This is a genomic window from Mesobacillus selenatarsenatis SF-1, assembly GCF_000813125.1.
Lineage (GTDB): Bacteria > Bacillota > Bacilli > Bacillales > Cytobacillaceae > Mesobacillus > Mesobacillus selenatarsenatis.
Genome location: NZ_BASE01000106.1, coordinates 1 through 88,420 on the forward strand (window position 1 = coordinate 1; position 88,420 = coordinate 88,420).

Here is an 88,420-nt window from a genome sequence, read left to right on the forward strand (position 1 = left end):
AGGGGTATGACGGACACTTTCCTCCTTAAATCACTAATTTCTGTCCGTCATCGGAGGTATGACGGACACGATCCTCTTAAAATTCTAAATTTCTGTCCGTCATCTCTAGCTTTAGTAGATACATAAGCATTCAATCAAACTTTTAATTAATGAACTTTTTATAGCATAAAGTCTAGTAATACCAGATAATACGTGGAAAGGAGTGCAATATCTATGGACCCTATCGTGATTCTTATTAGCTTGACGTTTATAATGGCATTATTTTTTTATGGAATTAATATTCATTTGCCTCGCTTGGCGAAACTGAAATACTATGTAGCACTAGTTTTGTTTGCACTGGGTTGTTTGGGCTGGATTGCAGTCTTGCTAAAGTATGGCTGGCTGCTGACCGCTGTCGTTAGTTCATGGTTGTTGGTATTAGCGGTAATAGCTTTAATGATCGCTTTCTTAATGGACCTCTACGATAAGAAAAAGAAACGAGTACACCATTAAATTTGAAACTTGTGTTCCAGTCAATCCGTATAATTAGATAATGATTTATTCTAGGGGTGATCGTCAATGACACTTTTTATCGGTATCCAGCTTTTTATGATCGGTTTGTTCCTGTTCTTCGGTTGGGCCATCGTGAAAAAGGAATGGTACTCGCTGATTTCTAATTTCAATGGCAAATCGAAGGATGAGCAACAGCAGCTAATCAAGAATGGCTATCCACAAAGAGTTGGGAAACTTATGGTCGTTACTGCCGTGGGAATGGCCATTTTGCTGCCTTTAAGCTTCACATCTTTCCAATATTCAATCGAAGTCCAGTTCGGCTTCATGATTGTATTTCTTTTAGGAGGTCTTATTTATCTCTCAAAATATGAAATAAAAGAGAAGCGAAAGCGGAGCTATATCTTTAGTACGCTTCTCGCCATTGGAACCATTGGGTTTACTGTATGGCTTTTCTTCTTAGGGTACCAGGACTTTGAAATGAGGGAGTATAAGGATTCCTTTGAAATCACAGGTATGTATGGTGGAGAATGGGACTATGCAGAAATTCGTCATATTGAACTTTTAGAGGAGATGCCCGAAGTGACGTGGAAACAAAATGGGTTCGGTCTAGCAACGATGGCAAAGGGCATTTTCAAGGTAGAGGAATACGGAAGCAGCCTGCTTTTTATCCACAAAGGCTCTCCACCTTATCTTTTCATCGAAACGGACAATGACAAGATATTCATTAACAGCAAGAATCGAGATGAAACCGAAGATTGGTATGATATTCTTTCTAAAAGAACTAAGTAAGAGTGTCCCGTTAAAAAACGGGCACCCTTTATTTATCTCGCGGGTTTCCCTCAGCACCTACACTATCGAGTCCATCCTTCGTGCCGATGATTCCGAAGGGAAAAACCATCAGCGATTAGAAAGTCCAGTTATTGGTATGATGAATTCAGGTTAACTTGTTTGACTTAAACGCTTACTAATAGTAACCTGAATAACGCTTACTAAAAGTAACAACAACTTTGGAGGAATAGATATGAACACATCTGAGACAAGCCTAGCCACGGTAATTCGTGAACGGCGTTCTGTCAGAAAATATGACCCTACCGTCAAGATCTCACAAGAAGAGATTTTAGATATTTTAAAAGAAGCTGCCCTGGCACCTTCTTCTAGCAATCTCCAGCCATGGAAGTTCCTCGTCATCCAGGATGAGGAAACAAAAAAAGAACTAAGAATGATCGCCAACAATCAGGAGCAGGTCGAAACTGCTTCAGCGGTTATTGCGGTTCTAGGCGACAGAGAAATGTATCATAATGGTGAAAAAGTATATCGCAGTTCATATGAAGCTGGGTATATGGACGAAACAATAATGAACAGAATGATTGAGAACACCAATAAATTATACTCTTCTGCACCTGTTGGGATAAGGGAGAACATCGCGTCTTTCGATGCCGGACTTGTTTCGATGCAACTCATGCTGATTGCCAAAGCCCGAGGTTATGATACTGTCCCAATGGGCGGATTCAACAAGCAGCAATTCATCGAAAAATTCAACATTGATGTCCGCTACATGCCCGTGCTTCTGCTGGCTCTTGGAAAGGCTGCTCAGCCAGGACATCCCACGACCCGTATTCCGGTTGAGGAAATTGTGGAATTCATATAAGCACATAGAAAAGAACTAGTCCGGGGACTAGTTCTTTTTATTAGGAATCTCACAACCATCGTCATCACAAATCATTCCGTCATCATTGTTCAAAACAGTGATTTGATTTTCGGCAATCACTTTTTTCAATGACTGGACGATAACATCCGTCGGCTGTGCGCCTGTAATGGCATACTTCTTATTGATCAGGAAGAATGGCACACCTGTGATGCCGTACTGCTGGCCGGTTCTCTCATCAGCACGGACTTCATCGGCCATCTCATCGCTGGCAAGCATTTCCTCTACTGCTCCACGATTTAGCCCGACTTCTACAGCAAGCTCTGTCAATGTTCCATGGTCGCCAATGTGCTTTGATTCCGTAAAATAGGCATGTAGGATTCTTTCGGTCATCTCTGCCATCAGTCCATGCTTTTTCGCAAACATCGCCAAACGGTGAGCATCAAATGTATTGGTTAAAATAAGTGTGTCCATATTATATTCCAGGCCGGCTTCCCTGGCCATTTGCACCATATTAGCCGTGCTCGCTTTCGCCTGGGCTACACTCATTCCATATTTCTTTGCTAAACCTTCATATATATTATACTCGATATCCCGTTCCATATTTGGATCGAGTTCGAAGCAACGATACGTCACTTCAATTGGGTGATCAATCTGTTTAATAGCGTCATCCAGACGCCTTTTGCCAATATAGCAGAACGGTCAAGCAAAGTCAGTCCACATTTCAATCTGCATTATGGATCCCTCCAGTTGGTTATTTCACACTATAGTATAGGTGTTAACCTGGTAAAATACACGAGATTCGACTCGGGAAGTGCAGTCTCACCAATGCAGATAGTGCCTTTCTATTCAATTTCATAAACAAGCCATTCTGACTGCCTTCCCCCCATTTTATTGTAAAGACCTTGAGCAACATAGTTATCCTTGGCCGTTTCCCATGTCATATAAGCGAAGTTATTTTCCCTGATATGTGCGAGACATTTTGCAAAAAGCTGCTCGCCTGCCTTTTGGCCTCTTGCATCGGCTGATACGAATAAGTCATTCAAAATAGCCGCCCGTTTTACCTGGAGAGTGCTGAAAGTATAATACAGGGTTGCAAATCCCACAATTTCTCCTTGGTTTTCAGCCACGAACTGCAAACCTGAGTCTGGATGTTCCTGTAAGTGTAGAATCAAATTTTTCAATTCTGCTTCATTTGGTTCTGGCTTCTTGTAAAAGTCAACAATGTATTGGGTCATTAAATGGTATAAATTTGGAATGTCTCGTTCTTCTGCAGGTCGTATAGTCAACTCTTCCATGCCATCGCCTCCGGAAATATATTTTTCTCAAGCTCTATAGCCTCTTTTATAATGCACAGTTTATTCTGATGAACGCCAAGAATAGTCAGGATTTCCTGTCTGCTCTTTTCCTCAAAATATCTGTTCCAAACAAACATCTTCCTGAATATTTTTAGAGTTGGAGCGTAATTAGCCTTTTCAACTCCAAGTTTTTGCAGAATGAATCTTCTGATGATCCTGTATTTTCTTTTTCGATAGGAAAGGTCCAAAAAAATAATCATATCTGCGTTTTCAAAGCTATCCGCAACCCACTCGTAATGGACACCTTCGATTATCCACGAATCGGTATTAACGATTGACTTCAAATATTCATCTCGTTCCCTGTCACTTCGCCTAATATCCCCCATATCGGTTCTTTTCCAGACAACATTGTCAAGCTCATGGTGCGGCAAGTTGAATCTGGCTGACAGACTTCTGGCCAGGGTCGTCTTCCCGCTTCCGACAGAACCAATGATATGGATTTTGTTAGGTTTAATTTTTGTCATAAAACATCATCACTTTTTCTATATTTAAACTACAATTTCTCTTCCTTTTTGGTATTTCCTCTTTTTTTCGCAAAATAAAAAAGCTGCCTGGGCAGCTTTTTCGAATTTATGCATTTTGCAGAGTCTGAATCTCTTTAAATGCTTGATGGAGATTTGATTTTACCATTATACCTTCGAGGTTGAGTCCAAGCGTCACCATTGTATGGGCAACCTCTGGACGGATGCCGGTCATGATGGTCTTTACCCCAACTAGTGATAGGGCGCTGATTACCTTGAACAGCTGGTCCGCTACCATCGTATCTACGATCATGACTCCGGACACATCAAAGATAAGGTGAGTAAGTTTGAGTTTTACAGCCTGGTCCAGTGTTTCTTCCATCAACAGCTGAGCCCTTTCAGTATCGACGTTCCCAACAAGAGGCAATACTCCGACTCCAGGCATTAACGGAACGACTGGTACTGACAGTTCCAACAATGCAGTTTTTGCGTTTTCAAGGCTCTTTTGATGCGCGTCGACAAACGTAAGGCTGAAGCTGTAGATAGCATGGTCCATCAATGGATCTATAATATCCAAAACACCAAAGATTGCAGAAGCAGGCATATCCTTTGCTTCTTCTTTGATTGCCTTCCAAATATGCTCGCGGTAATAGCTTGTATCTTTAAGTGCTTCATCAAGAGATGCGCCAAGCTTATAGATATACTCGCCAGTTTCTTTACCCCAGTTTGTTATTTTAGCAAATACCTTTTCTTGATCTTCATGCTCAATCAATGCTTGACCGAAAATTCCGATGAAGTCCGCCCGGATTTCAAGGATTTGCTGTTCAATTTTACCAAGGTCATACTTCTGGGCTTCTGTTAAAACGGAATCAGAATACCTGTCTTCGTGGACAGCTTTGGCGATATTATGCTTCCTGCTGACAATTGCTTCTCCTAATGCTTGCAGTTCTGTGGTCATGTAGATTCCTCCATGTGTTCAATGACAATTTTATATATATACTTCTACGGATTATATTCCAAAATACACTGTTATAATCCATCATAACGCAGGTTCAGAATGCAGGACAAGTTTTTGCACTTATGGACGTTCACCAAATCTGATTTCCAGGACGAATAAATCAGTTTCTTTTCGCCACATCTAGCTTTCAATCGGGAAATTATGTACAGAAAAGGACTGCAGCCATTCAAGATTAGTTAATTGATGGCAGCAGTCCTCTTTTATAAAAGTATGCAATTAAATTCATCGCAGGCTCTGGCATTTTTTTCGGGAAGCGTTCATGCCTGTAATATTTATAAAAAACGCTTTTTAGGTCCTCCCACTGAGAACATTGCTTCGTCTGCCGGAACCGAGCCACATCTATAAGCTTGACTTCATCATCAGGAGTGATGATTATATTCCGCAGATGTATATCAGACGGATTCAAGCCTTTTTCTCTTGCAAGCTTAAGGGCTTGATCGACATCCTCAATATGGCCAGCGGCAATCGGCATGCCATTTACCAAACATTGATAAAGCGTCATGCCCCGGACATAATCCATGACCAGATAATTGTTTCCCGACTTATGAAGAGAAGGGAAGAATGGATTTCCAGCAAGCTCCCTATAAATCCCCGCCTCTTCTGCTGCCACCTTTTCAAATTGCGGAAAGAAAACCTTTAAAACAAGATTTGTACCGTCAATTCGGAACGCGAACGCACTTCTTCCCTCTCCAATCAGCTTTAGTGATGGATCTTTATGAATCAAAGCTGCTTTTAATCCTCGAGTTGAATAAACTACACTATCTGCCAGATGTTTATATTGATTCATTCTTCCGCTCCTCTCACCGTGGTCCCGAAAGGCGGGGTCTGGTTTTTCCATAAGCACAGATTCCACAGTTCAGCCCTTCACCACCTTAATCATGTCTTCGTCCCAGCTTTCAACTCCCTGTTTAAAGACCAGCTTTGTTTTAAAATGATAAGAGATATCCTTGCTTGAAGGAGGGACATCCAGCGGCAGCAGGAAACTGAACGGCACCATATCATCTCCATCTGGCTGAATCCTCAACTGTACATCGATTGATACAGTATCCAGTACGTTTTCTGCTTCAGTCTTTAAATTCACCATGACAAGGGCACACTCAATGAGCTGGAGGTCCTGGTCAACCGTCCCGCCCTTGATTAAAAACTTCCCATTCACCGAATCACCAGGGATTAAAACATCCTTCTCCAAAATCAGGTCGATCTGGGCGGAGCCAACCCCTAGCAAAGACATATACTTTCTTAGTAACATCCTGTTCCTCCGTCTATTTACTTTTTTGGATTGGTGTATTTGTCATCAAGCCGCTTTTCGATGATTTCGATCCGCTTTTGGTCTGCTAACAATTCTTCTTTGTTCTTTTTTACAAGTTCCTCAAAACGAAGCTGTAATTTCTTCACAACATCCACACTCCAATAATTAAATTTATGTTTCAAGTTAAAAAAATGTCTCTGTAAAAACTCTTTTTAGCGTGCATATATTTATTCCATATGAACCCGCCTGCTTCTTCGAGAAAGTGATACTATGGATTTGGGCCGTAAGTTCCTTTTGCTCTTTTACGGAGACATACCCCATCATCGTGTCACCATAATCTCCTTTTCTTCACTAGTACGGTTTCATTCGTCTTCAGTCTTTCCAAAAAAGACCTTCACCCGCTCAGGTGAAGGTCAGAAAACAAATAAAGACCTTCACCAAATATGGCAAAGGTCTTGCTAACAACGATTGTTGCCAACAAAGCCGGGAGAGATCTCCGTAATGACGACTCTGTTGTGAAAGCTACTCCCCTTTAGGAGAAACTATTCAAATGTATACGATTATGATACATGACAGTGCGCATTCCGTCAATTGATTGGAATCAAATTGGTAAGTAATCCCTCTGCTATTGCTCTCATGCTAAATCTTACTTACCGTTACCTTTCCCTTTTTCCTTGTCTTCATTTTTATCACTGTCATCGTCTTCTTCGTTATCTCCGTCTTCTTGTTTTTCTTTATTTTTCTTGGCTTCTTCACGCTTTTTTTCTTCAGCTTTTTTTGCTGCTTCTCTTTGCTGCTCTTCGGCCTTTTTTGCTGCTTCTCTTTGTTGCTCTTCAGCCTTTTTGGCTGCTTTCCTTTGCTGCTCTTCAGCTTTCTTAGCTGCCTCACGTTCTTGTTCTTCAGCTTTTTTCACAGCTTTAGCCTTTTCTTCGGCCTTTGTTACACTTTGTGCTGAAGCAACACTTACCTGCTGGTCAGTAGATTGTTCAGTTACTGTTTCTTCATTTTCACTTTCTTTTTCATCTACTGCTTCAGTTTCATCGACAGGCTGTTCGGTTTCTTCCGTAATCTCTTCTTCGGACCCTTCTTTGTTTTCATCAGTTTCTGTATCTTTATCTGTTTCTTCATCAGATGCCTGTTTTTTGCCTGATGCTAGGCCTTTCATTTGAGATGGATGAACACCAAGCTGCTTAGCTGCCTGTCCGAATCCAATCTTTTCTTCGGTATATAAATCAGTGATTTCTTCTACTGGTTTGCCAGCTGCTTCTGCCAGCCAGAAGATTTGAGCTATTTGGCCATATCCCAACTCCAGTTCACGCAGCTGAGAAACCATTTCCTGGTCCAAATCCTTCACTACGTTAGCAACGACCTTCGCTTGTTCTGTTGCTTCTTCAACCTCTTCCTTCAGCTCATCTTCCAGGTCTTCAGTCAACTCATCTTCAATTTCCGATACTTCTTCAAGCCCTTCCGTCAGACCGTCTTCTCCTTCAGTATCCACCTCATCTTCTACAATCACTTCCGTTACCTTATCCTGTGCTTCTTCAAGCGCTGCTAAATATTCCTCAAAGGCTACTTGAACGAATTCTGTTTTTTCTTCAGCTGACATCGCTGTAGCTTCAGCCAATCTCTCGTTCGCGAATTCCAGGAGAAGCTGGGCTTCTTTTTCATCATCGAAGGTTACTAGTAGCTTCAATTCCTCAAATAATTGATCAAACGTAAATAAAAACTCGTCAGGAGTCGTTCCCGGATCTACTGTTTGGACTATCTCATCTGCAGAGACTCCCGTTCCAAAAGCAAGCACTCCGGTCAAAATTGTTGATGCTAAAAGCTTCTTCATTCCAATACCTCCACTTTTTCCTATATTGGAATTAAAATCGACAAAAAAAGTGCTGTCCGAAGAGCAGCACATACACAAGCTATGTGAATCTTCGGCAACTGGCTGGCATGGTCGATGACTTTAGCCCCTGTAGCTTTGCGCCCCCAGATTTCTCTGGGTTTGCCATTATCGGATTTTAATTCTACTTTTATCTTACTTATTCGACAGGGAAAAATAAATAGAAATTTTAAAAACTTAATATTATTCTGCAGCCTTCCCAAACTTCCCTTCCTGATAATCGCGATAAGCCTGGCGAATCTCCTCCATCGAATTCATCACAAACGGTCCGTAGGCCACCACTTCCTCTTTAATTGGCTTCCCGGAATATACCAATCCTCTTGATCGCTTATTCGCTTTCAGCATTAGTCTGCTTGCACCTACGCCTCCGTCATTAAAAGTCAAAGTCGCTGCGGATGATTTTTTGAGGTTTGTCTGGCTTGAGCCCGCATCGATTTCACCGGATAGGATATATAAGAACGCGTTATGTGATTCCGGTAATTCATATGTGAAGTTAGCTCCCTCTGCTAGCTGAATTTCTGATAGAGTAAACGGCACTAATGGCTCGAGAGGCCCTTTCACTCCAGCAGTTTCTCCTGAATACACCTTTAAAGTTCCGCCTTCAAACTGGACAACAGGTGCATCTTCCGAAAATACGTTTTGATAAGAGGTGGTTGTGCTTTTCAACTCCTTAGGCAAGTTCAGCCAGAGCTGCAGTGTATGTGCTATATCATTGTCCACTGCCTCTTCAGCATGCCTCGCACCACTACCGGCGTTCATGTACTGGATATCACCAGATTCCAGGATACTGTGACCACCATGATTGTCAATGTGCTCAAGCCTTCCGTCAATGATATATGTGATTGTCTGGAAACCGCGATGCGGGTGATCGGAAAACGTCCCGCGCTTAAACCAGTCCTCCGCCATTAAAATGAAAGGATCCAACTCCCTCCAGTTTTGCGGATTAAGTACAAGTCCCGCCTGGACGTGCGGCATCCCTCTCTCTTCATATTGAACGGTCCAATGGTTCTTGATATCTCTATTAAACATTTACATAACCCCTTTATCTAAATTAGCCTAAGTTCTTATCACCAAATTATAACAATCCTATGATATATTTTAAAATAAAGATACTTTAAACTGAGAGATATAGATATGCATGACTGGATTTACTCAATTCCGATCCAGCAGAAGGATTGATACACAGGGGCAGGTAAAATATATGAATATAAAGCAAGATTTCAATTGGGTAGGAAACGAGGAAAGTTTTGTGGACCAGCCAAGTACTGTTGAGTTGGGCACTATCTGCATTGGCAGGTACGGAGGGAGTTCCAGTGCAGGCCAATACAAAAATGAGGATGGCTGCTTCATTTTGACAGATCCTGAACAGGATTGGGAGTTTCTGATTCTTTTAGATGCCCACACTAGTGCCGAAAGTGCTGAAATGATTGTTGAAACCTTCAGGCAACAAAAGGATAAAATACGAAATCTCCTCTCCCTATCTATAAATGAAGCTTTTCGAAGTTTGGAACATTTTACACTTAATCTTTTTCAAAGTGAAGATTTTTTAGAGGCTTGCCAGAGAATTAATGGAGAAACTGCCTGCTTGATCGTCTCCAGGAAAGGCAAGTACTGCTGGTGGTTTTCTGTTGGCGACTGTCTATTCTACTTGCACCATCCCGAACTTGCCTCACTTGGCCAGTATCAAGTGAACCAGCGCCATTTTTTTGAATGGATTGGTCAAGTAAACACCTTTAATCAAGCTGTTCCTTGCTTCAGCATCGGAACAAAGGAATTACGAAAAGGCGTGAATCATCTCATTATGACAACGGATGGCCTGGTTGAGTGCCCAGGGGAGCCATACATAGACCCAAAAGCCATTTTCAATGAATTCTCTCATTCGTCCAACAAAAATGGAGTAAGAAAACTGCTTAAAAGAATTCAAGATAACAATGTACGTGATAGCACAACCATCGTATCCTGGATGGTGGCCATCGAGGAAGAAGCGACAATACCAAGTGAATAAAAACGGGAAAGACGCTCAAATGTATCTATTTGGGCGTGTTTTTTTATTTAGTTTTCCGTAGACCTGAGACTTATAGCTCGCCTCAACTATTATTCTAGTAAACTGTATTGTGAGAAGACCTTTTATCCTATATAATATAAAACTGGCTTTTAAATAACGTGGTTCGTAACCATCCCACGTAAAAAAACTAGGAGAGATGAAAAAATGAATACGAGAACGATTGTCCGGAACGGGATTCTGGCTGCTTTATATATAGCCGTTTCTGCCGTCATCCAGCCATTTGGCTTCACCAATGTGCAATTCCGCGTATCGGAAATGTTCAACCACTTAATTGTTTTCAATAAGAAATATTTCTTTGGAATCGTATTGGGTGTGTTTTTAACAAATCTGCTCTTTTCACCAATGGTCGCATACGACCTTGTCTTTGGAGTGGGCCAGTCTGTGATATCCTTGCTGATTACTATTTTCACAGCAAAATATATTAAAAGCATCATCGGGCGCATGATCGTGAATACAGTGGTTTTCACCTTCACGATGTTCCTGATTGCAATTGAATTGAACCTGGCATTCCAATTGCCATTCTGGTTCACATGGCTGACAACGGCTGCAGGCGAATTTACGGTAATGGCTGTAGGTATCCCTGTAATGCTTGCAATTCACAAGCGCGTAAACCTTGAAAAATTGGTTTAGATATATGAAAACGCATGGAGAGAAATCCATGCGTTTTTTATACCTTATACCTTATACTTGAAGGCTGCCCGTAAACTTCATCAGAAACTCCCTATCTTCTTTGAAGCCAAAATCTGATTTGCTCATCTCACTCACCTTTTTCCAGGCAATTTCATGGATTAATCCATCAGGGTCCTGAATCCGCAGGTCTCCTCCTATTATTTTTATCTCGAAGTACTGAACCTTGACTTCCACTCCAAAAAAGACGCCAGTTTTCACAAAAAGCTGTCGGACGATTTCTGCTTCATATCCGGTCTCTTCCAGCACTTCCCTGATGCAGCACTGCTCAAAAGTCTCTCCGTCTTCCTTACCGCCAGCAGGTACTGCCCATAGTTTTTCTTCGTCCTTTTTCCCCTGGCGAACCATGAGGATCTCTCCCTGTTCATTTAAACAAACTCCAGCAGACCCCTCCCAAATATCCATTCTCTTGCCCCTTTAAGATAGCCATGATTTATAAGCCGTATGTATATTCCTTTTTACGCCTTTTAACTCTATACATATTCGCATCTGCTATGGATAACAATTCATCCATTTTCCCAATCGAGCGATTGGAGTATGCGTATCCAATTGATATTTCAATTTTATACTCTTGTTTGTCCATGTTAAAAAGGGCAATAGATGACTCGATAAAATTGATAAGGTCGGACACGGATTCTTCTTTCTTATCAGCCAGGAGAATGGCGAATTCATCGCCTCCGATTCTTGAGACAGAAATATTATCCGAAGAGAAGGATTTTAATAGCTTCGCTGTTTCAATTAACAGCCTGTCCCCTTGCTTATGTCCAAATGAATCATTCATCATTTTTAAATTATCTAAATCACACAAAATGATTGCAATAGGACTATTCTTTTTTATATTAAAAAATGCTGCCTTTTGTTCGAAATATTGACGATTATAGATTCCTGTTAAGGCATCATGGTAAATCCGATATTCCAAGTCTTTCTGCAGTTGGATTTTTTCATCAATATTTCGAATGATTCCCTGGACAGCAACTAGTTGTCCATCCTCATATACCGGGCTTGCATGTTCTTCAAACCAGAGGTAGCGGCCATCTGGGCCCAGCCATCTCTGAAGGATAGGCTTTGAATAATCCAGATTTCCTGTCACTTTATTATGTAAATGATCAACATCATCAGGATGAGAACGCTCAAAACAGTCGAATGGATTTTCCATGGCCGCTTTTACGACCCCTGGACCCAAATAAAGGTCCAGAGAAGGACTTATATATTTAAATTTAAATTCCGGCTTTACTTGATAATAGTAAACGATATCCTTTGAGTCTTCCACTAGCCTGACAATCCTCTGTTCCTGTTCATTCGGTTCATGATCATGAAACCTTTTTAGCCTTGATCGATAAATCAAGATTGTTAATCCAACCCCAACAGCAAACCCACTTATTAACTCCATAACATCCAACCCCTGTATACCAAAGATGCGAATCTTCCCATATAATGGATTTTATCACAAAAGAAATAATAGAAATATATCTTTAAAAACTTTTGTTCTCCTATTCTCTTCTATTAAATCTCATAGCAGAAATTGTTCCAACTTTAATAAAGCCGCTTACCTTAACAACTTCCTATATAAGACAACTGCCAAATGCCCTGACACCGAATAGGATTAAATGTGAAAAGTACCTTTCGATGCAAAAACAGCCTTAATAAAAGACCTTGCGTAAACATATATATCTATCATTGCAGGACTTTTTTCCGGGGAGGGTCATAATGATCATTCATGTTGTCCAAAGAGGTGAATCACTGTGGCAAATCGCAAACAGATATCAAGTGACAATTCCACAGATTACTGATATTAACGGTCTTGAAAACCCAAACCAGCTGGTCGTTGGCCTGGCCTTGCTTATTCCATCTCATGATACTTTCCATTCAGTTCGATCCGGAGAAGCATTATGGTCAATTGCCCAGCGTTACGGGACGACCGTAGATGCCATCATCCGGGCTAATGCTATAACCAACCCTGCCCTAATCTACCCTGGGACCGTACTCCGCATACCAGCCACCCGCCACACGATCCAGCGCGGTGAAACCTTATGGCACATATCCCAGCGTTATGGGGTAACCATACAGGCGATCATCAAGGCCAATCAAATCCAAAATCCGAATCTGCTGTATCCAGGGACTATTCTATTCATTCCAAAACCAAAACCAACGATTGAATCAAATGCATTCACCTATCATTCTGACGAGAAGGCAATTGAGCTGGTCGGCGAAGTAGCCGATTTGATGACCTATATTGCTCCGTTCGCATATGTCATCCAGCCTGACGGTTCGCTTGTTCTTTACATGAAGGATGATACCGAAGCCATCCAGACTGGGCTGGCAAAAGGCGCACTGCCAATGATGTCGATCACCAACTTTACAGCGACTGAGGCTGGGGAGAATATCGCCCATGAAGTTCTTGCTAGTGAAGCAAATCGCAGCACACTGCTCAACAATACCCTTACTGTTATGCGTGAAAAAGGTTACCGTGGCTTGAACATTGATTTCGAAAATGTCCTGCCTGCTGACCGTGAGCTTTATAATACATTTCTGCAAGAAGCTGTTGATGCCCTTCATAAAGAAGGCTATTTTGTTTCAACCTCTCTGGCGCCAAAAATCAGTGCCGATCAAAAAGGATTATTATATGAAGCGCATGATTATCCTGCACACGGCAGGATAGCAGATTTTGTTGTTTTGATGACATACGAATGGGGCTACCGTTTCGGATCGCCTCAGGCTGTTTCACCATTGAACGAAATCCGCAGAGTGCTTGATTATGCCATTACCGCTATCCCAAGGAATAAAATCCTGATGGGATTCCAGCTATATGCAAGAGACTGGATCATCCCCCATGTTCAGGGCCAGGAAGCTGAAACATACAGCCCGCAGGAAGCAGTTAATCGCGCCATCAGATATGGCGCTGCGATTCAATATGATACTGTAGCCGCATCGCCATATTTCCGATACACCGATGAACAGGGCCGCCAGCACCAAGTATGGTTCGAAGACGCCCGCAGTGCCCAGGCAAAGTTTGATCTGATTAAGCAATATAACTTGCGTGGAGTCAGCTACTGGGTGCTTGGCTACCCATTCCCGCAAAACTGGGCACTGCTGGACGATAATTTTAATATCAAGAAGTTGAAGGAAGACCTTTTAGATTAACATATTAAAATAGCCTTCTAGTGAACCATCCTCTAGAAGGCTATTCGTCATCTCTCATTTTGATCAACTAAGAAAGTGCATGGCTCACTCCTGCCAGGCATTTTCAGTTCCTTCTATAAATCTTCCATCCTTCATGATTGGCACAATGCCGGAAACATTTAACTGACTGCAATACCTCACATCTTCCTCATAGCCTCGTTCACGCAATTCACGTCCGCTGCCGGAATCCCAAACCAATTCTTTTAATCGATTTTCTGAACTAGTAAAAGCTCCTGCGCATACCTCAGCTTCCGGAGATTTCCCACCACTCAGCTTTGCAAGGATTGCACCAGCACCTAAATAATCCTCAATCGACGGCCTGAGTCGATCTTCATTTTCACGAGCGTCATTCCACATTTCCCCGCATGGCACGACTGTGATGGCTGCTCCTGTTTCCTGCTGTAGCTTATCCGCCAGCACTGCAACAGCTGAAGCATTAAGCAGTGACCCTATCAATAGTGCAGGCACCTTGGAAGCAATCCACGAACAATAAGCACCATTAAGCGAAGACAATACATAACGCTGATTGCGATGCTCCTCATTAAATGTCACCGGTGACAAGGTGGGTTTTCCTGTTCTAGCTGCTTCTGCCCTTCCAAGAATATATTCTGCTCCGATGCTGGCCGCATATTTATTTCCATCGAGCTCTGGAGGATATGGAAAGACCGTTGCCCCCGCGGTTAAAGCAGCGACGATTGTGGACGAAAAGCATAGTACATCGACAATGATGACTATGTCACCCCGCTCTGCTGCTTCCCTCGCCCCACGCCTTCCCCACTCCACCTTACATTCATAACAAGACTGACTGAACATTTACACTCACCTCGCATTTTTCTATGGAAATTAATTATTCTCCGTTTATCTGCCTATTCCTTCTCAGTCTTCAGCCCTATGTTAAAATCTGTCTCAAGCTCATTATAGATTTCTATACCAAGGGATAAAATGGAAATATATTAAGGGGAATTAAAAGATTCTTATTTTCAAGCACAACTACACATTACAAATATAGGTATTTTCATATGAAAATAATTATATTTTTACAAAATCTTAGTTATATTTTCCTATAAAAGTGTGTATAATCTGTCTTTGGGTGCATAAAATAGAAATTTTTTACATTCCTATTTTACGATAATAACGGGGAGGACTTTATGAATTTGTTGAAATTTATTGTTCAGAAAAAAATCTTAGTCAGTTTAATGGTTGTATTAGTTTTATTGATTGGCAGCTTTTCAGTTTTAAAGCTGGATAAAGAGCTCTTTCCATCAATCAAGATGGATGGTGCTTATGTTGAAATCTATGCTGGGGAGATGCCGGCGATTGAAGTCGAAAGAACCATCACAACCCCGCTTGAAAAGAAGATTCTTGGCATCGAAGGCGTAGAGGAAATCCTTTCGAGCAGCAACATCGGGAAAAGCTCCATGCAGCTCACTATTGAACGCGGCCTTGGTGAGGAAGTGTTCAAGGAAGTAGAGTCAGTGGTGAATTCCACGACCTCCGATATAAGCGGTGTCAAAGATGTTATGACTGGACAATTTGGCACTAGCCAGGCATATGACTTTTTCATGGATGTTTCTGGCTCTGATATGGAAAAGATGACAGCCTTCGCTAAGAATATCCTGGAACCAAGGCTGGAGGCTCTTCCTGAAGTACATGATGTCTCACTGTCAGGCAGCCTGGAAAAAGAAGTGACTGTGGAACTGAAGCGTGACGAACTTTTGAGAAATGGACTGGATGCAGCACAGGTAATTGGTGCAATCCAGCAGGCAAACAATGAAGCAACCCTGGGCCAGCTGAACAACGAAACAAACGCTCCTTCCCTTAGATGGAATACACAGCTGGAATCTGTTGAGAATGTTAAAAACCTGCAGGTCCCGGCAGCGAACGGTTTTATTAAATTATCACAGATTGCGGACGTGAATTTACAGCCACTGGAAAGTTCCTCATTCGTCTGGAAAAATGGATCGAAGGATTTCATTTTTGTCCAGGTAGGCAGAGTAGCCGATGCCACTCAAATCGAGATGGCAGAAGCGGTACGTGAGGAAATCAAACAAATCCGCGAAGAAGGATTGGTCAGCGGCGCAGAATTGAATGAAATGGTCGCCCAGGCGGACTATGTCAAGGACTCAATTGATGGAGTGACTAGCAATATCCTGATTGGAGCTGCTATTGCGGTTGCAATCCTGATGCTGTTCTTGAGAAATTTCCGCGCTACAATGATTGTCGGACTTTCGATTCCAACATCCGTGCTGCTCACTTTCGCTTCAATGTGGGTTTTTGGCTACAGCTTCAATATGCTGACACTGATTGGTCTTGGACTTGGAATCGGGATGATGGTCGATTCATCCATCGTTATCCTTGAATCAATTTACCGTAAGAAAGAGCTTGGCATCAAGAATATGGAGGCAGTTATACAGGGAACGAAGGAGGTAGCTACAGCCGTACTGGCTTCGATGCTGACGACGATTGTCGTTTTTGTGCCAATCGGCCTGCTTGGCGGTGAAATGGGCTCCTTCATGATCATCCTATCCGTTGTCGTTGTCATTACTCTGATTAGCTCTGTGATAGTTTCTTTCACTCTGATTCCTTCTCTATCCGAGAAGTTCCTGAAGCTGAAAAAGAAAGAAAAGAACAACAAGGAAGGCCGGCTTGTACGCGGATACAGCAAGATGATTTCCTGGACCATCAAGAAAAAACGCCACAGCTTTGCTGTCATCGGCCTGTTCTTCCTTATGCTCATTGGATCCCTTATGCTGGTAACAAAGATTCCAATGACCATCATGCCAGACATGATGAACCGTTATGCAGAGCTCTTGGTGACCGTCGAACCGGGTTTAAGCCTGGATGAAAAACAGGAAATCGTAAGTGAAATGAACAAAGCATTAGACGGAATTAAAGATGTTGAATCAAACTATGTAATGGATAATGGCAACATGATGTACACCATCATCAACATGACGAAAGGCGATGAGATCACTAGAGAGCAAAAAGAGGTAAATGAAGAAATACTTAAGGCTTTAAGAGCCCTTGAAGAGAAGGTTCCTTTGAAGAGTGCCGCAGCAGCCATGTCTGGTGGCGGTGGTTCCCCTGTTCAAATCAATATCTCTGGCGAAAGCTTTGATGAACTTCAAACAATTGCTGATGGGTTTATAGAAGAGCTTAAATCTATCGAAGGAATTGTTGCGGTCGAAAACTCCATTGAAAGGACATCTGTTGAACAAATCGTCCAACTGAATGAGTCTGAAATTGAAAAAGCGGGTTTGTCCCAGCCGCAGATCAAGCAATTCATTGAGCAGGCCTTTTTACAAATACCTGTGGGTGAACTGAAAATCAATGAGGAAAACATTCCGTTAAATGTGAAGTGGGATGAAGAGATGACAACTAAATCCGCTTTGCTTGACCTGAAAGTCCCAACTCCTTCAGGTGAGAAAAAGCTATCTGAGTTCATCTCATTGAAGAGTGTCGAAAATCCAAACGAAATCTCGCACAAGGATGGTGAACGATATATCTCGATTTCGGCAGATATTGAAGGTAAAGACCTCGGCACCATCAACCGTGAAGTCCAAAAGTTAATGGACAAATATGATGTACCAGAAGGCTACAGCATTGCACCTGCTGGAGACCTCGAGCAACAGCAGGAAATGGTTCAGGATATGGTTCTGATCCTGGCGATTTCAATCTTCCTTGTCTACCTGGTCATGGCCGTCCAGTTCAACCACCTGGGCCACCCGCTGATCGTCATGTCCGTCATTCCGATGACCATCGTAGGCGTCATTCTTGGATTATTCCTGACACAGCAGGAATTAAGCATCATGTCCGGAATGGGCATCATCATGCTGATCGGGATTGTTTTGAATAACGCAATTTTACTGATCGACCGCACGAACCAGCTGCGCAACGAAGGCTACACTGTTCAGGAAGCACTTGTTGAAGCAGGCAAAAACCGCATCCGCCCAATTCTGATGACAACACTGACTACTGTTGGCGGCATGCTTCCATTAGCAATGGCTACAGGAGGATCAGGAAACTACCAGGCGCCAATGGCAACAGCCATCATTGCCGGACTGAGCTTTGCGACGCTGATTACCTTGCTTCTGATCCCGGCTGTATATCATATTTTTACAAGAAGTGCCGAGAAAAGAAGCTGGTTCAGCAGGAAATCTAAGCAAAGCAAAAAAACTATCACAGCTGTTCCAGAGATTTTGAGCTAAACATCAAGGAGGCAAAACGACTAGTACAGCGTTTTGCCTCCTTTTTTCATGTCTGATTTTGGGCGAGTACTTAGACCCCTTTGATCCGCTCTTCAATTTGGGCAATCATTCTTATTAGCTAATCATTAAAAATATAAGTCTGACCGGGTGGTTAGGCACTTCCATTGTTACTGTAATGTTCCTCCTGCCTGGATGTAGCGGGCATTGAATTCCTGCACGAACTGGTTGGTGATGGCTGCGTCATGGATGATCAGCAAGTTTTCATCATTTACATTATTTCCGTTGTTGCTCCAGTTTGTTGATCCCACGATGACTGTTGGATCGCTATCTGTATCGGCGTCGATCAGCATTGTTTTACTGTGCAGCTTGCGTGTCTCTGCGTCTGCATAGACAGGTGCCGGGTTGTTCCATCTTGTGTTAGGGTTATTGACGCTTGTCTGTGAAGCAGTCCGCCCTGTCATATCGACACTTGCAGACCACCACTGGTTCCAGAAGCTCGAGTCGAACAATCCTTTTACATCAAACCCGGTCAGGGTTCCTTCCATGTCATTATAGGACCCCTCCCACTTATTCTTCAATTCATCAGTGAGTGACTGGTCGCTCCAGGCAAAGATCGAAAAGTATGTATTGAAATGGGCTTCATTACGAATCAAATCAACCATTTTCCCGACTGCATTATCCCCCGCTGAAAAATAGATTTCTACCTTTTTCCCATTGATATCGATAACATGTGTTGTATTGTCCGTTTTCCGCGTGCTGAAGTTCGAGGCGACAGGGTCTGGAGTCAATGTATTGGTGCCCCACATCTCATTGAATTCAGTTTCATAGATACCTGCTAACTGTGGCCAGTTGATTTCGACGATTTGGTTCTGGTTGCCATCAAGGATTCCCTGCTCCATGTTTTCATCTGACCCATATAAGCCAGTGACGGTAAAATTCCATGTTCCTGTGAATACCCAGCGGTCATCTACAATCGCGAATTTATTGTGCATCTGGTTTCCAGGACCGTAATAACTTCCCGCTGCTTTCGCCTCGGCATCAACAAACAGGCGGCCAGTCGTCTCACTATTCCCAACAGTGACGGTTACTGAAGCTATATCACTAACACTAGCCGGCAATCCTTTAGCCGTTCTTTTCGCACTGTCTTCCACTGCAAACATTGGCGAGTCTGAGAAAACCACGATATCATCAGCCGTGCCGATTTTCGCATCCTGTCCGCGCACCATTTTTTCCAAGTAAAGTCGCATCGTTTCAAAGCGTTCTGCATAGTGAGGATCTGCTGCGTCCTTGGAATCTGCAATCACGCGCACATCGATACCCTGTGCTGCTTTCTGGATCAGCGTATCAACTACCCGCGGAAGGTTAATTTCATATGTAGCAAAATCTATGCTTTTTGTTGCTGAGTTGAGCCGCTTGATTAAAATATCTTCAAAGTTCACATTATAGTTCGATTCGTTCCCTGCTGAAGCATACTGTGAAAATGCACATTTATTAAAATAAACATTCATAGCGCCTTCTGCTTCGGAAACATTATTCAGGCGCTGGGTCCTGTCATCACATACACTTGGAGCTTCCGAAGGAGTCGATCCGCCGCCAGCATCACCACCAGAACCACTGCCATCCGTACCAGTCGAATTGAATGACTTCGGTGTTCCTAGTCCATCAGCGTAGCTCGCATTGGCAGTTGCCCAGTTCGTGGAATCGAGCCCAGAAACCCCTGGGTCAATTCGTTCCATTGTTGCTTTTGTCGTATTATCGCCTGCATACCAGCTGTCAACCTCGTCGATAACCGCTCCAGATGCATCAATCAATTTAAGGTGTTCAGCAGTATTTCCCAGTGAGCCGCTGTAAACAAGGTCAGCTTGAATTTCTGTAACGGATTGGTCATCTGTTTTTTCGAGTAAAAAATAACTATTGGCAGGAAGAGTGCCGCTTAGCGCAATTGCCGGGGCACCGTCAGCAGCGTTCAGCTGCCAGCCATCAAGCACTACATCAGAAGCTGAATTGTTATAAAGCTCAATCCATTCATCACTGTAGCTTTTATTCGTGCCCATCCAGGCAACTTCACTGATGACCACATTCGGTGTCTCAGCAGCATTCACGGTTGGTGCACTGGTCATGAATGACGGGTAAAGAGTTGAAAACAATAGGATAATTGCTGGTAAAACAGAAATCATTTTCTTCAACTTTGACTACCTCCTCAAATATAAATCCAAGATAATCATAATGTAAAAAAGTTGTCGAAATATGATGAATTTGTAAATTTTGCGAAAAATGATTCTATATGAGGAGTTTAAATTTGTGGGATAAATCACAAAGGAAACTAATGACCTAGCAACCTGCCAGACAGTTTCCAATCAAAAAAGTATCATTCAAAAATGGAATCGTTGCAGCTGTTATTGTTTTACTTTTCTTTGATAAAAATAAATAAAAGTGCCGGTCTGGATGCGAAACACCTGACTGGCACTTATCAATATCAAGCTTTGTTCATCCGCCACCAGGCTGATTTTGGATAATCATCAAGACTAACCGTAAAAGTCTCACCAATTCTTGGTGTGACAATATCAACTCCTGATTCTTCTGCTGCACGGACTGCCCTCTCAACCGGATCATGCCAGGCATGAAGCGACAAAGTGAACGCTCCCCAATGCACAGGAACAAGCAGCTTCCCCTTTACATCTTGATGTGCCTGAACTGTTTCTTCAGGCAACATGTGGATCGCTGCCCAGCGAGCATCATACTGGCCGCATTCCATCAGGGTTAAATCGAATGGGCCATATTTTTCGCCGATTTCTTTAAAATGCGGCCCATATCCGCCATCGCCACTGAAAAAAACTTTTGTCTCCTGACCAATGATCACCCAGGAGCACCAAAGAGTTGCATTCCGGTCAGTAAGACTTCGGCCAGAAAAATGGCGAGCAGGGGTACAGGCAAACTGGAGCCCTGCAAATGAGAGTCCATCCCACCAATCATGCTCCTGGATCATTTCAGGGGAAATTCCCCAGCGCTCCAGATGTGCCCCAACTCCCAGTGGAACAACATAGTTCTTCACCTTGCCCTTAAGCTTCATGATGGAACCATAATCCAAATGATCATAATGGTCATGTGAAAGCACGACCGTATCTACAACTGGGAGTTCCTCTATCTTAAGAGGCAGCTCCCTGCTGTACCGCTGGTTTCTTATCGGGAAAGGAGTGGGCGCTTTTCCGAACATCGGATCGAATAATATGGTTTTGCCCTCTATCTCCAGCAGGAAGGCTGAATGTCCAAACCAAGTGACCTTCGTTGCTGAACCTTTTTGTAATGGCTGTGCGAAAGTTGCCATCGGAAGTGGAGCTCCCGGCCTTCTCTCTGAATTGCCTTTTAAAAAGTCCTGCATCATAGAAATCATCGAGCTTAAGCTCGTATCCCATGATGTTTCAATCTGATTGGCAAACTTTCCGTTCCGATATTGCGGAGACTTCGCGTATATGGATTTTCTTTTTTCCGTATGCTTACCGCCAAAAGCCGGATAGTAATTCAGGATTGCATAATTTGCAATTACAATCACAGCTATGATTATTAGTATATTTAACATGATCTCTACCTCATTAGCGCTGATTGATCATCGGCCTATTTCCTGGATTTTTCCAGAAGGATAGAGTGCTAGTCCTGTCACTTCCTTCTGGGCTACTTGATATATGGCCGATGCTACTACCCTGCCTTCAATTGCTTTGTATTTCTTGAATGGCCCCCCAAAGAGAAAAGGCATTTTAGTAAAAATTGCTGCAGCTGCCCTTTCGCCAAACCTAAATTCATCTCGCTCCCCCAATAACAATGATGGGCGGAAGATGGATGTTGTTTCAAATGGAATCCGCTTGATTTCCTCCTCGAGCTTCCCTTTCATTTTTGAGTAAAAGATTGGGGAGTCAGGATTTGCATTCATCGAGCTCACAAGCAAAAACTTCCTGGCTCCTTTAGAACTGGCCAATTTGGCAATTGCCACAGGGTAGTCTACATCAATCTTCCACATTGCTTCCTTAGTCTTTGCTTTCTTGATTGTTGTTCCAAGACAGCAAAATACATCGTCTACTGCAAATAACCCTATATACTCTTCCAATCGGTCGAAATCAATCACCCTTTCATCTAGCTTAGAGTGTTTGACGTAAAGCGGCCTTCTTACAATTGCCGTCACCTGGTCATATTCCTTCGAATTCAACAAAATCTGTAGCAATTCATTCCCAATTAATCCTGTCGAGCCAGCTATCAAAGCTTTTTTCCCCATAGCCAAGAGACCTCCCTGTAAAATGCCTGCTTTTATTATTTCATATTTGGCCCAGATAGAAAAATCAAGAATAAAAAAAAGGTATTTAAAAAAGGTTTTACAAATAACTAAACTTTGTATAACATATGTATAAGTTATGTATAACTTTTTTCTCATGGAGGATACCTTACGATGCTTGATCATAAATTGTTATTAAACATGCTTTTTTCCGGGTCGCGAAAAGTGATTGAACATCAGGAAGAATTGAATGCAATCAATGTTTTCCCTGTTCCTGACGGAGACACCGGGAGCAATCTGTCCTATCTGATGAGGACTATTCTACAAGACGCTTATATTAGTGATGATCCCTCCGAATCACTCACATCGCTGAAGAAAGCTGCTTTGAGGGGGTCACGGGGAAATTCGGGGATGATTTTTTCCCAGTTCCTGATTCATTTCGCGAACGGATTATCGAACAAGAATATTCATAGCACAAATGATTTCATCTCTGTATGTGAGCTTGCCGCAGGAAAAACGTACGATTCTGTCATGTCACCAGAAGAAGGAACGGTTCTGACTGTCATGAAAGACTGGGTGCTGGCGATGAAGCAATCAACAGCAGCTCACTCGAATGTAATATCTTTGATTGGCGATTCCCTGCCTCAAGTCTATCAATCTCTCGAGAAAACGAAGATAAAGATGGAAAAGATCAGTGGAAGAAATGTTGTGGATTCCGGTGCGAAAGGTTTTGTTTATTTTCTGGAAGGGCTCATGCAGACGCAAAATAAGTCTGAAGAAACGACAAAAAGTCAAATCGCTTCATTCTTTGAGGACCATATTCCATCTAAGGAGGATTTCCTTCCCTATCGCTACTGTACTGAATTTATGATCCATGGAATCTCTGAATCTTTGAAAATAAAAGAAGTGGCAGGAACTCTTGGGGATTCGGTCGTAATCGCAGGGGATGAACAGCAGTTGAAGATCCACTTACATACAAATGAACCTCACGAAGCTGTCGAGCTTCTGTCAGCACTTGGTACTATCAGCTTCCAGAAGGTTGAGGATATGAGGCGCCAATACGAGAGCATCCATGCGAGGAAATCAAAAATCGCGCTTGTCGTCGACTCAGCCTGTGACCTCCCTGAAGAATTCATGGACCACCACCAGATTCATTTGCTGCCGGCTACAATCGAAATGGATCAGTCACCATATCTGGATAAAGTAACAATGAAACCAGAAAATTTCTACAATCGATTGGAAGTTGCTGAAGAAGCACCTAAAACCTCTCAGCCAGGCCTTGAACAAATCATCCAGACATATGAACAACTGGCAAACCATTATGATCATATTTTATCGATACATGTTTCCAAAGAGTTGAGCGGGACGTTTGAATCCTGCATGCTTGCAGCTGCTCAGGTCAACCCAGAAAAAATCACCGTGCTGAATACGAAAACACTCTCAGGTGCTTATGGCTTGCTAATCCATACGGTCGCTGAAAACCTTGACAAAGGAGCGAGCCTGGATGAATTAATTCAATTGACAGATGAATTGACTGCCAAGACAGAAATCCTTGTCAGCGTTCCTACGTTAAAGCATATGATTCGGGGTGGCAGAGTCACTCCTCTGCAAGGCAAAATCGCGACGTTGTTAAAAATGAAGCCAATCGTTTCTGTTGATGAACAAGGCAAATCAAAACTTTACGGAAAGACCCTTTTCCGAAACTCCAACCTAAGAAAAATGTTCAGCATGATTGCCCATCTGGATAAAACGAAGCAAATAACACAATATGTTGTGCTTCACGCAAATGACCCAGAGAAAGCAGCATTGTGTGCAAAAGAAATGAAGAACCTGACAGGGATCGACCCTTTATATACCGCCAATGTATCCCCTGTCATCGGGGCTCATGCAGGCAAGGGATCAGTCAGCGTAGCAATGCTTTTCGACAAATCCAAATATGAAAGGAGTTTTTAAAAATGTGGGACTTATATGTAATCAATATCGGTGCAATTTTTCTATTTATGCTCACGATGTTCATCATTGCCCAATTAATAAAGGATAACTCGATTGTCGATATCGGCTGGGGGCTAGGATTTGTCATCATCGCATTCGTCAGCTATTTCGCATCAGAGGGAGAACATTCCCTAAGACAAACCATTGTTTTAACTCTAGTCTCTTTATGGGGAATCCGCCTCTTCCTTCACCTGCTCATCCGCTCCATCGGCAGAGGAGAGGATTTCCGATATGCCAATTTCCGTAAGCAATGGGGCAAAAACGTCAGGATTATTGCTTTTTTCAGAGTCTTTATGATGCAGGGAGCCATCATGCTGCTCCTTGCTTATCCTATTATTCTGGTGAATGTCGCCGAGTCAAGAGGCTTTGACATTTTCGCAGTGCTTGGACTGATTGTGTGGGTAATCGGTTTCCTATTCCAGAGCGTTGGAGATTACCAACTAGAACACTTTAAGAAGAGAAAGAAACATAAAGAAGAGATTTTAAAATCAGGACTATGGCGCTACAGCAGGCATCCGAACTACTTTGGAGAAGCGGCGATGTGGTGGGGTGTCTACCTGATTGTCATTGGGGCACAGAACGGCTGGACCGCATTCTTCAGTGCAGCGTTCATTAATCTATTGCTATTAAAGGTTTCCGGAGTTCCATTTTTGGATAAAAGATATGCCGGGAACGAGGAATACCAGATTTACAAGCAGGAAACGAATCTTTTCATCCCGTGGTTCCCAAAAAAAGTTAACTCCTGATTATTCAAAGCCTGCCTATAAAATTATGGGCAGGCTCTTTACTATTCACTCGACAAATCTCCTGGCAGTGAAAAAGCTTAACAATGAAGAAATTCCACAGATGAAAGTTCCCCACATCAAGTCAATAGCTGTGATCATCAGCGGCCAATCGCGTATGGTCGCCTGATTCGTCAAGTCATATGTGGCATAACAGACAAGACCAAAAAAAGCGCCATTTTTCACAGCTGTCTTCCAGCTATCTCCCTGTATCGCAGGTTTTACAGCAAAGTATACAAGTCCGGCGATGAACAAAATATAGAACAAAGCGGCTGCAATCCAGTTCACCTCTGGAGCGAGCAAATGACCAATCTGTTCTTTGTAGAGGCTTGGTGAAATCAACCCGAGCCAAACACTGTCAAGTACCAGAAAAATCAAAAAGGTAATGCCGTAGATTTTCATACGATCAAGTCTCCTTCCCGTTTGGCTCTATTATATTAAACACAAGGTTCTTCCTTGAAATCTGGATGTGTGCAGATGTGTTTTTTTGAACGTTCGCTAGAACTAGGCCCTCCTGCATCATCACTCCTGAACTTAGAAAGAGCCTGATATCGTATCAGGCTCTTTTAAGCATTATTCAATCTAACTTTCTTTTTGCAGTTGCGTTCTTCTTGCAGCAATGATCAAATCTTCTACCGGAGATACACGTCCGAGTTCATCTTTATGGACAATATGCTTCCGTTCAAATTGCGTGGGGCTATCGATACCGGCTGCGGCTGCCAGATTGTAAAGTCCCTCACGCAGTGAAATGATATAGTTGGCGACCCGGTACATCTTCTCATCGACGACCAGTCCGTCCTGAAGCTTCTTATCAGTGGTCGCTACACCTGCAGGGCATGTATTCGAGTGGCATACCTGGGCCATGATGCAGCCGACGCTGATCATCATCCCGCGTGCGATATTCACAAGATCGGCTCCCATAGCCAGGGCGATGGCGATTTTATCAGGAGTAATCAGTTTTCCTGATGCAATCAGCTTCACTCTATCTCTGATTCCGTACTGGCGGAGCATTTCGTCCACTACCGGAAGCGCTGAGTTGATGGGAAGTCCAACTGTGTCAGCCAGCTCCTGATAGGTTGCTCCAGTGCCGCCTTCTCCACCGTCTACAGTAATGAAGTCAGGGCCTTTCCCGCTTTCCTTCATGTAAGAAATCATATTTTCAAGCGCGGCCATATCACCGACGACAATCTTGATTCCTACTGGCTTGCCGCCAACCGAGCGTAATTCCTCGATCCAGTCAAACATCGAAGCGACATCGCTGAATTCATAAAATCGGTTTGGACTGTTAATCGTCTTCCCGACTTCCACCAGCCTGATTTGGGCGATTTCCTCAGTGACCTTCTCCCCTTCAACATGGCCTCCACGCGTTTTCGCTCCCTGGGCAAGCTTGATTTCAAAAGCTTTCACCTGGGGCATTTCGCTTTTCTTTTTGAACTCTTCCCATGAGAATTCGCCGTTTGGCTTACGCACACCAAACAAGTCTGGTCCGATTTGCATCATGATATCCGGATTTCCAGCGAGATGGTGTTCAGACAATCCGCCTTCACCTGAATTCATCCACGTTCCGCCTGCCAGTCCGAGGCCTTTTGACATCGCCTGGATCGCTTTTTCCCCAAGTGCACCATAACTCATCGCTGACTGGCCTACCTGGCCTTTCACACGAAAAGGATAGCGGCAGGTGTGCTCGCCAAGCACGACGGCATCATCATCCTGTAAATAATATGGATCTGCCAGTTTTTCCTCGTTATGCTCTTTCCTTGTAAAAAGACCCTCGCCATCAATTTTGTATACTCTTGTTTTAATTTTTTCCGCGTTATCGACCTTCATTTCATCAGTCAGTTTAGGAAAAAGTGTATTTCGGATGTAAAAGCCTTCAGCCTCAAAGTCCTTTAATGACCCAAAACCTATTAATCTTTCCTTATACTTGCCAGCCTTTACGACATCCTGGTATTCCTTGCGTGAAAAAGGCTTCCCCTCATTATCACCATCGAATAAATATTGCCTTAACTCTGGACCAATATGCTCGGTGAAATAACGAACCTTTCCAAGCACAGGGAAATTCCTTAAAATAGAATGCTGCTGCTGGTTATCGTCTTTAATGTATAAATAGATAAATAGAAGGACCGGCACCAGGATAATCAAAGCTATGAAAATAAACAAGCCGATCACTAGATAATCCGTCAATCCCATTGAAATCCTCCTTTCCTATAATGAAGATAATGCTTTTGTGATGACTGTATCTCCTTCTGCTACCTCGTAAGTCTTGTTAAAAGTTGCCTCGTTCTCGACCGACATGACCAGTACCTCCGCGATGTCTTCGTGTGAAATTTCGAGCTCATTTGAATCCAATGTTTCACCGGCAAATATTTTTCCAGTACCAGGTTTGTCTGTAAATGCTCCCGGCTGCACGATGGTATATGTTAAATTTGATTGCCGCAGTAACTCATCGGGCATCTCTTTAGCGCCAATTTCCCGGCTGTCATCTCCTGCGGCTTCATTGGCCATGATGGCGCTCATCATCACAAACCGCTTGACGCCCTGCTTCTCTGCTTCCTTCACTGTCTCAATGACCGACTCATGGTCAACCATTACAGTCCGGCCAGTTTTGGCCTTTGGATTGATGCCAGTTAGATAAATGGCGGCATCATATCCATGAAATAAAGTCGGCAGAATCCTTTCTTCATATAGAACTACTTCGGTAGCTCCTCTCTTTTTCAGCAGGTCGATTTGATTCTCATCGCTGACGACTGCGCAGGACGTATACCCATTTTCCACCAGCTTGCTGACGACAAACTCCCCGACGCTGCTATTTGCACCAATCACGATTACCTTCATTACATTCCCTCCTTTGTAAAAAAGAGAAACAGATTCACTCCGTTTCTCTTTTTTTATCATTCTATGATTAAACCATTCGATTCCAGTGGCGGTGTTCGGCGATTGCATCAATGAACTTCTGGCTGTCTCCTGCCACTTCTTTGCTGTTTTCAAACACAACCACACCTGGCACATCCTCTGGCGTTATGCCTGCTGCAGCCAATAATTCTGCTGCTTCTTTTCCCACACCAACTGCTTTCAAATGGCTGAATGCCTCATCGACAAAGTAGACTGCTTCTTTTTTCTGCTTCAGGCTGTCCACGCTTTGCTGTCCTCCGGCAATATATAATGCGTCAAACAAGACAGAGCTGCCGGTCAGCAAGGTATGCTGTACTTCAAGCTCAGTTCCATCATCACCCTTGATCAACCCTAGCTGCTTGCTGACGATTTCAGCGGTGATGCCGCTCTTTTTCAGCATGTCCATCAAACCGGAAACTTCCGCTCCATAGAAGCCATTATCAGCAAGGATGGCGACCTTTCTTGTATTCGGCAGCTTCGCTGTATTCATCTGGCTCAATGCTGGCGAAGTCATCGTCACTTCTGCCGGTTTACTTGTCGGCTTTTTAGCGCCTAAGCTTTCGGCTACTTGCTCAGCAAGGAAGGTATCAATATTGCCAAGCATCTCAACAACCTGCTGCTGCACATCCTTACTCTTCACTTTACCAAGCTCAAAACTGAAGGCCTCAATCATATGCTGCTTTTCCACATCGGACATGCTGTTCCAGAAAAGGATAGCCTGGGAATAATGGTCATTGAAGCTGTCACTGCGTGCTTGTACCTTTCTGCCTTCGACTTTTTCCTGATGGTGCTCATACCCGCCTTCGCTTGCAGAAACAGGTTTTGGATCGTTATTTTGCATAGAGTTTTGATGATAAGCAACCTGCCCACGGTCAATCGTCATCCGATGCATCCCATCTCGCTGGTTATTATGGAACGGGCATACCGGTCTGTTGATCGGAATCTCATGAAAGTTCGGGCCGCCCAGACGTGACAGTTGGGTATCGGTATAAGAGAACAAACGCCCTTGAAGGAGTGGATCATTTGAAAAATCGATTCCCGGTACAACGTGTCCAGGATGGAATGCTACCTGTTCTGTCTCCGCAAAGTAATTAGTCACATTCTGGTTCAGCGTCATTTTACCAATGATTTTGACTGGTACCAATTCCTCCGGCCAGACTTTTGTAGGGTCCAAAACATCGAAATCGAATTTGAATTCATCTTCCTCGTCAATCATCTGTACGCCGAGTTCATATTCAGGAAAGTTCCCCATTTCGATCGCATCAAAAAGGTCTCGGCGATGGAAGTCCGGATCCTTCCCGGCAAGCTTTTGCGCCTCATCCCAAACTAACGAATGTACCCCAAGTACTGGTTTCCAGTGAAATTTTATAAATCGGGCCTTGCCCTGTTCATTGACAAACCTGAATGTGTGCACACCAAAGCCTTCCATCATCCTGAAGCTGCGCGGAATAGCCCGGTCTGAGATATGCCACATGATCATGTGGGCAGACTCCGTATTATTCGCAATAAAATCCCAGAATGTATCATGTGCTGACTGTGCCTGCGGGATTTCATTATGCGGCTCAGGCTTGACTGCATGGATCAAATCAGGGAATTTGATCGCGTCCTGTATGAAGAAAACGGGGATGTTGTTACCTACCAGATCGTAATTCCCCTCTTCTGTATAAAATTTAGTCGAAAAACCGCGGACATCACGAACGGTATCACCCGAACCACGGGAACCCGCTACCGTTGAAAAACGTACAAAGACCGGAGTCGTTTTGCTTGGATCCTGCAGGAATCCTGCTTTCGTATATTCCGCCATTGGCTCGTATACCTGGAAATGACCATGCGCTGCAAAACCCCTAGCGTGCACAACACGCTCTGGAATTCGCTCATGATCAAAGTGGGTCATCTTTTCACGAAAATGGAAATCCTCCATCAAGGTAGGACCACGGACTCCCGCCTTCAAGGAATGTTCATCTTCAGAAACACGAAGCCCCTGGTTAGTCGTCATTGCTTCACCGTCATGCCCAGACCTGAATTGTTCAAGCTGCTGATCCTTTGAGTTCTCATTTACAGATTGATGCTTCTCGTCTTTCCTCACTGAGTCATTCCTCCAATACTTGATGTGGGAGCATGTGAACAAATATGTAATCACTCTCACGTTGTCTTTGTAATTCGCCAAAATAGGCCATGCCCCTATATGGACGTATACCACGAGCTAAAGCCCGCTAAACGGTTAGTTAGCGGGCTTGCTTTTTACAAATTTTTATTCAAGTATTCTTTCGCTTCCTCTGGAGAGGCAAATGGTTTTATTAAGGTAATCTGCTTGCTGTCATTCGCTACAGCCAGGAACCCATCCGCAACCTGGATAATATCCGCAGACGCATTCTCTTGTCCTTCAATCTTAACAGTGTCGGCAATTGTTGCCTGACCCTTATCTACCCATGTCTGGACCTCAACAGCGTAGGCATCATAATCCATTCCTTCGTAGAACCTCTCCTGCAGGTAATCCGTTGTCACCGGATCCTCCTCAGTCTTCACTTCAGTTTCCGGTGGACCCTCCTGACCGATCTCACTATCATCAACGCTGCATCCAGCCAGAATACCAGCCGCTGCTAAAGATATAAGTAGTTTTTTCATAAGATCCTCCTTGTCTTAAGATTCTCTTACAATACTCATACCCCATTAAGCTAGCGGAAAAAGTTTTTCAAGGAATTTGGATGGAATTGGCAAACTTGCAGTTGTCACCTCTAACTGGTATTAAACTCCTTCAACTGGTATTAAATCTCTTCCAACCGGGAATAAAAATCCTACAACCGGTAATAAATTCATCCCAATCGGGAATAAAACTCCTGCAACCGGGATTATAATTCCCTCAGCCAGGAATACACTATCGAATAACAGTTTTTTTTACAAGAAGCTAACGATTTATGGACAATAAAAAACAGGATTCCAAGGAATCCTGCTGTACCTGTTTATGTTCACTCTGGTGCTGTGAAAGAGCGTTGTGCGAGTTCGTTTTCGAGCATGAAGAATGCGTTGCTGTCCTTGTCAATGCGGCGCAGCTTTTGGATTAGGCTGTCAAACAGGGCTTCTTCTTCAACCTGTTCTTCAATGAACCATTTCAGGAATGTCATCGTTGCGTGTTCGCGCTCATCAAGTGCGATATCCGCAAGGTTATAGATGCGGCGCGTCACTTCCTTCTCGTGGCCAAGTCCTTTTTCGAAAACATCAAGAACAGACTCGAAATCGTTTGATGGAGCGTGGAATCCATCGAATGTCACGCGCTCACCCATATCATTAATGAAATTGTAGAATTTCATCGCATGGAATCGTTCTTCTTCAGCTTGCACCAAAAAGAAGTTTGCAAAACCATCAAGATTCTCCGCTGAGCAATACGCAGCCATTGCCATGTACGCGTGCGCAGAATAAAACTCATAATTCATTTGTTCGACCAAACCATTTACCAACTTATCGCTGATCATTGTATTCCTCCTCAATCCATGCAGCTTTTGTCTTTTTACGCTAACATATTTATTTTGCCTTCCTTATCGAATTTTACCCTTTTACACTCCTTAAAACCATTGTTTCACGATAATCCTTTTAAAAAAACAAAAAGGACAGTCCCTGAAGCCCATCATTAGGTCTCCTGAACTGTCCCTCTCTCATTAAAATAACTCTAATAAAAGATCCCAAAAGCCTTTCTTTTTCTCAGGCTTTGCTTTCTTTGTCTCTTGTTTCTTTTTTTCAATGGCTTCTGTTTTGATCACGAATTGTACGGAAGTCACCTTCTCATTTTTTGCGGAAACAAAGGATACTGGTTCAAAGTCCGATTTATCATATTCCTTGATCATCTCATTGATTTCCTGCTGCATTTGCTCAGGCAGATTCTTCGTTTCCTGATGCAATTCACTAGTTCCGTTATGGAGTTCACCGACTCCTTTATTTAAGTCGCTTGTTCCGCCTGTCAATCCGGAAATCCCTGAATGCAGCTGCGAATATGAAGAAGATAACTCACTTACTCCTTTTGTATAGCTAACCAATCCGGAATGGAACTGTCCGTAATTGGAGGACAATGTCGAGAGACCTTTCTGCAGTTCGCCAAGTGCACCCATATCCATTTCCTCGAGGGAAGCGGACAGTTCGTTAGCAATTGTTGTAAGGTTCCCACTCATTTCTTTTACAGATCCACTGACCTGGTTCAAAGTAGGGTCCACAGCTGCAAAAGCTTGTTGTACTTTTGCATATGTCACTTTCACTTCTTGAGCAGCACCATAGGTCTCCAACAGTTTATTGACTACAGTCTCATTCGCTCCGCTTTTCTTCAAGGCAAAAATATCATCCTCTGAAAGCTGATGCTCCGGTATTCCCTTAATCGCCCCATCTAACGCACGAAATGCCACTGAGTAATTTTCACGTAACTCTGACAGCCCATCTGCTGCTTGATTCAGTCCATTCGCTAATTGTGTGAGTCCTCCAGGCAATTCACTCAGGCTCGACATATCCATCTCAGCAGAACCCTGAGATAGGGATGAATTGATTTTTTTCAATGCATCGCCAATGGAGCTGGATGCCCCTACTATTTCAGATGAAGAGCCGTCCAGCTGGCTGATACCGTTTTTATATTGCCCGGAACCATCACGAAGGCTTACTGCACCACTGTTCAATTGGGACACACCTTTTTTCAAGTCAGCCACACCATTATTCAATTCACTGATTGCATCAGACAATGCCGACATGTCATCCGTCATATTTTCCATTTCTGAAGTATCGATCGGAAGAGTGGAAGGAACCGCTGCAATGTCGATGCCGCTGAATTCAAAGTCCTTAACTTCCGCTTCCGCACTAAGGCTTTCCTCTTGCCCAGGCATGACAGTGAAAGTAATTTGCTTGTTCTTTCCTGCGTTCGCAACCATGCCGCCAGTTGCTTCTATATTCTGATAGCTATTAGAGAGCATGAATGAAATTTGCAATAAGTAATTTTCAAAATAAACAGCATCTGCCTTTTCATTGGCAGCAGTATTAATCTTGATTTCTACATGTCCTTCTTTTCCCGCAAGCTCAGACGCTTCAACCTCACGCCCATCAAGCAGATAGGAAATCTCTATATTCCATGGCAATTCTGTATTGTCTTCCATGTTTCCTTGATAATAAAACTTTCCTTCTGGGGCATGTATTTGGACAGTCTTCCCGTTCTGATCAAGTTCGGACAGATCAGTCAGGTTCTTGACGCTGCTGTACTTCCCATAATCAAGAATTTCTCCCGCCTTCGCTACCTCCAAAGTATTGACGACGTAAATGTCATCGAGTTCTCCATTTGATTTTAATGTAGCGTATACGACTTCATCCTTAGAGGTGATCTTCCCTTCTGCTTCTGCCGCAGCTCCATGACTAAGAAATGAAGGCAAGAAGATCATCAATCCGAGCGCAGCAAATAGTATTTGTTTAGTTCTCATCATCATTTCTCCTCGTAAAAATTTGCTTTATAGGTCGTCTTTTTAATGAATTTATCGAATACGAGCAGCATAGCCGGTAATAAGAACACGACCATCACAAAGGCAAGCAATGCCCCCCTGCCTAATAATAAGCCGATGGATCCAACTATCGGGTTGGAAGACGTCATCCATAAAATAAACCCAACACTCGATAAGATCGCTGCAGATATTGAGATGGAGAACGTTTTTTCATCCAAAGTTTTCATGATTGCTTTTTTAGCGGACATTTCCCGGCGATTATGCTGATAAGCTTCCGTCAGCAAAATCGCATAGTCCACTGTTGCCGCCAGCTGTACCGTACTGATGATTAAGTATCCGACAAACACAAGTGGTGAACTCGTAAAATATGGAATCGAAAGATTGATCCAGACTGCTGATTGAATCGTAATCAGCAATACCAGCGGAATTGAAATCGATTTAAAGGTTGCCAGCAACACAATTGCAATCGTTACGACCGTCAAAACGTTCACGACGATATTATCCTTGTTGACGACATTCTTGATATCGTACAGTGTTACGCTTTCCCCTAAGCTCAGTGCCTTGTCGCCATAATATCTCTCAGCAGCTTTATTTACCTTCTGGACGATTGAAAAAGGAATATCTCCTTCTGTACCCTGATTTGTATTAATGATAATACGGCTGTAATTTTCAGAATAAAACTCTTTCGTAATCGATTCATCCAGGTACTCAGGCGGAATGACCAATCCTACCATATTCACATAGGCAATCACACTTGTGACGTAATTCAGATTCTCCAGCTCCTGGACGAGCTCCGTTTCCTTTGCCCGATCACCTTTAGGAACCAAAAGAACAATCGGAGTCGTTTCTCCGAACTCTTCTTTAATCTCGATAAAATCACTGCCTGCACGCGTTGTTTCCGGCTGTTCGCCAAGTCCGTACGTAAATGCAGTATTGCTTTGTGCCAAAAAGCTCGGAACAAGGATCGCAAAAACAAGAAGTAAGCTTGGAATCTTTAATTTAGCCACAAAATTCCCGATTCCGGTAAAGCTGGGAACAAAGTTTTTATGCTGTGTTTTGTCCATCCATTTATAGAAAAGTAAAGTGAATGCCGGTAAAAACACCATGACACTGATAAAGCTTAAAACGATTCCTTTTACCAGGTTGATTCCAAGGTCTGAGCCGATCTCAAATTTCATGAATGTCAGGGCGATGAATCCAAAAAAGGTTGTCGCAGCACTGGCGGTAATCGCCGGGAATGACTTCTTCATCGCAAGCTGCATTGCTTCTTCAGGATTATTCGTCTGCTTCCGGTAATCAGAAAAACTATGAAGCAGGAATACGGCATAATCGAGCGAAACCGCCAGCTGCAGAATCGGAGCGACTGATTGGGTGACGAAGGAAACCTCTCCGATAAAGATGTTCGTTCCGAGGTTGATCAATACCGAAACTCCAATTGCCGTCAGGAAAAACACCGGCTCTATCCATGATGTAGTTGAGACGATGAGAATGAAAATAATGATTGGAACGAGCAAAATGGCTGCATACATAGATTCTGTTCCTGCCATTTTTTGCGAAGAAGCGGTATTGATGGCTTCGCCAGCAATTGCTCCGTCCTCACCTATCAATTCATAAATCGCATCAGTAATTGCAACCTCATCACCAGAACGGACACTGATTGAGAACAATGCATTCCCATCTTTGTAGTAGTTTTCTACCGTTTGTTCATCTGCTATTTCGAGAGGTGTTTTTAAATCCACCACATCATCAAGCCATATGACCTCTCCAACTCCATCTATTGCTGATAACTTTTCCTTATAGGTGAGCGCCTCCTGCAAAGATACGTCCCTGACCATAACCCTCGTATCTGGGACTTCAGCTGTGAACTCTTTTTCCATGACATCCATCGCGGTCGTCGATTGGGCATCTTCAGGCAGATAATCCACCATATTATAGTTAACCGACACAAAAAATTGCGCCACTGTAGAAATCAGTGCAAATAAAACAAACGCTATTACGACAGCTTTCTTATGTTTTATGATTTTTTCAGCAATGCTTATCATTCTTCAACCTCACTTGAGTCTTTTGCCATTACACTTTATCATTATATAAACACCGTGTTGCCTATTCAACAAACAGTTGTGTACATAACGTTTAATTCGCAACAGAAAAGTATTTTCTGTTGTTTAACTCAATGTTTTACAGAAAAAGGAAGGGTTTTTGGAGATGGACAGACGAAAAAAATATACAAGGATGGTCTTGAAGGAAAGTCTGATGCAATTATTAAAAAATAAGCCCATTTCAAATATCACGATAAAAGAAATCTGTGAGCAGGCAGACATCAACCGTTCCACATTTTATTCTCATTACTCCAGTCAATATGGCCTGCTGAATGCGATTGAAGAAGAATTCATTGAAGACATGGTATCCACTCTTAACCAATATAATTTTTCCAAAGAAGAAGAAGCTTTGAAGATGACAGAGAAGATCCTTGAGTATATTGCCATGAAAAGCGATGTATGCCAAATACTGCTAAGCGAAAATAGCGACATCCACTTCCAGAAAAAAGGAATGATGATCACCCAGGAATTCATCTTCAACAACTGGATGACTCACAGCCAGGTTGACCGCGAAACGTTTGAATATATGAATATATTTGTTGTCAGCGGAAGCATTTATGTGATTAAAAATTGGCTGGAAAGCGGGATGGATAAAACACCGAGGGAAATGGCCGAAATTATCAACAACTTCATCAATCGAGGATTGTCCGATATACGATAAAAGCGCTGACCCAATTCGGGCCGGCGCTTTTATCATTTAAGAACCAGTCTTGTGACACTCTCGATTTGTGAAGTGTGAGGAAACATGTCAACTGGCTGGATATATTCAACTTTATATTGGGAGCCCAGTGTCATGATATCCTTTGCAAGCGTAGACGGGTTGCAGGATACATAGACGAAGGTTTTCGGCTTGATTTTCAGAACGGTCTGCAGGAATGCGTCATCGCAGCCTGTTCGCGGCGGATCGACGACGATTACATCTGGACGCCAGCCGTCCTTCAGCCATTTCGGAAGCAGTTCCTCTGCTTTGCCCATATAGAAGTTAGCATGATTGACTTCATGCTTGCTGGCATTTTTCTTTGCATCTTCTATCGATTCTGGTATAACATCCATTCCGCGGACCTCGCCAGCCTTGTCGGCCATCCACAATCCGATTGTCCCAACACCACAATACGCATCAACAAGCTTTTCCTTTCCTGTCAGCATGGCGGCTGATTTCGCTTCATTGTAGAGTTTTACAGTCTGTTCAGGATTCAGCTGGAAGAACGTCCGCGCCGATAATTCGAATTGCAGATCACCAAGTGTCTCCTGGATAAAGTCGCTACCTTCCAGTGTCGCAGTTTCGCTTCCGAAAATGACGGAGGTTTTTTCGCCATTGACGTTTTGTACGATCGAGTTGACCTCAGGAAGGCGCTTCTGTATTTCCTCAATGATCAAATCTTTTTTCGGCAGTTCTTTTTTCGTCGTAATCAGAACGATTTGCAGTTCTCCGGTCTGGACTCCAGTCCTCGCTACGATTGTCCGCACAAGTCCTTTGTGCTTTTTCTCATTGTAAATCGGAATCTTCAAATCCTGAAGAATGCCTTTTACCACTTCGGTAGCTTTCGTCGTTGCCGGATGCTGGACGGCGCATTGCTCAATATTAATCAAGTTGTGGGAGTTCAAGCCATATAGACCGGCAAGCACTTTTCCATCCTTTTCACCAACCTGGAATTGGCTCTTGTTCCGGTAGCCCCATGGATTCTCCATCCCAATCGTTGGCCTGATTTCCAGCTCGTCAATCCTGAGCTTTGTATGGCGCTCCAAAGCCTGGATGACAATGTCGCGTTTTTCGTTGAGCTGCTGGTCGTAGCCTAAATGCTGGAGCTGGCAGCCGCCGCACTGGTCGTATACCGGGCAAAGCGGCTTGATCCGATGCTCTGATTGTTTGCGGATTTTCTTGATTTTCGCCTCAGCAAACTTAGGGTGGACCTTTGTTGCCTCTGCAACGATTTCCTCACCAGGCAGCGCGCCCGGCACAAACACTACCTGCCGTTTGAAATAACCAACGCCCTCTCCATTGATACCAAGCCGCTTGATTGTCAGCGGGAAGGTTTGATTCAGCTCCAATTTTGCTGCCTGCTGGTCTTTGTTCGATTGCTGTCCTTTTTTCTTATAATGGCCTTTGCTGACTTGCTGGCCAGTATTCTTATGCAGGTCTTTGCTGACATGCTGTCCAGTTTTCTTATGCTGGTCTTTGTTCACTTGCTGGTCTTTGTTCACTTGCTGACCATTTTTGAGGTGCTGGACTTTTTCCATTTGCTTCTCTTTTCCCACTTGCTGTCCTTTTCTATGTTGCTTCTGCTTCGGCTGTTGCTGCTCTTTTTTCATAAAACTTCACTCCAATTATTCAATGCTTCTCCATAAATAGAGCGAAGCATAGCTTAAATAAGGATTCCATGGTTCTTTATATTTTTCCATCTGCGCTGGAGTCGGTTTTTCATCCAGGTTAAAGTATTTCTTCAGCGCATTTTGGATGCCAATATCCCCCATCGGGAACAGATTCGGCCTCCCAAGTGCAAACATCAGAAAGTTTTCAACCGTCCACGGACCAATTCCACGGATCTTGATTAATTCCTGGGCAACTTCTGCATCAGGCTTTGATTTCATTTTTTCAAAATCAAGTTGTCTCGATGCTGCCAGTTCGGCGATTCCAATTACATACTCTGCCTTCCGTCCGCTGAATTGCAATTCACGCAGCTCTTCAACCGTAAGCTGCGCCACTTTTTCAGGCGACGGATAAAACCAGACTCCGTCAAGCTCTTCACCGTATGTTTTTACAAATCGCTCTGTCAGTGTAAATGCAAACTTCAAATTCAGCTGCTGATGGATGATACTCTTGATCAAACTAGAAAAGGGATCAAATTCCAGGACAAGCGGAGTGCCATAATGTTCATTGAACAAGTTCTTTAACTCCGTCGTTTGGAAATGCTCATGAATATGGATCAATGCCACATTCCATTGAAAAATTTCAGTTAAACGCTGTAACGTTGTTTCTTTATCGTGATCAGCACGGATAAGGAATTCGGGATTTTCCAGAGAACCTGTTCCGATGACCTCTGCGACGATTTTTTTATTTTTAAAAACAAGCGGTACCCTTACAAGTCGCTTTTCCATTTCAACTGAATGCAAAGGATCGAGCGCCAGCCTGTTTAAAGCAAGATCAAAATCATATGGCCCGGAAACCGACACCTTTTCTTCCCACATATACAAACCGCCCTTAAGTATTTTCCCCGTATTATAGCACTTTCGCAGGTTTTTTTCGAAAATAGTGAAGGTTTGGTCGTGGTTTTATAAAATCGGCCATATATTTAGACGAAAAGTCACACCTTTTTTCGCAGGTTTTAAATTTATTGGCGATTTTCTAATTTTATTGGCGATTTCCAAGTTTTATTGGCGATTTTTTAATTATATTGGCGTTTTTCAGATTTTATTGGCGATAATCTAAACTTATTGGCGACTTGGAAAAAAACAAGCTTTTTTACCAATTTTAATAGTCCCGGCACCATACGAATACCGGGACACTCCATCAATACAACATCGGATCCTTCATTCCGCCCTTGCTTAACATCAAATCATCAAGGCTTTTAAATTTGTAGCCTTGTTCTTTCAAATCCCTGATTACTTTTCCCAGCGCGTCTGCGTTGTCCTTTGATACGGTGTGCAGTAGCAAGACTGCGCCCGGGTGGATTTGCGTCGTGATTTTATCATATGAATATTGCGCGCCTTTTTGCTGGTCCGTATTCCAGTCAACAAACGCGAGTGACCAGAATACATGCGTATATCCGGCTTCCTTCGCCACTGCCATCGTTCTTTCGCTGAAAATCCCGCGCGGCGGCCGCAAATACGTCATATGCTTTTTCCCAGTGATTCTTTCTGTTTCAGCTCTGACCATTTCCAGTTCCTTTTTGATTTTCTCATCACTAATTTTCGTCATGTCAGGGTGGTGCCAGGAATGATTGCCGATGATATGGCCTTCGTTTGCCATCCTGGAGACAAGCTCCGGAGCGCTTTCGAGATAATGTCCTGTCACAAAAAAGCCGCGGGAACTTTTTCTTCTTTTAAAATATCGAGGATTTTCTCGGTATAACCATTTTCGTAACCATTATCGAAAGTTAAATAAATATCCTTCGAATTCTTGTCACCTTTATAAACTGCTCCATGATCTTCTAGGATGACCTCAAACATCCTGCCGGCATCTGCCTGCCTTCCGTTGCGGCCCTTCTTAAAGCCCCAGTGCATTGGTGAGTTGGAGTTTTCCTCCGCACCGGTCGTCGCTGGCAAGGTAATCAATAGCAGCAGCGCCGACGCAAGCAATACTTTAACAATCGTCTTCATGATGTTCCTCCATTGTTGTTTTTCCTTATTGTTTGTCAGCAGGTGAAAAAAATTCTTATAAATAGCAAAAGGAGACCGCCCTAACAGCGAGTCTCCTTTCGTTTTATTTACTTATATACTCGATCAGCGAACTGTGCCAATTTTTCAAGGGATGATTTTTCAACATCCTCGTGCAGGCTGTTTCCGTGTGAGTCCATCGTGACAACGGCTGTAAATCCTTCTACATTCAAGTGCCACATTGCTTCAGGGATACCAAAATTCATAAGGTCAACGCCCTCTACGGATTTGATGCAGTCAGCATAGTACTGAGCTGCGCCGCCAATTGCGTTCAGGTAAACACCGCCATGTTCTTTCAAAGCAGCGAGCGTCTTCGCTCCCATTCCGCCTTTTCCGATGACTGCGCGGATGCCGAACTTCTTCATGATATCGCCCTGGTAAGGCTCCTCGCGAATACTTGTTGTCGGTCCTGCCGCCTTCACATGCCAGTTGCCTTCCTCATCCTTGAGCATAACTGGACCGCAATGGTAGATGACCTGGCCATTCAGGTCAACTGGCGAATCATGGTCTGACAGATACTTATGGATTGCATCTCGGCCGGTATACATCATGCCGTCGATTTTCACGACATCCCCCACCTTAAGCTGGCGGATTTGCTCTTCGGTAATTGGGGCAGTCAATGTAACAACATTCTGTTCTTCCGGTGCTTCAACTGCTGCGGCGATTTCCTGGGCTGCAGGCTGTGCGAAGTCGATCTTCTCGCCTTCCTGGTACATCCATTCCTGGATCTCTCCACTTTCAGGATTTACAGCTACACCTAGACGGCGATATGCCCAGCAATTGTATGCTACAGATACGTAGAAGCTAGCAGGAATACGGTTCATGACACCAACTTTGCAGCCAAGAAGCGTTGTTTCGCCGCCAAAGCCCATCGTTCCGATTCCCAGCTTGTTGGCATTTTCCATTACATATTCTTCAAGGTCGCGAAGGTCTTCATGTGGATTAACATCTTCAACCGTACGGAACAGCTGCTCTTTCGCGAGGTCGTAGCCGGAAGAACGATCGCCGCCAATACCAACACCGATGAATCCGGCGCTGCAGCCTTGTCCCTGTGCCTGGTAGACCGAGTGCATGATGCATTTACGGATACCATCCAGGTCACGGCCAGCACGTCCAAGTCCTTCTAGTTCAGCTGGAAGGCTGTACTGGATATTTTTATTTTCACAGCCACCGCCTTTTAAAATCAGGCGTGCGTCGATATAATCTTTTTCCCATTGCTCGAACTTGATGACAGGTGTTCCGCCGCCAAGATTGTCGCCGCTATTTTCCCCTGTCAGTGAATCAACGGAATTTGGACGCAATTTTCCATCTTTCGTTGCCTGCGCAATTGCATTGTAAATTGCTTTTTTCATTTCAATCTGGTTGGCACCAACCGGAGTTTTGATTTTGAATGTAGGCAAGCCCGTATCCTGGCAGATTGGTGATACATTGTCATCAGCCATTTTAATGTTATTTGTGATCGTATCAAGGCTCATTGCCGAACGGGTTCCCGCGTTCTCACGCTCTGCCGCCGCTTTAATCGCCCTTCGTACATCCTTCGGCAGGTTCGTGGATGTTTCAACAATCAGCTGGTACATACTTTCCTGAAACTTTCCGATATTCATCTGACTACCCCTCTCCCCTTGTCTTTCTAGCTCTTTATATGTGAAAATTTTATAACAATTTCTCCGATATCATTATACTCCTATCATCTATTGAATTAAAGATAGAAAGTGGAATCGTTTACAATTTTGAAAAGCGTAAGCGCCTTGGTCAGCCCCGACAAGCGCTGGAGGGCCCGACAGTGAAGTCGTTCTTTGACTTCATTGGCAGGACCGAAGCGACTCGAGCTGCTCAAAGCTAACGCTTCTCGCAAGATAATCGAGGAAGCTTTCTCAGGGATGAAAACTGGCTAGGCGCTGGAGCTGGACAAAGAAAAGCGTAAGCACCTTGGTAAGCCCCGACAAGTATTATTGAACGCAAAAAAAAGACCTCATCAAAAAGGTCTTTTTTACATATCGCGATTCTTGAATTCGCGGCATTTTGCGTCCATTTCTTCGACGATCTGGATCATGCGGTCAATATCCTCAAGGTCCGCTTCTACCGGATCAATTGCTTCAAGCAACTCAGCAAACATATCCAAACGCTGTTTCAAGAATACAACCTGCGTATTTTTATCATTTATCGGACTTCCCAAAATTCTCGCTCCTTTCACTACCTTTAACATCCTACCTAAAAATGGGGAATTGTGCAATATTACGGCAAATAGTTACTGAATAGTTTACAGATAAGGAGTAACACATCTATTGGATAGTATTCCCCTTTCTCCATAATGTTTGCCCAAGCTTTTTTAGGAAAAAACATATATGAGGTGATAATATGCTCTTTAATTCCTGGGATGCGGTTTGGCGTACACTGATTGTCGGTGTGCTTGCTTATTCCTCTCTTGTTTTATTGCTGCGGGTTTCCGGCAAAAGAACATTATCCAAAATGAATGCTTTCGACTTGATCGTAACCGTCGCGCTCGGATCAACTCTGGCAACCATCCTCTTGAATAAAAATGTGGCTCTCGTTGAAGGAATCTCCGCCTTCTTTATCCTGATTGCCCTACAGTATCTGGTAGCATGGCTGTCCATCCGTTCAGATGGCTTCAAGAAGCTAATCAAATCAGATCCAAAATTGATTTTTTATCAAGGGAAATATTTAAAAGAAAATATAGTAAAAGAGCGTGTTTTGGAAGTTGAAATTCTCCAGGCAGCACGTTCAAGCGGCATCAGCTCAATGGAACAGGTGGAAGCTGTCGTCCTAGAAACTGACGGACGCATTTCCGTCATAAAAAAATCAGATTCGAAGACCAACACCCTGGATAATGTTGACATATAAAAGAAGCAGGCTGAATTTTTTACAGCCTGTTTCTCTTTTGAATCTAGCTATTCATCAAGACCAGTAGCCTTCCCTTCCCGGCTCGAATCTGCCGCTCCATATATGAGGCCTTTTTCACGATTAATCTTGATAGCCTGGACATTGCCAAGTGGAAATGGTCCATCGGCGAACTCGAATCCCATCGATTCCAATTCCCCCTTCGCCTCCATGCTGATTCCAGATTCCCAGCCAATGAGCGGGCCTGTACTATTGAAAATCCTTGGCTCTTCAATAGCATCTTTAAGGTCCATCCCAAAATCAAGAACATTGACGAGTGTTTGGAATACCGACCCGATGATCGTCGGACCTCCTGGAGATCCAAGTGTCAAAACAGGTTCATCATCCTTGAAAACAATCGTCGGCGTCTTGCAGCTTACTGGTCGTTTGCCTGGCTGAACCTCATTCAAGCCGCCAGGGACCGCATCAAAATCAGTCAATTCGTTGTTTAATACAAATCCATGGTCCTTGACCATGATTCCTGATCCGAATGGATGCTCCACCGTAGATGTGCAGGCGACAATATTGCCCCACTTGTCCATGACAGTGAAATGGGTCGTTTCACTTCTTTCCTTTTCAGGCTCGAACGGCTGGCGCACCACATTGATTTCTTGTCCATCGGTATAAGCCCATGGATTACCAAAGTCGACTGCATCATTCCTTCGTTTGAAATTAATCAGTTTGCGTCGCTCTGCAAGATACTCTTCACTGAGCAGACCATTTAACGGGATCTCTCCAAATTCCGGATCGCCTGCAAAAGCGATTTTATCAGAAAAAGCAATCCTCATTGCTTCGGTAAATAAATAATACTTTTCCCATGATTTCGCATTATACTTGCTAAGGTCATAGCCCTCGAGCAGCTTTAAAATTTGCAGCATCGTTGTTCCGCCGGCACTTGGCATATTGGAGGAAGCTATTTTGTAGTCTCGGTACGTTCCCCAGACAGGTTCATCAATTGTGATCTCATAGTCTCTGAGATCCGACATTTCCATAATCCCGCCAAGCTCTTTTAGTGTGGAGATAATCGCTTCACCAATCTCACCTTCATAGAATGCCTCTATTCCATTACGCTGAAGGATACGGAATGTTTTCGCGAGGTGCTCCTTCTGATAGACGTCCCCTTCTTTAAGGGACTTTCCTCCAGGCTGGAACAATTCCTTCGCGTGCTCGCCGAGACGGTAATCAAAGGTGTTGAGGATTTCTTCCATCACCCAGTTGACCTCCACGCCTTTTTCAGCTGCCTGTGCAGCCGGTTCGATCAATTCTGCAAGCGGCTTTGTTCCGTATTCCTTCCTTGCCGCTTCCATGGCTTTCAGGATTCCTGGTACACCTACTCCTGTCGCATTTGTTGATCTCACTTTAAAAGGGACAACTTCTCCCTTTTCATCTAAAAAAAGTTCCGAATGCGCCGCTTTTGGTGCCCTAGTATGACCATCAAAAATTTTCGTTGTTTTGCTTTCGGCATGATAAACCATGAAAAAGCCGCTGCCGCCGATGCCAGTCATCATTGGTTCGCCGACATTCAAGCCGAATTGGATGGCGATGGCCGCATCAATCGCATTGCCGCCTTCACGGAGAATCTTCTCCCCGGCATTTGTGGCGATCGGGTGAGCCGAAGCCGCCATCGCGATTTTACCTGTTGCTGTTTCTCTATCATAATCACACCTGTTAGAGCGTGGTTTCATTTCCTTATCCATTGACAATGTCCTCCCTATCTATCTGCCTATATTATTAAATACCCCTTCAAGCAGGATAGAAAACAGACAAATATATGGGATTAGTGACAATAAAAAACCAGTCCTGGAAATCCAGGACTGGTTATCGACATACGTTTATCTGTTATTATCATTTTTCTGATTTTCCGGCGATACCGTGAAGGTGTTGGAAGTGTTACCAAGGCCTGTTGTATCAGACGGTTTGCTCTCCATGCCTGTTGCATATGCATCAGCAGCACCGTTTGAACTTGAGTTTGAAGTACCTGATTCAGATGCAGAGTTAACCACTGGGTTGTCCATTGCAGTAGAACCTGCTTCCTTCACTTTTGATCCAACTTCCTTAAGTTCATCCTTAGCGTCCATTACTGTTTGCATAGCTTCAGAAGAATTGGACTTTGCCTCATTCACCTTGCTGAATACATCATCATTCAGGCGCTGATAAAGGTTTTGCGCATCACTGATCGCTTCCTTTAAAATGCTGGATGCTTCCTTAAAGCTCCCCATCATTTGCTCCTTCACGTCAGAAGGATTGTTCCTAACTTCGCTGAACACATTCATCGACGTGTCTTTTGCATTGACAGCCTTATCCTTCACCTTAGAGCGAGTGTTTGAATCAAGCAAAGTCAATGCACCTCCGATTGCCGCTCCAATGAGGACACCCTTCATGAGCTTGCCGTTTGACGAGCTTGAGTTATTTGAGCTTACTCCATAACTGTTAGAGTAGCCGCCCATTGAAGTATTGTTTGAATACGAATCACCTGAAGTTGTGCTTGCGTATGTTGTTGTACCAGTTGTTGTATCGTATGAAGCATTCTCCGTTGAAGAAGTGTACATGTTATTGTTCATATTATAATTAGAAGTGTTACCCGGTTGGTTGTTTGAAAGAATGTTTTCAGACATAATATATTTCCTCCTTTAATGTTTGGTGTTTTATTTTGTTATGTCTATCTATTTCCCGGCCTGGACAGACGTTAAACAGGATATATATACCTTTTGTCAAGAGGAAAAAATTACCGGAAGAAAAGCACAAGCGCCTTGGTCAGCCCCGACAAGCGCTGGAGGGCCTGACAGTGAAGTCGTTCTTTGACTTCATTGGCAGGACCGAAGCGACTCGAGGGGCTAGGCGCTGGAGCTAGACAATTCTCGAAGTGATTTTACACCTTCCTATTTCGGAAAAAATAAAGCCTTACTCCTTTTAAAAGGAATAAGGCTATTTTCTACTATTTATCTTGGTCTTTCGCTGGATACAAAACCGAAGCTAACATGGTCCTGAACCGGAATCCATGCACCAATTCCCTGAGAGACAACATTTTTGACGACGATGAATTTCTTGCTCCCTTTAAGCATCAGGTAGACCTCTCCATATGTCACCTTGCCCTTTTCATTTATGGCTGGTGCGTAGGCGTAAAGGTAACCGAGGCGTTTGGGCTGGATATTATAGATATGATCTTTTTTCGTACCGGCGCCGACTATTGTTTCAAACGCAAGCGGCAATCCTGTTTTCTTTGCTGCTTTTAAAAGCATCATCTTTTGCACATCTTCAGCGTTCTTAATTTTTGCCGTCAAGCCGCCCTTAACAGATTTTTGCTGCTCTTGAACATAATGAATTTGATAAATAGAATTTCCACCGCGATTATCATAGTAGTTTGTATTGATTTTCTGGAATTCCCAATTTGGGGAAGTTTCACTAGATACATAATTCAACGGCCATTCGCCAAGGTAAACAATCGCACGATATCCGATTGCAAAAGGTGTGCTGTTAATGGTCGTTTCATTCAGCATACGAATTAAATCCGGGTTCTCAATCTTCACTTTTGATGTTTTGATCAAGTTCTTCGTAAGCTCGCTTGGCTGAAGGAAAGGCAAATCCTCCGTCGGGTTAGGGTAGGTGTTGTCCTTCGTGACATTCATGACAGAATTCGGAATGGTATACTTTGCTTTTTCAGTCTGCTTTGGCTGTGGTGCGTTTTCAGTCTGCTTTGGCTGAGGGACTTTTTTCGCCTTCCCTTCTTCAGCAAAGCCAGGCGCTAAAATGGACATCATGAAAACCATCGTCATCACAAGGATAGCTGCTGCTTTTTTCATTGGTGTTGTTTTCTCCTTTCACTACAGGAAACTTATAAGTTTGTTTATAGTGTTTTCGGAGTTGATTAACTTTATCCAAAGATTTATGGAGCTGTTCGGAAACTTTGTTATTTGCAGACATAAAGAAAGGCTCTGTTCATGGACAGAGCCTCAAATTTATCGTGCTGAAGTGAGCAGCTTATTATAAAGTTTTTCACAATAAGGATAGAACAATTGAATCAGCGGGCCGATTGCGAAAGTTACTATTAATGTTCCGATACCGATTGGTCCTTTAAAAATGAATGCAGCAGACAAGGCAAAGACCTCGCCAAGCGTTTTTGCTACCATCAGATTGAGACCGAATCGTTCCCTTAATGCCATCATGAAATTGTCGATAGGTATCAACGGAAATTTCGGCTGCAGGTATACTGCCAGTCCAAAGCTTAGTGCAACCATTCCCAATAGAAAGACTCCAAATTGCTTTGCATATCCGGTAACTACCAAGTCTTGGAACACACGCAAAAGCCAGAAGTCAATCAGCACACCTGTGATCAGCAGCGTGATAATCGCAGCCACATCCGGGCGTCTTTTTACTAAAGCCGCATTGATGAAAATCATGATAATACCGACAATCACAACCCAGCTGCCAGGTGTCAGCCCCACAGTATTTGATAATCCGACATTGAGTGCATCCCATGCACCTGTTCCCAATCCAGCCTTAATGGTCATCGATACTCCAAAAGATAGAATAATTAACCCAATGATGTAAAATAGAGTGCGATATACAAAAGCCATATTCCATATTCTCCTTCTTATATAACCGTTCTATTAATTATTTTAGGCCGAGCCTAGAGGTTCGAATAAGACTGCTACTTATTAGACATTTTTGCGGCATGCTTGCCTTGAAATATCTATTAAAGGCCAGTATTTAGACATTTCAACAGCTTACCGGCCTTGAAATGTCCATTAAACACCTCTTTTCAGACATTTCATCAACTTATCAACCTTGAAATGTCCATTAAACACCTCTTTTTAGACATTTCATCAGCTTACCAGCCTTGAAATGTGCATTAAACACCTCTTTTTAGACATTTCATCAGCTTACCGGCCTTGAAATGTCCATAATGCCCTGAACGCTCGTTGGATTATTCCTAAAACAGCGAAAAAAGAACCCTGTCCTCCCGGAACAGAGTTCATTGTTTCTATTATATTAATACAGGTAAATTCCAATACTCATTATAGCATATTGAGCTAATGGTGTAACTCGCCTTTAAGAACAATTATTGAACGATTTCGAACGTCTCTTCAATCTCGATGCTGCCTGCGACCGATTGGACCATTGAACAATTTTTCCTCGTCAACACCATTGCCTTTTCGATTTTCTTTTCATCAAGATTGTTGCCGGCAATGCGGAAATGAACGGTAATCTTGCTTACTCTGTTCGCTTCCTCTTCAACTCGTTCAGCATCAGCAAGAATATGTATATCCTTGATGTCCATTCTCATTTTTTCCAGTACCTTTCGAAGGACTCCGCCGCTGCATACCGCAACTGATGACACGAGCAGCTGGTAAGGTCTGAAACCATACTGTTCGTCACCAGCAACATCCAGCCTTCCGAAGTCTACTTCTGTAAAAAAACCCACATCCGGTTTCATTTTGAATTCCATGTTACTCTCTCCCTTATCGCAACCTCTATTTAAAAAGTTAATTTTGACTATTACCATGAGATTACACTATTTTTTCCATAAATAAAAATAAAAACCGTTGCACATAAAATTTTATATCGTTAACATCAAAAGAGTATTAAGTACTTAGGGAGATTTTATTATTATGAACATAAGTATGAAGCTTCGTTTCTGGATTTTGGTCAGCATAGTCGCCATTTCAGGCTTTTCGCAGGGAATGCTGCTTCCATTGATTGCAATTATTTTTGAACAAGATGGTGTGTCGTCATCGATGAATGGCTTTCATGCCACAGGCTTGTATTTAGGAATACTGATTGCCTCTCCATTAATGGAAGCGCCGCTCCGCAGATTTGGTTATAAGCCGATCATTCTCATTGGCGGATTTACCGTAGCCATCTCACTTGCGCTATTTCCATTATGGAAGTCCTTTTGGTTCTGGTTTTTGTTAAGGCTGGCAATTGGCATTGGCGACCACATGCTTCACTTTGCGACACAGACATGGATTACCTCTTTTTCGCCTAAAGACAGGCTTGGAAGGAATATCTCGCTTTACGGATTGTTTTTCGGACTGGGATTCGCTGCCGGTCCATTGATGACTGGTTTTTTAAAAGTGAACACGACTCTGCCTTTCATCATTTCTTCTGCCATCAGCCTTGCCGCCTGGCTGACTGTTTGGCTGCTGAAAAACGAGCGTCCCGAACATGACAGTGACAGCACATCCTTCTTCGGGACAATGAAAAGGTTTGGAAAAGTATTCAAATATGCCTGGGTTGCGTTCCTGCCGCCATTTGGCTACGGATTTTTGGAAGCCAGCCTTAACGGTAACTTCCCTGTTTATGCAATGAGATCAGGAATCGGTGTCGATGCGGTAGCGCTCTTGCTACCCGCCTTTGCGATTGGCGGAATTCTTTCACAACTCCCGTTAGGTATATTAAGTGATAAGCTCGGCCGGAGGAATGTCATGCTCGTCGTCACGCTAGCCGGCTTCATCAGTTTTACTGCAGCTGGCTTACTAGAGAATTCGACGACCGGACTGCTTATTTGCTTCTTTATAGCGGGAACGGTTGTAGGATCAACATTCTCTCTCGGCATCAGCTATATGGCAGACTTGCTGCCGAAACAGCTGTTGCCGGCAGGCAATCTAATGTGCGGCATTTTCTTCAGCTTTGGAAGCATCAGCGGCCCATTCATTGGCGGACTGGCCATCCAGTGGCTGAAAGGCATCAGCTTCTTTTACGTGATCAGTACGATGCTGCTGTTGATTTTTATTGCTCTTGTCGCGGTTCGGCATGAAGGATCGACACAACAGGCAAATTCTTTGTAGGAACAAAAATCGCAAGCGCCTCTTTTAGCCCTGATTTCCTATATACAACGCAAAACAGCCTCCCTATTTCGCAGGGAGGCTGTTTCTTTTTCGTGCAGGCCGGTTGACAAGGACGATTCCTGTCACCACCAATATTAATCCAGCTATGACAAAATAATGTAACGGTTCATCTAGCAGGAGTGCTGATAACATCACACCGAATACAGGAACCAGGAACAAGTACAATGACACTTTGCCGACCTGGTTGTATTTCATGACATTGTTCCACAAAATAAAGCCTGCCGCTGATAGGAATGCAAGATAGAGGAGCATCAAACCAGACTTTAGGTCGAAATCGAATGGAGCAAGCCCGACTGAAAAAGCTCCAATCGCAATCAAACCCAGGGACCCCAGTATCATCTGGTATGCCGTTAAATAAATGACCTCCATTTTGCCGCTTCCCTGCTTAGCGAGTATATTTCCATATGCGCCAGCCAACATTGCACCCATCAGCAGGATTTCACCAATGCCAAAACTGATTTCGTAATCCCCATTTGGCCAATTCGCAAATATGACTCCGGTGAATCCGACCATCAATCCAGCAACCTTCAAACGGCTCATCCTGTCATCTGGATAAAGGAAATGCGCAAGCAGGATTTGGAAAAACGAAGTAGTCCCGGCAATGATCGAACCCTGGATTCCGGTTGAATAACTAAGTCCGATATAAAACAGGACATATTGGAGGAACGTCTGGAACAGTCCAATTTTCAGAAGCGACTTTGTCGTCTCCGGCCTGAACTTCATATTCCTTTTTAAAAGAAGGAATAAGATCAGAATCAGCAGCCCGGCAAGCAGGAAACGGTATCCTGCAAACAGCATTTGCTCACCCATTTCTTCCGGCTTGATATCAAGGCTGATATAGCTCAATTTTATAAATGGGAACGCACTCCCCCATAGGAGGGTCGCCGCGGCAGCCGAAACAGCAATGCCAAGCGGGTGTGTAAAAAAGTCTTTAGTTGTCATCAAACTATCTCCTTAGACAAAAGCAATTATTCTTTTAAAAAGCATATATTGTATGGTAACATAATAGTGAACACAATATGTATCTTTTGACTTGGATTCTCGCTGTCACCAATCTGGTGGCAGCTTTCGTGTTTTTTAAGGGTAATGATTGTGATTATTAGTATCATTTAGAGATTTTAAAGGAGGAGAAAAGGATGGCACAGGGAGCAAGCGCGTTAGCAAAGCAGAACTCGGTCCCAGAAGTAAGCTTTATAGAAAAAATCAAGCCTCACGCAGAACTGATCGCCGCGAGCATTAGCGGGATCCTGATCGCTGCTGGCTGGATTTTGAGCAAGGGAGATTCAGAAACAGCATCTGTCATCGCTTTTATCCTTGCTTATGTCATTGGCGGTTTTGCAAAAGCGAAGGAAGGCATAGAAGCCACAATCGAAGACAAAGAATTGAACGTTGAAATGCTGATGATTTTTGCTGCGATTGGATCGGCCATTATTGGATACTGGACAGAAGGCGCAATTTTGATATTCATTTTTGCGATGAGCGGAGCGCTTGAAACGTATACGATGAACAAAAGCCATAAGGAAATTTCCTCTTTGATGGAGCTGCAGCCGGAGGAAGCATTGAGGATTTCAGATGGCGTGGAAGAAAGAGTTCATGTTTCCGAACTGGAAATTGGCGATTTAATTTTGGTAAAACCTGGTGAAAGGATTCCATCGGACGGTAAGGTTGCCAGGGGGCAGACGACCATCGACCAGGCTGCCATCACAGGGGAATCGATTCCAGTTTCAAAGGATTCCGGCGACGATGTTTTTGCCGGTACGGTCAATCTGACCGGATCGCTTACCGTTGAAATCACAAAACGAAATGATGAAACGCTTTTTCAAAAAATAATCCAGCTAGTCCAGAACGCCCAAAGTGAGAAGTCTCCTTCCCAGCTGTTCATCGAACGGTTTGAGGGCACTTATGTAAAGGTCGTTCTAGCAGTCGTTGTGCTGATGATGTTTGTTCCACACTATCTGCTAGACTGGAGCTGGACAGAGACATTTTACCGTGCGATGATCCTGCTTGTCGTCGCTTCCCCATGCGCACTCGTTGCCTCGATTATGCCTGCTACTTTGTCGGCAATTTCGAATGGCGCGAAGCACGGGATTTTATTCAAAGGCGGCGTCCACCTGGAAAACCTGAGCCACCTTAAAGCCATCGCTTTTGATAAAACAGGAACGTTGACAAAAGGTAAGCCTGAAGTAACAAATTTGATTGTCGCTGATGGACTGGACCGTGATGATGTATTGCTTAAAGCAGCATCGATTGAAAGCCACTCCAATCACCCGTTGGCTAACGCAATCGTCAAACACTCCAAAGATAAGCTTGGTAAAGAGCTTGTTCATCCAGAGAGCATCGAGGATGTATCAGGCTGGGGCGTGAAGGCTCATTTTGAAAATGAGAATTGGAAAATCGGGAAAGCTGACTTTGTCGGAAGGTCTGCCGCTGAGGCATTTTCAGATGGTGCTGCAGTAAAGCTGGCTGCTGAAGGAAAAACGATTGTGTTTATCGAACGGAATGGTCAGCTGGCAGGGCTGATTGCACTGAAGGACGTAGTGCGTGAAGAAACAAAACAGGCAATCGACCTATTGAAGTCAGAAGGCATCTACACCGTCATGCTCACAGGCGACAGCCAAAACACGGGAAAGGCAATCGCTGCCGAAAGCCATGTTGAAGGATACATTGCAGAATGCCTGCCTGAAACAAAAGTTCAAGAATTGAAGAAATTGAAAGAACAATACGGCCAAGTTGCCATGGTCGGAGACGGCATCAATGACGCACCGGCGCTTGCAACCGCGAACGTAGGCATCGCAATGGGTGAAGGTTCGGATGTTGCCCTGGAAACAGCAGACGTCGTGCTGATGAAAAACGACCTGCCGAAGATTGCCGAAGCCATCAACCTATCCCGCCGGATGAATCGGATCGTCAAGCAAAACGTCGTCTTCTCCATCCTGGTAATCATGGTGCTGATCGCATCGAACTTCCTGCAGCTGCTCGACCTGCCATACGGCGTCATCGGCCACGAAGGAAGCACCATACTGGTTATCTTGAATAGCTTGAGACTGTTGAAATAAAAACGTAGCTCCTGCTGGTTAATCCAGTGGGAGTTTTTTATTGCAATCCTCGTTTTTCCTGATATGACGGACATTTTTGCATCAGTTCCGGTGATTTCTGTCCGTCATAGCCTTGATGACGGACACTTTTTCTCTGTTTTCTTCCGGTTTCTGTCCGTCATGACCTTGATGACGGACACTTTTCCTCTGTTTCCTTCGATTTCTGTCCGTCATGACCTTGATGACGGACACTTTTCCTCTGTTTCCTTCGATTTCTGTCCGTCATGGCCTTGATGACGGACACTTTTCCTCTGTTTCCTTCGATTTCTGTCCGTCATGGCCTTGATGACGGACACTTTTCCTCTGGCCTTGATGAAGGACACTTTTTCCTAGGTTTCGGCAATTTCTGTTCGTAATAACTTCTATTTAGATATTCCATACTTTCTCCGAGGTCACTGTATTTTCTGCCAAAAATGATAAAGCGCCCTCCGAATGGGGGCGCCTGGTGTTAGTGATATCCGTTTGATCCGTTTGCTGAACCGGATGTTTTTTGGCTGTGATTGCTTTTGCCTTTTTGCTTTGTGCTTCCATCTTTCTTTGTCTTCTTTGTCATCCTAAATTCCCCCTTAATCAAAGTGAGGAGCAAGCCTCTTTTGTATCTTCTGCTAAAACAGCTGGCGTTACATGAGGTAATTTCAGGATAAAAAAGGCTGTCAGCAGCCTGCTTTCTTTTCGCTATAATAAGCATTGATTTCCCCGCCAATGATAATGATATACGCGGATAAGTAGAGCCAGATCATCAGGACGATGATTGCGCCTATGCTGCCATATGTGGCGGTGTAGGAAGCGAAGTTGCTGACATAGTAGGAGAATCCGAGTGATACGAGCACCCATCCTCCGGTTGCGAAAATTGATCCCGGTATGCCGCTGACACAGGTCAGCTTCTTGTTGGGAGCAATCCAGTACAAACCAAGAAAAACAATGAATAAAATCAAAATACTGATCACCCAGCGAAGCATATTCCAGACGTAAAGGAATTGTTCTTTCAGTCCGAAATTCGCGAACAGCCAGCTTCCAATTTCTTTTCCAAACACGGGAAGGATCAAAGCGACCAGGAACACAAAGATCATGGCAAATGTCAAAAAGATTGCCATAAACCTGCTTACGATGAATGACCTTGTTTCTTCAACCCGATATGCACGGTTAAATGCCCTTACAATCGCATTGATCCCGTTCGAGGCTGACCAAATTGTCGCCAATAATCCAAAGCTCAGCAATTTGCCGTCTTTTTTCATGATATCTTCGAGGCTATTTTTGATTAAATCCATCGAATTACCAGGTGCATAGTCATCAAAGAAGCCGAGGATATCCACTTCTGAAATTGGCAGATATGGTACAAGCGTTACCAGGAAAATCAAAAGCGGAAACAAGGAAAGCAAAAAGAAATATGCAAGCTGCGCGGCAAGTGCCGGAACATCGTCCTCTTGAATTCTTTGCCACATATGCCTGAAAAATGATATATCAACCATCCATTCACCTCATTTATGCTATCCTAGCTCCTGCCCAGGGCTTGTCAATTCATCATTCTTTTTCATCTATATGCTGCTGTGTTCGTCCGGATGCCGCAATCTTTCTCAGCGTTTCTTTTGTATCTTTGACCAAATCCGTAACCTGAGGCGGTACATCCTTTATTTCTTCAACCTTTTCAGTGATAAAAGCAACGTCCTCTGTTACTTGTTCCACTGTTGCTCTTACTTTATTCGCTGTTTCTCTCAGGTCTTCAATAAACTCATTTGGGTTTTTCACAACATACGAAACACCGCTGGAAACCTTGCTGAAATCCTCTTTTACAGCCTGGCGTGTCGATTTTTCCAAAAGGGTAACCGCTCCCCCAGCCAACGCGCCAAACACCATGCCCATCCAAAACTTTTTCGAACTGCCCATGTTTTCTCCTCCTAGAGTCTTCCTTCTCATTTTGCAGGCCTCTCGTTGCCTGCCTCCTAACTAACATTTTCCACGATTGCCATCACTTCATGCAAGTGATGTGAAAAATATTGCGAATTTTTAAGAGCACCGCTCCCGTGAATTTCAAAAATGGATAATATTTTAGGAAGCTTAAAACACCTTTACGACAACTACTCAAGCACGAATTATCTGAACTACTAAGTTTTACCTAATGGATATCGCTTGACTTTCTACTAATTATCAGAATATTCTTGTTGAAGAACATTTTCCGAATATAACTTTTTAAGGAGGAGCATCATGACATTTGAAGATTGGATTGGAAAGATCAGCGGCTGGGTTTGGGGTCCTCCTTTATTGATCCTGCTTGTTGGGACTGGAATCTACCTTACATTCCGCATCGGCTTCTTGCAAATGAGGCTGCTGCCATACTCACTCAAGCTGGCATTTACTAAGAAACAGGACAAAACATCAGAAGGGGATATTTCACATTTCCAGGCTTTAATGACGGCACTGGCTGCAACTGTTGGTACCGGTAATATCGCAGGTGTCGCTACGGCAATTTTTACAGGCGGACCTGGTGCCGTCTTCTGGATGTGGATTACGGCGTTTTTCGGTATGGCTACGAAATACGCAGAAGCTATTTTAGCGGTAAAATACCGGGTTGAGGACAAGGATGGCGAGATGTCCGGCGGTCCAATGTATTACCTCGAACGCGGACTCGGCCAAAAATGGCTTGGTGTTTTATTTGCATTGTTTGGCGCGATTGCGGCTTTCGGGATTGGCAACCTTGTTCAATCAAACTCAGTTGCAAGCGTCGTACAATCAACATTTTCAGTGCCCGCCTGGGTTACGGGACTTGTCTTAACAATTTTTACGGCTCTTGCTCTGATTGGCGGAATTAAGAGCATCGGTAAAGTCACTGCTTTATTTGTGCCGGTGATGGCAGCATTTTACCTTCTTGCTGGTCTTGTGGTCATGATTATGAATTTTGATCTCGTTCCAGCAGCAGTTGCACTTATTTTTACAGATGCCTTTACTGGAGAGGCTGTGGCCGGCGGAGCGCTCGGAACTGTGATTCGGATGGGTGTTGCTCGCGGCGTGTTCTCCAATGAAGCAGGACTCGGGTCTGCACCAATTGCTGCTGCTGCAGCCAAGACGGATCTTCCTGGACGCCAGGCACTTGTGTCGATGACTCAGGTATTCATTGATACAATTGTCATCTGTTCCATCACAGGAATCACCATCGTCATGGGCGGCTTGTACACAGGAGATACTACAGCAGCCGACCTTACATCAGCGACCTTCGGCAAGTTCCTTGGCCAGACCGGATCCGTGATCGTCGCGGTTGGTTTGCTGTTCTTTGCATCATCGACAATCATCGGCTGGTCTTATTACGGAGAGAAGTGCTTCTCCTATCTGTTCAGCAAGAATGTCGTGTTTTACTACCGAATCGCGTTTGTCGTTGCTGTATTCATCGGAGCAATCTCCCAGCTTGAAGTTGTATGGGGCATAGCAGATGTCATGAACGGATTGATGGCCTTCCCGAACCTGATCGGATTGCTCGGCTTGTCTGGCGTGGTCGTAGTTGAAACAAGAAAGATTTTGAATGCTATTAAGGAAGAAAAGAACGAAGCTAACACGTATAGTGCTTAAGTAGATCCGGCGTCCCAATGGCGCCGGATTTGTAATTGACTTTTTTAACCGAACGTGGAAAGATGGTTGTACAACCATTGAGAGGATGAACGGAGTGGACTTAACTAAAAATTCCCCTGAGAACGTTGAATTCATGATTGAAAAAATCAAGGAAAAATTGAAGTTCATGAACCTTGGCGCGATTAAATCAACGCATTTTGACGGCGAAATGTATGAAGAATTGAAAGAAATCTATGATATGATCATGCGTAAAACTAACTTCAGCCCGAACGAAATGCAGGCGATCGCTGAAGAGCTAGGGAACTTAAGAAAGCAGTAAGGGTGGCAGGCACTTAATTGGGTGCCTGTTTTTTTGTTGTGTAATGAGATGTAGTCAACATATCGTGAATTTGGGTGGATTAATTTAGGATGTGGTTGAAATAATTTCAAATGTGGTCGAATTAATTGAAAATGTGGTTGAATTATCTTCAAATGTGGTCGAATTAATTCAAAATGTGGTTGAATTATCTTCAAATGTGGTCGAATTAATTCAAAATGTGGTTGAATTATCTTCAAATGTGGTCGAATTAATTGAAAATGAAGTCACGATATTCTCAAATTCAAAAACGGTCCTCACATATGAGGACCGTTTCATGTTTTATGCTGCCTCCGCCCAATTTTCACTCATCATTTCTGCATAAAAGCTGAGGAACTCTTTGAAGAACGGATGGTTGATTTTTGCTTCGGCGTTTTCAAGCAATGGTTTTAATACTGGCGTGATAAATCTTGTCAGCATTTCTGCTTCTATTTCTCCGAGCTGCTGAAGGTGTTCGCCGTTGCCCTCTTGTTCCGCTTTGATCTCTCCCTGTAAAATCGAGCTGATAAATGCGGTCATGCTGCCGAAATGGTCTGGCAATCTGTCTTGTTCAAGCGGGAAATAGAAGGCTGTTTTTTCATAAAGGCCGATCAGGCAAAGGAGTTCATGCCTGCGGGTTTCTTCATCTTCATTATTTTTCGTGTATGATGAAAAATAAGGGGAGACAAAGTGATCTCCCGGTATGAAAAAGTGATTGTCATACCAGAGCTGCACTTCATCCCGGTTGTAAAATGAATGAAATGTAAGCTCCTCCCGCATTCCTTCAGGGACATCGTTCATGAATGCTTCATAGGTATCCCATTCCCCAAGCCAGATGCTTGTCATGATATTCGCGATTGCGAGCTTTCCATATCGTTCTTCCATCATTGTCTCCACCTTCATTTTTCAAGAAATTTCGAGGGGACCATCAAGGCACCCCCGATGATGTTTATGCTTTATCCACGTCTACGAATACGTCCTGCTGTGCCGGGCCGCCAATCAGTAAGTCTGCAAGGTAGCCTTCGAAATAGCTTCCATCGCGGTCAGACAAGGCATTGACTGAGAAGCCCAGTCCGCGCGGTTTTGCGTAACCTGACTCTTCATGCAGCGGCTTGTTGAATTCGTAGTTTGTGTGCCCGTATTTTCCGGCGGGCTCGATTGTTTTGCCGTCGACTTTTACTGCTTTCGAACCATAAGCATCATGGCCAAAGCTGAAGTTGGCTCCGACGACACCCGGCTTGATGCCTGGAGTAACGAGCGCACGGCCCTTCACTTTAGAATTGTTGGATGAGATGTAAATCTCGTCGTCCGTCTTGATGCCTTTTTTCTTTGCGTCGATCGGGTTGATCCACAGATAGTTTTCCGGTTTCACTTCACGGAGCCATGCATTTCCTTCTGTGCGGTGCGTTGCCATATTCCTTGATTTCCAGTTGATGAACTGCAGCGGCTTGTTTGGCTTGTAGACTTCCCCGTCGTAAGTCTTGATTTCCTCTGCTACCGGTACGCCTTCAAAGAACTTGCCTGTGTAGGCACTCTTGAAGCCTGCAGCTTTTTCATCGTAAAAATAAACCTGTTTTGCCCATTGATACTTGAGTTTGTTGCCGATATATTCATCGCCTGCTGCCTCAAAGCGTCCGCCGCGATTCAATACATAGACGACTTTCTTCCATTCATCCGGTTTAACGGCATCTTTCAGCTTCTGGATGTCAAAATATTTACCGAGCGCTTTCTGCCTTGCTTTTTCAAAAATCGCCAGCTCTTCGGCATTTGCGTCCTTAACTGGTTTCTGGCCATCAAAGGCAATGTTTGCAATCCTTTTTAAATAGTAGTCTTCAGGCGTGTGTATCCCCGATCCGTCAGCGAGAGCATTATCGCCAACACCTGGCAGGCCCATTCCTTTTAGCAAATCGATGTACACTTGTTCAGTTGGACGCGCGTCAGGAACTACTCTCGTCACCGGCTGGATGACACCTGCGAATTTATGCTTTAGGATCGGGAAGATATCCTCCGCGTTCCAGCTTTCAAGGTAAGCAAGGTCCGGTAAAATAAAGTCTGCGTACTTTGAAGTCTCGCCGATAATTACGTCCGATGCTACAACAAGTTCAACAACTTTTGGGTCCCTGATGAACTTGGCCTGCATTTCTGATCTCGGTCCAGCCATGACCGGTGAAGTCCTGTTGATCAGCAATGCCCTGATTTTGTATGGATAGCCCTCTGCTGAGCTTGGAAGGACGTCATGGATCAGTTTATTTCCAAACGGGTACCATGGGCGCTTCGCAGGATAGCCATCTTTAGCGAATAATGATGTTTTTTCGTAAGGAACCTTATGCCGTGTGACCGGGATTCCCCAGCCTTTGTTTGCGTTCGGCACCGTTACTAGATCGTATTTCCCTTCGGTTGCTTTGTACTTGGCGCCAAGTACTGTGTCGCCGCCTTTCCAGTCATGGTTACCGACAAGGTGGTTGAGCATATTGATTGCCCTCACGCTGTAGTAGCCATTCGTGTGCATGGCTGGTCCTCGGTAAGAATGGATGCCGACCTTCTTGCCGTGGGATGTGAATTCACGGGCAATCTGGACAATCTGGTCAACTGGCACATCTGCCTGCTTTGCGTATTCTTCGATTGATTTTTCCATAACTCTGTCTTTAAAAATTCTGAAGACGGATTTTACTTCTATGCCATTAATCGTTGTAGCGATATCAAGCTCGCCATTTCTAGCTTTTGCATGTGAAACAGGCTTGCCGTTTTCGATGACCACAAACTCCTCGCCGCCGATTCCAAGGTCCTGTGCGCGGACGAACGGGCGCTTCTTATCCCCGACATTAACTAGGAAAGATGCATCGCTCCATGTTGTTTCTCCATCTTCATTTGCAGCTTCCTGGTTAGGGTTGCGAAGATAAATATCATCATGGCGATTGTTCTCAATAATCCAGCGGCACATTGCCATCGCAAGCGCGCCGTCGCCGCCCGGTTTTACCGGTACCCAGACATGCGCTTTCTCTGCTGTTTTGCTGAAGCGTGGATCGATGACGACCATTTTCATGCCGCGATCGATTGCGTTCGTGATTTGTGGAGCAAATGTGGTCGGCCCACGGTTTGCCACCATTGGGTTTGTTCCCCAGACGATAACCATTTCTGCGTTATCATAATCCGGAATCATGCGCTTCTTCGGCTTTTCGGAATCATGTGAGCGGACATTACCCATAACGCTTGTAATACCGCAATAACCCCCATGATCATAGTAGTTCGCCGTACCTAAGCTGCTTGCTGCGAGACGCTCGATGAATTCACGTCTATGTCCTGCCATGACAGCGATCTGATTCGCTTTTGGTCCAAGGTCCGGATGGTTCGTATCAATCAGGACATCCTTGTATTTTTTATCGAATTCAGCCTTTGTCATCTCTCCTGCTTTCTGCTTATCCCAATCAGCCATGACCGCTGCTTCCGGAACGTATTTCCACATTTCTTTCAACCCAGGTGTGCCAAGATCTTTACTGCCCTCAAGGATTTCCTTGTAAGCCTCTTCCCAGCTGACTGTTTTCCAGACGCCGCTTCCCCTCTCGCCAACGCGCTTCAACGGTTTCTGGATCCTGAATGTATCGTAGTTCGTCTGGATGCCGGCCTGCCCTTTCAAGCAGGTACGCCCGCCGCGGAGACCGCGTCCATTTTTCGCGACATCGCCAGTACCTTTTACAGCCTGTGATACCGGAGTATCGTAGTTGATATGGCCGATTTGTACCATGTTAATCGGGCTGTACTGGTTTCCGGCAATCTTGCGGACGATGGAGGAGTAAGCCCCGCCTGCAGCTCCGGCTGTGATATATGTTTTGATCGTACATGTCGCATTACACTGCTGACATGATGTGAAAATGACATTTTCAGCTGTATAGTTCTGGTAATCGGTGCCGGTTCCGTGTGGCTCATCAATCCAGACATCGCCCATTACCTGCTTGATTGGCCCAACGAATGCCGGACCGACAAACGCTACCGCTCCGAGCGTTCCAAGCGCTTTTAAAAATCCACGCCGTTTCATTGGTTTATTTTCCATTATGGCTCACCTCGTCAGAAGTTTCTTCGATTGGCAGCAGCAGCTCGCCGAATGAGTAGATTAATAGTCCCATCGCGACAACGCCGACACTTACCATCCATTCCTTGATTGTCGGTGCGTAATTGCCCCATGGCAGTTCGTGGAACACAGGCACCACCAGTGGAGGCAGAACGATATTGAAGCGGACGCCGATGATTCCGATGACGATCAGGACAGCGGCTGCGAGCAATGCGTTTACGTTCTGGCTTGTTTTTTTCCAGAAAACAATTGTGATCGGTATGACTGCTCCAAGGAACATTTGCACAATCCAGAACGACCACGCTTTTTCACTGGCCATCATCGTTGCCAGTGTATCGAGGTGCTCTGTCTCAAGACCGTACCAGCCAATCAGATATTCATAGAATTGAAGGCCAAGGTCGATGATCAGGAAGCCGACCATCAGTTTTGCCAGCGATACAACCATTCCTTGGTCAATTGGCTGCTTCTGCACCTTTTTCTTGATGATGTACATCGCTAAAAGAAGAGCCGTTCCCGAAACCATCGCGGATACGACGAAGATGATTGGGAATAAAGCTGTATGCCATGCCGGGCGTGCTTTTACAACAGCAAAGATGGTTCCAGTTCCGCCGTGGACCCCGAGGATCGCCAGCGGAATCCCGATTGTGCCGAGGATTTTCATCCACATATGGTCTCGCTTTTTCGTTGCAGCGTTGATGGTTGCATTCTTGAAGGTGATTAGTTTTGCAACAAAACCCTTCATTGTGTTCGTTTTTGCAGCGCGTACAAGGTCCTCCCTCATCGCGATATATAGCTCTACTGCTAAAAGACCGATGTATACGAGATAAAAGTGGACTTCCCATGCAAGCGGTGAAGTGACATTCCAGTAGATGATTGCGTTAAGCATACGCTCCGGGCGTCCAAGGTCCATCAGGACGAATGTCAGCGCTACGATCATACAGACTATAGCGGTAAAAAGCGCCGCCTTTCCGACTCTCTCGTATTCTTCCATCCCAAAAACATAGATCAATGTCGACAACAGGAACGAACCCGCACTCAAGCCGACAAAGAAAATATAGAATGCGATCCATGCTCCCCAAGGGGTGATGCTTGAAAGATTCGTTGCTGCCAAGCCTGTGATGAAACGTTCTACGATGAAATACCCGCCTATTAAGAATGCAATTGTCAGAGCAGATATCCATATTTTAAAAGCTTTTGATACTTGCAGATTTATTTTCGTTTTTGATGTACTTTTCTCTTTTAAATCAACCGCAAGATTGGCCATCGCCATTCCCTCCTATCTTAAATAAATTACGTTCGGATGCGTTCCAAGCTCTTCCTTCAAGCGGAATGCTCTAGGACTCGCAGCAAGCTTTGATACAACACTGTTCGGGTCACTGATGTCGCCGAAGAAGCGAGCATCTCCAATGCAGGTTTCCACGCATGCCGGCTCTTCGCCTCTTTGCAGACGATGGAAACAGAAGCTGCATTTACGGACCGTGCCGATTGGTGTCTTGCCTTTTTCACGGTTGCCGCGTTCGACGCCATATTCAGGACTTGTCACGTCATTAGCTCCCTGCATTTCCTGCTCATAGCTGTCGCCAAAATCAAATGAACGCGCTCCATACGGACAAGCAACAATGCAGTAACGGCAGCCGATGCAGCGGTCATTGTCGATCGCGACAATCCCGTTTTCCATTTTATAAGTCGCTCTCGTCGGACAAACCTGCGCACATGCTGGTTTGTCACACTGCATGCATGGCCTTGGAAGGTTGACAGCCTTGATGTTCGGGAACTCGCCTTCAAGTGATTCCATGACGACATTGTAGGAGATTCCAGGCGGCGTCCTGTTCTCTGCCTTGCAGCTGACCGTACAAGTATCACAGCCAACGCATTTTTTCAGGTCGATGACCATCGCCCATTTCGGACCGTCACCCTTCCTGATGTCTGGTCCATCAGCTGATGCATAATAGTTGCCGAATTCCTTAGTAAGTGATGAAGAATAAACTTTATGGAAGTCTTCTATTTTCAGTTTGCCGCTGATGACCTTCCTCGCGTCGCGTGCCATGTTCAGGCCAAGCTCTGTGTCATACTGTGATTCATCCATTTCTTTCCTGGCATCAGGCACCATCTTGTCGACGATTTTATCGTAATCTACCTTTTTCTCATTTGAAAAAAGACCCATTTTTTACTCACCTCTTTTTATGCATTTAGATTTCCTTTTTGATTTCCTTAATTTCTTTGATGTCGTCTGCGATATCGTCGGTAATATCGCTTGTCAGTTCACGAGTCGATTTCTTGAATTCCTTCAGCGTCTGGCCGAACGCCCTGCCGATTTCCGGAAGCTTTTTCGGACCAAAAATGATCAATGCCAATGTGAGTATTAATATCAAGCCGGGAATACCAATATTGGATAGCATAATGCCACATCCTTTTTATATTTTTTTCTTGCTTATATATAATGCAAGCTGCGTGCCAACTTTTTTGGCATGTGTTGTTTTGGAATCTTGGTGTGCTAGTATTCCTTGTGGGAGTAAGGCTGCGGGATTCGTGACACTTTTGTGAACAGAAAAAAGCGACTGAAACCGAATTTCCGGGTCGGTTTCAGCCGCTGGTTGTGTGCCATTTTGTCAGGGTATTGCAATTTTGGCATGTGACATTTTGGCATGGTGTGCAGGAATGGCATGGGTTGCAGATTGGAGGCTTAACCCCATAATGGAATACTTTTACCAGGGGTATAGATTCTCCCTTTCTTCTCACCGGATATGTTCAGATCCAAATGGGACAGCATTCTCCTCGCCTGGTGAATTGAGGATATTCCTAGGAAATCCCTAAATTGTCCGTTAGTAATCGACTGACCATTAATGAGAAAGTAATCTTTTAAAGCAGCAACATGGGCATCCCTTGAAGTATGGCCACATCTCTTACACCCCCATAGGCTATGAAATCTTTCCATGCCAAATGTATTGCAGGCGGGACACTCAACTCCTTTCTGCAATTCACCATAAGGAAGATTCAATGCATCTAAGTCTGGTATATATGGTTTATGTTTTTTGAGTAAAAGCTTAACTATTTTCTTAGCCTCTTGATCCGATATTATCTCTTTTTGATATTTTTCAAGGTAAGGATTGATTTTATAGAAGATGCCGGGGGACTTGAATACTCTTTGGCTAACTTCTTTGTTTTGGGTTGGATTTTTGATAATGGCTTGTGAATGGGTGATGGCAACGAACGGTTCTAACGGAGGCGGTGAATATTGATGACTGATTAAAAATGCTTTCAGTTGACGTGCTTGGATTTTCGTCTGGAGAACTGGATCAGGGTATACCTTTTCATTATCATTTAAATATTGGATCATTTGATTGAATTCAGGATAAAACTCCAGCGTTCCTGCATAATATTTTGAATCAATTAGTATGATTAATGAGTTTGAGATTAATAAGGAGTCTATTTGAAAGTGGGTATCGTTGAAGGGGATCCTGATATCGTTCAAAATGGTAAACTTAGAGTGGTCAATTTGAGAGATATGGTAATCTAATTCTTTTTCACCTTTGTAACCTGCCCGTTTCCGGGATAGTTTGTTCTCGAATTCTGCTTTTCGTGGATGATTTACCGGTAATCGCCTTATTATTGCCTCATAAATCTCTATTTCTTTTGGAATGGATCGATTTTTCGCTATCAAAAGCTTCACTCCTTCTTTGTAATGCTCTTATTATTCGATATTTAAGCTTAAATTACCTTCTAATTTATTGGTGAACATTTTTATTGGCGGAGTTCACAGTTTTATTGGCGATTATTTCAATTTATTGGCGAAAATAAATTTTTATTGGCGATTTCACTCTATTTATTGGCGAAAATCAAAATATATTGGCGAACTGGAAATTCCGAGCGTTTTTTTCCAGTTCGCCGCTTGCCTTCAAACATAATCTCCTAATCTCTCAACCCATATTGATCGATTTTCCGGTACAAATTCCGCACGCTGATGCCCAGCACGTCGGCCGCCTTTGTTTTGTTCCAGTTCATCTGCTTCAAGGCATTTTCGATGTGGACTTTTTCGACTTCTTCCAAAGAGCATAATGGAGAAAGCCGAACTTCTGCCTCAGCCTTGGTTTTCTCAGTGTGAGGGAGAAGTAAATCCTCTGCTCCGATCATGCTTCCTTTAGATAACAGGACACCGCGTTCAATCAGGTGGCTTAGCTCCCGGACATTTCCCGGAAAATCGTAATCTTCAAGGGCAGCGAAAGCTTCACTCGACAGTCGCTTCGATGGGTCTTTCGTTTTCCCGATGAAGTGCTCAATCAATGCTGGCAGGTCTCCCTTCCGTTCACGCAGCGGCGGAATCGTCAGCTTTACGACATTCAACCGGTAATACAGATCTTCGCGAAAACGTCCTTCAGCTACTTCTTTTTCCATGTCGCGGTTCGTGGCGGCAACGACGCGGACGCTAACATGCCGCTCCCGGACGTCACCCACTCGACGGAATTCGCCTGTCTCGAGGAAGCGCAGCAATTTTACCTGCAGCGCCAATGGCATTTCGCCAAGCTCATCCAAAAACAATGTGCCGCCTTTCGCTGCTTCGACAAGGCCTTTTTTATCCTGGCTCGCTCCAGTAAAAGCACCGCGGGCATGGCCGAACAGCTCGCTTTCCAACAGATGCTCAGGGAGTGCACCCGAATTCACCGGCACGAATGGTTCATCTGCACGGCAGCTCCAGTAATGGAGTGCTTTCGCAAACAGCTCCTTGCCGGTGCCGCTTTCGCCCTCAATCAGGACCGGCACCTCGCTGTCAGCAATCCTTCTCGTCATTTCAAGCACTTCTTTAAAATTGACACTGCCGCCAATGATATTGAACCCATTATGCTGGGCGATGATTTTTTTCATAGAGTCATTCTTTTCTTTTAGCGCTTTATTTTCCGCAGCCTTTCCAATCGTCAGTTCCAATTCTGATAGATTATAAGGCTTGGTAATATAATCGAAGGCGCCCACCTTCATCGCTTCAATTGCGGTATCAATTGTCCCGTGCCCGGTCAAAATCAGCACCTCGATATCTGGCTGGACATTCTTGGTTTTTTTTAAAAGCTCGATACCGTCCATACCAGGCAGCCTGATATCATAGACACCGATGTCGTATTCATTCTTTTTCACAAGTTCAAGGGCATCTTCGGCCGTGCCAGCGCTGTCCACGTCAAATCCCTTGCGCTTGAGCCTTCTTACCAAAAGCTCAAGCAAATCCTGTTCATCGTCAACGACTAACAATCTTGTTGCTGACATCGTAGCCCACCTCCATTGTTTCTTGTGCTGAGTTTCCGTGGCCATCTGTAATTTCAGATTTTCCTGCCTGATTTTCCACGCCTTGCCCAGCCTTCAAAGTACGCTCTGCTGGCAGCTGGATTTCTACTGTCGTTCCTTCTGACGGTTTGCTGTCAATAGTGATATTCCCGCCGAACTGCTGGATGATGCCGTAACAGACAGACAAGCCAAGACCGGTTCCTTTACCGATTGGCTTAGTCGTAAAGAATGGGTCGAACAGTTTATCCATCGCTTCAGCAGGGATTCCGTGCCCGCTGTCTGTTACTTTTATCGAAACCGCTTCTCCATTGCTTTCTGAAGCCGAAACAATCAGTTTTCCTTCGCTTTCCATCGCGTCGACTGCGTTATTGATCAGGTTGACGATGACCTGCATCAGTTTAAGGCCGTCACCGATTACAGCCGGCAGTCCTCTATCAACATGAAGTTCAAGTTGGATTCGCTGCTTTTTCAGCTGATGCTCGACAAGACTGACACTATTTTCAATGATTTCCTTCACACGAATCTGATCCTCTGTCCAATCATTTTTCCGGGAAAAATTAAGCAGGTTTCCGGTAATCCGTTTGCAGCGCTCGGTATTTTCCTTGATTTTACGAAGATAGTGTTCCATCTCCTCTTCATCAAGGTCCTCGTCGCCTGCCTGGATTCTGTCGATTAAATCCTCTGCGTATACATTGATCGTTGCCAACGGATTGTTGACTTCGTGGGCGAAGCTCGACGCCATGATGCCAAGTGCGCTCAGTTTATCCGTCTGAATCATTGTTTCTTCCATTTGTTTTTGCTCGGTGATATCCTCGAGCACGACGAGGAATTCTCCTTCTTCCTCAATCGCATGGTTGAGCGGAAATACCCTGTGCCTGAAGATCCGCTCGCCATTCGCGCCGTCCTTAAACTTCATGACCTCGTCGGCTATTTTATCAAGGTCCGGGCAGGTAATCGGACAGTTCAAGCAAGGGGCATTTTCCCCGCCAATCACAGCATAACAAGGCAGCGTCAACCGGTCCTCCTTCAGCCACCCTTTTAAGATTGGGTTCATCCAGGTGATCCGGTACTCTTTTGTCACGAGCGCCAGCCCGGCACCAATTCCGTTGACTACAACATCCAACCTTTCTTTCTCCTGTTCGAGGAGCCTTGATTTTTCCAGCAGCTCCTTACTCATATCATTGAAGGAATCAGCCAGTTTACCAAGCTCATCGGTCCGTTTCATTCTTACAGGGGAGATTTTCCGGCCTTGCTTCAAATTGTTCATTTCCCTGTCGATTGAAACAATTGGTCTGGTAAAATAAAGCCCTGCCCAAACGCTGATCAAGCTGACTGTTAAAATCAGCAATGCGACTGCACCTATGCCGCTTTGCAGCATCCTGTTGATTGGGGCAAATGCCGTTGTTTTCGGCTGCTCCATCACGAGCACCCAGTTTAAGTCTTCAATCTCAGCCGTTACACCAAGCTCATCCTGTCCGCCAGACGTCTGTTTTTGCCAGAGCTTGCTGTAATCCTGATGGGCAATGACCCGATCTTTATCATCGATTAAATAAATATATGAGGAATGATCCTGTCGCATTGACGAGATTTTCCCGATGATCTTCTGAAGCTGGACAACGACTCCGATTGCTTTTTTCGATTCACCTTCGTAAAAAGGGATCGCCAGTTTCATAACAGGCTGGCCGTATTGATTGAACTCCACCTGGCCATACACTCTGTCATGTGTTTGCAGTTGGAACCACATTTCATCCGTGAACCACCGTTCGTTATCCCCGGCAATATTGAGTTCGTATCGCGACACCCTTTTTTCCACAAAGCCTTTATCATCGACGATTATGACCTCTTCGACAGATTCGCTTTGCTGCAGGAGTTCATATAATGCGCTTTGTTTTTCATTCAATAGATTAAGAGATGCGAGGACATGGATTCGCTGGAATGTCTGGCTGAATTCATACTGAATTTCACGTGATAGATTTTCGAGCACCAGATGCTGTTTTTCCAGAATCCTCGTTTCCAGATCCGATTTTACAAAAGAGTAGTAAAATAAGCTGATCAGCAGCAACGGAATCGTCGACATTACCACACCAAATACAAGCACCTTGTTACGGATTGTCTGCGAGTGCAAGAAATCAATCAGCGCTCTCATCGCTTACTGCCTCCTTGTACTTCAGGGTGAATCAGCTCGGCGATATGCAGCAAATCCTGGTTATAGGCAACTCCAAGCGAATCCTTCGTTTGCTGGTTGACGACAAAACGAATGCCATCGGGCAGTTCGACAGGCAATTCCCCCGGCTTGTTTCCCTGAAGAATCAGGCTGACAAACCTTGATGCCTGGTAGCCCTGCGAATAAAAGCTGGATCCGTAGCTCGCAAGCAACCCTTTCTCTGCTTCAAAATCGTACAGTCCCATTGCCGGGGTTTTTTTCTCCTCTGTCAATTCCACAATCTCATCTGTCAGAGATTCAATCCTGAAACTTGGCAGGACAAGGATTGCCTCTCCATCATCAACCGTTTTCCATAGAGTATCCAGGCATTCCTTCGAGCTGGCATCGCATGGGGAAATCGCCACCCCCAAGTCCTTTGCCGCTTTCCTGGTTTCTTCAAGGCTCAATTTGCTGACATCAATTTTGCTGTCATAAATAACATGCACCCTGTCAATAGCGGGCACAAGTGACGTAAGCATCTCGAGACGCTTGCCAGAGATACTGGCGTGATAGTTATTGATACCGGTAAAAAGACCTCCTGGTGACTTGTAATCTTTTATCAATCCAAGTTCCTTCGGTGCAGCAAGACCTGCAAAAACTACCGGGATTTCAATGTTTTCCTCATCCATTCTTGCTTTCAGGCGCTGAGTTTCAATCCCGCCAAGCGTAACGATTAAATCAGGCTTTTTATCCAGCAGCTCATCGATTTGCTTGTCAATCAGCACTTCATCATCATGGGCATTCATTACTGTAAAATTAACTTCCTTAGCGCTATACCCGAGATCCTTCAATCCCGCTTCAAGTCCAGTAAACTTCTCATAGCGGTTTTCACCGATCATCAGGACACCTATCTCAACAGGCTCTTCTCCCCTGACTCCAAGAAAAGCATATATAATAGCCGAAATGGCAATCGTTGTCAGAAAAAAGAAATACCACTTTGTCTTCACAGTCTGCGCCTCCAATTCCAGTATTCACTTCCACTATAACGGAAAAAGTAACGTAGCCATCTTGCAAAAAAGGATAATTTTATGAACGTATAAGGGTATATATTTATTTCAGCCCAAAATAAAAAAGGTTCCCCTCATATAGAGGAGAACCTGAGTCTTAATCTTCTTTTCTTTCAACTGCATGGCCGCCAAATTCGTTTCTTAGAGCAGCAACGACTTTTCCTGTGAAAGTGTCATCTTCAAGTGAGCGGTAGCGCATCATTAGTGACAGCGCGATAACTGGTGCTGCTGTTTGCAGGTCCAGAGCCGTTTCGACTGTCCATTTCCCCTCGCCTGATGAATGCATGACGCCTTTGATGCTTTCAAGCTTTGGCTCTTTAGAGAACGCATTTTCCATCAATTCCATCAGCCAGCTGCGGATGACGGATCCGTGGTTCCATACGCGAGAAACTTCTTTGTAGTCATAATCGAACGGGCTCTTCTCAAGGATTTCAAATCCTTCCGCGATCGCCTGCATCATACCGTACTCAATACCGTTATGTACCATTTTCAAGAAATGGCCGCTTCCAACCTTACCTGTGTATAGGTAGCCTTTTTCAATCGAAATATCCTTGAAGATTGGTTCAACATGCGCGAAAACTTCAGCATCGCCGCCGATCATCGTGCAGGCACCGTTACGAGCACCTTCCATTCCGCCGCTTGTACCAACATCCATGAATTGAATGCCTGCTGCTGAAAGCTTTTCAGCACGTCGAAGTGTGTCCTTGTAATTTGAATTGCCGCCATCAATCAAGATGTCTCCCTCTTCAAGGAAAGGCTTGAACTTTTCGATGACCTGGTCAATTAAATCGCCAGCAGGAATCATCAGCCAGATCACACGCGGCTTTGGCAGCATGTCCACCATTGTTTTATAATCTGCAGCAATCTCAGCACCTTCTGCTTTGATTTTCTGCATCGCTTCTTCATTAATATCGTTTGCCACAACCTCATGGCCGTTTTCCATCAAATTTAATACCAAGTTATAGCCCATTTTACCAAGGCCAACCATTCCTAGTTTCACGTAGATGCACTCCTTTTTCGTTTAAAATGCTATTTGTTGTTAGTTTATCGAACCGCTTCTCATTTACGAAAAGAACTTTATACAAAGATAGTATCAAATATTTTTTCATATGTATATCTAAAATAAGAAAATAATTTTCACACCTAATATCTTTTGATCGAAATGGCTTCCCTGATTTTTTGCAAGTTATCAAGAGTTTGTTCTTGCCTGCGAACTGAAACCGCTACATGAAGCACATCAATCAAACTTAATTGGACCAGCCTGGATGCTAATGCCTCTGATCGGAATAACGTTTCGCGTGAGGTCGTGTACAAAACGTGATCTGCTTCCTTGGATAAAGGAGACTTAAAATGACTTGTGATAGCGATTGTCACTGCTCCATTAGCTTTTGCAATCCTGAGTGCTTCTATGACATCTTTATTGCTGCCGCTATGTGAAATTCCAACGGCCGCCTGGCCAGGACCGAGAAGCGCGGCGGAAATGATTTGCTGGTGTCCGTCACTGTGCGCATTGCAATTGATGCCTGTCCTTAGAAACTTATGATAAGCATCGAGTGCGATTGCTGACGATCCACCTGATCCATAAAAATCAATCCTCGTTGCTGTTACAAGCACATCGATAATGCTCTCAAGAACCTTTTCATCCAAAAGTTTCAGTGTACCTTTCATTGCTTCGATATGCCCGGCAAAAACCTTTTCTGCAAGAGTTACCACTTGATCTTCTTGCTTTATTTCTTCATGGATATTCTTGATCGGTTCCACAACTTCACTCGCAAGCGCAATTTTAAAAGCTTGATAGCCCCGGAATCCAAGCCTTTTGCAAAAACGGAAAATCGTTGCCTCTGCGACAGAAGCATTCTCCGAAAACTCGGTGATTGATAAATGGATGATTTCCTTCGGATTGGTCAGGATATAATCCGCTACCGTCTTCTCCTTGGAGGAAAGCGACGAGTAGATGGCTTTAATTTTAACGATGACATTCTGCCCATTTAGCTCACTGGCCATTTTATTGCCTCCTTTTTGATGCGAATAAACCACAATGATTTTCATTATTGTTAGTTGAAGGTGAAAATTTTTTTCATTTCCTTTATAAAAACAGGGCCAAACTCATGTTCAGCCCGCATCATTGTTAATCCTGTTCCGTCAAGATGACCGGACCGTCTTTGGTGATCGCAATGGTATGTTCATACTGCGCGGACAGCTCGCCGTCCACGGTTCTAGCTGTCCAGCCGTTAGAATCCATCTTCGTTTTCCACTCGCCGATATTGACCATTGGTTCGATGGTGAATACCATACCTTCCTTCAGCCTTGGCCCCTTGCCTGGCAGTCCATAGTGAGGGATATCAGGCTTCTCATGAATCACCGAGCCGATACCGTGGCCGATAAATTCACGGACAACCGAAAAACCTTCCGCTTCCACATAGGACTGGATCGCATGGCCAATATCGCCAACTCGATTGCCAGGTACTGATGCTGCAATACCTCGATATAATGCCTCTTTTGTTACATCAAGCAGCTTTTGTGACTGTTCACTTATATTCCCAACTGCATAGCTCCATGCCGAATCTGCCAGTGCACCGTTCAGTTTGACGACCATATCAATCGTGACAATATCGCCATCATTCAACACTTCTTTTCTAGGAAAGCCATGGCAGACCTCATCATTGATGCTGGCGCACGTTGCATATTGATAGTTACGGTAACCTTTCTGCTCAGGTGTGGCACCATGCTTTTTCAAATAATCCTCGACAAACTGATCAATTTCCCAGGTGGTTACCCCCGGCTTGATCCGTTTGCGCAACTCTTTATGCACGGAAGCGAGCAGCTCGCCCGCTGCCTTCATATTTTCAATCTCACGTGCCGATTTTAAAACAATCATTCCGTCATCTCCCCGAATCAATTCAATTCTATATTATCTTATATGAATAAATTCGCAAAATGAACCGGATGATGGCGCATTTCAACTTCAATCTTGCTTTTTTAAAAAAATTATAGTTGTTTCCATACACAATCAGCTGCAACAGTGTTTTTTGGTCAGTTTCACATCCTTTTTTTTAGAGATTCCACAACTTATTGGCGAAAAAATTATTTTATTGGCGATTTTCTCTAACTTATTGGCGATAATCAGATTTTATTGGCGATAACCTGCAACTTATTGGCGATAATCCAAATTTATTGGCGATAATCCAAATTTATTGGCGAACTGGAAATTCCGCGTGTTTTTTTCCAGTTTTCCGTCACAAGCAACCGTCAATAAAAAACCCTCCTGCCTAAGCAAAAGGGTTTCTCACCAATATTATTGCAACACTTTTAATGCTTCGCGATTGAATGCCGGGATATCTTTCGGTTCCCTGCTGGTCACGAGCTGATTGCAGCAGACGACGACTTCTTTGTCCATATATTTTGCTCCGGCATATTCCATGTCCACGCGGATTGATTTATAGCCGGTCGCTCCTCTGCCTTCGAGCGTTTTCGCGGTAAGCAGCAGCTGCGGTCCATGGCAGATGGCGAAGACTGGTTTCTTCTCGTCCATGAATGCTTTGGCGAATTGCACGAATCGCTCGTCTTCACGCAGCTTGTCTGGGGAAAAGCCTCCAGGGATGAACAGTGCATCGAAATCTTCCGGCTTGACGTTATCGATGCTTTCATCAATTTTAACCTCGGCTTTTTCTTGCTTTCCTGTTACGGTTTTGCCTTGTTCCTTTTCAATCGTCACTACTTCATGGCCCGCTTCTGTAAAAGCACGTGATGGCTCAAGGTATTCTACATCTTCAAATAAATCGGTTATTAAACAGGCAATTTTTTTACCCATATATTCAACATCTCCTTTTTTAAAAATCTCCACTATTAAAATTCCCTGTCTTCCGCTTGTAAAACATCTAATATAAGTTCCAATATTTTGTATAAAAACATACCAAAAGACCTATCTTATAACAAAAATAAAAAAACATTTTATATTTCCACCATTCAACTATAATTTAATTTAGGACATCAATAGGGAGAGAAGGCACCATGAAATTTAGTTATGTCAATGTAATGGAAGAGGTCGTTTCCACTCTTGTCAATGTGTTGATGATGAGCCCTGATTACCAGACCTTCTGTAATTGCCAGAAGTGCCGGAATGATATCATTGCCATCAGCCTGAACACTCTTCCAAGTCACTACGTCACTACAGAAGATGGCCGGAAGATGGTTTACGAACAACTTAATACCCAGGAAAACAGAACCTGGATCAATAAAAGAATTATCAGTGCCATCCATCTTGTCGGCAAATACCCGAAGCATTAAATCAGGAAAATAAGCAATCAACTTTTCCAATAGCTGATCTACAAATAAAAGCTGCCAATTGACAACCCGGTTAACCGGGAACCCATCAATTGGCAGCTTCTTTTTTTCTTATAAAGACTGTTGGGTATCCATCCGTCTGGCAAAATCAACGAAACGGAACTTGTCAGGGCGGTGCCTTGACTCGGTATATTGGAACAGGGTAGCGTCATCAAAATAAATATAGTTTTTCACGATAACAATTGCATTAAACCCATCCATATCAAGGAGTTTTCTGTCCTCGGTACTTGGTTCTTCTACTGTGAATTCCTTTTTCGCAAAGCTGATTTTCTTCTCCAGTCTCCCTTCGATATACTCAAATATCGAGTTTTCACAAGTCACACGAGATAATCCTGGCACATGCTTTTCTACGAGAAAATCCTTGTCGAGGATCACTCGTTCTTCATCAATATGCCGTACTCTTTTTACTTTCCAAACCTTTTCATCATCCTCAACATTTAATTCCCTGGCAATTTCCCGGCCTGCCAATTCGAGAGTGAACTCTTCCACAGTCGTTTTCGCCTTTCCACCCATGTTCTCCGCGAGTTCTTTAAAACTGATCAATCCGGAAATCGGAAACTGATGTCTTTTTAAATCCAGCACAAGTGAACCCTTGCCGCGAATTTTTTGGATGAATCCATTTTGCGCAAGAAGATTCAGTGCTTTGCGGATGGTTTCCCTGGACGTTTGGTACATATCCGCAAATTCATTCTCTGATGGCAAAATCGTTTTAGGAGGATAATGACCTTCCTGGATCTGTTTCGAAATCTCTTCATAGATCAATAAATACTTCTTCTGCATAACATCACCCGTACCTTGTCTGATTGCTACCATTTTACCTTGTTTATGCCCTTTTGAACACAATTGACAATTGTGTTTGTAATTTTCTATGAATCTTCATAAAATAATGTACAACTGTAATCACAATGACCGATATAAAAGCGATAAGTTTTTTCCCAACATAATTTTTCATAAAAGCGGACCCAAAAAACTTTAATGTTGGTTATAATTGTTCTATAAGTCGTTCTCAATATGGAACTATTTTATCAGATTTGTTATGATATAACTATAAATTGATAAGGTGTGTGGATAACAGTGATCGGTGAACGCGTCAAGAAACTTCGACAAGAAAAAAGAATGTCCTTATCTGAACTGGCAGAGCAAGCTGGCGTGGCAAAATCATATTTGAGCTCTTTGGAGCGAAACCTTCAAACAAATCCTTCAATCCAATTTTTAGAAAAGATAGCAGGAGTATTGGATGTACCAGTAGACCACCTGATCCATGAACAACCTGACAAAGAAAACATGGATTCTGATTGGGTCAATCTTGTAAAAGAAGCAATGGATTCTGGTATCACAAAAGACCAGTTCCGTGAGTTTCTGGAATTCAATAAATGGAGACTCCACAATAAATAAACCTCAATGGACAGCCTAAGCTGTCCGTTTTTTATTATGGATGTTTTCGCATTGTTTGTGGCTTTTCATCCTTCGCCGCATATACGAAAAGAGCCTTTATTATAGGCTGTTTTCGTAAAGAGTGTTGTTAAAATCCTAAAGCCGATTTTAACGGAATATATACCCATTTTGCAGGTCTGTAATAAGTTTGCATGCTCTTTTCTCACAAAAGGGTCAACTTTACGAAGGAATATAGGTAATTCAATCCTATTTTGTAGTCAAATAGCAACAAAGTTTGAGAAAAGAGCCTTTATTAAAAAATAAAAAGCACCTCTAAAAGAGCTGCTCGATGGCAATTCCGTTTTCTATGTAAAGATCCACTTGCTTATTTGTTGGTCTTCGTTAAAAACTCCCTGATTTCTTCTTTGTTTATCCCCATCTCTAATGCTTCCATTATAAGCTGCATCCATTCTGTATCCAATTCTTCGAAAACTACCTGTTCTTTAATCAAGTTCTTCCCCCCAAAATACAGTTAGTATTCCAGGCAGTCCGGCCATCATAGTACATCGCACCTTAGATCCGTGACTTTGCGTCCTAGTTTTTCAACAAGTTTGCCTTTTTCTGTATCTTTCTACTCACTTTTTTACTCTTAATGTCATTGTATATTGTTCTATATATTTAACATGTAAATATTTGTCGGCAAGAATAGAAGTATTTATTCTCTTTTCTTCCAAAGAATTACAAAATCATGGCATTACAGTGCTATTATCTGAAAATTAAAATCATTCACTTATAGATTTTTGTCATATTATAGCTCTAATTGTTGAACTCTTTTTTTAAAATAACCCCCATAAACTTGAGACGATCCTATAGATGGCCAGTTTTCTTATACATTTGCTTTTTTAAATGCGGTAAAATTGCCACTTTTTCAAGACTGATGGCATTAAAAAACGGGTATCTCGTTAAATCATTTCCGCAAATCGGGCAGAGCCACTCTCCAACCTCACTGCTGCTAAACGAAGGACGGTTACAACGATCACAATTTTTTCTGTACACGGCCATCAAGCCCCTTTTAAAAGAAATTTGTTACTATATTCCATTCGAGTATAGTCCATTTGTATCAATTCTGAAAAAGTCTAAAATATCGCTAATTTTCTTAAAAAAGAACAAAAACCGTTCTTTTTCAAGAAATCCCTCTGTTTATCTCAGTTTCTTGTATTTTTAAAAGAACTGATTTGTTCGTTATAATGAATTAATAGATGAATAAAAAGGAGATTCTCTTATGACGGTTGGAGAGAAAATAAAAAGTTTAAGGCTTGAAAAAAAGTATTCCATTAGTGAACTCTCTGAAAAAGCAAATGTTTCCAAATCCTATCTCAGTTATATCGAGAGAGGGATCCAGGGAAATCCATCGCTTCAGGTATTGTCCCGCCTGGCAGACAACTTGGATACAAGTGTTGAGTATTTGATGGGAAAGCAAAACATGAAAGCTGCCAGGATGCCTGTTGATGAGGAATGGGTTGGACTCGTTGATGAAGCTATAAAAAACGGAATCAGCAAAGAAGATTTTGCTTATTATCTGGATTTCATGAAGTTTAAGAGCAGGAGAAAACGGGATTAGCAGTTAAGTATTTATATAAATTACAATGCAAAACGGCGCTTTAGAACAAGTATTTTCCAGAGGCTTTGGATCTGACTGTTTGCACACCCAAAAAAAGAACCAGCCTTATAGGCTGATTCTCTGTTTGGCCAGGCTGGCTGCAATCTTTGCCCCCACCCTTGCATTATTTTTCACAAGTGCGATATTCGCAACAAGGCTTTTCCCATCTGTTAATTCTTTCACCTTCCCAAGAAGGAATGGAGTTACCTGCTTGCCGCCGATTTGTTTTTCGATGGCTTCATCCAGGGCTTTTTCGATCACATTGGCGATAAAACTCTCCTCCAAGGCGTCTTCTTCTGGAATTGGATTAGCCACGACGACTCCTCCAACAAGACCCAGTTCCCATTTGGTTTCGATCATCTCTGCTATAGCTTCTGGTGTATCAAGCCGGAAGTTGACATTGTATGGACTTGTACGCGTGTAAAAGGCTGGCAGTGAGTCTGTTCCAAAACCTATAACAGGAACTCCCTGAGTCTCTAGGTATTCAAGCGTGAGTCCCAGGTCAAGAATAGACTTGGCACCGGCACATACAACAGCGACATTCGTTTTGGCAAGCTCCTGCAGGTCTGCAGAAATATCCATTGTTGTTTCTGCTTCGCGATGTACGCCGCCTATTCCGCCGGTCACAAACACTTCAATCTTTGCGAGCTCTGCGCAAATCATCGTTGCCGCCACCGTTGTCGCTCCATTTTTCTTTGTGGATAACAAATACGGCAAGTCCCGCCGGCTCGCCTTCTCAACATCTCTGCTCTGCCCCAGGTACTCAAGCTCTTCATCTGACAAGCCAATTTTTATTTTTCCATCGAGGATGGCAATGGTTGCAGGTACCGCTCCATTTTCACGGATGATTTGTTCTACTTCTCTCGCTGTGTGGACATTCTGTGGATAAGGCATCCCATGTGAAATAATTGTTGATTCCAGGGCGACGACCGGTTTGCCTGCTTTTTTCGCTTCTGTAACTTCCTGTGAATATTCAAGCCACTTTTCCAGCATGGTGTACCTCGCTTATTTAAAGTTTTGTTTATATGTCTCTAGTAATTGTTTATTATTCAAAATCGGATTTACTGTCTCTATCGATTGCAGCGTCAAGATGGAACAGGCCATGCCAATTTTGCAAGCATCCTCTGTCTGGATGCCATTTATATGGGCATATATGATTCCTGCAACGAGTGAATCTCCTGCTCCTGTTACATCGATAACAGAAATTGCCGGGGGAATCAGAACCCCTGCTTCACCTTTTGAAGTAAAGTAAATCAGGCCCTTGTCTCCGCGGCTGATGACAACCTTCTCTACACCTTTATGTATAATCAACTCTGCTGCCTTAAAGTAGTCGCCTTCAGTATTGATCCTGATGCCCGCAATGGCTTCTGCCTCATCTTTATTGGCTATCAGCCATGTCACACCTAACAAGCTCTGCGGAATCTTCTTTGCTTTTGGGGATGAAACGGGAGTGATACAAAGCTGTATGTCCTCATTCCGGCACCGGTCAATAATTCTTGCAAGGACATCTGCCGGGAAATTTGTATCCAGCATAATGAGGTCTGATGAAGCAAAATAGCCCCATTTGCGATCGATGAAATCAGGAGTGATAGAATCATAGATTGACATTTCCGCTAACGCTACCGTCATCTCTCCCTCATTATCCAGCACTGCCGTATAAGCTCCAGTCGACTGTCCCTTAAGCGTTTCTGATGGCTCCACGTCCGCAAATGCCTTTGTATATTCCATAAGCCAGTGGCCTTCGTGGTCATCACCGACTACTGTCAGTATGCTTACATCACTTCCAAGTCTGCCCATATTCTCCCCGATATTCCTGGCAACCCCTCCGCATGATTTAGAGCTTTCAGCCGGGTTCGAAGTGTGAAGCTCCAGAACACCCTTCGACCATATTTTGCGGTCGACATTTGCTCCTCCCACACACAGTACCTGGCGTCTTTCCGGTAAAATATATGCCCGTCCAATAAGCTTTCCTTGCTTTATTAAAGAAGAAATATAGCCGGCAACTTCGGAACGCGATAAATCTGTCTTCGCAGCAAGATCAATCTGTGAAATGAACGGATCCTCTTTAATCAGTTTTAAAATAAGAGCCTCTTTTTCGTTCATGTTGCGCACCTCGCTATTTCCAAAATATTGCTTACACTTAAATTTTAAACCTTTATCTGAATATACACAACTTTATTAATATTTGTTCACTTTTTAAAAAAGGTATTTATACAATTCATTAAAGCTTGAAGGATTGTCACAAAATCGTCATAAAAACAATATGCTTCTCACGCTTTTCCCTTTGATTTTTCGCATTTTAATCACAACTCCCTGATAGGATTAAAATCGATCAAAGGAGGAGATTTTATGAAGAAATTTTTTGCTATCATGGTGGCATTATTTTTAATGATAATCGTTTCTGCCTGCGGAAATGAAGCGGCTGAAAATGAGCAAAAAAACGGTCAGGAAATTGCGGCAACTGAAGTGAAACACGATGATGATGACCATGCGGATGGTCCTCATGAACCAGGTGCTGACGATGTTTGTGCATTCTGCAATATGAAAGTATATGAGAAAGCTGATCCAATGGGAGTCTTCACAGCACAGGCCAAAACGAAAGACGGAGAGTATGTTTTTTTTGATGACTCTGGCTGTCTATTAAATATCACTAGACGTGATGATATTGAATTCGAGGAGAAATGGGTCCGTGATTATATCACCTCTGAGTGGGTCGAGGCTGATTCTGCAACTCCTGTAAAAGCAGACCTTAAGACACCTATGAAATACGGCTACGCATTCTTCAAACACAACGAAAGCGCCGAAAAATTCATATCAGAAAACAGCGACAAGAATCCTGCGATGGCAACATGGGAGCAAATCGACCAGATTGCAAACGAACGCTATATGAAAAAAATGAAGATGAATAGCGACAGCATGGATAAGGATAAGGACAGCGAAATGGATGGAGATAGCGAAGAGGAAAGCGGCCTTTAATGGTGAATTTTACGTAATAACCAATAAAATGAAATCCCGGTGTGTAATTCAGCACCGGGATTTTTCGTCTAGCATTTAATTTTCGCGTAAAAATCTAATTAAAGAAGACCTTTTCAAGTGGCGTATAGACACCGTTTTTTTGTACTAGTGATTCAACTGAATCACAATACTGCAGATGCCCCTCCTGCATGAACCCAGCCCTGTCAGCTAATTCCTCCACCAGGCTAAGGATATGGGTAGTAAAGAAAATCGTTCTGCCCTGGCGTTTCTCTTCCTGAATAATCTCCTTGAAGCGGTACACCCAGAGTGGATCAAGTCCATTGGTTGGTTCATCAAGAATTCGCAGCGGGACGTCCGGTAACAGCGCCTGCGCAAGCGAAAGACGCTGCTGCATTCCTTTCGAATATTGTTTAATCTGCATATCTCGTACATCAAATAAGCCAACCTGGTGAAGAGCTTCAGTCACTTTTTCATCACTTATTCCTCTTAACCTCGCAAAAAAAGTCAAAACTTCCAACCCCGTCAGCTGGCGTGGAAAGAGCATTTCATCCGGCATATAGGAAAATAGTTTTTTAAAACTTTTACTCTGCGGTTCAACTTTTTTACCGTCCATAAATACCATGCCCGCAGTCGGCTTCATAATCCCTGTAAGCATTTTGATCAATGTACTCTTGCCTGCACCGTTTCCTCCGCAGAGTGCAAAGATTTCAGGCTTGTCGATTGAGAAGCTGATGTCAGTAATCTTCTTGGTCGGACTATAATGCTTTGCCAATCCTTCTATCCTGATCCATTCCTTGCTATTCATCCTCAACACCCCGTTTAGTCCTGTACACAGAATATAGGACAGGCAATATCGTCCAAAGCAAAACAGCAAAAACAAATAACGTTTTGCCTATCAATCCATCTGCCCAGATGGTTAAATCATATAATCGTGGCCCGAATACCGATGCTCCATCCAGCGACAGGATCGATTGGACGCGAATCAACTCTACTGGATTGAGAAAGATGGACACAGTCAGCATTGGCAGCAGCAATTGCTTCACTATGAATATGCTCAACCCCATAATGATAAATTCGTAGAAAAGCACAAGGAAGGCCCAGACAATCAAGCTGATCCCCAGCGCCTGGAACCGCGTTTTGGCCACTATGCCAATCATCATCGCCAGCGACAGGAAAATGGCCGCCAACAGAATCGAATACATATAAAACAACACCAGCAAAGAAACAGAAACTCCCCCGCCGACGAAGAAGATGACGAGCAATGCTGCACCATACCCAAACGTCAATACAGACCAGACCGCAGCAAACAAGCCTGCATACTTGCCCAGGATAACAGCCCATGGGGAAATCGGATATGTCAGCAGCAGCGTTAGCCCGCGGTCTTCCTTTTCACCTGACAAAAACAAGCTGCCGATCAGCAAAGACAGCAATGGAATCAACAGTAAGTTGATATTCAGCAAGCTGGCCGTCATCCTGTTAAATCCATCAAACCCTGTTCCTCCTGTGTTGCCCAAAAAAGCGACCATCACGGCCAGGGATGAGAACAATAAACCAAAGCCGGCAAGCCAATGGCTTCTCATCATCAAGGTCAACTGCTGCCTCGCGATGTGCCTCATTGCCCCCAGCTCCACTCATGTTTCTTTAATGAATCATAATCCAGCACTTCGCCCATTCCCTGTTCCTTCACGTAATTTTCAGCGCTCTCCCTGTCCTTGAAACTGACTACACCATTTGCCATCGGGGTCCAGAAATCGGGATGGTACGCATGATAGGCTTTATCCAGTTCAATCCATTCGCCCGAACCCACGTCCCGTACATATTTTTTCGCTGCACTTTCTTCCTTAAGCAATGGCTCCATCTCCAGGAATTCATCCATACAGCCTATATCATCAAATTTATATATTTCGCCATCGGCTGTGACAATCTCTGTCGCATAATGCTCATGGGCAAGACCCATATTGCAAACCTCGCACACATCAATTTCCGGGTTTATTTCCTCCGGTTCCATCGCACTGTTATTGCAGCCCGACATAACTCCAACAGAAATCATCAACAGAATTCCAAGCTTTTTGATCATCGCAGTTTCCTTCCTTTCACAATCACGAATATCGAGAACAAAATAAACAGTATGCCTAATACGCCTGGAATCATTCGGTCCTTGCTCCGCTGTTCTGCTTCCTGAATCATGATTACCGGCTCTACCAGCGGGCGGGCATCATATACATCTGCTGCCCCAAAAGAAGGAAATAAAGCCTCTGCCTTAGTCCACAGCTTGATCGAGGGACTTTCAAAAAAGAATTGCCAGTACGGCTGTTTCCTCAATAGGCGATCATACAGTGAACCGGCCTTGTACGCTTCTTCTCCCACTCCATCACCTGAAAGGTCAAAACTGCTGTAATCATCCCAGTAGTTTCCCTTCACACCATCATCCAGCCTCATATCGTCCCCGGAAATCTTCGACTGGACGACATTCCCGATAAAATTGTTTTCTGAGAACGTGTTATTTTCATTCTTTCCCATGAATTCAAGGCCAACTTGATTGGCGGCAATTTGATTTCTGCTGATCAAGGTATCGACCCCATATTCCAGGGACAGTCCTGTGCTGTTTCTAAGTATTTCATTGCCCTCAACCTGAACATTCTTCGTTTCATAAATCAAGATTCCGTAGCCGCGGAAATGAAAATGGTCCGTCACCTTGTTTTGGATGAAGTCAATATGAGCTGAATCCATCACCATGAACCCGGTCACATTATTTTCAACATGATTTCTCTCAGCTGAAATTTCCTCACTGAACATAAAATGCATCCCATAGCGTGATTCACTCACATGATTCTCCGACACCTGGATGCCTTTAGTAAAATCAAAGTAAATCCCATCCTGTACATAGGCGATTTCATTTCCTTTCAGAAAATGACCGCCTCCCTTGAAAATGTGAATACCGTTCCCACGCTTGGAGAAATGTGCTTTGTTGCTTGTTATGCTATTTTCAATCAGCTGGTTTTCATTGCTGTTCGCTATATAAATTCCATTCTGGACATTTTTAAGTGTATTGTTCTTGATTAAACTTCGGTCGGCACTTTGAATGTAAATTCCGCTGTCCTCCTGGCCAGACCCGCTGTTCTGGATTGTGAGTCCATCAATAACCACATTGGAAGCTGTGACCGTGATAACATTCCCTTCTCCACCGCCACCAATAATTGCTCCACCTTCTCCTTTTATAGTGACTTCCTTATTGATCAAGACACTTTCTTTGTATAATCCAGGGGAGATTAGAATGGTATCCCCATTTTTGGCATTGTCGACAGCTTCCTGGATTGATTGGCCGACCTCCACTTTGAACTCATCGGCATAGGTGTGAATGGGGATGAGCATTAGAAGCAAAAAGAAATTAAATGCAAGCGGCCCTGTCAGCCTCCACATACAGCTGCCTCCTCCCTGTATTATTCTCTTTTTTAAAATTAGCAAAAAAATGTGATGAAACCTTGAAATAATTGTTGGGAATCGTTGAAGTTAATGAAGAGATTTATAGTGAAAATAGGGGTAAACTAGTTGAATCTGCAAAGTTTTCAGAATAATCAAAAGTAAATGTGTCTATTTTGTGACAAATACAATATAATGTAAATAATATGTAAACCTTACTAAGGGTTAAGGGAGGACCTGGACATGACAATTGTTCATATTTTAAACTTCTCCATTCCGATTGCAATGATGCTTGTAATTGGCTTTGCTGTCGATAAAATGTGCCAGCCGGATACGCCAGAACAGGAAGCCGAGTAAACATTGCCGGTTTCTTTTTTTTGTGAATGCTAATCCGCTATGCTTCCTGACTTACACAAAAAGAGCAAGATTCTCCCTGGAATCTCGCTCTTTTTATTAGTTTTTTACCACTTCGGGCGTTGTTTTTATAAAAATCTTGTTTCCCTGAATGAAGAACAGGATACTTCCGAGCACCACCAAGGCTATGAATGAGAATAATACGGTCCCTCCTGCTTCACTCAATATATAACCTCCCGCAATCGGACCGAGAAAATGGCCAATTCTCCGGAATTGCGCGGCTCCGAAATAGGTTCCACGCAGTTCATCAGTTGCGAGCTGATCGACGAGATAACTGCTTGAGGGAAAGATCAGGATTTCTCCTATTGTGATAAAGACAATGGCCAGTATGCCAGTATACCATCCCGTTACAAACCCGAATGACAGCATACCCACCGACAGGAAGACTGCTCCGGCCATCATGACCTGCATCGTCTTGAACCTTTCTGCGTAGTGGCTGATCGGCATCTGCAGCAGGACGACCATGACCGCATTGATGGACAACATCACTGAATAAACGAATACGCCGTTCGCGATCGTTGATTCCAGGTACTGCGGGACATTCGATTCCATTTGGGAGTAACCAAAGTTAATGATAATTGTTCCTAAAATTAAATACCTTAACGCTTTATCTTTGCCTATGATCTTCAGGGAGTTGGCAATCGTTACTTTAGAGGCATTTTCGCTTGCTGGATTTCCAAGATTGTACTTTTTCATCATTAACGCCAAAATCAGTAAATATATGAAATACATAATTCCTGTTACCATGAAAGCTGATTTAGCTGACACCACTGCAAGATAGGCACCGAGCAACGGTCCCACCGATGCTCCGATATTGATCGCCGTATACCTTAGAGAGAATGCTCTCATGCGTTTGCTCTTTTCCGTCAAGTCGGCAATCAGTGCCTGCCCAGTCGGTTCGAAAAACGACCCACTCAAGCCATTCAACGCATTAAGCACAATGAACCAGCCCGGGGTTTCCGCGACCATGAAGCCGAAATAAACGAGCGACATCGAAAACAATGAACCGATCATGACCGGTTTCCGGCCAAATCGGTCAGACAAATGGCCGCCCAGGAAGCCACCAATCACTCCCGATAATGGACTGATTCCAATTGTAATTCCAATAAGTACAGGGTGTAAATCAAGATTCCTAGAAAGATAGATCGCCAGGAATGGCAGCGTTGCGAACGCTGAACCCCTTGCGAGAACTGTTCCGCTTAGCAGTACCCATACAATCGGATGGAATTGCCGGTAATAGCTTTTAAGTTTATTCATTTCTTTTTACCTCGTAATTTTAGATTCCTAAATCATAGCAAATATCCAAAATTATGAAAATACCCTTGGTAAAATAAAAAACCGCCACCATATTGCATGGCAGCGGTACTACAAATTATTGTCCAGGATTATTGCTTGTCCGGGGAAGGATTAAAATCTCTACACGACGGTTCCTTGCTTTGCCCACTGCGGTATCGTTCGTAGCCACTGGCTGGAATTCACCAAAGCCCTTGGCGCTGAACCAGCGCGGGTCAAGCTGTTCATTTTTTAAAATGATTTTCATGAATTCGACGGCACGCATTACGCTGAGTTCCCAGTTCGATTCATATCTCGCGGTCCTGATTGGCACATTATCCGTATGACCGCTGATAATGATGTTCCTCGGAGGTTCCATGACCAGTAAGTCCGCAATCTCCTTTGCGATATTTATATCGGAAGTACGGACCTCTGCCCTGCCCGATTCAAACAGGACATTGTCCCGGATTGTCAGCAGCAATCCCTCATCAGTAAGCTTTGTTTCAAGCTTATCTGTCAGCTTTTTCTCTTCTATATAAGAATTGACCTTCTGCTGAATCGCCAGAAGTTCCATCTGGTCCTTGGCGATATCATCCTCATCCTCGTCATTCTTTTCAACATCTTCCTTGCGCTCATCCGGCGATTCCATCTGACCTTCAGGCATCGGGCTCTGGAACTCGAACACCCCTGTCCCTCCAGCAAAAACATCATTAAAGGCCTTCGAAAGCTGCTGGAACTTAGTGGCATCGACCGAGCTCATCGCAAATAGAACAATGAACAATGCGAGCAGGAGAGTGAGCAGATCGGCATAAGGGATCAGCCAGGACTCATCCATATGCTCCTCATGATGCTTCTTCTTCCTTTTCCTACTCATCCTTCTCCACGCTGCTTTCTTCGAGGATCATCTTCCGTTCGCCAGCTGGCAGATAGGAAGCAAGCTTCTGCTCAATTACCCTTGGTGCTTCACCTTCAAGGATTGAAAGAATTCCCTCAATCATCATGTATTTCACTTGTGCTTCCTGTTTTGATTTGCGCTTCAATTTATTGGCGAAGGGATGCCATAAAACATAACCAGTAAAAATCCCCAATAATGTTGCTACGAAAGCAGCACTGATTGCTCTGCCAAGCTCATCGGTATTGTCCATATGGCTTAGCGCCGCAATCAAACCAACTACCGCTCCAAGAACCCCTAGTGTCGGAGCATAAGTGCCAGCCTGGGTAAAAATGGCCGCTCCGGAAAGATGGCGTTCTTCCATTGCTTCAACTTCTTCTGTTAAAACGTCCCTGATGTAGTCGGCACTCTGGCCATCCACGGCAAGCGATAAACCATTCTTTAAAAATTCATCATCGATTTCACTTGTCTTCGCTTCAAGTGCAAGCAAACCTTCTTTACGAGCTAGCTGGGCCCATTCAGAAAATAAACGGATCAATGAAGGTAAGTCGGCACTTTCCTGTTCCTTGAATAATATCTTGAAAAGCTTTGGCACTTTCTTCAATTCATTTGCAGGAAAGGCAATTGTTACCGCTGCAACAGTACCCACGATTATGATTAAGATCGCTGCTGGATTGGCAAGGGCGGTTACACTTACGCCTTTGAACACCATCCCGACTCCTACCGCAATGATCGCTAATATGACACCAATGATCGACGACTTATCCATGTACGACTCCCCTGTCTGCTTTACTTCTATTTCTGTCTCTAGATTTTAACTGTCATAATATCTCTATTTATTTCGACATATTTTTAAAAATCTTAAGTGATGGCGACTAAAAATAATTTTTCGCAAACAATAAAGATTCAGATTTTTTATGCCGATATAATAAATGTGAATACAAAGAATTTCTAAGGAGGCTTTTACGTGGAGGCTATTCTAAATCTCCGCAGGCAGGATACGAAAAAGAAAAACATCTTGATGCTCAGCACTTATTCGATATCCTTGATTGCGACAGCTGCATATACTCTCATCGAAAAAGAACCAATCATCAAAACGATGGTTTATGTAAGTGAATTATCATTTTTTGTACTGTTTTTCCTGATACTCCAGCTCTGGCTTAAGAAGGAGTCCTTATACCCTTATGCCGCTTTTGCTGCGATCTTCATTCATCACTTCTTTTATATCGGAATGTTCGGAGGCAATGGGGCATTTTTGCTCGTCCTGCTGTTCCTGGCAGTCTTTTCAGCCATTCATTTTGATATAAAAATCTTTGTTACCGGCTTCAGCCTGGGTCTTGTTGCCGTTGTCTTGAACACCATGCTGGCGACAGAAAACCAGGACTTTTTAAGCAGCACCTTCACGGCGATTTTACTTTGTTATATTTTGATTGGCGCCGTTCTGTTCGTCTTGATCCGTTTGAACAAGGCTGCCTTTAAATCGCTGGAGACCTTCCTTGCTGATTCTGAAAACGAAAAGGCCCGTAAAGAACAGCACAGCGCTTTGCTCCATGGTGAACTCCTTGTCGTAACGGAGAGTCTTGGCAAAATCAACGAGCAAATCCAGACACACCTCTCCTCTCAGACAGAAATGAAAATCGCTGTTAATGAAATTTCTGCTGGCAGCCAGGTACAGACGGAACAAATCAATCAAATTTCGGAGAATGCAGAGCTGACGAAGCAAAGAATGGATGAAATGTCGGATATGTCTATCCTGCTCTCTGACAATACTTTGCAGGCAGCTAAGGCTTCCGAAAGCGGCTCAGTTAAAATCAACGAGCTTCAGGGCGACATGAAAGAGCTTGCTTCTTCGATTTCCGAGCTGAGCCAGACATTCTCCATGCTCACAAAGAAAATTGAGGAAACGAACGGCTTCATTGTCAACATCCGCAACATCACAGAGCAAACCAATCTGCTTGCCTTAAATGCTTCAATCGAAGCAGCACGCGCTGGCGAAGCTGGGAAAGGATTCTCAGTCGTTGCCAATGAAATCCGTAAGCTAGCGGAAATGACAAAAGAAACTGCAATCCAGATTACCGAAAACCTTACTGCTGTGAACGAAACAAACTCTTCAGCTCTTGAAAAAATGAACGACAGCAGCGAAAAGCTTACAGAAAGCCGTTCCGCAGTCGAAGAGGTTTCCGGTTTCTTCGCAGAAGTCAGTGGTACACTTCGTGAGCTGACAAACCAGTTTGGCCAATTTGAATTAACTGTCAGTGATGTTAAAAACCAGACAGGCGATGTCGAAGCATCAACACGTGAGTTAGCTGCCATTATCCAGCAGGCAACCGCAGGCCTGGAGGAAATGAATGCAACGATTGAAACATTGAACGACGATAACGAGACAATCGCAGCATACGTAAGCCAAACAGCAGCTGCTGCAGAAAAAATCAAAACGCTCGGAGCGTAATAAGAAAAGCGCAAGCGCCTTGATCAGCCCCGACAAGCGCTGCCCGCCTATAACTCCACGTCCTCCCAAAAGCTACCGCTTTCGGTCGTGCGATGAATCGCTTCGAAGCTTTCCTTATCCTGTGGCTGGCGGGTCTAGCACATCGTGTGCCTCGGAGGGCCTGACAGTGAAGTCGTTCTTTCTTCATTGGCAGGACCGAAATCGAAAAGTATAGCCGACTGCCCAG

The 88,420-nt window shown here is 43.8% G+C and carries 79 protein-coding genes, 1 pseudogene and 3 riboswitches; of the genes and pseudogenes, 20 read left to right on the plus strand and 60 right to left on the minus strand.

Annotated features, from left to right (window positions below):
- Positions 1-213 precede the first annotated feature (213 nt).
- The 3 genes from TY49_RS19860 to TY49_RS19870 all read left to right on the plus strand — a co-directional run bounded on the left by TY49_RS19860 (position 214) and on the right by TY49_RS19870 (position 2,140).
- Positions 214-492: a hypothetical protein gene (locus tag TY49_RS19860; RefSeq protein ID WP_041967649.1), complete on the plus strand. Its 279-nt coding sequence runs from the start codon at positions 214-216 to the stop codon at positions 490-492.
- A 66-nt stretch (positions 493-558) separates the two neighbouring features.
- Positions 559-1,281 carry a DUF3784 domain-containing protein gene (locus TY49_RS19865; RefSeq protein WP_041967650.1) on the plus strand — a complete coding sequence of 241 codons (723 nt, stop codon included), beginning with the start codon at positions 559-561 and terminating at the stop codon, positions 1,279-1,281.
- Between the two features lie 232 nt (positions 1,282-1,513).
- Positions 1,514-2,140 carry a nitroreductase family protein gene (locus TY49_RS19870; RefSeq protein WP_041967651.1) on the plus strand — a complete coding sequence of 209 codons (627 nt, stop codon included), beginning with the start codon at positions 1,514-1,516 and terminating at the stop codon, positions 2,138-2,140.
- Between the two features lie 27 nt (positions 2,141-2,167).
- On the opposite strand, the gene TY49_RS19875 is transcribed toward TY49_RS19870, so the two are convergent.
- The 9 genes from TY49_RS19875 to TY49_RS19915 form a co-directional block, all read right to left on the minus strand.
- Positions 2,168-2,827, minus strand: a complete 660-nt coding sequence (locus tag TY49_RS19875) for a DsbA family oxidoreductase (RefSeq protein WP_269745777.1) — start codon at positions 2,825-2,827, stop codon at positions 2,168-2,170.
- A 155-nt stretch (positions 2,828-2,982) separates the two neighbouring features.
- On the minus strand, positions 2,983-3,435 hold the full coding sequence (locus tag TY49_RS19880; protein WP_041967653.1) for a GNAT family N-acetyltransferase: 453 nt from the start codon (positions 3,433-3,435) through the stop codon (positions 2,983-2,985).
- Positions 3,423-3,959 carry an AAA family ATPase gene (locus TY49_RS19885; RefSeq protein WP_041967654.1) on the minus strand — a complete coding sequence of 179 codons (537 nt, stop codon included), beginning with the start codon at positions 3,957-3,959 and terminating at the stop codon, positions 3,423-3,425. The genes TY49_RS19880 and TY49_RS19885 overlap by 13 nt, the downstream gene beginning before the upstream one ends.
- A gap of 106 nt (positions 3,960-4,065) precedes the next feature.
- The gene (locus tag TY49_RS19890; protein WP_041967655.1) at positions 4,066-4,914 is read right to left on the minus strand and encodes an STAS domain-containing protein; all 849 of its coding nucleotides are present in this window, start codon (positions 4,912-4,914) and stop codon (positions 4,066-4,068) included.
- Between the two features lie 232 nt (positions 4,915-5,146).
- Complete coding sequence (locus TY49_RS19895) at positions 5,147-5,761, minus strand: serine/threonine protein kinase (protein ID WP_041967656.1); 615 nt, start codon at positions 5,759-5,761, stop codon at positions 5,147-5,149.
- A 69-nt stretch (positions 5,762-5,830) separates the two neighbouring features.
- Positions 5,831-6,223, minus strand: a complete 393-nt coding sequence (locus TY49_RS19900) for a sporulation protein (RefSeq protein WP_041967657.1) — start codon at positions 6,221-6,223, stop codon at positions 5,831-5,833.
- Positions 6,224-6,240: 17 nt separating this feature from the next.
- Complete coding sequence (locus tag TY49_RS24810) at positions 6,241-6,369, minus strand: FbpB family small basic protein (protein WP_156972738.1); 129 nt, start codon at positions 6,367-6,369, stop codon at positions 6,241-6,243.
- Positions 6,370-6,869: 500 nt separating this feature from the next.
- A complete protein-coding gene (locus TY49_RS19905) occupies positions 6,870-8,060 on the minus strand; it encodes a DUF5667 domain-containing protein (protein ID WP_041967658.1) in 1,191 nt (396 codons plus the stop codon).
- 90 nt (positions 8,061-8,150) lie between these two features.
- A riboswitch (cyclic di-GMP riboswitch) is annotated at positions 8,151-8,234 on the minus strand.
- A gap of 66 nt (positions 8,235-8,300) precedes the next feature.
- Positions 8,301-9,146 carry a pirin family protein gene (locus TY49_RS19915; protein WP_041967660.1) on the minus strand — a complete coding sequence of 282 codons (846 nt, stop codon included), beginning with the start codon at positions 9,144-9,146 and terminating at the stop codon, positions 8,301-8,303.
- Between the two features lie 172 nt (positions 9,147-9,318).
- Here TY49_RS19915 and TY49_RS19920 point away from each other — a divergent pair, with 172 nt between their 5' ends.
- Together TY49_RS19920 and TY49_RS19925 are read left to right on the plus strand one after the other, a co-directional pair.
- Complete coding sequence (locus TY49_RS19920; RefSeq protein WP_041967718.1) at positions 9,319-10,122, plus strand: PP2C family serine/threonine-protein phosphatase; 804 nt, start codon at positions 9,319-9,321, stop codon at positions 10,120-10,122.
- A 152-nt stretch (positions 10,123-10,274) separates the two neighbouring features.
- Positions 10,275-10,319: riboswitch (PreQ1 riboswitch) on the plus strand.
- A 7-nt stretch (positions 10,320-10,326) separates the two neighbouring features.
- Positions 10,327-10,812 carry a QueT transporter family protein gene (locus TY49_RS19925; protein ID WP_041967661.1) on the plus strand — a complete coding sequence of 162 codons (486 nt, stop codon included), beginning with the start codon at positions 10,327-10,329 and terminating at the stop codon, positions 10,810-10,812.
- 51 nt (positions 10,813-10,863) lie between these two features.
- Here TY49_RS19925 and TY49_RS19930 read toward each other — a convergent pair whose 3' ends face one another.
- Together TY49_RS19930 and TY49_RS19935 are read right to left on the minus strand one after the other, a co-directional pair.
- Complete coding sequence (locus TY49_RS19930) at positions 10,864-11,274, minus strand: NUDIX hydrolase (protein WP_041967662.1); 411 nt, start codon at positions 11,272-11,274, stop codon at positions 10,864-10,866.
- A gap of 28 nt (positions 11,275-11,302) precedes the next feature.
- On the minus strand, positions 11,303-12,259 hold the full coding sequence (locus TY49_RS19935; RefSeq protein ID WP_041967663.1) for a sensor domain-containing diguanylate cyclase: 957 nt from the start codon (positions 12,257-12,259) through the stop codon (positions 11,303-11,305).
- Between the two features lie 317 nt (positions 12,260-12,576).
- Here TY49_RS19935 and TY49_RS19940 point away from each other — a divergent pair, with 317 nt between their 5' ends.
- Positions 12,577-14,010, plus strand: a complete 1,434-nt coding sequence (locus TY49_RS19940; protein WP_041967664.1) for a glycoside hydrolase family 18 protein — start codon at positions 12,577-12,579, stop codon at positions 14,008-14,010.
- An 84-nt stretch (positions 14,011-14,094) separates the two neighbouring features.
- On the opposite strand, the gene TY49_RS19945 is transcribed toward TY49_RS19940, so the two are convergent.
- Positions 14,095-14,862, minus strand: a complete 768-nt coding sequence (locus tag TY49_RS19945) for a 2-phosphosulfolactate phosphatase (RefSeq protein ID WP_041967665.1) — start codon at positions 14,860-14,862, stop codon at positions 14,095-14,097.
- A gap of 335 nt (positions 14,863-15,197) precedes the next feature.
- Between TY49_RS19945 and TY49_RS19950 the strand changes: the two genes are divergently transcribed.
- The gene (locus tag TY49_RS19950; protein WP_041967666.1) at positions 15,198-18,257 is read left to right on the plus strand and encodes an efflux RND transporter permease subunit; all 3,060 of its coding nucleotides are present in this window, start codon (positions 15,198-15,200) and stop codon (positions 18,255-18,257) included.
- A 167-nt stretch (positions 18,258-18,424) separates the two neighbouring features.
- Here TY49_RS19950 and TY49_RS19955 read toward each other — a convergent pair whose 3' ends face one another.
- The 3 genes from TY49_RS19955 to TY49_RS19965 form a co-directional block, all read right to left on the minus strand.
- Entirely contained in the window at positions 18,425-20,434 is a 2,010-nt protein-coding gene (locus tag TY49_RS19955; RefSeq protein ID WP_084135556.1) for a phospholipase D-like domain-containing protein, read from the minus strand.
- Between the two features lie 299 nt (positions 20,435-20,733).
- Positions 20,734-21,648 carry an MBL fold metallo-hydrolase gene (locus TY49_RS19960; RefSeq protein ID WP_041967719.1) on the minus strand — a complete coding sequence of 305 codons (915 nt, stop codon included), beginning with the start codon at positions 21,646-21,648 and terminating at the stop codon, positions 20,734-20,736.
- 213 nt (positions 21,649-21,861) lie between these two features.
- A complete protein-coding gene (locus TY49_RS19965; protein ID WP_041967668.1) occupies positions 21,862-22,521 on the minus strand; it encodes an oxidoreductase in 660 nt (219 codons plus the stop codon).
- 171 nt (positions 22,522-22,692) lie between these two features.
- Between TY49_RS19965 and TY49_RS19970 the strand changes: the two genes are divergently transcribed.
- Both TY49_RS19970 and TY49_RS19975 read left to right on the plus strand, forming a co-directional pair.
- On the plus strand, positions 22,693-24,471 hold the full coding sequence (locus TY49_RS19970; RefSeq protein ID WP_041967669.1) for a DegV family protein: 1,779 nt from the start codon (positions 22,693-22,695) through the stop codon (positions 24,469-24,471).
- Positions 24,472-24,473: 2 nt separating this feature from the next.
- Positions 24,474-25,256 (plus strand): DUF1295 domain-containing protein, encoded by a 783-nt coding sequence (locus TY49_RS19975; RefSeq protein ID WP_041967670.1) that lies wholly within the window; start codon positions 24,474-24,476, stop codon positions 25,254-25,256.
- Positions 25,257-25,301: 45 nt separating this feature from the next.
- Here TY49_RS19975 and TY49_RS19980 read toward each other — a convergent pair whose 3' ends face one another.
- From TY49_RS19980 to TY49_RS20015, 8 genes are all read right to left on the minus strand, one after another.
- Complete coding sequence (locus tag TY49_RS19980; RefSeq protein ID WP_041967671.1) at positions 25,302-25,694, minus strand: DUF2177 family protein; 393 nt, start codon at positions 25,692-25,694, stop codon at positions 25,302-25,304.
- 180 nt (positions 25,695-25,874) lie between these two features.
- The gene (locus TY49_RS19985; RefSeq protein WP_041967672.1) at positions 25,875-27,482 is read right to left on the minus strand and encodes an FMN-binding glutamate synthase family protein; all 1,608 of its coding nucleotides are present in this window, start codon (positions 27,480-27,482) and stop codon (positions 25,875-25,877) included.
- A 15-nt stretch (positions 27,483-27,497) separates the two neighbouring features.
- Positions 27,498-28,127, minus strand: a complete 630-nt coding sequence (locus TY49_RS19990; RefSeq protein WP_041967673.1) for an NAD(P)H-binding protein — start codon at positions 28,125-28,127, stop codon at positions 27,498-27,500.
- Positions 28,128-28,194: 67 nt separating this feature from the next.
- A complete protein-coding gene (locus TY49_RS19995; protein WP_041967674.1) occupies positions 28,195-30,270 on the minus strand; it encodes a catalase in 2,076 nt (691 codons plus the stop codon).
- Between the two features lie 155 nt (positions 30,271-30,425).
- Positions 30,426-30,809: a hypothetical protein gene (locus tag TY49_RS20000; protein WP_041967675.1), complete on the minus strand. Its 384-nt coding sequence runs from the start codon at positions 30,807-30,809 to the stop codon at positions 30,426-30,428.
- A gap of 341 nt (positions 30,810-31,150) precedes the next feature.
- Entirely contained in the window at positions 31,151-31,654 is a 504-nt protein-coding gene (locus TY49_RS20005) for a ferritin (protein WP_041967676.1), read from the minus strand.
- A gap of 183 nt (positions 31,655-31,837) precedes the next feature.
- Positions 31,838-33,625: a YhgE/Pip domain-containing protein gene (locus TY49_RS20010; protein WP_369390507.1), complete on the minus strand. Its 1,788-nt coding sequence runs from the start codon at positions 33,623-33,625 to the stop codon at positions 31,838-31,840.
- A gap of 2 nt (positions 33,626-33,627) precedes the next feature.
- Positions 33,628-35,685, minus strand: coding sequence for an efflux RND transporter permease subunit (locus tag TY49_RS20015; protein ID WP_041967678.1), 2,058 nt, complete (start codon positions 35,683-35,685; stop codon positions 33,628-33,630).
- A 163-nt stretch (positions 35,686-35,848) separates the two neighbouring features.
- Between TY49_RS20015 and TY49_RS20020 the strand changes: the two genes are divergently transcribed.
- Complete coding sequence (locus tag TY49_RS20020) at positions 35,849-36,403, plus strand: TetR/AcrR family transcriptional regulator (RefSeq protein WP_041967720.1); 555 nt, start codon at positions 35,849-35,851, stop codon at positions 36,401-36,403.
- A 32-nt stretch (positions 36,404-36,435) separates the two neighbouring features.
- On the opposite strand, the gene rlmD is transcribed toward TY49_RS20020, so the two are convergent.
- From rlmD to TY49_RS20045, 5 genes and pseudogenes are all read right to left on the minus strand, one after another.
- On the minus strand, positions 36,436-38,052 hold the full coding sequence (gene rlmD / locus TY49_RS20025) for a 23S rRNA (uracil(1939)-C(5))-methyltransferase RlmD (RefSeq protein ID WP_232310491.1): 1,617 nt from the start codon (positions 38,050-38,052) through the stop codon (positions 36,436-36,438).
- Between the two features lie 15 nt (positions 38,053-38,067).
- Positions 38,068-38,928: a DNA-3-methyladenine glycosylase family protein gene (locus tag TY49_RS20030; protein WP_041967679.1), complete on the minus strand. Its 861-nt coding sequence runs from the start codon at positions 38,926-38,928 to the stop codon at positions 38,068-38,070.
- 322 nt (positions 38,929-39,250) lie between these two features.
- Positions 39,251-40,059, minus strand: a pseudogene (gene pdaA / locus TY49_RS20035) (delta-lactam-biosynthetic de-N-acetylase).
- Between the two features lie 107 nt (positions 40,060-40,166).
- A complete protein-coding gene (locus TY49_RS20040) occupies positions 40,167-41,720 on the minus strand; it encodes a fumarate hydratase (RefSeq protein ID WP_041967680.1) in 1,554 nt (517 codons plus the stop codon).
- Positions 41,721-42,106: 386 nt separating this feature from the next.
- Positions 42,107-42,292: an SE1561 family protein gene (locus TY49_RS20045; protein WP_041967681.1), complete on the minus strand. Its 186-nt coding sequence runs from the start codon at positions 42,290-42,292 to the stop codon at positions 42,107-42,109.
- Positions 42,293-42,474: 182 nt separating this feature from the next.
- On the opposite strand from TY49_RS20045, the gene TY49_RS20050 reads away from it, so the two are divergent.
- On the plus strand, positions 42,475-42,978 hold the full coding sequence (locus TY49_RS20050) for a DUF421 domain-containing protein (RefSeq protein WP_041967682.1): 504 nt from the start codon (positions 42,475-42,477) through the stop codon (positions 42,976-42,978).
- Between the two features lie 47 nt (positions 42,979-43,025).
- Here TY49_RS20050 and ggt read toward each other — a convergent pair whose 3' ends face one another.
- The 5 genes from ggt to TY49_RS20075 form a co-directional block, all read right to left on the minus strand.
- Positions 43,026-44,711 (minus strand): gamma-glutamyltransferase, encoded by a 1,686-nt coding sequence (gene ggt / locus TY49_RS20055; RefSeq protein ID WP_041967683.1) that lies wholly within the window; start codon positions 44,709-44,711, stop codon positions 43,026-43,028.
- 135 nt (positions 44,712-44,846) lie between these two features.
- A complete protein-coding gene (locus tag TY49_RS20060; RefSeq protein ID WP_052442244.1) occupies positions 44,847-45,629 on the minus strand; it encodes a YtxH domain-containing protein in 783 nt (260 codons plus the stop codon).
- Positions 45,630-45,953: 324 nt separating this feature from the next.
- Entirely contained in the window at positions 45,954-46,814 is an 861-nt protein-coding gene (locus TY49_RS20065; protein WP_041967684.1) for a YfkD famly protein, read from the minus strand.
- A gap of 156 nt (positions 46,815-46,970) precedes the next feature.
- Positions 46,971-47,588, minus strand: coding sequence for a YczE/YyaS/YitT family protein (locus tag TY49_RS20070; RefSeq protein WP_041967685.1), 618 nt, complete (start codon positions 47,586-47,588; stop codon positions 46,971-46,973).
- A 485-nt stretch (positions 47,589-48,073) separates the two neighbouring features.
- Positions 48,074-48,460 (minus strand): OsmC family protein, encoded by a 387-nt coding sequence (locus TY49_RS20075; RefSeq protein WP_041967686.1) that lies wholly within the window; start codon positions 48,458-48,460, stop codon positions 48,074-48,076.
- A 163-nt stretch (positions 48,461-48,623) separates the two neighbouring features.
- On the opposite strand from TY49_RS20075, the gene TY49_RS20080 reads away from it, so the two are divergent.
- A complete protein-coding gene (locus tag TY49_RS20080; RefSeq protein ID WP_041967687.1) occupies positions 48,624-49,802 on the plus strand; it encodes an MFS transporter in 1,179 nt (392 codons plus the stop codon).
- A 63-nt stretch (positions 49,803-49,865) separates the two neighbouring features.
- On the opposite strand, the gene TY49_RS20085 is transcribed toward TY49_RS20080, so the two are convergent.
- Positions 49,866-50,804 carry a DMT family transporter gene (locus TY49_RS20085; RefSeq protein ID WP_041967688.1) on the minus strand — a complete coding sequence of 313 codons (939 nt, stop codon included), beginning with the start codon at positions 50,802-50,804 and terminating at the stop codon, positions 49,866-49,868.
- A 194-nt stretch (positions 50,805-50,998) separates the two neighbouring features.
- Here TY49_RS20085 and TY49_RS20090 point away from each other — a divergent pair, with 194 nt between their 5' ends.
- The gene (locus TY49_RS20090) at positions 50,999-52,918 is read left to right on the plus strand and encodes a heavy metal translocating P-type ATPase (RefSeq protein WP_041967689.1); all 1,920 of its coding nucleotides are present in this window, start codon (positions 50,999-51,001) and stop codon (positions 52,916-52,918) included.
- Positions 52,919-53,610: 692 nt separating this feature from the next.
- On the opposite strand, the gene TY49_RS20095 is transcribed toward TY49_RS20090, so the two are convergent.
- The gene (locus TY49_RS20095) at positions 53,611-54,426 is read right to left on the minus strand and encodes a YihY/virulence factor BrkB family protein (protein ID WP_041967690.1); all 816 of its coding nucleotides are present in this window, start codon (positions 54,424-54,426) and stop codon (positions 53,611-53,613) included.
- Between the two features lie 52 nt (positions 54,427-54,478).
- The gene (locus tag TY49_RS20100; protein WP_041967691.1) at positions 54,479-54,841 is read right to left on the minus strand and encodes a hypothetical protein; all 363 of its coding nucleotides are present in this window, start codon (positions 54,839-54,841) and stop codon (positions 54,479-54,481) included.
- Positions 54,842-55,159: 318 nt separating this feature from the next.
- Here TY49_RS20100 and TY49_RS20105 point away from each other — a divergent pair, with 318 nt between their 5' ends.
- Positions 55,160-56,515 carry an alanine/glycine:cation symporter family protein gene (locus tag TY49_RS20105; protein WP_041967692.1) on the plus strand — a complete coding sequence of 452 codons (1,356 nt, stop codon included), beginning with the start codon at positions 55,160-55,162 and terminating at the stop codon, positions 56,513-56,515.
- 94 nt (positions 56,516-56,609) lie between these two features.
- On the plus strand, positions 56,610-56,834 hold the full coding sequence (locus TY49_RS20110; RefSeq protein ID WP_041967693.1) for a DUF1128 domain-containing protein: 225 nt from the start codon (positions 56,610-56,612) through the stop codon (positions 56,832-56,834).
- A gap of 318 nt (positions 56,835-57,152) precedes the next feature.
- Here the strand turns inward: TY49_RS20110 and TY49_RS20120 are convergent, their stop codons facing one another.
- The 13 genes from TY49_RS20120 to TY49_RS20180 all read right to left on the minus strand — a co-directional run bounded on the left by TY49_RS20120 (position 57,153) and on the right by TY49_RS20180 (position 73,204).
- On the minus strand, positions 57,153-57,737 hold the full coding sequence (locus TY49_RS20120; RefSeq protein ID WP_041967695.1) for a molecular chaperone TorD family protein: 585 nt from the start codon (positions 57,735-57,737) through the stop codon (positions 57,153-57,155).
- Positions 57,738-57,798: 61 nt separating this feature from the next.
- The gene (locus tag TY49_RS20125; protein WP_041967696.1) at positions 57,799-60,897 is read right to left on the minus strand and encodes a molybdopterin-dependent oxidoreductase; all 3,099 of its coding nucleotides are present in this window, start codon (positions 60,895-60,897) and stop codon (positions 57,799-57,801) included.
- Positions 60,887-62,179, minus strand: coding sequence for an NrfD/PsrC family molybdoenzyme membrane anchor subunit (gene nrfD, locus TY49_RS20130; RefSeq protein ID WP_052442246.1), 1,293 nt, complete (start codon positions 62,177-62,179; stop codon positions 60,887-60,889). The genes TY49_RS20125 and nrfD overlap by 11 nt, the downstream gene beginning before the upstream one ends.
- 12 nt (positions 62,180-62,191) lie before the next feature.
- The gene (locus tag TY49_RS20135) at positions 62,192-63,079 is read right to left on the minus strand and encodes a 4Fe-4S dicluster domain-containing protein (RefSeq protein ID WP_041967697.1); all 888 of its coding nucleotides are present in this window, start codon (positions 63,077-63,079) and stop codon (positions 62,192-62,194) included.
- Between the two features lie 25 nt (positions 63,080-63,104).
- The gene (tatA, locus tag TY49_RS20140) at positions 63,105-63,314 is read right to left on the minus strand and encodes a twin-arginine translocase TatA/TatE family subunit (RefSeq protein ID WP_041967698.1); all 210 of its coding nucleotides are present in this window, start codon (positions 63,312-63,314) and stop codon (positions 63,105-63,107) included.
- 284 nt (positions 63,315-63,598) lie between these two features.
- Positions 63,599-64,576, minus strand: a complete 978-nt coding sequence (locus tag TY49_RS20145) for a nuclease-related domain-containing protein (protein WP_041967699.1) — start codon at positions 64,574-64,576, stop codon at positions 63,599-63,601.
- A gap of 248 nt (positions 64,577-64,824) precedes the next feature.
- Positions 64,825-66,165: a sigma-54-dependent transcriptional regulator gene (locus tag TY49_RS20150; RefSeq protein ID WP_041967700.1), complete on the minus strand. Its 1,341-nt coding sequence runs from the start codon at positions 66,163-66,165 to the stop codon at positions 64,825-64,827.
- Positions 66,137-68,329: an ATP-binding protein gene (locus TY49_RS20155; RefSeq protein ID WP_084135553.1), complete on the minus strand. Its 2,193-nt coding sequence runs from the start codon at positions 68,327-68,329 to the stop codon at positions 66,137-66,139. The genes TY49_RS20150 and TY49_RS20155 overlap by 29 nt, the downstream gene beginning before the upstream one ends.
- Positions 68,326-69,333, minus strand: coding sequence for an ABC transporter substrate-binding protein (locus TY49_RS20160; protein WP_041967701.1), 1,008 nt, complete (start codon positions 69,331-69,333; stop codon positions 68,326-68,328). Before TY49_RS20160 ends, TY49_RS20155 begins: the two co-directional genes overlap by 4 nt.
- Positions 69,334-69,490: 157 nt before the next feature.
- Positions 69,491-70,393: a phosphogluconate dehydrogenase (NAD(+)-dependent, decarboxylating) gene (gene gnd / locus TY49_RS20165; protein WP_041967702.1), complete on the minus strand. Its 903-nt coding sequence runs from the start codon at positions 70,391-70,393 to the stop codon at positions 69,491-69,493.
- A 143-nt stretch (positions 70,394-70,536) separates the two neighbouring features.
- Positions 70,537-71,397, minus strand: a complete 861-nt coding sequence (locus tag TY49_RS20170) for a MurR/RpiR family transcriptional regulator (protein ID WP_041967703.1) — start codon at positions 71,395-71,397, stop codon at positions 70,537-70,539.
- 124 nt (positions 71,398-71,521) lie between these two features.
- On the minus strand, positions 71,522-72,271 hold the full coding sequence (gene map / locus TY49_RS20175) for a type I methionyl aminopeptidase (RefSeq protein ID WP_041967704.1): 750 nt from the start codon (positions 72,269-72,271) through the stop codon (positions 71,522-71,524).
- A 417-nt stretch (positions 72,272-72,688) separates the two neighbouring features.
- Entirely contained in the window at positions 72,689-73,204 is a 516-nt protein-coding gene (locus TY49_RS20180; protein WP_041967725.1) for a type 1 glutamine amidotransferase domain-containing protein, read from the minus strand.
- 200 nt (positions 73,205-73,404) lie between these two features.
- Between TY49_RS20180 and TY49_RS20185 the strand changes: the two genes are divergently transcribed.
- Positions 73,405-73,680, plus strand: coding sequence for a late competence development ComFB family protein (locus TY49_RS20185; protein WP_041967705.1), 276 nt, complete (start codon positions 73,405-73,407; stop codon positions 73,678-73,680).
- Positions 73,681-73,788: 108 nt separating this feature from the next.
- Here TY49_RS20185 and treR read toward each other — a convergent pair whose 3' ends face one another.
- Entirely contained in the window at positions 73,789-74,517 is a 729-nt protein-coding gene (gene treR / locus TY49_RS20190) for a trehalose operon repressor (RefSeq protein WP_084135554.1), read from the minus strand.
- Positions 74,518-74,811: 294 nt separating this feature from the next.
- Between treR and TY49_RS20195 the strand changes: the two genes are divergently transcribed.
- Positions 74,812-75,132, plus strand: coding sequence for a helix-turn-helix domain-containing protein (locus TY49_RS20195; protein WP_041967707.1), 321 nt, complete (start codon positions 74,812-74,814; stop codon positions 75,130-75,132).
- Between the two features lie 364 nt (positions 75,133-75,496).
- On the opposite strand, the gene TY49_RS24370 is transcribed toward TY49_RS20195, so the two are convergent.
- A complete protein-coding gene (locus TY49_RS24370) occupies positions 75,497-75,622 on the minus strand; it encodes an anti-repressor SinI family protein (protein WP_084135555.1) in 126 nt (41 codons plus the stop codon).
- 29 nt (positions 75,623-75,651) lie between these two features.
- A riboswitch (cyclic di-GMP riboswitch) is annotated at positions 75,652-75,737 on the minus strand.
- A gap of 656 nt (positions 75,738-76,393) precedes the next feature.
- Between TY49_RS24370 and TY49_RS20200 the strand changes: the two genes are divergently transcribed.
- The gene (locus TY49_RS20200) at positions 76,394-76,732 is read left to right on the plus strand and encodes a helix-turn-helix domain-containing protein (RefSeq protein ID WP_041967708.1); all 339 of its coding nucleotides are present in this window, start codon (positions 76,394-76,396) and stop codon (positions 76,730-76,732) included.
- 105 nt (positions 76,733-76,837) lie between these two features.
- On the opposite strand, the gene TY49_RS20205 is transcribed toward TY49_RS20200, so the two are convergent.
- Together TY49_RS20205 and TY49_RS20210 are read right to left on the minus strand one after the other, a co-directional pair.
- Positions 76,838-77,764, minus strand: coding sequence for a pseudouridine-5'-phosphate glycosidase (locus tag TY49_RS20205; protein WP_041967709.1), 927 nt, complete (start codon positions 77,762-77,764; stop codon positions 76,838-76,840).
- A 12-nt stretch (positions 77,765-77,776) separates the two neighbouring features.
- Positions 77,777-78,874 (minus strand): carbohydrate kinase, encoded by a 1,098-nt coding sequence (locus TY49_RS20210; protein ID WP_041967710.1) that lies wholly within the window; start codon positions 78,872-78,874, stop codon positions 77,777-77,779.
- A gap of 246 nt (positions 78,875-79,120) precedes the next feature.
- Between TY49_RS20210 and TY49_RS20215 the strand changes: the two genes are divergently transcribed.
- Positions 79,121-79,747, plus strand: a complete 627-nt coding sequence (locus TY49_RS20215; protein ID WP_041967711.1) for a nitrous oxide reductase accessory protein NosL — start codon at positions 79,121-79,123, stop codon at positions 79,745-79,747.
- A 94-nt stretch (positions 79,748-79,841) separates the two neighbouring features.
- On the opposite strand, the gene TY49_RS20220 is transcribed toward TY49_RS20215, so the two are convergent.
- The 7 genes from TY49_RS20220 to motA all read right to left on the minus strand — a co-directional run bounded on the left by TY49_RS20220 (position 79,842) and on the right by motA (position 86,514).
- Entirely contained in the window at positions 79,842-80,552 is a 711-nt protein-coding gene (locus TY49_RS20220; protein WP_041967712.1) for an ABC transporter ATP-binding protein, read from the minus strand.
- Complete coding sequence (locus tag TY49_RS20225) at positions 80,545-81,363, minus strand: ABC transporter permease (RefSeq protein ID WP_041967713.1); 819 nt, start codon at positions 81,361-81,363, stop codon at positions 80,545-80,547. Before TY49_RS20225 ends, TY49_RS20220 begins: the two co-directional genes overlap by 8 nt.
- Positions 81,360-81,824 carry a nitrous oxide reductase accessory protein NosL gene (locus TY49_RS20230; RefSeq protein ID WP_052442247.1) on the minus strand — a complete coding sequence of 155 codons (465 nt, stop codon included), beginning with the start codon at positions 81,822-81,824 and terminating at the stop codon, positions 81,360-81,362. The genes TY49_RS20225 and TY49_RS20230 overlap by 4 nt, the downstream gene beginning before the upstream one ends.
- The gene (locus TY49_RS20235) at positions 81,821-83,167 is read right to left on the minus strand and encodes a right-handed parallel beta-helix repeat-containing protein (RefSeq protein ID WP_052442248.1); all 1,347 of its coding nucleotides are present in this window, start codon (positions 83,165-83,167) and stop codon (positions 81,821-81,823) included. Before TY49_RS20235 ends, TY49_RS20230 begins: the two co-directional genes overlap by 4 nt.
- 453 nt (positions 83,168-83,620) lie before the next feature.
- On the minus strand, positions 83,621-84,838 hold the full coding sequence (locus TY49_RS20240) for an MDR family MFS transporter (RefSeq protein ID WP_041967714.1): 1,218 nt from the start codon (positions 84,836-84,838) through the stop codon (positions 83,621-83,623).
- 115 nt (positions 84,839-84,953) lie between these two features.
- Positions 84,954-85,727, minus strand: a complete 774-nt coding sequence (gene motB / locus TY49_RS20245; RefSeq protein ID WP_041967715.1) for a flagellar motor protein MotB — start codon at positions 85,725-85,727, stop codon at positions 84,954-84,956.
- The gene (gene motA, locus TY49_RS20250; RefSeq protein ID WP_041967716.1) at positions 85,720-86,514 is read right to left on the minus strand and encodes a flagellar motor stator protein MotA; all 795 of its coding nucleotides are present in this window, start codon (positions 86,512-86,514) and stop codon (positions 85,720-85,722) included. The genes motB and motA overlap by 8 nt, the downstream gene beginning before the upstream one ends.
- Before the next feature lie 198 nt (positions 86,515-86,712).
- On the opposite strand from motA, the gene TY49_RS20255 reads away from it, so the two are divergent.
- Positions 86,713-88,194: a methyl-accepting chemotaxis protein gene (locus TY49_RS20255; RefSeq protein ID WP_041967717.1), complete on the plus strand. Its 1,482-nt coding sequence runs from the start codon at positions 86,713-86,715 to the stop codon at positions 88,192-88,194.
- Positions 88,195-88,420 lie beyond the last annotated feature (226 nt).

Excerpts from the sequence above, each read along its gene's own strand:
- TY49_RS20080 (WP_041967687.1), top strand. The coding sequence starts at position 48,624 with ATGAACATAAGTATGAAGCTTCGTTTCTGGATTTTGGTCAGCATAGTC.
- TY49_RS20065 (WP_041967684.1), bottom strand. The coding sequence starts at position 46,814 with ATGAAAAAAGCAGCAGCTATCCTTGTGATGACGATGGTTTTCATGATG.
- TY49_RS19985 (WP_041967672.1), bottom strand. The coding sequence starts at position 27,482 with ATGGGATTGACGGATTATCTAGTGATCGGCTTGTTTATTTTCATAGCT.
- TY49_RS20240 (WP_041967714.1), bottom strand. The coding sequence starts at position 84,838 with ATGAATAAACTTAAAAGCTATTACCGGCAATTCCATCCGATTGTATGG.
- TY49_RS19890 (WP_041967655.1), bottom strand. The coding sequence starts at position 4,914 with ATGACCACAGAACTGCAAGCATTAGGAGAAGCAATTGTCAGCAGGAAG.
- TY49_RS20150 (WP_041967700.1), bottom strand. The coding sequence starts at position 66,165 with ATGTCAGCAACAAGATTGTTAGTCGTTGACGATGAACAGGATTTGCTT.
- TY49_RS19970 (WP_041967669.1), top strand. The coding sequence starts at position 22,693 with ATGCTTGATCATAAATTGTTATTAAACATGCTTTTTTCCGGGTCGCGA.
- TY49_RS19950 (WP_041967666.1), top strand. The coding sequence starts at position 15,198 with ATGAATTTGTTGAAATTTATTGTTCAGAAAAAAATCTTAGTCAGTTTA.
- TY49_RS19935 (WP_041967663.1), bottom strand. The coding sequence starts at position 12,259 with ATGGAGTTAATAAGTGGGTTTGCTGTTGGGGTTGGATTAACAATCTTG.
- TY49_RS20050 (WP_041967682.1), top strand. The coding sequence starts at position 42,475 with ATGCTCTTTAATTCCTGGGATGCGGTTTGGCGTACACTGATTGTCGGT.
- TY49_RS19885 (WP_041967654.1), bottom strand. The coding sequence starts at position 3,959 with ATGACAAAAATTAAACCTAACAAAATCCATATCATTGGTTCTGTCGGA.
- rlmD (WP_232310491.1), bottom strand. The coding sequence starts at position 38,052 with ATGAAAAAAGAGCAGCAACAGCCGAAGCAGAAGCAACATAGAAAAGGA.
- TY49_RS20085 (WP_041967688.1), bottom strand. The coding sequence starts at position 50,804 with ATGACAACTAAAGACTTTTTTACACACCCGCTTGGCATTGCTGTTTCG.
- TY49_RS19925 (WP_041967661.1), top strand. The coding sequence starts at position 10,327 with ATGAATACGAGAACGATTGTCCGGAACGGGATTCTGGCTGCTTTATAT.
- TY49_RS20000 (WP_041967675.1), bottom strand. The coding sequence starts at position 30,809 with ATGAAAAAACTACTTATATCTTTAGCAGCGGCTGGTATTCTGGCTGGA.
- TY49_RS19865 (WP_041967650.1), top strand. The coding sequence starts at position 559 with ATGACACTTTTTATCGGTATCCAGCTTTTTATGATCGGTTTGTTCCTG.
- TY49_RS20100 (WP_041967691.1), bottom strand. The coding sequence starts at position 54,841 with ATGGGCAGTTCGAAAAAGTTTTGGATGGGCATGGTGTTTGGCGCGTTG.
- TY49_RS19965 (WP_041967668.1), bottom strand. The coding sequence starts at position 22,521 with ATGGGGAAAAAAGCTTTGATAGCTGGCTCGACAGGATTAATTGGGAAT.
- nrfD (WP_052442246.1), bottom strand. The coding sequence starts at position 62,179 with ATGGCCAATCTTGCGGTTGATTTAAAAGAGAAAAGTACATCAAAAACG.
- TY49_RS19990 (WP_041967673.1), bottom strand. The coding sequence starts at position 28,127 with ATGAAGGTAATCGTGATTGGTGCAAATAGCAGCGTCGGGGAGTTTGTC.
- TY49_RS20230 (WP_052442247.1), bottom strand. The coding sequence starts at position 81,824 with ATGATCAAAAAGCTTGGAATTCTGTTGATGATTTCTGTTGGAGTTATG.
- TY49_RS20125 (WP_041967696.1), bottom strand. The coding sequence starts at position 60,897 with ATGGAAAATAAACCAATGAAACGGCGTGGATTTTTAAAAGCGCTTGGA.
- TY49_RS20155 (WP_084135553.1), bottom strand. The coding sequence starts at position 68,329 with ATGAGAGCGCTGATTGATTTCTTGCACTCGCAGACAATCCGTAACAAG.
- treR (WP_084135554.1), bottom strand. The coding sequence starts at position 74,517 with ATGCAGAAGAAGTATTTATTGATCTATGAAGAGATTTCGAAACAGATC.
- TY49_RS19955 (WP_084135556.1), bottom strand. The coding sequence starts at position 20,434 with ATGATTTCTGTTTTACCAGCAATTATCCTATTGTTTTCAACTCTTTAC.
- TY49_RS20185 (WP_041967705.1), top strand. The coding sequence starts at position 73,405 with ATGAAATTTAGTTATGTCAATGTAATGGAAGAGGTCGTTTCCACTCTT.
- TY49_RS19880 (WP_041967653.1), bottom strand. The coding sequence starts at position 3,435 with ATGGAAGAGTTGACTATACGACCTGCAGAAGAACGAGACATTCCAAAT.
- TY49_RS19915 (WP_041967660.1), bottom strand. The coding sequence starts at position 9,146 with ATGTTTAATAGAGATATCAAGAACCATTGGACCGTTCAATATGAAGAG.
- TY49_RS20040 (WP_041967680.1), bottom strand. The coding sequence starts at position 41,720 with ATGAATATCGGAAAGTTTCAGGAAAGTATGTACCAGCTGATTGTTGAA.
- TY49_RS20095 (WP_041967690.1), bottom strand. The coding sequence starts at position 54,426 with ATGGTTGATATATCATTTTTCAGGCATATGTGGCAAAGAATTCAAGAG.
- TY49_RS19940 (WP_041967664.1), top strand. The coding sequence starts at position 12,577 with ATGATCATTCATGTTGTCCAAAGAGGTGAATCACTGTGGCAAATCGCA.
- TY49_RS19960 (WP_041967719.1), bottom strand. The coding sequence starts at position 21,648 with ATGATTTCTATGATGCAGGACTTTTTAAAAGGCAATTCAGAGAGAAGG.
- TY49_RS20010 (WP_369390507.1), bottom strand. The coding sequence starts at position 33,625 with ATGAGAACTAAACAAATACTATTTGCTGCGCTCGGATTGATGATCTTC.
- TY49_RS20070 (WP_041967685.1), bottom strand. The coding sequence starts at position 47,588 with ATGGCTTTTGTATATCGCACTCTATTTTACATCATTGGGTTAATTATT.
- TY49_RS19930 (WP_041967662.1), bottom strand. The coding sequence starts at position 11,274 with ATGGATATTTGGGAGGGGTCTGCTGGAGTTTGTTTAAATGAACAGGGA.
- tatA (WP_041967698.1), bottom strand. The coding sequence starts at position 63,314 with ATGCTATCCAATATTGGTATTCCCGGCTTGATATTAATACTCACATTG.
- map (WP_041967704.1), bottom strand. The coding sequence starts at position 72,271 with ATGATTGTTTTAAAATCGGCACGTGAGATTGAAAATATGAAGGCAGCG.
- TY49_RS20205 (WP_041967709.1), bottom strand. The coding sequence starts at position 77,764 with ATGCTGGAAAAGTGGCTTGAATATTCACAGGAAGTTACAGAAGCGAAA.
- motB (WP_041967715.1), bottom strand. The coding sequence starts at position 85,727 with ATGAGTAGGAAAAGGAAGAAGAAGCATCATGAGGAGCATATGGATGAG.
- motA (WP_041967716.1), bottom strand. The coding sequence starts at position 86,514 with ATGGATAAGTCGTCGATCATTGGTGTCATATTAGCGATCATTGCGGTA.
- TY49_RS19945 (WP_041967665.1), bottom strand. The coding sequence starts at position 14,862 with ATGTTCAGTCAGTCTTGTTATGAATGTAAGGTGGAGTGGGGAAGGCGT.
- TY49_RS20060 (WP_052442244.1), bottom strand. The coding sequence starts at position 45,629 with ATGTCTGAAAACATTCTTTCAAACAACCAACCGGGTAACACTTCTAAT.
- TY49_RS20200 (WP_041967708.1), top strand. The coding sequence starts at position 76,394 with ATGACGGTTGGAGAGAAAATAAAAAGTTTAAGGCTTGAAAAAAAGTAT.
- TY49_RS20005 (WP_041967676.1), bottom strand. The coding sequence starts at position 31,654 with ATGATCAGCGATAAGTTGGTAAATGGTTTGGTCGAACAAATGAATTAT.
- TY49_RS20030 (WP_041967679.1), bottom strand. The coding sequence starts at position 38,928 with ATGTGGGAAGAAAAGGTGTCGGTTTCCGGGCCATATGATTTTGATCTT.
- TY49_RS19870 (WP_041967651.1), top strand. The coding sequence starts at position 1,514 with ATGAACACATCTGAGACAAGCCTAGCCACGGTAATTCGTGAACGGCGT.
- TY49_RS20215 (WP_041967711.1), top strand. The coding sequence starts at position 79,121 with ATGAAGAAATTTTTTGCTATCATGGTGGCATTATTTTTAATGATAATC.
- TY49_RS20220 (WP_041967712.1), bottom strand. The coding sequence starts at position 80,552 with ATGAATAGCAAGGAATGGATCAGGATAGAAGGATTGGCAAAGCATTAT.
- TY49_RS20170 (WP_041967703.1), bottom strand. The coding sequence starts at position 71,397 with ATGGCCAGTGAGCTAAATGGGCAGAATGTCATCGTTAAAATTAAAGCC.
- TY49_RS20210 (WP_041967710.1), bottom strand. The coding sequence starts at position 78,874 with ATGAACGAAAAAGAGGCTCTTATTTTAAAACTGATTAAAGAGGATCCG.
- TY49_RS19905 (WP_041967658.1), bottom strand. The coding sequence starts at position 8,060 with ATGAAGAAGCTTTTAGCATCAACAATTTTGACCGGAGTGCTTGCTTTT.
- TY49_RS20105 (WP_041967692.1), top strand. The coding sequence starts at position 55,160 with ATGACATTTGAAGATTGGATTGGAAAGATCAGCGGCTGGGTTTGGGGT.
- TY49_RS19860 (WP_041967649.1), top strand. The coding sequence starts at position 214 with ATGGACCCTATCGTGATTCTTATTAGCTTGACGTTTATAATGGCATTA.
- TY49_RS20075 (WP_041967686.1), bottom strand. The coding sequence starts at position 48,460 with ATGGAATTCAAAATGAAACCGGATGTGGGTTTTTTTACAGAAGTAGAC.
- TY49_RS19920 (WP_041967718.1), top strand. The coding sequence starts at position 9,319 with ATGAATATAAAGCAAGATTTCAATTGGGTAGGAAACGAGGAAAGTTTT.
- TY49_RS20225 (WP_041967713.1), bottom strand. The coding sequence starts at position 81,363 with ATGAGGCACATCGCGAGGCAGCAGTTGACCTTGATGATGAGAAGCCAT.
- TY49_RS20180 (WP_041967725.1), bottom strand. The coding sequence starts at position 73,204 with ATGGGTAAAAAAATTGCCTGTTTAATAACCGATTTATTTGAAGATGTA.
- TY49_RS20015 (WP_041967678.1), bottom strand. The coding sequence starts at position 35,685 with ATGATAAGCATTGCTGAAAAAATCATAAAACATAAGAAAGCTGTCGTA.
- TY49_RS19900 (WP_041967657.1), bottom strand. The coding sequence starts at position 6,223 with ATGTTACTAAGAAAGTATATGTCTTTGCTAGGGGTTGGCTCCGCCCAG.
- TY49_RS19975 (WP_041967670.1), top strand. The coding sequence starts at position 24,474 with ATGTGGGACTTATATGTAATCAATATCGGTGCAATTTTTCTATTTATG.
- TY49_RS20235 (WP_052442248.1), bottom strand. The coding sequence starts at position 83,167 with ATGTGGAGGCTGACAGGGCCGCTTGCATTTAATTTCTTTTTGCTTCTA.
- TY49_RS20090 (WP_041967689.1), top strand. The coding sequence starts at position 50,999 with ATGGCACAGGGAGCAAGCGCGTTAGCAAAGCAGAACTCGGTCCCAGAA.
- TY49_RS20135 (WP_041967697.1), bottom strand. The coding sequence starts at position 63,079 with ATGGGTCTTTTTTCAAATGAGAAAAAGGTAGATTACGATAAAATCGTC.
- TY49_RS19895 (WP_041967656.1), bottom strand. The coding sequence starts at position 5,761 with ATGAATCAATATAAACATCTGGCAGATAGTGTAGTTTATTCAACTCGA.
- TY49_RS20020 (WP_041967720.1), top strand. The coding sequence starts at position 35,849 with ATGGACAGACGAAAAAAATATACAAGGATGGTCTTGAAGGAAAGTCTG.
- TY49_RS20120 (WP_041967695.1), bottom strand. The coding sequence starts at position 57,737 with ATGATGGAAGAACGATATGGAAAGCTCGCAATCGCGAATATCATGACA.
- TY49_RS19980 (WP_041967671.1), bottom strand. The coding sequence starts at position 25,694 with ATGAAAATCTACGGCATTACCTTTTTGATTTTTCTGGTACTTGACAGT.
- ggt (WP_041967683.1), bottom strand. The coding sequence starts at position 44,711 with ATGGATAAGGAAATGAAACCACGCTCTAACAGGTGTGATTATGATAGA.